The organism is Paenibacillus sp. JQZ6Y-1, from assembly GCF_040719145.1.
Taxonomy (GTDB): Bacteria; Bacillota; Bacilli; order Paenibacillales; family Paenibacillaceae; genus Saccharibacillus; species Saccharibacillus kandeliae.
Map to the genome: position 1 here is coordinate 115343 of NZ_JBFDUZ010000001.1, position 115343 is coordinate 230685.

The following is a 115343-nucleotide window of genomic DNA, read 5'->3' on the forward strand; positions in this document are numbered from 1 at the left end:
TCTTTATCGAATCGTTTTTGTCATTTATCGGGCTAGGTATTCCAGAGCCGACCGCTTCACTTGGGACACTAATCAGTACTGGCTTCAAGTCGATGATGATTCATCCGTATATGGTGGCAATTCCGGTTGTTGTATTCGCATTGCTGATGATCAGCTTCAATTTGCTGTCAGATAGTCTGCGTGATGCACTGGATTCCAAATTAAAAATCTGAGGTCAAGGAGGGTGACAGGATGACAGTGGCAAAGCAACCAACCGATTGTATCCAGCCGTTACATATCGATACCGACGATGCTCCTTTGCTATCGGTCAGTGGATTAAAGCAGTCGTTTCGCTCCAATGGGCAAAAGGTACAAGCGGTCAGCGGTATCGATCTGCATATTCATCAGGGCGAAACGTATGGGCTAGTCGGCGAATCTGGTAGCGGCAAATCAACGATTGGACGTTGTCTGATCCGCATATACGATCCTGATGAGGGCAAAATCATCTTGGACGGCAATGAAATCAGTGGCAAACTGACACGCGAACGCAAACGGTATATTGCCAGTCGGATGCAGATGATTTTCCAAGACCCAATGGCAAGTCTGAATCCGAAAAAAAGGGTGCTCGACATCATCGGTCAAGGTCTGGATATTCATCGTATCTACCGTTCGGCAGCGGAACGGCGAGAGCGCGTATACGAGGTGATGGATAAAGTTGGGCTGGCGCGCAGTCATGCGGAGCGGTATCCGCATCAATTTTCCGGTGGACAGCGGCAGCGGATTGGCATTGCGCGAGCGCTGATTATGAATCCGAAGCTGCTCATTGCTGATGAAGCGATTAGTGCGCTGGATGTGTCGATTCAGGCACAGATCGTCAACCTGCTCAAGCAATTGCAGCAGGAGTTGAATACGGCATATCTGTTTATTGCGCATGATCTGGCGATGGTGAAGCATATTTCCGACCGGATCGGTGTACTGCATCATGGGTATCTGGTGGAGACGGGTACGGCGGACGATATTTTCCGGCGAGCAGTGCATCCGTATACGCGCTCGCTACTATCTGCGATTCCCGTACCTGATCCTCGGGTGGAAAAGAATCGACACAGCTTTCACTACCGGGCAAGCGAGCTGGATTATGTCGATGCGGTAGAGCATTCTCTAGGCGGAAAGCATGTGGTGCTGGCTACACCGGAGCAGCTGGCGAAGTGGCAGCAGGAGGTGAATGGCTGATGTCAGGAAAGGGGCAAACAAGAGGAGGTGCGCAAGTGAGCGAGCCGACGATACATAAGGATCAAGCATCTGTCAATCATCGCATACCATCTATGGGACAGTCAGTATCGTCACCATTGCCAGCGCAATCGCCGACTGAATCATCTCAACCATCAACCGTATCAGATGATTCGCCAATCGTATCGTCCCATTCGCAAATTGTATTATCCGTGTCCAATCTGGCGGTCAGCTTTCGGACGGCACGCGGATTGCTGCGGGCGGTGCGTGGAGTGAGCTTTGCATTGAAGCGTGGCAAGACGCTAGCGATTGTTGGCGAATCCGGCAGTGGCAAATCAGCGACAGCGCGGACGATTATGGGGCTGGGTGGACGACAGCAGCAGATCGACAGCGGACATATTTATTTTCAGGATATTCATAATGGAGGGAGTCAACCAATCGATCTACTTACGCTCAGCAAGAAACAACTCATTTCCAACATTTGTGGTCAGAAGATTGCCATGATCTTTCAAGATCCGATGAGTACGCTCAATCCGACGATGAGTATTGGGCGTCAGATTATGGAGGCGATTCGCAAGCATCAACGGCTGAGCCGTAAGGAAAGTCGTGAACGGGGCATTCAATTGCTGGAGGAGGTAGGGATTCGGCAGGCGGCACATACCTACCGACAGTATCCGCACCAGCTGTCCGGTGGGATGCGGCAGCGGGTGGTGATCGCGATTGCCCTTGCCTGCAATCCACAGATCCTAATCTGCGATGAGCCAACAACGGCGCTGGATGTGACGATCCAGGCGCGCATATTGGAGCTGATTGCACGGATTCAGCAGGAGAAGAATCTGTCTGTCATTTACATTACGCATGACTTTGGCGTGGTGGCGCGGGTCGCGGATGAGGTGGCGGTTATGTATGCTGGGCAATTGGTGGAAAAGGGAACCGCCGACGATATATTCTACGATCCGGTTCATCCGTACACGCGTGCGCTATTATCCTGTGTACCGGATGCAGGGATGGAATCTCAACGCTTGTATTCAATTCCGGGTATCCCGCCTGATCTGGTACACCCGATTGTGGGCGATGCATTCGCGCCGCGTAATGAATATGCGCTGAATATTGATTTTGAGCAGGAACCGCCGGAATACCGGATCAATGATACCCATACCGTTCGTTCATGGTTGCTGCATGAGGAGGCACCAGAGCTGGATGTGAACCCGATCTTGACGCAGCGGCTACGACAGATGCAGACGCGGGCAGATGATACACCCACGCAAGGACAAGTCTAATCCCTATACCTATGAAGACAGGAGACTGAATATGAGTAAAAAAACAATGGTATTGCTGTTAACATTAGCGCTATTAGCTGGGCTGCTGAGCGCCTGCGGCAAAGGCTCCGAAAGCTCAGATGCGGCTTCGTCCCCTGACAGTCAGGATCTGATCGTCGCCAATACGGCGGATGTCTCGACATTGGATTCCAATCTGGCTACATCGGCAGAGGACTTAAATATTATTAACAAGCTGGTGGAAGGATTATACCGTCAAAGTGAAACAGGCGTAGAGCTGGCGGCGGCAAGCGATGTGAAGATTAGCGATGACAAGAAAACATACACCTTTACCATTCGTGACGAGAAGTGGTCAGATGGCACACCAGTAACGGCACATGATTTTGAATATGCGTGGAAACGATTGGCGAATCCAGCAACCAAGGCGGAATACTCGTATATGCTGCTTGTCGCTGGTGTGAAAAACGCTGAGAACGTACTCTACAACGGTGCCGCGCTGGATACACTGGGCGTTAAGGCAACGGATGACAAAACATTTGTCGTGCAGCTGGATCGGGTTGTGCCGTACTTTGACTCTCTGATTGCGGGTACATACTTTGCACCGATTAATGAGACATTCGCTACCGCGCAAGGCGATCAATACGGATTATCCAAAGACAATGTGCTCGCGAACGGACCATTTGTCATCTCCGATTGGACCGTGGGCGGCGACTCGGTTGTACTATCCAAAAACACGCAGTATTGGGATCAGAACCATATCAAACTGAATACACTTACTTACAAAACAGTCAAAGATTCGCAATCTGGTATTCTGGCATATCAATCACAGCAGCTGGATTATGTGGAGATTAACGGCGAGGAGGGCGCAGCCTATAAAGATTCCAAAGATTATCACACCCAGCTTGCCCGTATGCTCTATTATTTCCAGCCAAATCTGAAGGTAAAAGAACTGAACAATGTGAATCTGCGTCTGGCATTGGCACTTGCGTATGACAAACATGCAATCGTCGATAACATTCTAAAAGACGGCTCTGTCCCAGCGGATTTCTTGATCGTGAACACGCTGGCTTCTGGCGTAGAAGGCAAAACATTCCGTGACGCCGCGCAAACGACCTATCTAGAATCCGATAAAGCCAAAGCAGTGGAGTATTTCAATAAAGCCAAAGCGGAGCTGAAGCAGGACAGCTTTACCTTTGAACTGCTGTACGACGATGACGATACCACCAAACAAATCGCTCAATTCTATCAATCCGAAATTCAAAATACACTGCCGGGCGTGACCATCAATCTGAAAGCCCAGCCGAAGAAAAATCGCGTTGCTCTCGCTGGCAAAGGCGACTTCCAGATTATTATCACCCGTTGGGGCGCCGACTATGACGATCCATCCACATACTTCGATCTATTCACAGAGCGTTCTGGCTATAATTTCGGTCATTGGGTGAATCCAGCATACGACAAGCTGGTAAATGGTGCATCTCAGCAATGGATCGCTTCGCCGGAGAAACGTCTGGATGCGTATATCCAAGCGGAAAAAGTATTGCTCGACGATGCCGCCATTTTCCCGATCTATCAGGATGGACGTTCATATCTGCTCAACTCACGCGTTACGGTAAAATTCAGTCCAGAAGGTTCAGCACTATGGAGAACAGCAACGATCAGTAATTAAGGATTGAGGAAGTCGTGGAGGATAAATATGGGATATATTGATCTACATTGCGATACGCTGATGCTGTTTGCGAGACCGGATCATATGGGTGATTTGCGGCATAATGACCGACAGGTTGATCTGGATAAGCTGGCACGCGGCGGAGCATATGCACAATTTTTCGCTATCTTTATGGTGCCAGAGGGCTTTTATGCTCATTTACAGATGGAGCCGTTGGACGATGCTGTATATTATGAACGCCTGTATACTGCATTTCGACAGGAATTTATGGATGGACACGGAGTAGCGCAAGGGAATGCCGCGCGGTTTGCTGGCAATTATGAGCAGTATGCTGCCAACCGAGCGGCGGGTATATTATCCGCTTTTCTGACAATCGAAGACGGACGACTGTTGAATGGCAATCTGGCTACACTGGATCAGTGGTATGATCAGGGCGTACGACTAATCACGCTGACTTGGAATTACGAGAATAGCATCGGTTATCCGCAATCGTCAGATCAGCAGCTCATGCAGCTGGGCTTAAAGTCGTTCGGTATGGAAACGGTACAGCGCATGAACGAGCTGGGCATCATCGTTGATGTATCGCATCTGTCAGACGGTGGCTTCTGGGATGTGGTGAAGCACAGCAGCAAACCATTTGCCGCTTCCCATTCCAATAGCCGCGAGCTGTCACCCCATCCGCGCAATCTCACGGACGAGATGATTCGCGCCCTAGGCAACAAGGGTGGAGTAGCAGGGTTGAATTTTGGCGGTAATTTTCTGAATCAACAGATTTCCAACGATCATAGTACCATCCGGCAGATGATACGGCATATTCAACATATGGTGCATGTAGGCGGGGTGGATAGTGTGGCGCTTGGCTCCGACTTTGACGGCGTACCGCGAAATCTAGAGATCGATGATGCTTCTCAGGTTCCGCTGCTCGCTGAGCGATTACAGCAGCATGGGTTCCATTCATCCGACATCGATAAAATTATGTTCGGCAATGTAGAGCGACTGATTCGCGAGACATTATAAGCTGAATGTATGCTTGATTATTATGTTGATATGTTCCTGATCGTTATATAGTAGCAATTTCGTATGTAAGAAGCATCTGTCAAAACAGGCAGATGCTTTTTTCTCATATACCTAATATAAATCTTATAAACGCTATAAATAAACGCAATTACGTTATTTTTATATAGCCAGCTATATATGTAACCGTTACAATGAGATTTAGAATAAATGAACAAATGATTGTCATTTTTGTGTGCAAGTGGTATACAAGACTTTCGGATCGTGCGATACTTAAAATTGACAATTCAGAAAAGAAAATCATATACTGTTTAAAACATAATTTATGGATACATTTACAATATTTTAAATATCATATACATACCTTAGTTAGCCAGAGCATACATCACCATTTGTCATCCATTACGGATAACCGTTTGAAATGATACAAGCACGACTTATTCTACATGGCAGGAAGGGATGGACATTTTGATCAGAAAATCGTTTTACATGTTATGGGGCACACAGACCGTATCCAACATTGCGGATATTGTGTACTTGCTCAGTCTCGTTACGCTCGTCTTTGTTCAAACTGGCTCATTGTTGACCACGATTTTTATTCCGCTATTCCGCATGCTATCCAAAATCGTCAGCGGATTGGTTGCACCACTGGTTATGTCGCGGTATCGCTTAACGTCGATTTTGATGGGTTCGCAGCTTGGGCAGTTTGTGCTGTTTACAGCGCTAATTTTCTACCTGTGGCTGACGCCTGTGCCATCGTATGGCATCGTGTTTGCGGTTGTATTCGGTATGTCATTTCTGGATGGATGGACCGATCCGGCGCGCAATGCGCTGGTGCCACGACTTGCGGAAGGAGAAGGCTTGCTACGAGCTAATGGATGGATCTCGGTCAGCGACCAGATTGTAAAATGCTCTGGCTGGGCACTCAGCGGTATCATCGTCGCTGTTGTCGGTGCCGTGCCAACGATGTGGATTGCGTCAGCGAGTTATTTTCTGGCGATGTTCTTTACCGCCTTTATCCGTGATCCGTATGCACAGGCAGGTCTGATCCATGCCCAAGATTCGGTAGAGGATGATGCGTCATCAAAGACCAAACCGTCGTATGGACAGCAATTGTCTGAGGGCTGGAAAATTATCGCTACTAACCGTCGTATTCGTCTGCTGGCGATTGTCGATAATATCGATACGCTCGGTGGTGCAGCATGGCTGGGTGCGTTTATTCTTGCCTTTGTCGTACAAGTGCTGCATCAGGATGAACGCTGGTGGGGCTTTATGAATACCGCCTTTTTCATCGGATCGATTGCAGGTGGACTGCTGATCGTCTCACGCGTCAAAAAGATTCAAAAGAACGCGTATCTGCATATGCTGCTGCATCTGATGATCTATGTAGTGATCGCAGTCGCATTTGCCTTTAATACACAGCCGTTTCTGGCGATGTTCCTGCTCATGATCTCCGGCTTGCCAGTGCAGGTGGCAGGTGTGATCCGTCGCACGCTGATCCAGCAAAATCTGACACCGGAAGAAACGCCAAGCGTGATGTCGGCATGGAGTGTATTGAGCAATCTGGCATTTGCCGTAGCGATGCTGGGACTAAGCTGGATTGCCGACCATTTTGGAATGAAGAATATGTATCTGATCGCTGCGCTGATGACTACTGTAGCTGTGGTCATCGGATATGTGTATCGCTCTTATTTCCGCGAGGAGCTGGCGGGTGATCAAGAGCCGTATGTAAACGAGCAATCGGTAGCAGCGAATAAGGCGTAAGTGAACAAGGCATAATCCTTTTTGACTGGAACGTTAAGATATAAACAAAGAAGAAGCAGCGATTTCAGATCGCTGCTTCTTCTGTCTGCATGTAAACCAGCATCATCCAATCAAACACCCGAATACGCCATAAATCCACCATCCACTGGCACCGTTATCCCTGTGATAAAGCCTGACGTATCCGCATCTGCCAACCACAGCAGTGTGCCTAGTAGATCATCTGGTACACCAAATCGGCGCATCGGTGTATGCGCGATAATCTTCTCCGAACGCTCGGTCAGCGAGCCGTCTTCATTTTTCAGCAGACGCTGGTTTTGCTGTGTGAGGAAGAATCCAGGTGCAATGGCGTTCACTCGAATCCCTGTATGGGCAAAATGCACTGCTAACCACTGCGTAAAATTATTGATTCCTGCTTTGGCAGCGGAATAGGCAGGAACCTTGGTCATTGGGCTATACGCGCTCATAGACGAAATATTAATTACACTCACCCCAGTGCGTCCCGTCATGTTGCGAGTGAAGACCTGCGTTGGAATCAGCGTACCGACCATATTCAGATCCATCACCTGACGGAATCCGTCGATTTTAATATCGTAAAACGTTTGCTTACCGTCATCGTTTAAATCCTGCTCATGGAACGTTTCTTCGGTCGTATTCGCATCTGAATGATTGCCGCCTGCTCCATTGATTAGAATATCGCACAGACCAAGCTGTGCGATGACTGCTGTTTCAGCTACGATGACGCTGTCCTCGTTGGTCACATCGCACTGTACGGCAATGGCTTCGCCGCCTGCGGCAGTGATCTCGTCGGCAACCTGCTGCCCTTTTTCCACCGTGCGATTCAGAATAGCGATGCGACAGCCCTGTCTTCCCAGCTCTAGCGCCATGGCGCGACATAACACGCCCGCGCCACCAGTAATGACGACGACTTTGCCACGCATAGAATCATGCAACGGCAATGGTTTGGATTCCGTTTCGGTTGGCGGCTCCTGCTCTTGTTCCTCCACATGGCGAATCACTTCGCGCAGCGTTTTGTCTACCAATGTATTTCCGGTAGTCGGTTCAGCAGGTGGAGCGATCGGAATATCGGAAGCGGAGATCGTGTCAGCGCTTGTAGCGAACCGTGGCGTCTGCTGATCCATCACTTGGTTCTGCGAATGTTCTGCGTCCGTATGCTGTCGCGGCGTATGATCACCAGCTGCATTGTGAGTAGATGTGCCACCTGTATGGGATTCGAATGCTGGCGAATGGTTCTGTGTCTCATGCTGGTATTGGTTGTTTTCAGTCGTAGTGGTCGATGGTTGCTGCTTATTCATTATGGATCATTCCTTTCTGTGACCGCATATGGGTAAATACAACCCGGTCGGCAGGATTACAATATCTTTAGCCCGATTACAGGCAAGCGAACCGCACACAAACAACCCGATACCATGTGCACCAGCATCAGCAGTCTGCTTCATCTGGCTGTCAACGATATCGGGCGATGGACAAAACGTATAAGCATTAAGTATACAAGCGGCAGCCACGGGAATAGGTTGCCGTATGGAACACGGTTAAATTTCCCCTCATGTACGCATACGGCAGCGTGGCAATCCGGCGGTTCGGCTATGTCAGACATCGGCTTCGAGTGGCTGATTCATATGCAGATGATTTTTGCGGTAATGGCTTGGTGAGATGCCGGACCAGCGTTTGAACTGGCGGCTGAAATGCGCAATATCGCGATAGCCGAGCGTGGTCGCAATGTCCTGAATCGACATATGCGGATCGGCAAGCAGCAGCTTGGACTTGTGCAAGACGAGATTGGACAGGTAGCTGCGCGGCGAGATGGCGAATACCTGATGGAAAATGCGGTTGCAATGCGATGGGCTGATGCCCAGCTCGGCAGCAATATCATCAATACCATAATGCGATTCCGGTCGCTGAGTGACCTGTGTAATATTACGGTTCACAATACCTTGTAATCGTGCGGCAATCTGATGCGCCAATTCCATATGCGCATAGGTGGATGGCGATGCTTGCGCGGCTTCATCCAGCAGAATCTCCCATAACACGCCGAACAGCTCGAAGGAAGCTGCCTGCAAACGGATACGACGCGTGATCATATGCTGCCCTTCCAGCTCGGCAGCCTGAACCAGCTTCATAATGCACGGTTCGATCTGACGTGCTGCCATACTGTTTTTACGCAAAATCAGTTGATTCGTACGTTCCAGTAACGATAGGAAGACTCGGTCATTCATCTCAAAATGAATGCAGACATACACCAGCGAACGATCGCTGATGCTACGGCTCATATGCGGAATACCCGGTGGCAAAATCACCAGATCACCGGCTTGCTGTACATAACTGTATTCCCCAATCTTCAATTGCTGGGTACCCTGCAAGACGTAGTTAATCTCGTACTGATGATGGGCATGACTCGGACATTCCCAATCCCGACTCACCTCACGCAGATTGATACCGAGCAGATTAACCGATGTCTGCACGTCTGGGCATACAGTTTCCGAGACGCTAAGACCCCATTCCGGCGATATAAAGGAAGTGGACATAGATAACCTCCAATCTCACATTTATGCTTGCTGCGTATTGCCTCCAACCGGACAGAGAACGACGAACGGCGAAATGAAACGGGATATGGGTAATTTGCTGATTGGACTAATTTCAGCATACATGGATATGAACAAAAATGAAAGGGTTTTCATTTGATTCATATAAAAGTTTATGAATGAACAAAAAAGGGCTACCCCGAATGAAGAGAGTGGGGCAGCCCTGATCCATTTTTCGATTACCGATTTTCCAGCGAGATCACATGAATATCCAGCGCATATGCAAATGATTTTTCCTGTAAGCGGAAGGCTTCTGCCAGCTCGGGACCGCAGGAGTTGGAGCCAACACCGCTCATCTTATAATCCAGATGCAGATACGTTTGTAGGCGCGGGTGCAGCTGATGCGCATGCGTTGCCGTCGTCAGATCGGCAGGCGTATAATGCGAGGCGTTGAATGAAAAAGGCTGTGTGCCGCTAACCTGCAAACCAACACCGAGCGGATTGGTAATGTGCAGCCAGTCGGTACGGTCACGGGAGCCATTTTCCTGCGGAACGACGTAATTGTAAAACAGTTCGTCCACCGTACGTGTATACCGTCCGAAGCGTGTGCTGTGATGCTTATCTACATAACTCTCATGTGGACCCTGACCGAAATAAGTTACCTGATCCATACCTGATGTCAATGCCAGCAGTAATCCAAAGCGCGGCAAATACGGAGCCGTCGGCAGTACCTGCACATCGACCTTCATCTGGAACAAGCCATTGCTATGAATATGCCAGACGACATCGCCGTGTAGTAGCGGATATTGGCTGATTGCACCAAGCGAGAAGGAGGTCTGAATCTGTATAGTCTGGTCGCTCATGCGCTGCCAGTGACTATGATAGATCTTGGTATGCAGTCGATCCATACCGCTGTCACGCCACGTTTGCTCTATGTTCATATCATTGCTGATCGGCGCACGCCACACTGCAAAGCTGGACGGGGCAGCCAGCAATTCTATACCGCTACGGCAAATGGACAGCAGCGCGCCTTCCACTAGATCGTAGCGACAGCTGAATTCGTCTCCGCTAATCTTCAATATACCGCCGGATTCCTGCACGGAAAGAGCAGTAATAGACGGCAATGTCGCAGTACTTTCCAGCTTGTCGTATATAGAAGGCACAAGGGTAGCAGGTTGCCATTCGTGAGCTGCTGATGTAGTTGTGAGGTTAGCAGCTGTTATTGCATCTGTTGATGTAGAGGATGTTGCTGCTGTGATCCATCTATCCAACGAAAATTGGAAAAAAGCGATCTCATATCCATATTCCGCCCAGCGTGTCTGTTGACGTTGACGGATGCTAAACGTTACATAGCGATTGCGACCAGCGGCGAGTAAAGCAGTAAGACCTTCCGGTAATCGCCATTCTAGTACGGTGGATTGCTGCGGTGCTATATCCGGCAATGCCCATTCACCTTGCGCCAACAGCACACCATTCTGTTCAACGATCCAGTGCATCGTCAGATGCTCCAACGAGATAAAATCATATCGATTGTGAATACGGAGCAGCAGTGCATCGGAAGGTTCGTTTTCCTGAGGCTGTGCATGGAGGTGTTCATCTTCATTTGTTGGCTTTTGCTCGCCTTGTATGCCCAACTGCTCGATCCATATCGGCGCGATAATCTGCTTCAGCTCTAGCAAACCCGGATGTGGCTTACGATCCGGCGAAACGAGACCGTCGATGCAAAAAGCACCATCATTCGGCTGATCTCCAAAATCGCCGCCATACGCATAATACAGCTGTCCCTGCTCATCGCGCTGTTCAATCCCGTGATCTGCCCATTCCCATACACAGCCGCCCATTAGACGTGGGTGCGCATAGATCGCATCCCAATACTGCTTCAAATCACCCGGACCGTTGCCCATCGCATGGCTGTATTCGCACAGAAATAGCGGCTTATTGTGCTGGTCATCGCTGGCATAAGCGATAATATCGGCAGGCGAAGAATACATACGACTTTCCACATCCAGCACGGATACATCCTCATGCCCTTTATAAACTGGAGCTGCGCCTTCGTAATGAACCGGACGGGAAGGGTCGCGTTCACGGGTCCAGCGAGCCATCGCAATATGGTTCATATCGTAACCGGATTCGTTACCCATCGACCAGAGGATGACAGAAGCGAAGTTTTTATCGCGCTCGACTAGTCGCACGGCACGATCCACAAACGCATCCTGCCAACCCACATTGGCAGACAACTGATGAAAGGCACCCGGACCAAAATCCTCAGGAATCCCAATCCCATGACATTCCAAATCCGCCTCGTCGATCACATAAAAGCCCAAGCGGTCGCACAATTCCAGAAAGCGTGGATCATTAGGATAATGTGCAGTCCGCACCGTATTGATATTATGCCGCTTCATGAGCAGCAAATCATCCACCATATGCTGCAACGGTACCGTATGACCGAGCACTGGATGGGTATCATGGCGGTTTACACCTTTTAGCTTGATCGGCTGTCCATTGATTGTGAACACACCATCTGTCGTAATCGCTATCTCACGAAGCCCGATGGCAAAATACAACACTTCGCCGCCTGCTTCCACATACAGATGATAGAGCTGCGGCTGTTCTGCATTCCATAACACTGGCTGATCCCAGCGTAGTGACAAGGAACCTTTGCTATGATCCGATTGCATGTCCACCATTCCTGTAGCAACAACATGATTGCCGGATGGATCTATCAATTGTGCTTGTACAGTTATTGCTTGCGGTTGGGGATGAATCGAATGCGCATCTGATAAGCGCTTGCTCATATCCAGTTCGACATCCAGACTGGCAGCGGTGTACGAATGCTTACCAGCACTATCCGTTTCTTTTTCCAGTGATTGACGCACGAACACATCGCGCATATGCTGCGGCGCACGGCTCAGTAGATACACATCGCGGAATATACCGTTGTACCGCCACATATCCTGATCTTCCAAGTACGAGCCATCACACCATTTCAGCACTAGCACTGCGATGGTATTGATGCCCTGCTGTACATACGGACGGATATAAAACTCGGCTGGTACTCGGCTGCCTTGGCTGTAACCGACAAACTGCCCGTTGATCCATACATATACACACGACAAGACACCTTCAAATACCAGATAACTTTCCCGCTCCTGCCACGCCGCCGATAGTTCAAATTGACGCACATACGCGCCTGCCGGATTACGGGTCGGAATGTGCGGCGGATCGCACGGAAACGGATAATTCAGATTGGTATAATGCTGCTGGTCATATCCATGCCGCTGCCAGCAGGAAGGGACGATCAACTCGTCCCATAATCCAGATGTTTGATTCTGCGCGGTATATGCTGCATGATGCGTTGCGGAGGTGGTGGATTCTGTATCAACTCCTGCATGATGCTGGTGCTTCTGCTTATCCGTCTGTGCCGTTTGCCAAAATGCAGGTTCTACCTCGCGCACCGAATCATAATAACGGAATTGCCAGCTGCCGTTCAGCGACTGGTAAAAAGGCGACCGCTCTCGCTGCGAGTGAACAGCAGTGGAACGTTGCGCGTACGGAATATAGTACGAACGAGCCGGTTCACGGTTTACCTGAAGCACATCCAGCTGCTGATGGTAGTTGGGAATGGATGGGATGACGGTATTCATAGGCGATACGATTCCTCCCTAGTGGATGATTGCACATAATGGATAACAAATTCGGCAAATAGACTGTTTGACCATGCGAACCATGGACGGGTAAATTGCGCCGGATCATCTTTGTGAAAGCCCTCGTGCATCAATCCGGTTCCGGCATGAGTAGAGGATAACCATTCCAGCAATTGTAGCTGCTCTTTGCGGTCTACCGAAGTCAGCCCTTGCATAGACAGTGCAATATGCCAGATATAATCCTTTGGCGTATGCGGGCTGCCGATGCCGCGAGCAGCCGTACCAGCAAAATAATACGGGTTATCGCTGCTAAGAATAAAACGGCGCGTATTTTGATATACGGGATCATCTGCCGGACGATAGCCTAAATACGGGATCGACAGCAGACTCGGCACATTGGCATCATCCATCAGATGATGATTGCCGCGACCGTCGGTTTCATACGCATAGATTTTGCCGTATACCGGATGCAGCACCGTACCATAATGCTCAATGCCGAATTCGATTTCTTCACGCAGCGTTTCTGCCCGCACTGCCAGACGCTCATCATTGTAAATGTCACGAGCGATGGTTGCCATATAGCCCAGTACCACTACGGCAAACATATTCGACGGAATCAAATAGCCGAATACACACGCATCATCACTTGGACGGAAGCCAGACCAAGTCATGCCGGTATACGAAGTTGGCATACCGCGTCCATGATTGCGTAATGTATCGGATGGGGGACAATTCTCACGAATAAAGCGATAGGGCGAACGTTCATCATGCTGCTGCTCGCAGACCCACAGATCAATAATCCGATTCATCCCATTGTAAAATACAGTATCGAATAGCTCACTATTGCCAGTCTGCTGCCAGAATAGATACGCAAGCTGAATCGGATAACAGAGCGAATCAATCTCATACTTGCGTTCCCAGATCCACGGCGACAAGGTGGTAAGGTCTTCGTCATATCGCGCATCATTCGGCTCATGATTAAACGCATTGGCATACGGATCAAGTCCAATACAGAATAATTGTCTGCGAATGAGTCCGGCGATACGCGCCGCTACTTGCGGGTCGGAAGACGCAAGCGGCAAATAGTGTCGTACCTGAGCCGCCGAATCGCGCAGCCACATTGCCGGAATATCACCTGTAATTACAAAGGAACTGTCATCGTCCATCACCCGAATCGTCGTCTCATACGTGCTGGCATAACATTGCCGGAACATCGTACGAATAGCAGGCAGATGCTCTAGCCGTTGCTCGATGCTCTCTACATACTGTTCCATCTCCGAGGTAAGCCGGAGTGGGGTGTTCAACATGCTCATCGTTATCCCTCCCGCAGTGAGATCAAGAAGGTGCGCAGCTCGTACGGCGCAATGATTATGCTCAGTTCGCCCTGCTGCGGATCACCTGCCGGTTGCTCCATCAGATTGCACTCCTGCCATGAGGCAATATCCAGATCGCTTGCGATCGTCAGCGGCGAACGGATACCAGCATATTCATGGATACGTAGCACAATTTGGTTGGAATCCTCGGCTTTTTTAACTGCGTCCACCATAACATGTGCAGCCGAGAATGAGAACATGGAAAAGGACGACGAATCACTGCCCGCTGTATGGGATGGGATAGCGGTTTGCGCTTGATGCGACAATGTAGGGGCAGCTAGAGAAACAGCATCAGCAGAAATAGCTGCATTGGCAGAAGCACCCGCAACCGGAATAGCCATTGCTGGCTGGTTGAGCTGCCATGCTGCTTGTACCGTGCCGCCGTCTAGCCAATCACCACCATGCGGATAGAGTGAGTACGTAAACTGATGCTGTCCATAATCTGCCATCGGATCAGGATAGATAGCGGACTTGAGCAGCGACAGCCGGATCACATGATCCTTGATGTCATAGCCGTATTTGCAATCATTTAGCAGACTGACGCCATAATTGCGCTCCGACAAATCCGCCCACTGATGTCCCACACTTTCAAAGCGAGCCCAATCCCAGCTCGTATTCCAGTGCGTCGGACGCTTCACATTGCCAAATTGAATATCATACGTCGCTTCCGTGGAGCGAATCTGTACAGGGAAAGCTACCTTCAGCAGTTTCTGCCGCTCTTTCCAATCAACATCAGTCACAAAGTCAATGCGGCGGCTACTGCGATAGACGATCAATTGCTGCGTGATGATGGTATCGTTGTAATGCCAGACAAATTTCACCACCGCGCGCAGGGAGCCATTTTCAATCAACTGCACCTGCTGCAAATCAACAATCTCCTGCATCTTTTCCTGATAAAAGATATCGATATCCCACGCGTCAAAATTCATCGGCTTATCCTCAAACAATTGCAGCACATTGCCACGTTCGCCCGGAGCGAGTACTTCGCGGTCATAGTCCAGATCGGTAATAGCGATTAGCTGTCCCTGCGCATTCCATTTCAGTTCATAATGTGGGGTACGCAACACGCCCTGTTCATAGACAAACGGAGCATCGGTAATCGGCGTTGCAGACTGTGCAGCAACATGAATGATATGGGTTCCGAGCGATGGCACAGTCGGTGCTTGTACCAGCCAGCCGTCTGTCGTCGGTTGCGCTACAAGGGGTTGCCCTGCGCTATCGCTCCATACATACTCTCCCTCTGCACATTGTGCATACGGAATATGCACCAGCGGTTCCAATGTCCATGACGAACTGTTCAAAACCAGCACTTGCCCAGAACCAGATTCAGTGACAGATTGAGTTGGCAGAGAAGGGGAGAGAGGAGCCGTTGGAAGCTCTGCTCCCGCCGCTTCACGCCATACTTGCCGCCCAATCTGCTCAGCTTCAGCATATTCTATCGTACTATCCTCGTACACCTCGGCAATCGACGAGCCGGGGATGATGTCGTGGAACTGGTTGCGCAGGATGATCTTCCAGCCGTCTTGCAGATCTTTTGCCGGGTAGGAGGACCAGTCTGCGCCTTGCGCAATATTCAGCGTTTGCAGCCATTCGGCTTCCCGATACAGCAGCTCCAGCTTGCGATTTAGCTTTTTGTTGTACGCTTGGCTAGTATACGTGCCGCGATGATATTCCAAATACAGCTCGCCATCCCATGTATGCACGTAGCTGTCCGTATCGTGGAAGGTCTGTTGTAGCTTGTTAAAATAATCGTCTGCACGTCCACTTTGTACAGCAGGAACGCCGGGAATGCGATTCAGCTGGCGGCGCAGCTCCAGCATTTCGCGGGTAACGCCACCACCACCGTCGCCGTATCCGTAGGAGATCAGCAGATTCTGGTTGGCTTCCTTATCCTGATAACTGTTCCATACGCCCTGTACCGTCTGGGCTTCCACCAGTCCGTTATACGTGTAATAAAAGGAGTTGCCGCCTTCCCAGTCATCCGGTGTCGTAATAAAATGGGTCAGCACTTCCGAGCCGTCGATCCCGCGCCAGCGGAATGTATCGCGCGGCATCCGGTTCACCTGATTCCAGCTGATTTTGGTCGTCATAAATGTATCAAACCCGGATTTACGCAAAATTTGCGGCAATGCCCAGCTATAGCCAAACACATCCGGCAACCACAAATACCGACTTTCTACACCGAATTCTTCTTTGAAAAAGCGCGTTCCCAGCAGGAATTGGCGTACCAGCGATTCGCCGGATGTCAGATTGCAATCGGCTTCGACCCACATTCCACCGCCTGCTTCCCAGCGTCCTTCGGCAATGCGTTCCTTGATGCGCTCATACAATTCAGGATAATCCTGCTTGATATAGTCGTACAGCTGGGGCTGTGTTTGCAGGAAAATATATTCCGGGTCATGCTCCATCAGCCGCAGCACAGTGGAGAAGGAGCGCGCAGCCTTTTCACGCGTATGCTTGAGTCGCCATAGCCATGCTACATCGATATGCGTATGACCGACAGCAGTAACGAGTACCGGATGTTCCTTTTTCAATGCGTCCAGATGTTCATTTAGCAAACTATCCGCCGCTTCCACCGAAGCATAAAAGTCTGCCGAGCCTGCCACCGACCAGTCGAGTCCACGGTAGATGCCATTCAGCAGCTTGAGCAGCGCGGAGCGTTCATACGCAGATTCCGGCAAAATGGCAATCGTCTGTAGCATTGCCAGCGACGTATAATACAGCCGATCGGCGTAGTGATCCAGCCAGCCGATGCGCGAATCGCGGATGGTATGCGTTAGCTCGCGCGGTGGACCGCCGCCTTCCAAACCTGACCATAATCGAAAATCAAATTGTGCTTCGCCAGTATAACCAACCGGCAAAATCAGCTCCATGTGATTGCTATCCACACCCTGAAACGGCTTGCCATTCAGATACGCAAGACTTTCAAACCCGCCATTGTTGCCGCCCTCCGTCGTCCCAAAATCAAACAGCCCAACAACCGTACGATCCTGCCAATCCGCTGGAATAGCGATAGTAGCGGAGAGCCATAGATAGCGATCTCTGCCTGTCCATGATTCGCCTTTGTGCAAGGAATAAGCAGCAGAATCCGGTGTAGATTCGGTGGATGGAGGATAGGCTCCATTGATGCCTTCTCGATCTTCGATTGCAGTGTAGGATGGGATAACAAATGTATCTCGATAACGGAGCGGTTCCAGCTGCTCCAGACGCTTGCGTAATTTATCCTCAGTAAAAAACATGAAGTTCCTCCTTCATCGTCAGAGCGTATAGGGTGATGTGTATGATCCGTAAGTGATCTATTTGCGTCGTAGCATGCGTATTCATGCTTACAAAGATGATGTGTGTATAGAACGTCGATATTTTGCACAAGTGATCACAAATGGTAAGGTCGATTTCCCAAGGTTATATTCGCCAAAAAATAGGATAACCGGATTGGGATGGTGTCGCCGGTTGCCAATCTCGCCCAGCAACATTCAGTTCCCTGTTACAGCTTCCGGTTATCCCATGTTCATTCGTTACTCATCGGTTTGTTATGATCTACTATAGATTGATCCATGTTCTACTATGGATTCGTTACTGTTCTACGGCGAATGTAACTCGTTGCTTGTGGTTGATTACGCAATGACTTCCCAGTCGTCCACAATCTGTCCGGCGTGTTGTCGGATAAATTCCTGTACGCCCTCATGATCGGGAATACCGGTATTGCCGCCATATGCCGATACTGACAGTGCACCACACGCATTGCCATATTGCAGACATTCGCCAGCGGTTTTACCAGTCAATACGCCATACATATAACCAGCGTTAAAGCTGTCGCCCGCACCAGTCGTATCGACGGCATTGACCGAGTAAGCCGAGCGATACGTGCGAACGCCATTATTCACGGAGACAGCACCGCGCGAACCCATTTTTACTACCAAATGAGAAGCATGACTGCTCATCAGCTGAATCGCCTGATGAATATCTTGCCGATGGGAGTAGTGCAGGGCTTCCAGCTCGTTCAGGAAAAAGACATCCACCTCGCGCATCACTTCCAAGATACCGCTGTACCATTCGCCACTGTCATCCCAGCCGACATCGAAGGAGATAGTTGTACCAAAGCTTTTGATTTTGCGGATCATTGTCATATAGGCGTCATGATTGCGGCTGCCCTGATAACCGGTCATATGCACATGGCGACCGTACCGCATACTGTTTTCGTTCAAATCCTCCATCCGTACCTCGGCATTGGAGCCCATATAGGTAATAAAGGAACGGTCATGCTCTGGATTGATCGCGATGGAGATACCGGTATTGTTATGCTGACTCTGACGAATATACGTCGTATCGATATTCAATTCACTGAATTCGTCCAAAATAAATTGACCGTAATAGTCGCTGCCTAGTACCCCGTTAAAAGCTACTTTCAGTCCCAGCTTGGCAAGTGCCATCGAGAACAGCGCTGCGCCACCGCCGATGTGCACCAGCATATTGCTAACGAATACTTCCTGCCCCGGTAAGGGCAACTGGTCACTTCCGGCGACAATCAGATCGATATTGGCATCACCGATGGAGACGACATCATATTGTTTGTTATTCAATGAACATCCCCCATTTTCGTTACAAGCATGACCTGACATGATAGGTTGCATAATGATGGCGGATTAGCCTTTGACCGAACCGACCATAATGCCCTGTACAAAATATTTCTGGATAAACGGATACACACTCGCAATTGGCACAATAGAGATAATAACCATCGCCATTTTTAGCGATTCGCTGGTGACGGTGCTGCTGGCGCTCATCATGGCGTTCATAGAAAGGTTTTTGCGAAGCGCTTCGGCAGCGGTCAGCATTTGCTGAAGTACCGTTTGCAGCGGACGTAGCTTCTCATCGGTTACATAGAACGCGCCATAGAACCAGTCGTTCCAGTGCATCACGCCATTGAACAGACAGATGACCGACAACACCGGCATACTGAGTGGAAAATAAATGCGGAACAAGACCTGAAAATCATTTGCCCCGTCGATCTTGGCGGATTCCTCCATACTTGGATCAATCGAGCGGAAGAAGGTACGTACTAGAATCAGGTTCCATGCGCTGTACAGTGTCGGCACGATGTATACCCAGATGGTATTGTTCAGGTGGAACATTTTCAGCACCATGAAAAAAGGAATGATCCCGCCATTGAACAGCATCGTGAATACGATAAATATACTAGCTGCGCCCACACCCGGCAGATTGCGATTTTTGAGTGCAAATGCCGCCATTGCGGTTAACAATACACTCAGCGCTGTACCGACAATCGTACGGAATAGCGTAACTTCCAATCCCTGCACAACCGCTGGGTTTTTGAATACTTCGATATAGTTGGAAATGGAGAAGACGCGTGGCCAAAAGGCGATGCCGCCAAGGGAAGCGTCTTTGCCGTCATTGAGTGACAGCGCCAGAATGTTAACCAGCGGCAGCAAAATGATCAGCGACAGCAGGGCAAGCAGCATATAGTTGACGATGTTGGCGATGCGCTCGTTAAGCGGCGTTTTGCCGACAGCTTGAGCCTGTTGATCCATTGTCATAACCTCCGCTTCAAATAAGGATGGGGGATCGTAGTCATCCCCCGCTGATTACATGTCCAAGGCAAATCTCAAATCCATACATTCCATTCATCAGACTGTATGACGCGACGGCGTATAACCGTATGATGCAATGCGTATATTAGAAGAATGCGTCAATATAGAACACGACAGAGGAAGGGTCCTGATCGTATTTTTGCTGCAAATACTGTTCAAACTGCTCAACACCGGCAGCTTTGAGCTGGGCGCGATAATCATCAAGAATCTTCTGCGCTTGTGTCATATCGCTGGCGAAGAATGCTTGCACTAGCACATCTTTGTATGAATCCAAGACCGGCTTCAGCGATGCTTCAATATCCGGTACTTCCGACAGATACGAGGCAGCGGTATAGCCATCCCAATATTTGTACTTCGGATTTCCATAATTCATCAGCTCAAAATACAGTTTGTAACGATCCGGCTGGGAGTTAGCGCCTCGGATCAGCTCGCCGAAGTCCTTGTTGTTGTTCACATCGGTTTTGCCGAGCAGACTGCCCCAGAAGTAAGGAATCGTATTGCGCTCATCCTGCGGGCTATTATCGAGGATCGATTTTACTTTGTCGGTATAGATATATTGCCCTTTGTCATTGATCGTATAATCGTCGCCTTCAATACCGTAATTCCACAGCGCTTTGCCTTCTTTGCTAGCAAGGTAGTCAGCGAATTGTACGATTTGCTCTGGATTTTTGGTTGTGGATGGGATTGCCCACACTTGGTTGCCGTATTTGCCTTTTTCGTAGATTTCATCTTCGCCTTTGTAGTTGTACATTTGGTCCATTGGCAGATACTTCGTTTTCTCGAACATGGTCAGTGCGTCAGGTGCGATATTCATGTAGGAGGAGATGGCGTAGGAGCCGTTATTGTATGCTTCTTCTGCACGTACACCGTCCATATTGAATGCTTCCTTATCGAGTAGACCAGCTTTCAGCAGCTTTTGTACAAACGCGATACTTTTCAGTGCATAGTCAGTTTCGGCAACGTGTTTGACCTTGCCGTCGAGTACGTCGAACTGAGTACCATTACCGAAGTCGTAGTTTTTGAACAGGGTGCTGGTGACTTGACCGCCCCATTTACGTGGACCGATTACGGTGATCGGTTTGCCGTTGTTGTCTTTGAAATTGCCTGCTTTGATCTTCAGTGCCAGATTGTACAGATCGTCCTCGGTTTTGATCGAGGATGGATCAACGTTTAGCGCTTTGGCAATATCGGCTCTGATCCACAGACCGGCACGATAATGCAGTCGATCCTGATCGGTTGTATCTTTGGACGGGATATTCATATGGATAAAGTACACTTTGCCGTCAAAGTCTGGGCGGAACATAATGTTCTCACGGGTATCGCGCGGCAGGAAGTCGGGATCGAGATAGTTTTTCAGTACTTTGGTGTTTTTCAAATAAGGGCTTAAATCAGTGAACATGCCCTCGCGTGCCGCCTTGAGCAGCACTGGCATTTCGGGACGTCCGCCGTGATCCAAATACGCTTCGATCACATCGGGCAGATCGCCAGTAGCGAGTGCTACTGTCAGCTCCTGCAAGCCGTCGGCAGCACCGCTGGATTGCCAGTTGATCGTCATGCCGGTTTTTTCTTTGATTTTCTGAGCGACTGGGTTGTTGACCTGATCGTCTGGTAATTGGGCGCCGTCACCCTCGAGGAAGATGCGTCCGGTCAGATCGCGGTTGGCGATAAAGCCGCCTTCACCGGATTTGCGTCCATCAGCGGCAACCGTGCTGGCAGCGTCATCGGTATCAGAAGAACAGGCAGACAGCACAACAACCATAATCAGCAGCAGGGACAGCGTAAGAGACAGGCGACGCGTAATTTTTTTCAATGAAATCACCCCAATGAATTATTGAAATACAGGTCTGTCGTGAATCCTACCAGAGGCTGGATTCGTTTTTGCTGAAACGCTTGACCAGAGAGTTGGTCACAATAACGAGGATCAATCCGACTAGACCTTGCAGCAGCCCGACAGCGGCACCATAGCCGTATTGTCCCTGCATCATGCCGACACGCAGTACATACGTATCCAGAATATCGGAGAAATCGGAGTTGCCTGCCGTCCGCAGCAACCAGTTCTGTTCATAACCCGTTGTCAGCAGACTGCCAATGTCGAGGATAAACAGAATAGCGATGGTCGGGCGAATGGAAGGGAGAGTAATATGCCAGATTTTGCGCCATTTGCTGGCGCCATCCATCTCGGCGGCTTCGTACAATGTTGGATCAATGCTTGCCATGGACGCGAGATAGATAATCGAGCCCCAGCCGATATTTTTCCAGACATAGGTGACGAACATGATCAGATAGAAATAATGACCGTCCATCATATAAAAGGTACTGCCATCCCCGCCAAGCGCTACCATCATCTGATTGAAGATGCCATCATCCGGTGCCAGCACTTTGGTCGTGAATGCTGCTACAACAACCCAAGACAGGAAGTAGGGCAGATAGGAGATCGTCTGTGTCAGCGATTTGAACCATTTGTTGCGTAGCTCATTCAGCATCAGCGCCAGCAGGATCGGGAAGGGGAAGTAGACGATGATTTTCAAAAAGCCGACGATAAACGTGTTCAGAATGAGCTGTGCAGCATCTGGGTAGGAGAAAAAGAGCTTGAAATAACGCAGTCCCACCCACGGTCCACCGAACATGCCGCCGTTAAAGCGGAATTCCTTAAACGCCATCACCAGTCCCGCCATTGGCAGATAGGCGAAGATGGCGAAGAAGATTAGACACGGCAGCAGCATGATGTACAGATAGCGGTTGGCGACGATGATTTTCCACAGACCTGCCGACGAGGCTTTTTTTGCCTTGGTCTTTTTTTTCGACATCGAATCCAATTCGGCTTGCATGACATGTCTCCTTTCAAACGTGCAGAATACGTGTATCTTTTTATCGTATATCAATACGTTGTTACATGATGTAAAAAGGTATTGCTCTAATGAGCATCGCCAGTATAGGAATATGAGACGATTCGTTTAGTATGCGGCGGTATTGGTGTATCCTGCGCTGCGCTTGATTCGTGTTATATCGCTTGATCATTCAGCGTATGCTACGACTTTGCAGGCATCGGCGATATTAGCGTAGGGGGACAACTAGCTGTTCCAGATAACGTAGGCTCTGTTCCAGACTGTCCAAGGGGGAACCAGGACAATAATCCTGCTCAACTGCATAAAACTGAACGCCATTCTGTTCGCCCCATTGCAGTACGGGGACAAAGTCGATGATGCCACTACCGATTTCAGCAAAATATTCCTGTCCATCGGAGGTCATATCCTTGAGATGCAAAATGGGCATCCGCCCGCTATACTGGCTAATCACGCTCAATGGATCGCGTCCTGCTTTCTGCACCCAGTACGTATCAATCTCGGCGTAAACCGGCGCTTGTGAATCGTAATCTAGCAAATATTGCAGTGCGTATTGCTCGCCCATCATCGTATGAAATTCCCAATCGTGATTGTGAAAGCCAACCCGATAGCCGCGCGGCGAGACGATGGATGATACGTGGCGCAACTCGCGTCGTACAAATTCGTATCCGGCAGCGTTCTTATGTTCATCGGGCAGTGAATGGCAGATCATGTCTGGCGTCTCAAATAGATCGGCTTCGCGCAGCACATTGTCTAGATCACTTCGCATACGCTCTAGTCCAACGTGCATGCCTGCAATCTTCAACCCCAGCTCCTTCGCGGCGGCGGCAATCTCTACCGGATCATTGCCATGTAGCCCGTCGATCTGTACTGCTTTCCAGCCCATCTCTGCCAGCAGCTTCAAGGTGCCGACATAATCCTTTTTCAATTCATTGCGTACGGTAAACAATTGCGCAGCCAGTTTCTCCTGAATCATGCTCGTTCCTCCTTCTCCAAATTGATCCATTGCAAATCGTCGTCAGAAATATTCAATGTCAGCACATTCAGCGATTGAGTCAGCTCATCGCTGCTGCGTGGCCCGATAATGGCAGCGGTTGGAAACGGGCGATGTAGGACAAAGTAGAGGGCAATCTGCGTTGGTGTTACGCCATGTTCTTCTGCTAGCTGAACCGTCCGGCGATACCGTTCCCAGTTCGATTCGCTGTAATACACGCGCACCATTTCTTCATTGGAGCGATCATCTGGCGAGAAGGCACCGGAGAAAAATCCGCCTGCCTGCGCTGACCATGATAATAGTGGCAGCTGGTTGCGTGTGTGCCATTGCACGGTGTCTGCATCTGCGGATACGCAGCCTGGCCAGCGTGCTTCCAGCGCTACCGCCAGTGACAGGTTCGGACTGTTAAAGCTGAAGCCCTGCAATCCGTTGGCGGCGGCATAATCGTTCGCTTCCTGAATTCGCTGCCAGCTCCAATTGGAAGCACCAAGTGCGCGAATGCGTCCTGCTTGCAGATGCTCATTTAGCGTATCAATAATTGGCTCCACTGGTACGTTAACGTTGTCGCGATGCAGAGCATACAGATCGATATGATCGGTACGCAACCGTTCCAGACTGATGAGCAGATCATGCGTAATATCATCCGGTGTGACGCGTGGCGTTGGATCGCCTTTGAGTGGATGACAGCATTTGCTGAGTAGCACTAGCTGCTGGCGATTCCCCTGTTCCGCCATCCAGCGTCCGATGATCTCTTCACTACCGGTGTACTGATACGCCATATCGATGGTCGTTCCGCCAGCAGCAACAAATTCATCCAATACCCAAGTGCCATCCATTCTAGACAGATCGCCTGTACCGATAATAAGCGGTGATAGTGAAATTCCGGCTACCGTTACGTTGGTCAAGTGAACATTCCCCCTGTATTCTGGTATCGATACCAGATATGGTTTTATTGCTTTATACAAGATGGTGGGCTTCAAGGAGAAGCCTCTTTTATAGAATCTGGTATCGATTCCAGAGCATTGGTTGATGTATCCAAATGAGACCATCTGAAATCGATACCAGATACGTGCAATAGCTGTACAACATAGAGAGAGTATACATCGTCTACTGTTCTGATGAGCCGAATGAATGATAATAAACAAGGGATGGTAGGATCGTGGAGGAAGGAACATTCATACGGTAAAACCATACTGCTGAATGAACAAAAGCCACAGAAGATAAATCTGACATGAAATGATGAGTATAACGAATATGAAAAGAATGAGGTGAGTGTATAGAATTTCAATGTTAACTTACATTACTCATAAAGCGATTTTTCAAGAAAAATATTCGACAAATTCTGTTGATATGAGACATTATATTACGCATGATTTCAAATTGACAAGTAAAATTTAAAATTTGTTTTCTTTCTGGTAACGATACCATACTTTTTTGTAAGCGTAAACATTTTTGTTGCATAGCCCTGTGGCAAAAAGGGGCATGCCCGTGGCACGGACCCTTCTTTTACACGGAAGCAGAGGATGGGATGATCTTGCAGCTTTCACGAACTACCAGTTGATGCTGAAGCATGATGTCAGCGCGGGGCTTGTTTTTAGCATGGATAATAAGGCGATGCAGATTTTCCAGCGATACCTGACCCATTTCATAGATCGGCTGCTGCATGGAGGTGATGGACGGACGCACAATATCGGTAATATTACTACCGTCAAAGCCCATGATAGATATGTCCTGCGGTACGCGCAACCCGCGATCCAATGCACAATTCAATGCACCAACTGCCATATCATCGCTAGCGGCAAATACTACCGTTGGTCGCTTCTTCAGACGCAGCAGCTCATCCATTAGCGCATGTCCGCTAGGCAGCTTGTAGTCGCCAAATTTGATATATTCGTCAGCAATGTGAATGCCATGCTTGTTCAATGCATCACGGAACCCGTTATATCGATTTTGCCCAGAGGTTACATCTTCCAGATCACCGCCCAAATACGAAATCTCCGTATGCCCAGATTGGATCAAATATTCCGTTGCATCGAAGGCGGCTTTGTAGTCGTCGATCAAGACGGAGACAAAGGCTGGATCGGGTGATTGCACGCTGGAAAAGAGGACAGGCATCGTCGCATTGCGGATAAAGCTGACGATCTCGTCATTCGTTTTCTCGTGCATGATAATAATGCCTTCCACACGCATCTCTTGAAAAATATGCAAGTACTTCAGTTCCTTGCTCAGATTCTCGGCAATATTACATACGATCAGGTTATAACCATATTTGCTTGCCGTTTCTTCAATGCTGCTCAGGATCGTGGAATAGAAGTTGGAGGTTAGATCTGGCACGATCACACCGATCGTATTGGTTTTTTGCTTTTTGAGACTGCGGGCGATATGACTAGGAGAATAATTCAGCTCCTCAATCGCTTCATTGACCCGTTGCAGAATGTCCTCGCTTACATACTTTTCTCCGTTTAGCACGCGGGAGACACTGGTAACAGATACGCCTGCTCGCTGTGCCACATCTTTGATTTTCACGGTCAATCGATTCAGCTCCCTTCATGAAAAATGGAAATTCGGCACGCGTCAAATGGAAATCGAGCGCACCTATGGATGTGATTGGGTCTTCGTAATCATATTTTGACGATTGCATTCCTTTTCGTCAATCCGCAAACTCCATAATCTGCAAAATTTAGCATTGCAAGCAGCATTAGGGAAAATTGCAGATTGCATAGGGAGTTCTGGCGCAGGGTCTGGTATAATTTAAAAGCTATACAATATTGTATTACGATCACAATGACGTTTTACTCAACCCTATATTGAACATCCTACAAGCTGTAGCTGGATCGTTGATAGGAGATATATTTCAATTTATGCAGAAAGGCTGTCTGGAATGGCACAATACCCACAATGGTCCTACTCGCAATCCAGGGCCAATATGTTTGATGAATGTCTGCGAAAATATTATTTTCACTACTACGCTGCACATAACGGCTGGAATGACCGGCTCGGTTCGCCAGAGCAGGTACATGCCTATCGGTTGAAGCAGCTGCGTAACTTTTACCTGTTGTTCGGAGATTTGGCGCATCGAATGTGCGAATCGGCACTGCGCCAGCTAGACGAGGGCAAGCAGGCACCGCGCCCTGAATTTTTGTCCCATACGATGCGGCAGCTGCTCAACGATGCGTATGTGCAATCCAAGGATCGCGATGCTTGGATGCGGAATCCGAAGCATCATATCATGCTGTCCGAGGTGTATTACGGCGATGATACGCTAACTAGTCGCATTTCCACCATTCGCGAGCGACAGCAGGAATGCGTTCGTCATTTATATGTTACTCGCACTTGGCAGGAAGTTAGCCAACCGGGCATGAATATATTAGAAATCGAGAAATGGGACAATATGATCCTGTTCGATACCAAAGTCTACGTCAAAATGGACTTACTGTACCGTCGTCCCGATCACAAAGTGGTAATTGTGGATTGGAAAACGGGACGCGAGGATGACTTTTCCGATCAGCTGTATCTGTACGCGTCGTATGTACAGGAAAAGTATAATCTGCCGCTGGATCAGATTATCATTCGCGTCGAATATCTGATTACCGGTGATCATCAGGAATACAGCGTTACCCGTGATGATATTGATCGGGTGGAGCGCAATATTGGACGCTATATTGAAGAGATGAAATCCTGTTTGGATGACGATTATTACAACCGTCCCAAGCCGGAAACGTTTTTTACCCCCATGCCTTCGGCGCGTAAATGCAGGGACTGCAACTTCCGTGAAATGTGCAGCGCCAGTATGGTATAACTATCGCCTTGCTCGAAAAGCTATAACCATCAAATCAGTCGTAGAGGAACAAGGAGGTTGGAATATTGGATACAGGCTCTGTACCGGATATGTCCCTGTTGATGCACATATATCGGCATACGCCAACCGGGCATGCTATTTTTTCACCGCAGGGTGAATGTTTGTATGTGAATCCGGCATTATGCCGGTTGCTGGAGGAAGAGGAAGACGAGCTACGTATCCGTCTGAATCAGCAGCAGCTTGCACCGATCTGGCTGAATAACCGCAGTCAGCATACGGTAGAGCGACGCATCCTTCGTGGAGATCGGCAACCGATCTGGGTATCGCTGCATGCTTCCTTTTATCCAGAGCAACCGGACATGCCGCTGCAATATATGATTCTGTATGCGCAAGAGATACCCGAGCAAACCGAGCCAGTTTCCAAAAATCTATATTCCCTCGTCACTCAGCAGGGGGCGGGAATTGTGGCAATCAGCTCATCGGATGGAAAGCTGCTATATGCGTCCTCGTCGGTTCGTAGTGTGCTAGGTTATGAGCCAGAAGAAATCGTAGGCAGCAGCTATTCGCTATACTGCTACACAGATGAACAGGCATCGGAAAAGGAGCGGTTGCAGCAGGTAGAGCGTACCTTTATCCGTCGTATCCGGCACAAGGATGGTCATGATGTGTGGCTGGAAGGCTTTGTGCAACGGCTGGATGAAGAAAAGGATAAACCATCACGTTTTTTATGTATTTTGCAGGATGTTACTGTGCGTAAAACGCAGGAGGATATTGTGTCACGCGCGCATCGAATGGCACGTATCGGAGCATGGGATTGGGATATAAAAGCAGGTGTCATTCACTTCTCCAAGGATGTGCTGCGTATTTTTGGATATGCGATGAAGCCAATAGAGCATGATCCAGCATCGTATCTGTCCACCATTCATCCTGACGATCTCAGCTATGTAACGGAATGTCTGCAACGAGCTTTGGAGCTGGGAGAGGGCGGAGCGAACACATACCGCATTGTGCTGCCAGACGGTATCCAGAAGACCGTGCAGACACGCTGGGAAGTGATTACCGATAAGCAGACTGGGAATCCGCTGCAAATGATCGGCATCGCTCAGGATGTGACCGAACAATATATGATGAGTGAGCAGCTGCGTATTAGCGAGCATAATTACCGTATGATTACCGATCACTCACTGGATCTGATCTCGCGTCATCAGGATGATGAGCAGTGTACCTTTTTGTATGCTTCGCCTGCCAGTCTGACGTTGCTTGGTTATCAGCCGCAGGAGATGGTCGGAGAAGATTGCTTTGACTATGTACACCCAGAGGATCGTGACAAGCTGCGCGCCTATGTGGAGCATATTCGCAAGCTGGATAGTCATCATAGCGATACACTCGTCTTTCGGTATCGGCACAAAAATGGTAACTATGTCTGGTTTGAGACACTAAGCCGGTACATGTATAACGAGCAGGAGAACCGGTATACCTATACCGCTGTCTCCCGTGATATTACGGAACGCAAATATTTGGAAATGGTGCTGCGCGATAGTGAGCATCGCTACCGTTCCTTATTTGAAAACAATCCGTCCGGCGTATGTGCCGTAGACTTGGATGGTCATTTCCTATCCGTGAACAGCAGCTTGGAAGAGCTGACGGGGTATTCGCGGCATGAGCTGATCGGGATGCAAGTCTTTTCCTTTTTCGGCAAATCGGATACGCGTAAAATCCGCTATCACGCCGATCTTGCCCGTCAGGGTGTTCCACAGATGTACGAAGTGAATATTCTGCGTAAGGATGGCTCGATCTTCTCGGCGGATGTGGTCAATGTGCCGATTCTGTCGGATACGAAGGTGATTGGTTTATACGGCATCGTGACGGAGACAACAGAGCTGAAGCGGTATATTCATATGATCGAAAAGCTTGGCAATGAGCGTGCATTGATTCTTGATTCGGTATCCGAGGGCATATTCAGTGTAGATGCCGATGGCAGAGGAATCTTTATCAATCGCACGGGTGCGGAGATGCTGGGACTGAATATGCACCAGCTGGATGAACAGGAGCAAGCAGGTCAGCCGGAATGGCATAAAGGATATTACAATTTCGATGTGCTGAACGAGCAATCGCCGATCATTCAAGCGATTCGGCAGGGTACGCCCAATTTGGAGCAGGAGACGGTATTCTGGAAAAGTGACGGTTCCAGCTTCCTCGCCGCTTATCGAGTAACACCTGTATATGAGCAGGGCGAGCAGCGCGGGGCAGTTATCGTTTTCCGCGATATTACCGATCAGAAGGAAATTTTGCGTGCCAAAGAATCGGCAGAACGCGCTGATCGCGCTAAGTCAGAGTTTCTATCCGTGATGAGTCATGAGCTACGCACACCGATGAACGGCATTATTGGTATGACTGGGTTGCTAGCGGATACCGAGCTGGATGAGCAGCAACATAGTTATCTGGATATTGTGATGAATAGCAGCGAAACCTTATTGCAGCTGCTGAACGAAATTCTTGATTTTAGCAAAGTGGAAGCAGGTATGCTGACACTGGAACCGGAGCCGTTCGATATTGCGGTCATGCTAGATCATGTTGCTGAGCTGTTCTTGCTGCGGGCAACGGAAAAGCAAAACGTCTTGACTGTGACTATCGATCCGAGCATACCGGATTTGCTGCTAGGCGATGAAGGACGGATTCGTCAGATTCTGATTAATCTAGTCGGCAATGCGGTCAAATTTACCGATCAGGGTCAAATTGCAGTTAGTGTCCGCCCATTGAGTCGGGAAGAAGGGCAGACCTCGTGTCAGACCGACATTTGGCTGGAATTTGCCGTTAGTGATACGGGCATTGGTATTGCGGCAGAGCAGCAGCATTTGCTGTTCCAGCCGTTCTCCCAGCTGCATCCGGTTTGGAATCGCAAATATGGTGGCACGGGGCTCGGTTTATCCATTTGTCGCAAGCTGGTAGAGCTGATGGGTGGCAGTATTGATGTGAGCAGTCAGGAGAATCAGGGCGCTACCTTCCGCTTTGTGTTGAAGCTGGAAACGCTCAAGCCTTTGACAGCAGAATTGCCGGATGTGGTCAATCGGTTGGCACCGGAGGACAAAGCGACGGCAACTAGCGAAGATGCTTTTTCCGAATTGCGCATTCTAATCGCTGAGGATCATCCATCGAACCAGCATGTATTACTGTCCATGCTGAAGCGGTTTGCTTGTACGGCGGATTTGGCAGTGAATGGGCTAGAAGCTGTCCAGTATGCGTCGGAGCAGCCGTATGATCTGATCCTGATGGATGTGCAAATGCCGGAAATGAATGGGATTGAAGCGACGCAGCGCATTTTGCAGCATTATGCACAGATTCCACAGCATGAACCGCGCATTGTTGGTATTACCGCCTTTGCTCGAATGGAAGATCGCCAGCGTTGTCTGGAAGCGGGCATGCACGATTTTGTCAGCAAGCCGATCATGACGGCGGAATTGCGTCGTGTCTTGGAAGAATGCAGTCAGCTAGTAGCGGGTCGTCATGCGGAGCGATGAAGCATGGTCCCTATATAACAATGTAGCCTGAATAAAACAGCCGTATCCTTTTGTGTTTATGTGATAAACCAAAGGGATACGGCTGTTTATATTGTCTATCGAATAGAAGATGAGCACATGCTTCTTATTGATTGGAATCCAGCTGTACCATCGCCTGCTTGCCGCTCACTTGAATGCCTGTGGTCGGTTTGCCGTAAGGCTTTAGGTCGCGGGTTAATTCTTCTAGCAATTGACGAGCCACTCCCGATTCTTTGCTGTTTTTGGTCTTTACGACCAGCTGTACCGAATTGCCCGATTGCAGCAAGCGTTCCGCTTGATTCTTTTTCGTATCCAAATCGTGATCCTCAATATTAGCAGTCAGGCGAATTTCTTTGACCTTAACTGGACGATCCTTGCGCGCTTCTTGCTGCTTTTGCTGTTTGGCAGCGCCGGCACCAATCAGCTGACATGGCGGTGGGCTGCTGAATAGGGACGTGCAGACCAGATCCACCTTTAATTGTCGTGCCAATTGCAATGCTTCCTTGGTTGGCATCACACCCAGATCTTCGCCGTTGATCCCGGTCACATGCACTTCGGATGCTTTAATTTTCTCGTTTTTGATCATATGAATATCCTCCATACCGCATGAATGGAAAAAGATCCTGCGGGGTTTTGATAAAGTGATATGCTTTGCAACATACATCCTGCGATGCTCCTATATACAAGCCTACAGGCATACCTATTCCATCTTAAATACAAACCTTCACAAACACAAATGCTCTCTATTTGAATAACAGGAAAAAATAACCTGATATTCAATGAAATATGATATATTTTAATCAAAACAAAGATTATATTCCAAGACAGCATCAGGCACTGATCGTAGATAAGCCTCAATCGATACGGGGCGCTAAAAGAAAAGCCTGTATGCAACAGGGGGTTATGATGTACTGCAATCAATGTGGCTCCAAACAACCAGATGACGCTGTGTTTTGCAATCGATGCGGTGCCCGGATGCAGCCGGATACCGAACATTCGCCGTTAGATCACCAATCCAGTGCTCCACATTCCGATGATTCCATACAATCGCCATCATCGGTTGTTCCAACTGACTTGAATTCACCGGAATCGAAGTCGTCAACAACAAATGACGAGTCATCGTTGTCGCCGTCATCATCTTATGATCCATACTATGCGCAAGCAGATCCAGAAGAGGATGAACCTACAGCTGTTCTTTTGCCATTGGATGATGATGGGTATCGACCAGATCGCACGTCTGCATTGTCTGACAGTCTAAGTCGTAATGATCGCCCGTCGCGGTTTGGTAAGCTACGTAAGGCATTGCCGTGGATCGTGCCTGTCATCCTATTGATTGCTGCCGCTATATGTGTGAATGCTTGGTATCAGCATCAGCAGCAGATCAATCGTCAAGTGGTGGCGTTTCATCAGCAGGCGCAGCAGCTTGCTCTACAGGGCAAGTACGAAGACTCGGAGCAGCAGCTACAATCGGCGCTGACGTTGCGACCGGATCACAAGGCGTTATCGTCTGATCTGACGATTGTGCAGACGGCGCATCGCATTCATGACAAGCTGCAAGCCGTAGCCTCAAAGTTGAAGCAAAATCAGCTGACTCCTGCAGAAAAGTCGCTGACGACCTTGCAGAAAACGCTGGATCAACGGAAGGAATCGATTTTTACCCGTGAGAAAAAACTGGCTGCCCGCAATCAGGATCTGCTAGCGGTGCTCAAGGTCAAGCAGGAGCTAGACGGATTGGATACCGTGGAAGCGCTGGCGTACAAGCTGGATGAAGTGGAACGTCTGGATAGCAACGAAGCCGACGAAGTGAAGACCTTGATCGTGAACAAGATCGTCAATTTAAGTCTGAAAAACGCTGAAAACCAGCTGCAAAAAAACGATTTCACTTCTGCGACTGCTACCGTCAAGCTCGGGCTGCAATATGATGAAGATAACGACAAGCTCAAATCGTTACAGCAGCGTATCCAATCGCAGCAGCAAGCATTCGAGCAGGCAGAACAGCAGCGGATCGAACGTGCAGAGCAACAGGCGGAGCAAGAAGACCTCAATAATCGTACTGCCGCTGTGGAGCCATCTGATGTAACCGCCGTCTTGAACGAGTACGGAGACATTGAAATTTCCGGTAGTGTAGAGAATGTGGCTACTCGTCCGATTTATTCGGTGGATGTGGAATATTCCGCTTATGATGCCAATGGTAACTATCTGTTCTCCTCGTCCGCTGTCGTCGAGCCTTATTATCTGCAACCGGGCGAAAGTGGAACGTATAGCTCTTACGAATATGGCTGGTATGAGCAGGTGACCATTCAGGTGGATCATATCACGTGGTATCTGGATTGAGGGGGATGAACAGATGAGCAAATCATGGATCATTAGCAGTATTGCCAGCGTATTGATCGTTGCCGCAGGTGTTGGCTCTATTGTGTACATTAATCGTGCTGTACCGCAGCAATTGTCCTCCAAGGTGTTGCTCGCCGACGCTTCGGTGGGCAAAGCATCTGCCGCAGCAGGTGGAAGTCAAACGCTGAAGGACGTTATTTTTACAACCCAGAAAAAAGTAGTCATGCTGGAAACCGAAGCAGGCTCGCTCGGTTCGGGCTTTTTGTATAACGATCAAGGCGATGTGATTACGAACGCCCATGTTGTATCCGGCGTGAAACAGGTCAAAGTCAAAACAGCGGACGCGCGCATACTGGATGGCAAAGTGATCGGCATTGGTACCCAGACCGATATTGCACTAGTGCGTGTACCAAAATTGGCAGGAACAGAGCCATTGCAGCTATCGACCAAGAAAACGGCGGAAGTCGGTGACGATGTGCTGGCGCTCGGTAGCCCGCTCGGTTTGCAAAATACGATCACAACCGGCATTATCAGCGGCGTAGGGCGCGATTTTACGATTGATCCGTATGTATATCGCAATCTGTATCAAATCTCTGCACCGATTGCGCCGGGCAATAGCGGTGGTCCGCTGATTCAGGCGGATACGGGTGAAGTGCTAGGGATCAATTCCGCAATGGCAAGTGAATCGAATACGATTGGGTTCAGTATTCCAATCTCCGAGATCAAGGACACCGTGAAGCAATGGTCTGCCAAGCCAATGAGTGAATTGCCAGAAGGCACAGAGTCTGCCGCCACAGACGACGAATCCTCGGAAGAGATGTCTGTCGAGGAATATGCAGAATATCTCGTCAATTACTTTTATGACAATCTGAATACGCAGGATTATGTCACGGCATATTCCTTGCTCGGCAGCAACTGGCAAGGGCATACCGATTATGCAGAATTCAGGCAGGGCTATATCAACACCGGCTATGTGAGCGTCGATTCCATCGCGTCTACCGCTTCCGGCGATCAGGTGAGCGTCACGGTACACATTACCGCCGACGAGCGCAAGGATAATGTTAATACAACCAGTATGTATAAGCTGACCTATGTAGTCGGCTATGAGAATGATATTTTGAAAATCATTAGCGGCAAAGGCGAAAAAGTGCAGAATTGATCTTTGATTTTACATGAGTGTAAGCCTTCTATTCCCAAGTATCCATTCGCATCCATCACAGGGGGAGCGAATGGATATTTATTTCCAATCTGTTTTACAAAACCTGTTTAAACTGGGATAATGAAAGCGAAGTCAATCATAGAAAGGGGAACATTATGAGAAAAAGAAAAACGACCTTGTGGACGATGCTTCCACTGGTATTGTTGCTGATCGTGCTGTCCGGTTGTCAATCCGTAGGCAGTCTAGATATTCAAAAGGCGATGATTAGCAATCTGGATGTCCAGTCGATTGAATCCAATCAGACCTTGTCGGTGCATCTGACGCCTGCCGCTTCTGCTAGTGCACAAAATGTGATGATTGCGGAGGTGCTGAATAACAGCAAACTGATCATCGACCATGCCAAAATGGAAAGCCCAACCAAGCTATCCGTAACCGGAGCAGTCGAATATGTGGGACAACGGCTTCCGTTCCATCTGTATATGAATGATGACGGAGTAACCATTGATCTGGAAGGAGCTAAGCAGCCGATATACATATCTTATTCACTCTACGAACAGGCTACTGGGCTAAGTAGTGCAGGGTTTAGCTTTTCGTTAGTGCAAGAACAACAGCGCGAATTTACAAAAGTAGCTGCTGCTTTCCTATTCAAACATCTGCCGAACCCATCCAATATTGCGGTTGATTCTGTAAGTGCGGATGTGTATGGCGAAACGCTCGATCTGACACGCCTGCATACCGAATTGGATGGCAAAGAAGTGTTGGAGCTGGTGAAGCCATTCTTGACCAGCATTGCGAGTGATGAGCAGGGTATCAAAGATCTGATCGGTGCGTTTTATGATTATTATGCGCCTATTATTGCTCAGAGCGCAGGTAGCGAAGCTTCATCTGGATCGATGTTTGCCAATCGCGATACCTTTATCGAAGAAGGATATACCGCTGTCAAAGAAACATTGGATGAAGTACTGCAAGAGTATGATCAGAATCTTGCCGACGTGCGGGACAATGAGAGCTTTAACACCGTCTTCGGACCCGAAACGCGTGTAACGGCAGATGTGTATTTTGACAGCGATCTGCATGCACGTAAGCAGAATTTTGATCTGACCATTGCATTGCCGAAGGATGGTTCGATGGATTATACCTCTATCAATATTCATACCGAAAGCAATGCGTGGAATATCAATGGCAACGTAACCGCCGAGCCGGTCGATGTGAGCAGGGGCGTATTGAATATTAACGACGATACGACGCCGGGTACGATCCTGCGCAACTTTGATGCTTCATCGCCAATTGGCAAGCTACTCCAACTGGCGAACATTAGCAGTAAAACCGTCTATGTCGGACCTTACTCCGATTATGACGATCTGATCGTCCGTAACAAAATTTCCTATATCCCTGCCAAAGATCTTGCGGAGGCATTGGATGCGAAGATGCAATGGAATGCGTCCACCAAGCAGCTGACCTTCACCGATGATATTACCGGTGCAGTCACGGTGCTGAAGGTCAATTCCAAAAAGGCAACCGTTGATGGTCAAGCCAAAACATTGCCAGCGAGCGTGATTCAGGTCAAAGGTAAAACGTATGTCCCTGTGCGCGCTGTTGCGGGATGGCTTGGGGCTACAGTAACATCCAGCTCCGGCGACATCATCATTGAACGCAAATAATTTCATACTTGCGAATAACCATATCAAAATAGCGAAAAGGGCAATTCCGAATCGAGGAATTGCCCTTTTTTTGGTGTTTTGTTTTTACATGGTTGCGAAAAAGGGTATATACAACATTAAGCCCTTGTCGGATAACATCGAAATACGCTGCGATTTGCCATATTAGTTAGAGAGCAATGGCAGGATTTTGCCAAAAAACAGAGGTAGGAGGAGCAATAAACAAAACAATTATAAATGAGTATTTTGCATCATTTCAACAATGCTGTATAGGGCTAAAATTTAGTCATACATACAATGAATCGCTGTTATCACCCTTTTCTTTTCGCCAAAATGAACAGACAGTAGCTGTCACCGTATAACATTAAGGCATAGAAAGGGGAAATAGGCTTCCACAGACTAGTTATAAGTGACACAAAATATTATTTATGTAATAAAGTGAGTCAATTATGAAAAAAATGGTTATTAAACCGTCATGGAAATTTTATTCATTCAGAATTTCGCAGTGAGCTGGACAGGTACAGAGCAAAAGGGGATGCAACACACATTGCCTTGCCCGTCCAAAACATATGGGGGAACGCAGTACGTACGACAGAATCAGTAAAATCTCTGATATGGACGTATATAGGCAATCCTAATCCGGCGATGAATGGAACATTACACATGGCGGCGCAAGCGCCAAAATCGAAGGAGAGATCTACAATATGGGATTGCTAAACAGACAGAAACAGAATGGGTTATTGTTGGCTGGAGCATTGCTGGTTGGAACATTATTTCAAGGAGGAACGGCTTCGGCATTATCGTACAGTCAAGATGTCGTCCCTACATTGACTTCCAATACCGGCAGCAATGGTGCAGCGAGCGCAAGCGTGGAAGAGTCTGGTCATGAAGCATGGAGAGCATTTGATAATACGGTTACCGCAGATAGCTACTGGCGTGCTCCGGCAAGCAGCACCTCCCGTATTTCCTATCAATTTAACGATAAGCGCACGATTACAAAATATACGGTTCAAGCAGCAACATATGATGCTGATACCGCCCCAAAAGACTGGGTATTCGCAGGCAAGATCGGCAACAACTGGTTGGAAATCGATCAGCAATCCGATGAAAGCAACTGGAAACCGGGTGAACGTCGAACGTTTGAAGTGAATAATGATGTCGCTTACAGCGGCTATGCGCTGTTCATTTCCGACAATAACGGCGGCGACTGGGTAGCAGTTGATGATCTGGAGCTGAGCCAATTCGAGAATAATTATAATCTTGTACCATCTACACCAGCGACGGGCAAAGCAAGCGCCTCCGTCAATGGAGAAAATGCTTGGAAAGCATTTGATCATTCTACAACGGGTGACAGCAGTTGGACCTCTGATTCACAGCGTTATGTGGATGTATCGTTGTCCTACACCTTTAACCAGCCAACCGTTGTGAAAGGTTATTCCCTGACCGTGAACAACAAATCCAATGCACCTGTATCATGGATACTTGTTGGCTCCAATGATGGCGAGCAGTGGGAAGAAGCGATTCATCAAGTTCCTTCCGCGATGCGCTGGGAAGCGGGCGTGACCAAAGCTTATGCAGTCGACAATACCAAAGCCTACAAACAATACAAACTGATCATCAGCCGCAATAGCGGTCCAGCACAGATCAGCATTTCCGAATTGGAACTGTATTGATTGTATCCGTGCTTGACTAACAGATGCTTCACTAACGTTGCTTGTTTTGCTGATGATACTTTCTTCACTGATCAATGGATACTTTGCAACGAATAGTTCTCCAAGCCTTTAGATGGATGATCTACATCTAAACCATTCCTTTCCAAAAGCCTGTCGGTTCGCAGACCGTACAGGCTTTTTTTGCTGTTTACTATTGCGTTATGACATGATGTAACTATACGGCATGAGACTATCTGCAAATGACAGACAATGTGTTTGTTCTATTGTAATGTAGTCTATATCTGTGAGAACATGGTAACGTATGAACATTACCTGCAAGCTACAACAGAATTGGAGGAACGGATGATGAATAAAGTGATGCCATTGGTTCGTCGTGGTGTAAATGCAAGCCGTCTGGCGCTAGGCTGTATGCCATTTGGCGGCAGTTGGGATAGCGAGCCATTTACGGAGCAGCATGTAAAGGAAGCAGAAGCAGCAGTAGAAGCAGCGCTGGAGATCGGCATTACGATGTTCGACCATGCGGATATTTATACACGTGGTAAGGCGGAGCAGGTTTTCGGTCGCATTTTGCAAGCGAAACCGGAGTTGCGTGAACAGATCATTGTTCAATCCAAATGTGGCATTCAGCTGTCGGATGGTGTATTGCCGGGTCGCTTCAATTTCTCCTATGACCATATCGTGCAATCGGTCGATGACAGTCTGGAACGTCTAGGCATTGACTATCTGGACGTACTGCTGCTGCATCGCCCTGATCCGCTCGTGGAGCCAGACGAAGTGGCGGAAGCGTTGGCAGTATTGAAGTCGGCGGGCAAGGTTCGCTATTTTGGAGTATCCAATATGAGCGCGCCGCAGATTGAATTTTTGCAGCAAGCGATTCCCGATTCCTTCGCTGTGAATCAGCTAGAAATGAGTCTGGGGCATCTGCATTTTGTTGATCAGGATATTCATGTGAATCAGCAGGCGGGTACGAATGTGAACTTTGGTTATGGTCTGATGGAATACTGTCGCAGTCGTCATATTCAGCTACAAGCATGGGGACCATTAGCACAAGGCAAATTCTCTGGTCGCAACGTGGACAAGGAACCGGAGCATATCCGTAAAACCGCTGCACTTGTAAAGCAGCTGGCGGAGCAAAAGGATACGACACCAGAAGCGATTGTACTCGGCTGGTTAATGCGTCACCCAGCGATGATCCAACCAATCATCGGTACAACGAACCCAGAACGAATCCAAGCATGTCGGGATGCAGAGCATCAGGCAGAGCAAATGAGCCGGGACGAGTGGTACCAGCTCTATACTAGCGCACGCGGTCAAATGGTGCCTTAATGAATCAGCACGCTCATGCGATAGCGATGGTGTATACCATTGAAATGAGCTTATTACCAACACAAGCGCATCATTCATATAAGATCGTCAATCGAAAACGTTTGTGATCGTATAGCAAACTCGTTAGCAAAACAACCTCATAATCATATAAAAAGCTGCCTTTTCTCTGTCTATATGTAGAGGAAGGGCGGCTTTTTCATGCTCCAAAGTAAAGCATATCGTCTATAACGTAGTTGATTGTAGCCAGTGATATAGTGAGACGACTTATGAGAAAAGCGAAGTGCAGAACATGAAAACCTTTCATCTCTTTACGCAAAAACGTATTTGTAACCTTTTCAATCCTGACATCGTTTAAGAAAATCATAGTCAAACCTGACATGCAAACAGAGCCATTCAGCATCATTACGCGATCTTTGACATACCAAATACAATAAATAAATTTACAATTTTATGGAATATAAACGAACATATGTTTTATGATTGGAATATTTATCTTATAAAATGACAGCAAAACTATTTTTGTAACCAAATTGTAATAATTTAAATCGCTTACGTAAAGGATAAATCAGAACGAATGTTTTTACCGAACTATGGAATTGGACGATTTATGTATCAGTTGCTAAAAACCTTATTATACCAAGGGTTAAAACACTTCATATACTTATAACAGCATAAAAACGAGATGAGAATCCCATGTATTCCTTTTGTAACAAGGAATTCAGCAATTGAAAAAAAGTATTGAGAATCGTATAAAATGGAAAATTTATCATGTAAATTATTCTTTTTGCGTATATAATATGTTCAAACGAAACAAAGTTATTCAAAACGAATAACATTTGGGTAAAGGTAACAAGGAGATTCGATCGTGATGCTTGTCGTTGATTCTATTGTCATTTATCCGTAAATATTCGAAAATCCGTCGTCAGGGTAGCTTTACTGCCAACATTGCAAATAAAACTGCCTTAATTACTGAATTTAATCTCGCAAAACCGTGATTTCCAAATTTGAATATACGGGTGATAAAATGATCAATCGATCGGTTCCCGTCTTTATAACGGGAGGTACAGTGGTGAAGCATTACGAGAAAAAGGCTAAGACAGTTACTGAATTTGATGCGGAACTTCGGGCGCAGCGTACACATGACGTGTATATAGAAGGAGAGCCGAAGCAAGCGATTATTCCCACATACAGCAATCCTATCAACATTGCGGATCAACTGCCGACTGTGGTACCCTCGGAATCCGAGACTATTAGCATCGCTGAACTGCAAATGTTCACGCATCAATATGGTCAACGCGCCCAGCACTATGAGAATCAGGCACAAGTGCTAAAGCAGCAAAGTGAGCAGCTGCGTCACGAGGCATTTTCCCTGCTGAGTCGCAAGGATTGGCTCGCTGAAGATTGTCGACGTGCCAATATGAAGGTGAACTGAGAATAAGGCATTTCACAAATCTGTACATGCGCACTATACATACAGAATAGACGTAACTAGAGCATAGAACCCAGTCTTCTACTTCATTAGTGATAAATAAGGATCGATCAACGAAAGGGGTGCAGACGATGAGCGCAATCGCCGGAATATGGGATCGTGGGAAACAGCAAAGTCCAGAACAATGGGCGGCGTATGGACAGCTGATGATGGACAGCATGAGCAAGTATCCGAAAGATCGCTCTGCCGTCTGGCAAGAGAATCACATCTGGTTCGGTTGTCATGACCAGTGGATCACTCCAGAATCGGAAGGACAGCAAGTCCCTTACTATGATTCTTTACGCAGACTGACGATTACAGGCGATGTCATTCTCGATAACCGTGAGGAGCTGATGTCCCGACTTGGTTTACAGGCGAACTCCAATCTGCCTGATCTGCATGTATTGCTGCATGCGTATGAACAGTGGGGCGAGGGAATGGCAGACAAGCTGAATGGCGACTTTGCCTTTGTGATCTGGGATGAAGCACGACGCCAGCTATTCGCTGTACGCGACTGGTCCGGTAATCGCACGCTGTATTATGCGGAACATAAGGGTACGTTTCTTTTTGCGAGTACGATGGAGGCATTGCTGCATACTGGTATTGTTGACAGAAAGCTGTCTACACCTTGGATGGCGGAATTTCTGACTACCGTAGCAATGGAGGAATCGACCGATATTCAGGGGACCGTCTATGAGCAGATCAAGCAGCTGCCGCCAGCACATGTGATGGTGCTGGATGAAGCCAATGTGCGGATGTATCAATATGGTAATCTGCTACCGGATGCGCCGCTACAGCTGCGCTCGGATGGCGAATACGAAGAAGCATTCCGCGAGCTGTTCGCCCGTGTTGTTCGCGCTAAGGTGCGTACTCGTCACGGGGTCGCGGCAACGTTAAGCGGTGGATTGGATTCGGGGAGTGTGGTCAGTTATGCGGCACCGATTTTGTCGGCGCAGAACAAGCCGATTCATACGTACAGCTTTGTACCGATTCCCGGCTTTAAGGATTGGACATCATCGCGCATTATGGCGAATGAACGCCCCTATATTGAAGAAACGGTCAAGCATGTACGTCGAGTGAATGATGTTCATGATCATTATATGGATTTCGCTGATCGCAGCCCGCTGAGCGAGGTTGAGCATTGGTTAGGTCTGATGGAGATGCCGTACAAGTATTTTGAGAATTCGTTCTGGATTCGTGGAATCTTCGAGCGCGCCCAGCAGAATGGAGCTGGTGTGCTACTGACCGGAGCGAGAGGGAACTTTACGATCTCGTGGGGACCAGCGATTGAATATTATGCGGGGATGCTGAAGAAATTCCGCTGGCTACGCTTGTATCAGGAGCTGAAGCTATATAGTCGTAATGCAGGGATTCGTCGCAAAAAGATTATTCAGCAGATTAGCGAAACCGCCTTTCCGGGGTTATCGCGTAGTGCGCCCGATCTAGGTCGCCCAGATGCGCTGAAATGGATCAATCCCGAACTGGCACAGCGTACCGGTATGGTGGAGCGTGTGCGTCAAGCGGAGCTAGATCTGATTGGCAGCGACACGATGAGTGATATGGAAGTACGGCATAGCAAATTTGCTAATTTGGCGGTAGCCAACAAGGACGGTGCAGTCACATCGAAGATCTCGATGGGCTACGGTGTCTGGGAGCGCGACCCGACGAATGATCCGCGTATTATCAAGTTCTGCTTGTCGGTGCCATTTGACCAGTATGTTCAAAATGGGATGGATCGTGCGCTGATCCGCCGCGCTACTGCCGGTCATCTACCGGATAAAATTCGACTAAACCAGAAGGTGCGCGGGCTACAACCAGCGGACTGGGTATTGCGGATGCGCCCGCAATGGGGTGCTTTTACGAGTGAAATCCTTGACATTTGCCACGATTCTACGGTAGCAGAATGGGTGAACACGGACAATATTATGAACGCACTGCATGAGGTGGGTGAATCCCCCGATGCGGAAGCAGCATTTAATCCGGCTACACGCTTGCTGATGCGCAGTCTGATCATTGGACGCTTCATCCGCGGCTTAGCATAAAGTCTGTATATTCTGTAAAGGAGGTGAATAACGAGGATGAAAAAAATGGAGTGGACTGCGCCAGAACTGGAAGTTCTGGACGTCAATGAAACGATGGCCGGCAAAGGCTGGAAAGTAATCGACTGGGTTACTTATGACGACGCCGACCTGTACAATCCGAGCTGATGCAAACAAGGGGTAGTCAGTCGCTATTTAGTTTTATATCCAAACATTATGGGAGGCAAGAGCAATGTCAAACGAAAAAATGCAATGGCAAGCTCCACAGTTGGAAGTTTTGGATGTAAATGAAACACAAGCAGGTAAAGGCTGGAGAGTGATTGACTGGGTTACCTACGACGACGCGGATCTGTACAACCCGAGCTGATCGGCACTATCCGCACCATCTATTATCCAAGCACAAAGGAGGAATAAATAATGAACAACGATAAATTGCAATGGCAAGCACCAGCTCTGGAAGTGCTGGATATGAGCCAGACTGCAGCCGGTAAAGGCTGGAAAGCCATCGACTGGGTCACTTACGACGATGCGGATCTGTACAACCCAAGCTGATTGAACTCAACGGGTTATCGTTTCACCAAGTTTCATACCTAATTCCATATAAAGGAGGCTACGCAATGCAAAAAGAGCAATGGCAAGCACCGACACTGGAAGTTCTGGACGTCAATGAAACAATGGCAGGTAAAGGCTGGAAAGTGATCGACTGGGTCACTTATGATGATGCGGATCTGTACAACCCGAGCTGATCGGTGTTTTGCCTGCACAGGATCATCATGGACCTGTACAGGACTTTGATGACGAAAGTGACCCTTATACCTTGCAACGTATAAGGGTCCATTTTCTTACAGACACACAGGATAAATGAGTATATAAGCTGTTTTACACATAGATCACCTATCGTAGCTATTATGTATTGTCGATCGCACAACCAGGTCGTGGACCTGTATGTTTCATATTTTAACTGCGCACCACGCGTATGGTTGATGGATGTCTGGAATGTTGAGACATGGCGCAGACTTACACTGGGAGGACCAGATTATGAACACGATCCAACAAACCGTATATCAGGCGTTTGGCCTGCGGATTCAAAGCGAAATTTCCTTGCCTGAGTTGCAGCAAGTTAACGATACAATAGATCCAATTGACGTGACCGTCCGTTTTGGCGATTTGTCCAAATGGGAGCATGTGGTCAACGCACGCGAAACCAATTTTAGTATTCAGCTGGCAGGCTTTATGTTCCGCATGCCGGATACGGCTACGTTTTGCATTTCCGAAGGGTCGCAAATCATTATTGATCCATTGCCCGGTGTGAGCGAGGATAAAATCCGACTGTTCGTGCTTGGTACGTGCATGGGCGTGCTGCTGATGCAGCGCAATCGGTTTCCGCTGCACGGTAGCGCATTGCTGATCGAAGGCAAAGCGTACGCGTTTGTCGGTCAATCCGGTGCAGGCAAATCGACGCTGGCGGCAACCTTTGTCAAAGCAGGGTATCCGCTGTTAAGTGATGATGTGATTCCAATTGCATATAAGGATGGTGTACCGTTGGTGTACCCAACCTATCCGCAGCAGAAGCTGTGGCAGGAAAGTCTGGACCATTTTGGCATATCGTCTACTGGGTATTCGTCGCTGCACGATGAATATGATAAATTTGCCATCCCTGTTGGGGATAATTTCCACAATGAACCGGTGCCGCTGGCTGGCGTATTCGAGCTGGCAAAAACGGAAGACCCGTATGCTTCGATTCGCAAGCTGGAACGTTTAGAGCGTTTGCATATTTTGCTGGCACATACGTATCGCAGTGCGGTCATTCCGCGGCTAGATCTGAAGCAGCAGCATTTCTCTATGGTGGCTGCCCTGGCGGGTGAGCTGGAAGCTTATCAGATTCATCGTTCCACTACGACCTTTACCGCACCGGAAATATTGGAAAAGGTCATCTCATTGATTCGCTCCAACCGGTACAGCAATTCTTGAGTCCGAGAGTATAACGAAGAGCGAGCACGAACGAATAAGAGCAAGCATCATCGTATTGTCATGAAGCAGCAGTAAAATACAAGCAACAGAGCGGTGGCACATCGATCGCCATCGCCTGCTTGTTGTCCGCCGGAGCGTTTCATTGTATGTGACATGATGTTATAACATAGAATCGCCATTTTATCCTACGAAAGAGGTGCTGCATTGTTAACTTGTGCATCGAACCTATAAAACGGTTCATTGTTCTCATTGATTTGTCCATATAGAAAGGGGAGTTTATAATGACGCAAACCGCATGGCTTCAACACCAGAAGGTGACACAAAACAAAAACTATATCGCTAGCGATATGAACGGTGAAAAGGTGATGCTGGATGTGCAATCCGGTAAGTATTACAATCTCGGCGCAATCGGCGGACGCATCTGGGATTTGACCGCGCAGCCGACAACAGTGGACGGTATTGTGGATGTATTGGTGCAAGAATATGAGGTGGCGCGTGACGTATGCGTGCAACAGGTGCAAACATTTATCCAGCAAATGCTGAATGAAGGTCTGGTTGAGGTGCAGGATGGCGCGGACGAGCGCAGTCTCTAAGCTAGGCAAGCTGCGCCAATACCCTGCCGAGATGCGGCGCCTGATGCTGGAGGCGTTCTGGTATCTGGCATGGGGGCGTGTATTGAAAATGCTGCCTTTTGCCAAGGTGTCGCCATCGCTGGGCGACCATATGCAGGAAACCTCATATGAAACGCATCGGGAGGCACACCGCCAATCAGTGCAGATCTCGAAGGCACTGCATCTGGTCAGCCCGCATGTATTCTGGGAAACGGAGTGTCTAGTGATGGCATTTGCTGCTCAGAAAATGTTAAACCGTCGTCGTCTGCCCAGCACATTATATCTGGGGATGCGCCGAGATGAACGTGGACGCACTGCTGCCCATGCGTGGCTACGTAGTGGACGCTTTTACCTGACTGGTGCGAAAGAACTGGAACAATATACGGTTGTTGGTATGTTTGCAAGACAATTTCAATCTTAACCGGGCATGACCCTGCAAAAAATAGCAGCGGCAGCCTGGACGATTTTGCGATAAAGGAGTACGCCATGAACAAGCAATGGAGCCCTGAACTGCATGATTTCCCTGCCGAACTGCTGCTTTTGCTGGATATGGTTACATCCGGGCGCGGTCACCTTGCTGTTGTCGATTCGGCAGCGCAATCGTTGGATTGGCAGGCATTTGCTTCGCTTGCTCTGCACCATCGGTTGTATCCAACCATTCACGCGGTCTGCAATGCGCAGTCTCAGCAATTGCCGGGTGGCATGCTGCAATGGCTGAATCAGAAATACCAACGTAACGCGTTTACGATGTTACAACTGAGCGGTCAGATGCAGCGCGTAACGCAGGCGCTGACTCAGCGTGATATTCGCGCGCTGCAATTGAAAGGGCCCGTGCTGGCACAACTGCTGTACGGCGATCTATCTCGCCGTACGTCCAAAGATCTGGATGTGCTGGTGCCGATAGAACAAGCGGATGAAGCAGAGCAGATTTTGCTGGATCTGGGATTTGTCAAAACACAGGAAGTGCCGCGCACAACCGACAATTGGCGCTGGCGATACAATCATGAATCGTATGTGGATGAGCGTACCGGTGTCGAGATTGAGCTGCACTGGCGGCTGAATGGGGATGCAGGTGCGGAGCAGGGATTTGAGGAGCTGTGGGAGCGTCGCCAACAATTAGAGTTCGGTGGAACAGCGATTCAGATGCTTGGGCAGGAAGACCTGCTTATCTATCTGTGCGTGCATGGTGCGCGTCATGCGTGGTTCCGTTTGCGCTGGCTGGTCGATATTGATCGTCTCGTGCAGCGTCCGTTGGACTGGAATCTGCTACGCCGCTTGACGCAGCAATACAAATGCAGCCATATCGTTGGTCAGGCATTTGTACTGACCCACTGGCTGCTGCATACGCCGATTAGCGGTGAGATGGCACAATGGGCAGATGCTCCACGTGCGCAAGATCTGGCGCGGCGTGTACTGGTCTTTATTCGGGAAAAGGTTAATCTATGCCCAGAACCAGAAACACAGGCACTCGCCCAGCATTATCGTTCGTATCAATACGCATTGAAAACTAGCGGACAAAAAGCGCTATTCTGGCTCCGCAAGATGGCACCGGACGATTGGGATATGCAGACTTTGCCGTTGCCGAAAATGCTGTATTTTATGTATTATCCATTGCATCCGTTTCTGCTGCTATATCGTCGGACGCAACGACGTGACGCGGTGCAAAGAGAGGTGGAGCAGCAATGAATGTCATCCGCAATTATGTGAATGAATTGCGCCAATATGCGGGCAAACGGCTGTATCTGTATGTGGCGCTTATGCTGCTGATCAGCGTGCTGGATATGGTAACACTGTACATGCTCGTACCGCTGCTGAGTCTGATTGGCGTATTCGGTGGCAGTGCTAGTTCGCTACCGATGGCAGGCTGGTTCGAGCCGCTCAAGCAGATGCCGCTTGCTGCATCATTGGCGGTCATTTTGGGCATCTACAGTCTGCTCACGATCCTACAAGGATTTATGCAGCGCAAGCAATCGGTGATGGGCGCGGAGATTCAGCAGGGCTTTATCAAAACACTGCGACTGCGCGTATATCGTCATATTATGCGTTCGAACTGGTCATTTTTCCTGCGCAAGCGTAAGTCCGATCTCAGCCACATGCTGACGACGGAACTGGCAAGGGTTAGCCAAGGAACCAATCTGGTGCTGATGCTGGCAACCTCCATTCTGTTTACCGTCCTGCAAATCGGATTTGCGATGGTGTTATCGGTAAAAATGACGCTGCTCGTGTTGATCGGCGGTGGACTGCTGGCACTGTATGCCCGTCGCTTCGTTCGTCGATCCAAAGCATACGGCGATAAAATGACTCAATTATCCCAAGATTATTTTTCTGGTATTCAGGAAAATCTGAACGGAATCAAGGATATTAAAAGCAATATGCTGGAAGCTTCGCATTTCAACTGGTTCCGCAATATGGCGAACAAGCTGGAATACAATCTGATCCAGCAAGTACGACTCAATTCGACGACACAGCTGATGTACAAGCTGATCTCGGTTGTGTTCATTATCGGCTTTATCGTATTGTCGGCGCAGGTGTTCCAGCTGCAGCCAGAGCGCTCAGTGCTGATCATCCTGATCTTCGCCCGCCTGTGGCCGCGCTTCAGTGGCATTCAGTCGTATCTTGAATATATTGGTGCATTGGTGCCTGCCTTCCATGCGCTGTCCAAATTGCAGGAGGAATGTGAGCAATCCGAGGAAAGTTACCGTCCTGTTGCACATGGCGAAGGACCGATGCAAAGTATGCAGGATGGTATCCGGTGTGAGGATGTATCGTTCCGTTATACGACCGAGCATGAGGATGCACTCAAGCAGATCAATCTGTACATTCCTGCCGGTCGTATGACTGCCATTGCCGGACGCTCCGGTGCAGGGAAAAGTACATTGATTGACCTACTGATGGGATTGATGGAGCCGCAGCAGGGAACGGTGAAGGTGGATGGTGCTTCGTTGACAGGTGAACGCCTGTTGTCATGGCGCAATTCGATTGGATATGTATCGCAGGAGCCGTTTCTGTTCCATACCAGCATCCGTGATAATCTGTTGCTGGTGAAGCCGGAAGCGACCGAGGATGAGTTGTGGGAAGCATTGGCGTTTGCCGCGTGCGACGAATTTATCCGTAAGCTGCCGCAAGGACTGGATACGATTATCGGTGATCGCGGGGTGCGATTATCCGGTGGGGAACGTCAGCGTGTCGTGCTGGCGCGAGCCATTTTACGCAAGCCGGAAGTGCTCATTCTGGATGAAGCAACCAGTTCGCTAGATACCGAGAATGAAGCCAAGGTACAGGCAGCGCTGGAGAAGCTGAAAGGCAAGATTACGCTAATCGTTATCGCCCACCGCTTGTCCACGATTCGCAATGCCGATCAGGTAGTGGTGGTGGACGACGGTCGTATCGTGCAGCAAGGTGAGTTCAGCCAGCTGTCACGCGAGACGAAGGGAACGTTCCATCAGCTGCTTGGCTACCAGAATGCGGCACAGTGATCGTGAGGAAGCTTCAACGATGAAATATTCACGATGAAGTATTCGCCAAGACACCGTGTTCCAATGGTGGAAGGTGTACAAGAAAGTGGATAAACTGCCTTAGTTCATTGCTATCGGAGCACATGGGAAAACCTATCATGCGGTATCAAGATCGAAGCTTGCTGCGTATTATCGCCAAGCTTCGATTTTTTTAATTGTATGTTATAGGTGCAGGTAGAACCAAGCAGAATCAAGCAAGGTGGAAACGAAAAGCCGGACAGTGCGCTAACAGGCGCTTGTCCGGCTTTTTGTGTTCTATACATATCATTGCAGCTATAAGCCAATACATGACTAGATACATACATAAACACATCTTTGGCTTGTAAGTAGGATAAACGTGGATCATCTTCCCTGATAATCCAGACGATTTCTCAACAAAGTTAATCCCGACGCAGATCGAGCCATTCCAGTTCTTCACGGGATAATGCAATACCAGCACCTTCGTCACAAGATAGCAGTTCCTCACGATTTTGTGCGCCGATCAATGCGCAGGTTGGAAACGGCTGATTCAGCACATACGCGAGCGCAATCTGAATCGTAGTCGTATTCTTTTGCTGCGCCAATTCTCCGGCACGACGCAGGCGTTCCCAGTTGCCGTCACTGTAAAATACGCGTACCAGATCTTCATTGTCGCGAACTTCTGGCGTAAAGCGTCCGGTGAAAAAGCCGCGCGCCTGCGACGACCATGACAGCAGTGGCAGTCGGGTCTGCTCATGCCAATCTAGCGTCTCCTGATCTGCTGAGACGCAGCCTGCCCAGAACGGCTCATTTGCTTTGGCAAGACTAAGGTTGGGGCTGCTAAACGTAAACCCAACCAGTCCATTCGCAGCAGCATAATCATTGGCTTCCTGCAGACGCTGCCATGTCCAGTTGGAAGCGCCGAGCGCACCGATTCGTCCTGCTTCGCGATGCTCATTAAGCGCTTCCAGAATAGCACCAACCGGTACGGATTCATCGTCACGATGCAGCGCGTACAATTCTACAAAATCCGTTTGCAGCCGTTCCAGACTGGTCAGCAGATCGCTGCGAATATCTTGTGCATTTACACGCGGACCGTTCTGGTCATGGTGCGCGCCTTTGGTCAGGATGACGATGGAATCGCGGTTACCATTCTCCTGCATATACTTCCCGAGCACCACTTCACTTTCGCCACCACAATAGATGTGCGCCGTATCGACGGTGTTGCCACCGATTTCGAGAAATGCGTTCAGATTGGCGGATGCTTTCTCATACGTATCATGTTTAAAATAATCTGTACCTTTGATCAGTCGGGAGACGGGTTTGCCTGCGCCTTCAATGTGGATATAATCCATAGTCATTCCATCCTTTCATATAGGAAAATTGATGTCATCTTGGACGATCATTTACAGGGTGATGCGCTGCTGTTCATCTGCCGAGCGCAGACAAGCTTCCAACACCTTCATATTGCGAACGGCATCGTCTGCTCCGTAGCGTGGCGCTACGCCATCCAGCACCGTTCCAGCAAAGTCATCTGCTTGTGCCGCATACTGATTGATCACCGGAACTTCCACTTCCCGACGATCATCGCCGATCGTAACGAAGAAGTTGGAACGATTGTCTTCATGACTGACAAAGGCGGATGGTACTTCGATGATGCCGTTTGTACCCAGCACCTCGAGCGTATTGCGGAACGCCGCCCACATGCCACTGTCAAAGGTAACACCGATCCGGTCGCCGAATTCCATTAATCCGCTCGCCATCATATCAACGTTATCATGCTCTGGCGAAAAGAAGCCCTTCACAGTTACGGCAGACGGTTCTGCACCTAGCAGCATTCGTGCTACGCTGATCGAGTAACAGCCAATATCGTACAGAGCACCGCCGCCCCATTCCCGACGAAACCGTACATTGCCGTCGGCACTGCTGTTATTAAAGGTAAAGGTACTATGAATGCCGCGAATCTCGCCGATCTCGCCGCTGTCGATAATCTCGGCAATCTGCGCATACCGTGGATGATGACGATACATAAAGGCTTCTGCCAGATGCACACCGGCAGCTTGTGCCGCATCTGCCATTTGCTGTGCCTGTTGAGCATTAAGAGCTAGCGGCTTTTCACATAAAATATGCTTGCCTGCCTGTGCCGCACGAATCGCCCATTCACAATGCAGATGATTGGGAAGCGGAATGTATACAGCATCTATTTGTTCATCTGCCAGCAATTCTTCGTAGCTGCCATATGCAGTAGGGATACCTAATTGCTGCGCTGTTTCACGCGCTTTGTCGATATTGCGGCTAGCGATAGCCGTCACTTGGTTGCGCTGCGATTGTTGGATACCGGGGATCACGGAGCGAACCGCAATACTAGCGCTGCCGAGGATGCCCCAGCGCAAAGTGGTGGTCGTGGTCATCTTGTATTTCCTCCTATGGATAGGTTAACTTTGTTCTATGTTGTGATTATAATGAATAATAAAGACCTTGAAAATGATAATATATTGAAGTGAATTAACACAAAATTGTTCTTAGGGGGAATACGGATGATCAGGCAAAGTGTACTGCTGACATTGCAGGAGCAGCCTTATTTTTGCCTGCCAGAATCGGTGGGATTGTATAGTGAGCATCCAGATCATTCGGTGCTGCGGGAAGAGGGAGCACTGAATAATTTTAATATTCACTATGTCGCTTCTGGCAAGGGTTATGTGGAGGTGGATGGCACGGTGCATGAGCTGCGCGGTGGGCAAGCGGTGCTGTATTTTCCTATGCAGCGGCAGCGATATTATAGCAGTCAGGATGATCCGTGGGATATTCGGTGGGTTCATTTTTATGGGGAACGGCTGCATGATTATATGATTGAGCGTGGATTTCATCGGCATCCGCTATGGACGCTGCGACAGCGCGAATCGTGGGAGCAGGCGCATCTGCATCTGCTGGATGAGGCAGAGCATAATCGGATGCTGCATCCGTCTCGGTTATCTACACTGACATATGCAGTGTTAGCCGAGTTTGTGCATCAGGCGGCACCGCTCAAGAAGACGCGGGCGGGCAAGGCGGAGAACCGCATTTTGACGCTGCTTCCACAGATGCAGCAGGAGGCGTGTGAGCCATTTCTGCTACAGGATTGGGCGGAACGGGCAGGCGTAAGCGAGTATTACTTTTGCAAGCTGTTCAAAACATTGACTGAGATGACACCGCTGGAGTTTATTACGCGCTCACGATTGCAAATGGCAAAGCAATGGCTGTTGGAGCGCCCGGACCGCAATATCGGTCAGATTGCGGCAGATGCCGGGTATCCCAGTGTAAGTTATTTTAATCGTCAGTTTATGGCACGAGAAAATATGACGCCGAGTGAGTATCGTAAGCTGTATTGGTAGCAGTGGCAGCAAGTATACCGAATACACAAGGTAGAGTGATAGAGCTAATGAGTGAGACTGATAGACCAACAGACCGACCGTTTATACCTATGTAGACCGAAGCTCTAGCGTTTCCATCATAAGTAGTACTGCTTCCTCTACGGATAGTAGTTCGGTATTAATGACAAGCTCGGGCGTTTCCGGTGCTTCATATGGCGCATCAATTCCGGTAAAACCTTGAATCTGTCCCGCGCGAGCTTTGGCATATAGCCCTTTGGGATCGCGTTGCTCGCAAATGTGAACGGGGCAATGGATATGAATCTCATCAAAGTCGGCTGCTGCAAACAGTTGACGTACCATGTTGCGATCACTGCTATACGGAGAGACGAAGGCGGCGATAACAATCTGTCCCGCATCGACCATCAGTTTAGCGACCTCACCGATTCGGCGTAGATTCTCATGTCGCTCGGCTTCGGAAAAGCCCAGATCAGCATTCAGTCCATGTCGTACATTATCACCATCCAGTACATAACAGAGCCTGTTTTGCTCAAATAAAGCTCGCTCTAGTGCAAAAGCAATCGTACTTTTACCCGCACCTGGCAAACCAGTTAGCCATAGTAACCTACCGCGCTGCTGATACCGTTGCTCCCGTTCCTGACGTGTGACAGCAGAGGTCTGCCAATGGATATGGGGTTGCGTGTTCATCATTAAACAATGCGTCCTTTCCTAATGAAATATGATCGTATCTATGAAGCGATTGCTTCTTATCTTTGTATCATACCAGCCCACATGCTGGACTGCGAATATGGAAAATCGTGACTATACATAAAATCCAAGTAAGCAAAGGAACAGAAGGAGAATACCATCTAACAAAAACAAGATGATCCTACAAAACAAGATCATATCATCAAAAGCGCCCAATCTCTGTAGAGAAGGGCGCTTTTACTATAGTTATTCATATTCTATCGCTTGCGAGGATACTTGCTATACGTTTAGATTAATTCTGACTGCTTCAGTAGACGTTCAACGAGAGCGGCAACTTCTGCACGAGTCATATTAGCTTTTGGATCAATATTCCCATTACGTCCATTGATCAGTTTGGCACGAATGGTCAGTGCCAGATTGTCTGTTGCCCAGCTACCGATCTGGCTATGATCAGCAAAGCCAGCCAGTGCTGCTGTAGCATCCGAAGCAGATGTACGTTCAGCAAGACCAGTCAAACTCATCGCTTTCGCTACGATCATCATGGCTTGTTCGCGCGTGATTGTATCCTGTGGACGGAATGTACCATCCTCAAAGCCATTGATCAGCTTGTACGAAACGGCAGTCTGTACAGCGCCTGCGTACCATGCGTCGGGCTTCACATCGCTAAAGGAAGTATCACCTTTACCTGTTGTTGGCAATCCAAGACCGCGAACGATAATGGCTGCGAATTCTGCGCGGGTGATGTTGGCATTCGGGTTGAAGGTGGTGTCAGTCACACCATTCACGACCATACGAGAACCCATGTCGTTCACTGCATCCTTTGCCCAGTGATGGTTTACATCAGTAAATGTCATCGGATGCCAGACAACGGAATAATTGCTGTTAGTCAGACTGTTCAGCACAGCATAATATTTATTGTCCTGCTTAATCACTTTGGTCGGGATATGGTCGATTGAGTTGTCGTCACGCAGGACGACGCCTGTCGTAATTTTCGATGGATCGATATCATCGGGTAACTGGATCGTACGTTCTACATACGAGTGGAACGAAGTCACGTCTGTCGATGTGCCATTGGTTGTTACCGTCACTTTGAAGTCATACGGAGAAGTAAGCAGGGTCGCGTTTTTCGCTTGGCTCGCTTCTATCATTTTTGCTGTGGTCGCTTCCGAAGATTTGGCGATTTGTAGCACAATCTGCGTATCGCTAGCTACAGCAGCTGTCTGACTCAGTGGTATTTCTTGGGATCGCAGCTTATACGATGCTGTATCGGTTTGAATTACAATCGTAGCTGATTTATTCTTCATATGTTGCAAAGCTTGTCCGGTAATTTGTGCTTGATTCACATCAGAGCCAGCAGGGACAGGGATGGTAACGATTGCGTTCGAACCTTCTGCATCCAGCTTTGCTTTCAACTTATCGGTATCGATATTGATTTTGGTAGTCTTGATATTGTTTTCGATTGTTGTGATGGCTTTGCCCGCATTTTCCTGTTTGCCGTTAACGAGTACAATCACATCGGTTATCGTTGCGCCAGGTGTGGTTGTACCTGGTGTTGGTACAGTCGGTGTTGTGGAAGGGCTGCTTCCGCCGCCACCTGAAGAACTACCGCCGCCAGAGCTTTCATTTGAAACGACAGCTTTGACCAGTACATAGCGCAGCACATTGGAATTCATATCCGCTTCAACGACTACGATGGAATCACCATCGGCTGCATTTACGAGTCCATCAAGAGGGAATGCACTATAGTCACTGACGTTTGCACCAATTTTCGGCAAAGTTGCATTGGCTGTACCGAAGTTTTTGAATATCCACTGATTACCTGTATTAGGCAGTGCAGGCGAATCGATCGATAATAATGTTTTACCATTATTGCCAGAACCGGATGGGTCTTTGACGCTCATTACGATTGGTGGAAACGTATCGGTCGTAAATTGCAATAGTGTCACCAGACCGGCTGGTTTGGATGAAGTAGCTGCATAACGTACTTTGACTTCATGCTCACCGATCAACGATGGCAGGTTGGAGCCGTTGTACAATACATACGCCTGTCCGTCTACAGAAATCTCCATCGTTGTGTCCAGACCGATGATCGTATTTAGCGTATCATTTGCGATCACAGCAGGTGCAGGCACGATCTCTGCATTCGGATCTTTGACGCCCACGATTTTACCTGTCGACTTGGAGGCAAACGAGCTTGCTGTTGCTTTGTAGCGAATGAAGTACGTATTCACTGCAAGCTTGTCAATCTCATTACTGTAAATGCTATTCCACTGAATCACATCACTCATCGTATATTCCATATCACTGTTCACGCCGGACAGCTTGCCATCATGCGCTTCTGCATACGTCGCATCGGTAACGCTAATATTCAGCGGTGGCAGTGGACGAGACGGAATCATAAACGACTGCGGCTGGCTATCTACAGAGCCTGCACTTGCAATCTGGATCACATTTACCGTCTGACCCATCCAGAAGGCAGGAATGTCTACATAACCATACGTATCCGCGATCACGGTTGAGCCATTGATGGAATACGTGCTACCAGGCTCCAGTCCGGTCAGTTTTTCATTCACATAATCGATAGAAGACTGAGGTGTCGTATGCGGTGATTTGGCTTTGTAGATCGTAACCATTTGTCCAGTGCCGATAAAATTATAATGAACTCCCGAAGATAAAACCAGGTAGATCTGACCGGAAGTCGGATATTGATCAGCAGGCGGTGGATCAGGAGTCATTTGAACCGAGTCAATGGTGACCGACCAGTTTTTGCCTGAGCCACTTGTAGTTCCTACAGTTGCGGATGCCGTACTGCTAAGCAAGACAATATCATTCGCATTCAGATTCACAACATCTTTATCAAATGTAAGATTGATTTTGGTGGATGTACTTGTGTCTGATCCATCTGCAACAGAAGAGAGCAAGGTTACATCCGTTGCAGGCGGATAGATTGAGATCTCATAGTATTTTGCGTTACCACTTTCTGAGAGAACCATTACATATAATTTGGTAGGCTGATTCGGGTCGAGCGTCACGGTATCCGTACTCGTGATTTCACCGCTACGATAGTCTCTCTCTGTGTATGGAATAACCGCAGCTTCAGCATTCTGTGCTTTAAAATCGCTTAGCAACAGTTCAGTGACACCAGACGGTGCATAAATATTCCATTTGATCGCTTTGCTGGTCGTCGTCCCATCTCCGCCTGAAATATCACCAGATATCGGTTTTGTATGATAAACCGAATCTAATGTAGCATTAGTATTGGGCGTATATTCCAGCGCACCCAGATCAACAATACCGCCATCAGTGCGAGGATTGCCATCCAGATCCAGACCGCTCAACACATACGTATTGTCGCCCTGATCAATTGCAGACACAGCCTGATTGCTCAAACGATAGTCCTTGTTATCCGTGCTTTTAAATAAACTGGAATCCGCAGAAGCCACAATCAAATTAGCATTCGCTTTTACCGGTGGAACGTCGAGTGATGCGATATAGAGCAAATCAGACAGATTCGTCTGGGCGTTATAATTCGATGAAGAATTTGCAACGATATTGTTGCGGAATTCATTGTCAAACGTCGTATTAGCCGGTCGTCCTGCATCTGTAAGGTAAGCGATTGGAGCAAGTGTATTTCCTTGATCATTTGTCAGACTATTATTGGCAAATGTATTGTTGTACCAGATTGCATCATATGCACCGCCACCAGCGCTGATGGCGCCGATTCCAGTTGAGGATGTATGTGTGTTAACCCAATTATCTGCGAAAAGCGAGTTGGTAATGGCTGCCTTCACGAAACTGTTAAAAAATAGCATGCCTTGAAAAGTATTGTCTGTCGAGTTGTTAGCTGCTAGAGAGTTGCTGAGGAATTTCACACGGTTGATATTGGCTTTGTACGGTGCCTGCACGATGCTAAGTGAAACGATACCACCCATCGTTTTGAATGCCTTGTTGTTGCCAATAAAATAGACATTATCCAGCGTAACACTGGAATATTGGTCTCCGGTAATCGATAATGCAGAACCCATATAGTCGAGTCCACCATTCGTCTGGACAACGTTAAAGTTTTTCATAATCAGGTTGGACATACTGAATGTCCCACTACCAGTGGCATAGATTCCCTGCACACCATGGCCATCGATCGTAATGGCTGGCTTGCCCTGAGCATCGGTCAGACCTTGAATCGTAAAGCTACCGGTCGATTGCGCCCCGATCTCAACGGATGTGCTATCACCGGGATTCCAGTGTGTCAGGCTACCCGTTAGTGTAATCGTTGATCCGGCAAGAGCAGAATCAAATACGACTGTACTATCAGCAACCTGTCCAGCTTGGGCAATCGCCCATGCGAATGAGCCAGTGCTGTCGTCGCCATTTGTATTAATGACCGTGAACACATTGTTGGCTGGTGGGCCTGCGAAAACCGAGCCAGCCGCACTTGAAAAAGAAGCTAGCAGTAGAATCAAGCATAACGAAATTTTGAACATCCTTGTTTTTGATATTGCATGATAATGGTTCACACAATCATCCTTTCGCCCTTTTGAATATGTTTATGCCTAAGGTCAGGCTCTATGTTCATTATCGGTCTTGCTTGTTTAATTGCTTAATTAGCAAAATAGGTATTTTTTCATGTAAAAAGCCAGAGTATAAAGCATATGCTTCATACTCTGGCTTTGGTTGAATACATTTCGATTAACGCTCGTCGTTCCAGAAATTAACTGGATGGATCGACTTATCAAGCGTTTTGAATGTATAACCTTCGGCTTTCAGTTCCTTCATCAGGATCGGCAGTACTTTCAGCGTGGCTGGTTGATCGTGCATCAGTACGACCGGTGTTTGACCACGACGCTCTACCGAATGAATCTGGCTCATGATGTTGTTGTAGACGCGCTGGTGATCCTTTTTGTATTTCCAATCCAGCGAATCGACATTCCAGTCCCACAGATGGAAGCCGCCGACTGGCAGCAGTACATCGCGGAAGTTCTTTTTCAGATAGGGCTTACTGCCGTAAGGAGTGCGCACCAGACTGGTGTATTTGCCAGTCACTTTGTACAGGCTCTTATTAGCACCGACCATTTCGTTGTAGGCGCTGTAAGGCGAAGCGTAGAATTTGCCCGGTACATGCGTGACACCATGCAGTCCGAGTCCATTGCCTTCCGCTACGATGCGTTTGGTCGCCGAAGCGTAACGCTCCATATGTGGACCGAGCATGAAGAAAGTCGCTTTGGCATTATATTTCTTCAGAATGTCCAGCAGCTGCATCGTATGTGCAGTCGGACCGTCATCGAAGGTAAGATAGATGGTTTTGCCAGCAGACACCTTGCTCTGTTTGTCTGTCGTTCCAGAGGATTTGGCGGTGGCAAAGACGGTTTGCGGAATAAGCAGTGCCATGATGAGGGTAATGATGATCCATTTTTTCTTGTGCAGCATACGATTAAACGCTCCTTACTTGATTGATTTCGTTTTCCATGATTCCCGTCATTCATCATAACAGGATTAGCAAAGCGTAATCTTGCGTCAAACAATACTATTGCATAACATTTTTGTCATTTAACCGCATAGAAATATACAAAAAGTTTAAATTGTAAAGATTGAAATTTTGAGATATAGGCACATAGTCGCCACCAGGAAAAAGGAAGTGCCTGAACAACGTCCGCGTCAAATAGCTGTTAGTAGGAAAATGGCATAACATAACAGAAGCGCATACCGGAGCGATCCCAGTATGCGCTTGCTGATGCTATATCATCTTCTGTTATCGATGGGTTGCCCAAATCATTCCGAGCCCTGTTGCACCTTCGCCGACCAGCCGTTGTAATCGTGTACGGCAATACCGGCAAATGAAGAGTAGACCGAAGCGGTCACGGTTACTTGATCCAATTGCTGATTCATGTAAGCTGCGCTCTCTTCGTAAAAGCTGATGTTGTTGCCTTCATCGGTTTGATTCGTTTCGACACCGATGTAGACGCGTGCGCCCGTTTCGGCACCTTCTTGCAGCTCAGCGTAGGAAACGTCCAGAATCGAGTCCGCGCGATCACGGTAAGCCATGAGGGTCACGGAGTTATACTGTTTCATCATCCAGCTGCTGAGCGTGGAGCCGTCGGATGTGTTCAGCGTGTACAGCCAGAACGGAATATCGGCGGAAGCTTCTACTCCGAGTTGACGTGCGGTTTGAGCGACATCCAGTACACTTTGTTGCCATCCAGCGATGACAGACGCTTGGTCGGTGTTCCATTCCGGTAACAGATACGGCTCAATGTCGATATGAATACCGCTAAAGCGCTGTTCTGCCGAGGCACCGGCTTGATACGAGGAGATCCAATCGAGGGAGGATTGAAGCTGTGGACGCTGGGAATCCAGCGCCCAGGAAGGCGCACCATCTAATGCTTCCACAGCAATATTCTGTGCGGAAGCGGCGGCGATAAAGCTATGGTATACGCTAGCATCTAGGTCGGCGTTGATCTGCAGGTAGATCAGATTGACGTGTTGCGATGCCGCAAATTGCAAGACTTCGTCAGGCGAGCTTGCAATCAGCTGCGTATTCCACAGCCAGGTGGCTTTCTGAGCCGATTGTGCATGAGCGGGTTTCATCGGGAAACCTCCCAGCAGGATCAGGATGGTAAGAAAAATGATACCTGTCGTTTTGAACATCTGTTGTTTACTACTCATGTTGAATCGGACTCCTTCGATTCATACCGCATCAGGTATTCCTCGGCAACCGGCTATCTTAGCGAAATCCTGCATGTTTCGCCTTAGACCCTTGGCTTTGCGTCTTCACCTTTCGATGAATTTGCCCTGACTAAATATGATATTCTATTTAGTTCGGCGATACGATGAACGCCGAATACAATCTAAGGAAAGATTGCACACAATATATATCGTCTCAGTTACTGAGTTTATAAATAGCTTTTCGCCACATTTCGTCAATATTCTATCGTTGTTCGAACAAGAAGGACGATAACAAGCAGTAAACAACCGGCACTGTTGGAACATAAACAAAGCATATATCCAGATTTTCGGCGTTTTTCCATTACTGCTTGTGTGATCAGCTGTGTTTCGTAATAAAAAGGAACAGCCCCGATAACGTTGACAGTTGCAGGTCGCTGTTATCGGGGCTGATCGCATAGGATGAATCCAATCATCAGTTGCTAGATGGAATTAGTTGATTTTTTCCGGTTCTGGGTAGGTCACGTCTTTGGTATCGACGGTCACTTTTTTCATAACCGGTGGTGTATTCGGCTTATCCTGATCGCCGCGTGGCAGGTTAACGATGTTGTCGACCTCGTCCATGCCGCTGATTACTTTACCGAATGGTGCATATTCACCGTCCAGCTGTGCTGCGTCTGCTACCATGATGAAGAACTGGGATCCGCCGCTGTTCGGATCGCTAGCGCGTGCCATCGAAATGATGCCGCGAGTATGCTTGAGATCATTTTGTACATTGTTGGACTGGAATTCGCCCTTGATGCTGTAGCCCGGTCCGCCACTGCCGTTTCCGTTTGGATCGCCGCCCTGAATCATGAAGCCGGGGATAACACGGTGGAAGGTCAGACCGTCATAAAAGCCTTTGTTCACGAGCGAGATAAAGTTGTTGACGGTATTCGGTGCAGCTTTTGGATACAGCTCGATTTTGATTGTTTTGCCGTCATCCATTTCGATGGTAACGATCGGATCATTGTCTTGCTTGAAGCTGGCGGAATTGTCAGACGCCGATGGCGTGCTGGTCGTTTCGCCTGTAGTGCTGCTTTGGCTGCTAGAATCGCTGCCAGTGGAGCCAGAATTGGTGCTCTCTGAGCTGGAGCTGCTGCCGGTCTGTCCAGTGGTTGGTGCGCTGTTGCCGCAACCTGCCAGAATCAGAAAAACGGCGGTAAATACCAAAATCAATACAGCATGTTTACGCGGTTGGCGTAGCATAGGAATGTTCACTCCTTTGGATGATGGAATCCGTCCAGCAAGGGACGAATGGCGCGACAGCATCCCGGCATGGGATCATACACGGACTGTCAGAGCATCTTTCAGTATAAAAGGCGGCACGACCGAACACAAGTTTATGTGCATCGTGCCGCCCTGCTTCATGCTGTATCAAGCTACATAGCTGGACAAGGCAATCACAATCGTAATCGTAAATACATTAACTGTAGTAGATAACAGCACCGTCTGAGCGGCAAAATCCGGTTCATTGCGATATTCCTCCGCCAGAATGGACGTGTTCACACCGGTCGGCATTGCTGAGGCGATGAGCAGTGCCTGCGCCGGAATGCCATGCAAGCCGAGCAGCTCAATCAGCAACAATCCGATCAGCGGACCGCCGAACAGACGAAGCGCCATACTGAGATAAATATCCGTGCGATACAATCGTAGCGGATATTTGACGATCTGCGCACCTAGCGTGATTAGGGCGATTGCTACCATCGATTGTTGCGCATAGGTGAGCGGCTGCGACAAGACAGCGGGCAATGGCACAGCGAGTATATGCAGCACCAGACCGAGTACGAGCGCATATGGTACTGGCATTTTCAAAAAGCCGATAATCACGCTGCGGTAATTGCCTTGCAGTCGCGAGCCTTGAATCGAAATGACCCCGTACGTAAAGGTGAGCAGACTTTGCAGCGACATGATCAGCGCCTGCATGGAGGCAGCCAGCGGTTCGCCGCTAAAGACAAGCTGATTGACGGGCAGACCGTAATTGCCGGAATTGTCGAGCATGATGCTGTTGTTAAAAGCGGCTTTTTTGCCGCCCTTGTAGCCCATCATCAGCGAGGTGAGTGAGCCAGCGATGTAGAGTAGCAGTACATACAAAGCGTAAAACAGGATCACATTGCCGAGCAGCTCTGGGTTCATATTGGAATGATACATGCTCATAAATACGGTTGCTGGCGTAATGCAGTAAAAGTTGATTTTGGACAGGGTATACAGATCAAGCTGAAACACCCGCTCCAGTACGGAGCCGGCGACGATCAGCACAATGATCGGCAACACGACACTGAATAAAATGACAAAAAACAAATGCTCCACTTCTTTCTGTAGTCTGAATCAGTATTTCGGTGGTGCTTAGGTATGGATGGTACAGATGTAGCGTTCTAATATGCCTGCATCATAGGTTGTGCTGTAAGTAATCCGTTAAAAGTATACCATAGTCTTTCGTGGCAAAAGACGTTGGCGTGCAGTTATGGGCAAATCCGGTTATATAACTACTATATATCAATAAATATATATGCAATGAAAGGCATCTAGTCCATCAATCTGTCACATCATCCGACTTCGGTAGTGATTCATTGTGTTCATTTTCGCCAGACGGTAAAATACAGGGAAGACCTACGGTTTGCGGCTTGTGCATCATACCGCAGATTGCTATACAGTCGATTTCTATTTTACCGTTGCCTGTGAGAATGAATATAACCCTGTGTTGATTAGTGAGCATAGGATATCTTCCGATAAGGATGTGTAGCTTTGAATAAATGGTTGAAATTAATTCTGCTGCTGGTTGGCTCGGCAGTGCTGACTAGGCTGATTCCGTTCTCGTCGTTATTTCGGAATCTGGATACGATGATTCATGAATTCAGTCATGCGATGGTGACGCTGCTGACATCCGGCAGAGTCAATCGGATTGAATTAAATGCGGATCATAGTGGCGTTACCTATTCGATGATTACGTCTGCTTGGAGCGGTCTGCCGATTGGACTGGCTGGTTATATGGGCTCGTCGCTGTTTGTTGTATGGATGTTTTATCTGTATCACAAACGACAGCAACGCATCGGCATTATCGTTACCGCCATCATCGCGCTGATTATGCTGGTGCTGTATGTGCATCAGGGCTTTGGCGTCGTATGGCTGATTGGCTTTGTGGTCGTTAGCATTCTGATGCTGATCAGCCCAGAATGGCTGCGTAACGGATACTTTTTATTGATTATGTTTTTGACGTTAGAGGAGTCGGTTGTATCGGCGCTGACGATTTTGCTGCTGTCGGTCACCAGTCCATCGGCGGCGGGCGATGCGGCAGGGCTAGCGCATCAATTCTGGCTGCCCGCTGTTGTATGGGGCGTCTGGTTCGCTGTCTTTTCGCTATGGTGTGCCAAGCTGTCTGCCCAGCTATTTGTTCGTAAACGCAAGCCACCGGTATCTACCGGTTCATCTTATGCACGGGGAGGACGTTCCCGATGAATTCATCGCCGCATGCCGGTCGCCCTTGGGCGCTGCGCGGACCTAGTATTCAGATTGATCCTTTATTTCCGTATTATGCGGATCGTTCGCCGGACAGTATTGCCGATGAATTAGTACTCGCGGGGTATCGGAATGTACATTATTTTGTCGTGAATGAGCAGCGCGTCGATGCTCGACTGGTCGAAGCGCTGCAAAAGCGTGAAATTGCTGTCTGGGCGCTTGTGCTTGGCAACGGTACATTTAGCGTGGAGCACGCGCCGCCAGAGTGGGCATCATGGCGGATGGAACTGCTGCGTCCGATCAATGACGGATTTGAACGCTTTTCTCATTTTTCACCTGATTATATCGCTTGGAAAAAAGAAGTGCTGTCCGTCGTGCTGGAGCATGTGCCGTTTGATGGCATTGAAATTGCTGAGCCGTATTTTCCCGAATGGAACGGCTTGGAACGGGGGGTATACGGTGATGTTGGTCCGTTAGCGGCGCAGGCATTTCGCGAACGATATGGGGAAGAGATGCCGGAGTTCCGAGATGCCAATTCCGCGCGTTATTATACCAAAGTACCTGAGCTGTATGAGGCATGGGTGGATCTGCGCGTCCATGCGGTCAATCATCTCGTACATGAACTGATTAACGGGGAACAAGGTGCGCGTGCGGTACGACCGGAGATCAAGGTAGCAACTTGGTCGCTAGCAGTACGCGACGAAATGGCAGCACAACGATTGCGCGAATGGCAAGGGCTGGACCCGATCTCTATGATCGAATTGGTGCAGCCGGATCTGCATATGCTGCAAACGCACTGGCCAGATTGGATGAAGCGTGGATTGCCTGCCGACTATATTCGTGAGTATGAGCCGCTTGCTGCGCCGATTCGTGAGCATTACCCCGATCTACCGCTTGGCATTCAGGCGGATATTGGTTCTCGCGCCAGCATGATCAAGGGACGTCGCTGGCTGGATGAATTTGCTCATCAGGCGAATACGCTTGGCTATCGTACATGGACGGCGTATGAATATCATATCGGTGGGTATATGTATGCAGAGCCGCCCTTGCCATCGTCTGGCTTGCGTCTGGGCGATCATGAAGTAATGATTACCTATAACAAGCGTGTCGATCCCGAATCGATTGGCAGTGTGCTGTTGTATCATATGACGGGCTTGAGCAAGCCGCAGGAATGGAAGGTGGCGCAATCGGCGGTAGATGGCAATCGACTCTTTCTACGATTTAACAAAGCGTTACCAGAAACGCCGTTCCAACTGGAAATTCGCGATATTCGCGATACCCCTAGCCTCTGGCTGCTCAAAGGACGTAAAGCAAACAAAACGCCGCGTAAAACAAGAGTGTCCATCATTCGTCCGGCAAAATAATACGGTGTATCTGCATCATGCGCATTTCAGAAAAGAGGAACCTACATGATCATCTCCACTATCGAATGGCTTATTCTTGCACTGCTTGCTCTTGCAATCATTGTTTTTGTTATCAAACGCCCATCGCGTGTGGAGCGCTTCGACCAATCGCCGCTATACAAATGGAGTCGTATCAACTTGAGCGGACAGGCAATGTCCGGTGATGGATCAGACTATTATTTGCTTACGCGGCGCGGTCGTAGCAACAATCTGGTCGTTTATTTTTCCGGTGGTGGGATTAGCTGGAATCGGCATACGGCGACCAAGCCGTTTGGATTGCGTACGCTGCTGCAAAACCGCGAGTTAGGCTATTATTTTGCCAATATTCCCTTTTACAAGCCAGATCTGCTGCGTGGTATGCTGGAAAATCAGCGGAAGGACAATCCATTTTATGATTGGAATATCGTCTATATTCCGTATGCGACTGGAGATTTTCACATCGGCGATAACGAGGTGAAGTATCGCGGACGGGGCAAGCTGCCGTTTACCGCGCATTATAGTGGACGTGCCAATACGCTTCGCGGACTGGACTGGATGTTTGAGCATCTGCCGAAGCCGGACAAACTGTTTATCGCGGGTGCGAGTGCGGGGGGATTTGGCTCAGCATTTTGGGCGCCGCATATTGCGAACCATTATCCACATGCGAAGGTGTACCATTATGCGGATGGCGCATATCTGCATAGTCAGCAATGGCCGGACATTATCGAAAAGGTATGGAAGGCTGAATTTAGCAGACGGTTCGGTTATGGTATTGAACCGGATCTCATTGCCGCCGCTTTCCGTGCCAATGCCAAATTGCTGCCGCCGAATACGGTAATGCTTCAATCGAATACGGTGTATGATAAGGTACTGCCTTCGTATGAAGCGGTGCTGAATGGACGCACCAAAGGGCTGGTCAGCGACGATCTGGAAATTACGAACGATTGGTCACTTGGCATGCTATCGTCTGCCCGTCAGCTGCAAAAGGAGCTGCCAGACTATCATTTCTTCATTACCGATTATGGTGTGGGGAATCGGAAAAAGCGACGCGGCACTCCGCATACGCTGTCTCCGTACAAGGTTTTTTATACTGCTCAGGAGAGTGGCGTGAAGCTGAGTCGCTGGTTGGACGATATCGTCAACAAGGACAAGAAGTATTCGGTCGGCAAGGAATTTGTAGAGTTTCCCGAACGTTAAGGATTCGTATATCTCGTCGATTGTGCATGATGGTACAGGGCATATCGCAAAGAGCCCTGCTACCGTACGCATACCGTGTGAAATGAGCAACACCATTAAGGGAGGAAAACATATGCTGCATTCATTGTCCGCCATTCAGCAGTATCGTCAGGCTGAGGTACCGTACACGGTATCTCAGCGTTGGCTCAATATTCTCGTTTCCGCTGAGGAACGGATCGTCAATCTGGAGCGGGTTCAGACGCTGCAAGAGCTGAACGATGCCAATCCGGTGCTGGATTATGTGGAACGCACGTTACGCATTTTGGATCAGCTGCGGGTCTCGTTCTGGTTGCGTGATATTGTGGAGGAAACGCTCTGCTGGGCGGAGACTGCCAAGGGAGGCAGTACGCGCGAGCGCATGAGATGGCAGCAGCACGGTATTAATTTGTTTGTACATAATGAAGGCTCTGCGCTGCTGTATGAGCGCGATGCCGCCGAGCCAGATAGTCCGCGTACGATTCTGGTATCGACCTTGATTCGCACCCACGGGTTGTTGGGGCAATTTCTACGCGGGGAAGTGCCATTTCGCGATAATTTGCCGCTGGCAGAGATTGTCGCGCAAGGCATTCTGTCGCCAGAAGAATTAAAAAGTACATTGCTAGTGCTAAACCGCTGTATCATTGAAGCGGTATCACCGCAATTGTGGCAGCGCGTGCGAGATGATATGTCCATGCTCATTCATGCTGTTACCTACGGTGAGCAGCCGCAGGGGCTAGGCATCGAAGATCGTATCCTACGTCTACGTACCGGCAGCGAAGCACGTGGAGAGAATACGCTAGAGCTGCTGCAACAGCTGCGTCAGCCAGCACGTCTGGATCAAGTGTTTATGGTGCTGGACAATCGTACTTTCTGGTATGTGGAAGCGGCGCTACAGGACTTTTCATTGGAGGAATTTTGCAAAATATTCGGTTTGCTCGCAGCGGTCGTTCCAGAGCAGGTGCGTCATATTAGCTTTGAGCGGCTGATGAACGATCTGTATTATGACTATCGCGGCGTCAAAAAGATGAATTTGTACAAAAAGCGGATTATCGAAAAGTATCTATCCGAATGGAGCTGGGACGATGTGCACGCTGGTCAGCGGCAGCAGCGTAATCCGCATTTGGAATATGAGCTGCTTATTGACGGGCAATTGGAGGATACCGCCTTTTTCACCTTCCAATTCTCACCAGCGGCGGAGAAGCTGATCGACTTTTGCGTAGAGGCGGAGAAATCACCACTATACGAAAAGGCAGTACTGATGCTGTTCGACCTGTTCGATCTGCGTCGGGATGCGTATGATCGCTTTCATAATGAGGACAGCTATTTGCAAACGATGAACGAAACGGTGGATTATAAACGGCTGCTGCTGCGTTATGTGACTGGGCAGACAGTGCTGGACATCGGTCCGGGCGGTGGAGTGATGCTCGATCTGCTGGAGCAGGAGATGCCAGATAAACGGGCGATTGGCATCGATATTTCCGAAAATGTGATCGAGGCATTGAATCGTAAAAAGCGGCTCGAACACCATAGTTGGGAAGTCATGAAGGGCGATGCGTTGGCATTGAAGGAGATCATGGAGCCGGGTAGCGTGGATAGCATTCTCTTTTCCTCCATTTTGCATGAGCTGTATTCGTACATTCCATTCAACGGGCAGAAGTTCAATCTGGATACAGTCGCTGCGGCGCTGAATAGTGCGTATGACGTACTCGCGCCGGGCGGACGAATTATTATCCGCGACGGTATTATGACCGAGCCAACCGTGCAGCAACGTAAAATCACCTTTTTGGAAGAAGGGGGACTTGCGGCGCTGGAACGATATGCCCGCGATTTCCGTGGACGGGACATTGTGTATGAGGTGCTGGACGAGCAGACAGTGATGATGCCAGTCAACGATGCGATGGAGTTTCTGTACACGTATACGTGGGGCGAAGAAGCATATGTGCATGAGGTGCAGGAGCAATTTGGCTATATGACGCCAAGTGGATACAAGGAGTTTATTGTACAGACGCTGGGCGATGATGTGGAGATTGAGCATGTTGAGTCATTTTTGCAGCAGGGGTATACGGAGGCGTTAGAGCCACGGGTGACTATCACGGACGAATGGGATACGCCTGTGCCGTTGCCGGATAGTACGTGTATTATTGTGATTCGCAAGAAGGGCTAATCTTAATATAAAATAAACATTCAAAATATCCCCTGCTGATGACAGCGGCGTGTGTGTAGCATAACGCCATTGCTCATCAACAGGGGATGTTTTATTTTAGACTATTCACTGCTATTCCTTTTCCTCGTCAGGCAGCTTATTATCACGCGGCAATTCATTGTCGATAATCCGTTTTTGTACCTCATCTTCACCAGAGTCGGGGAAGGAGTCTTCGCGGAATAGACCGAATTGCTCGTCGTTGTCGCGTTCGGTAACTAGATTATCTTCTTCATGGGGCTTCTGATTATCTTTGTTGTCATGCTGACTCATAATGCTGACCTCCTGTTCGAGATGATGGGCTTGATCTGCTATGATCTTGCCTATTCTTTTATCCCAATAAACCGTATGTTCTTCCATCGATTAACGGCGGTCGCGCTCTGGCTCATCAGGAATATCGTGACCAACCGAGCCGTTGCGCAGATCGGTGCCGTGAGCATCCTGATCGAACGACGATGGCACAGATGGATCTTCCGGTGTCTCGCTGCCGTTCAGCTCATCCGCATCGGGAATGTCCGGCAATGGACCGTCTTCGAGAGAATCGTCGACTACGGTATCATCCGTCATATCGTTCTCTACATACTCACTATCAAGCGTATGGTTCATAGAGTTCAATGGTTGCCCGGTTGCATTTACACTCGTATCCAGATCAATCGTGTGGCGCTCGCCCGACGATAGACGTTCTTCACGACTCAGCTCGTTAACCGACTGATCCTCACTAACTACAGGCTGAATACCTTCGTCATCCCGTACGGTTGGCTGTACTAGATCGAGATCGGATTCAGGGATACTGGACAGTTCTTTTTCATCATTTGCTGTTACCGAATCCAGTGTCTGGTAACGGTTATATTCCTGTGCAGCGGCATCGCGGTTATTATCAAATGGTCTATTCATGCTGTTCATCTCCTTGAGTAGGGTTCATGTATGGTCATTCCTTATGGATATGTGAAACAAATATTGCATTTTATGCTGAAACGCTTACTTGTTCTTACCCCAATCTGCTGCAAATGACATCTTCATTTCAAATTGATCGTTTGCAAATAGAAAGGAAGTCAATGCCACCGATAGCGGAAAGACGTGTGGAACGATTTGGAATTTGGGATCGTCAGGAGTAGAATGGACGATAACGAAAGGATGTGTTGGGACCGGATGGAATTTTCTTGGAAGCGAAATCTTGTCGTCATCTGGCTAGGTGTATTTTTTTGTAGCATGGCGTATTCAATCTCTATTCCGTTTTTACCGATCTTTTTGGAAACGGAATTGGGCGTACGCAATCATCTGGAAGTATGGTCTGGCGTGGCATTTGGCATCACATTTCTGGCGAGTGCTTTGATCTCGCCGTTCTGGGGCTCGCTTGCGGATAAATATGGTCGCAAGCCGATGCTGATCCGCTCCGGCTTCAGTCTGGCGGCGCTGTATTTGCTTAGTTATTTTGTTACCGATCCATACATATTCTTGGTGGTACGGCTGTTTCAGGGCTTGCTGGCAGGCTTTGTGCCAGCCTCGATTGCGCTGGTCGGCACGAATACACCAGAGGATAAAACGGGCTACGCCCTCGGTGTGATGGCAACCTCTGGCGCAACTGGAACCATCGTCGGTCCGCTGATCGGCGGAGTGGTCAGCTATTATGTGGGCAACCGCAATGCGTTTTTGTTCTCGGCGTTTATCGTGCTGATCGCGGCGCTGATTGCGACCATCTGGGCGAAGGAGCACAACTTCAACCGCTCTGCCAAGCGTTCGCGCGTGCGTGATGACATCCGGCAGGCGGCGGGTAATCCAGTATTCATTTCGCTACTGATTCTGACTGCTGTGGCGAATTTCTCGGTTATGATTCTAGAGCCGCTCATTACTATCTATGTGAAAAGTATGGGCGTCGAGGCTGGCAGCGCTTCGCTAAGTGCGGGTATCGTATTCTCCGCAGTCGGCGTAGCAACGCTAATTATGGCACCGCGCTGGGGCAAAATCGGCAGCAAGGTGGGCTTTGGCAAAGTGCTGCTGATCGGTTTGATTGGCAGCGGGATTGGGAATATGCTGCAATTTTTCTTCACGAATATTTGGGGCTTCGGTACGCTGCGGTTTGGTTACGGGCTGTTCTTTGCAGCGGTGCTGCCCTCGATCAATGCAATGATCGTCCGCGTGACACCGCCGGACTTCCGTGGACGCGCGTTCGGGCTGAATCAGTCGGCATCCCAGATTGCGACGATGGCAGGGCCGATTATTGGTGGTCTGCTCGGCTCGTTTTTGGATATACGATTTGTCTTCATTATTAACGGACTACTACTATTGTTGTGCGCGTTCATGGTGGCGCGGCGGCGCTGGGAGATGCCGTCGGAAGCAGCAGGAGAGCAGGTTGCCAAAGTGCGCACGAACCATTCATAATGAGGAGAGAGTACAGGAAGGAAAGGACGTATCATGGCAAAATCGAAATTTTATGTGGTATGGGAAGGGCATCGTCCGGGCATTTATAGCTCATGGCCGGAATGTCAGCAGCAAACAAACGGATATAAGCAAGCCAAATACAAAGCCTATGAATCGCGTGCCGAAGCGGAACGTGCGTATGCGGAAGGCTGGAAAAAGCACTGGGGGCAGGCAGCAGGTAGCTCCTCTGCCAAATCGTCATCTGGCGGCGGCAAATCCTCCGTGTATGGTAAACGCCAAACATCGGCATCCGATATTCCAATGGACCAGATTGACTATGACAGCATCTCAGTCGATGTGGGAACACGCGGCAATCCGGGTCCGGTGGAATATCGCGGCGTCGATACCCGTACCGGACAGGATATTTTCAGCAAAGGCCCGATTGCCAAGGGAACGAACAATATGGGTGAGTTTCTAGCGATTGTCCATGCGCTCGCTTATTTGAAAAAGCAGGGCAGTAACAAGACTGTATACAGCGACTCGGCAACGGCAATCAAATGGGTCAAGCAGAAGCAGGCAGCGTCCACGCTTGTACGCGACGCGTCCACTGCCGAGATTTGGGATCTAGTGGATCGCGCTGAGCACTGGCTGCGTACGAACAGCTACAGCAATAAGCTTCTGAAATGGGAAACGCGCAGCTGGGGCGAAGTGAAGGCGGATTACGGACGGAAATAACGGACGTTCGTTATGGTTCATCAATATAGTCAAAGCACAGCAAAAAAGCCAGAGGTCAGGGTATGTTCTCCTGCTTCCGGCTTTTTTGCTGTGTGTCTTATTTGGACTGATCCTGATCTTCATGTCGTGCGAGTGAAGTATCTGAACCTTCATCTTCCGGGTCGGCTTGTGGATGCGGACCGGAATCCTCTTCGTCCGCTACATCTTGATGCAGCGGCTGATCCAGCCGTTCGGGTTGGATTACGGCCAGCTCCGCATCGCGCGGCAGTTCGGTTTCCAACTCCTCGTCGACCGACTGGGCATCCTCATCATCCAGAAGTGTGTCCTTGGTTTTCCAGAACACATCGTCATAGTGCTGTTTGTCTGCCATGCTGCTCAGCTCCTTACTTACATTTTGGGAAATGAAACTCGTTCCCCTTAGTGGAGGTTACCCGTGATCCATGCCCGCCAAACATCCCATGAATCTATGGATGCGCCTGCGGGATGTGAACCGCAATGGGAATCGGAGATACGTGATCCTCATATCCCATTGTAAATTACCAGAGACAGGAATTTAATGGTGTTACTGCAAGGTAGGAAGAAGTATAATAGAATTTGTGGATTCAGCATGAATTTCCCAGTTATATGTACATATGTGGATGACAGCAAGACTTTACATGTACCCTGATACATGCTATTGGGGTGCGCAGATACCGCTACGAAGCGAAAGGAATGTCCCGCCGCCTGTGGACATTTCCACTCCCAATTGAGGTGCTCTATGAAGATCATGCCTAAAGCTTTTGTTATATTTCTATTATTCGTCATCGTGGTGCTACTAGCGTTCTCCTTATCTGCCAATATGCGCGAGGATCAGCGCTTCCAGCGGATTGACTACTGGCAGGTGCGCTGGCAAGCGCAAAATACATTCACATCCAAACCGTGGAATGATGATCAGAACAGCTATTGGACCTCATCGCAATTAATGAAGGATGGCAAGCCGGTGAACAGCTCATCTGCTTGGATTCGCATTCCACTGCCGGAGCTGAACTGGAATACATCCGGCTTGTTGATTCGGGAATTACAGGGCAAGCATGTCATCGTCTATTTGGATGACAACAAAATTTACGAATCTCGGCGCGGCTATGCGTATGAACAGAATCAATTGCTGCTGCCGCTTACGCGCGACGATTCGTTCAAAATGGTCTACATCTGGGTCGAATCAGCACGCGAGAAGATTGGGCTGACTAACGGCATTCTGATCGGCGATTACCAAGACATTCTGACTACCTACGTAAGCTCCGACCTGATGGATGTGGTAATTGGGTTCTCATTTGTACTGGTCGCGCTCATTATGGCGTTCTGTTCCTTTTTCCTCGAAGGGCAGGCAAGGCGGATGTGGCTCAGTCTCTGTATTGTGATTTTGGCGCTGGGTGTGCTAGTGGTTACCTATTCGCCGTTTCTATTTACGTTTTATCCATTCGGTGATCGGGTGTATGCACTGCTGTTCGATATTAGCTTGTTTGTACTGGTACCGGCATTTTATGAGTTTTTTGAAAATGTATTCGGCAGAGGGTACAACAATCTTATCCATCGTATGAAAAAGGTGCAGTACATCTATTCCATTCTCTGTCTGTTAGCACTGATTGGCAATACGCTTACCCATGATCGGTATTTCAAAATCTATTACGTGATGACCGTGCTGATCTTTGGCGTATTTATTCTGGTTGGACTGATTACTTTCCTGATCATGACGCTGCGATTTGCCAGACAAAAAAATCGAGCGGCGCAGATTTTTGCCGCAGGTTTCTCGACCTTTGCCTTGATTACTGGGTTTGAACTGATCTGGTATTATGTGCAGGATGGCGATTATAAACTTGTCCTGTGGAAATGGGGCGTTATCTTCTTCGTCATTTCGCTGATTGCGATTATGGGACGCGTCTTCGCTGAAAATCGGCGGCAGGCGATTGAATACTCGCGCCAACTGGAGCTGTTCAACAATGAATTGCAGCGCTCGGAGAAGATGGATATTATCAGCGAATTGGCAGCTTCGGTCGCGCATGAAGTACGCAATCCGCTTCAAGTGACGCGTGGATTTTTGCAGTTGACGCAGATGAATACGGACGATAAGGGACGTCAGCATCTGAAAATGGCGCTGGATGAGCTGGATCGTGCTGCTGGTATCATTACCGACTTCCTGACCTTTGCTAAGCCGCAATTTGATCAGGAGGATATGCTAGATCTTAGCCAAGAGTTCACGAATATCGAAAATATTATGCAGCCGCTCGCCAGCTTGCAAGGTGGAACACTGGTCATTGATGTGCCAGAGCAGTTATACATTCGCGGCAACTCGTCCAAATTCAAGCAAGCGTGCATCAATATTATTAAAAATAGTATCGAGGCGCTACGCAAAGACGGCAATGTGACGATTCAGGCACGGCGCTGGGAAGATAGCATTTGCATCTATATTCGTGACAATGGTGCAGGGATGGATGAACAGGAACTGGCGCGTCTGGGCGAGCCTTATTTTTCTAATAAAACCAAGGGTACAGGGCTGGGATTAATGGTCACCTTCCGTATCATCGAAGCGATGGACGGACAATTGGAATTTCATAGCAAAAAAGGGGAAGGAACCGAAGCCGTACTTACCTTTCCGCTAGTCAAGCCTGTATAAAACAGGCGGCTGGCGGTAAGGAAGCACGGTTTTTTGATAAGCAAAAAAAGAATACGGAACAAATATAGCAGAATCGTAAAAGGGAATAGCAGAATAGTGAAATACCAATCTTTTAGAAAACGCTTACAATAAAAGGGTAAAGGTTAAGATGTCCGCCGGAGCCGTAAAGGTTCGGTTTTCGGCATTCGTATCAACGAAGCACAAAGGAGGAATGTTCATTGGATACCGCCAAGTCGATCCCTGCCGTACGTGTCAAAAGCTCCCGTCGCAAAAAGTTTAAAAACAGCCGCGTACTCCTGCTGATGTGCTTGCCGGCCATTGTGTTTTTCTGCGTTTTTGCGTATTTGCCAATGCCGGGTCTGTATCTGGCGTTCGTCAAGTACAACTACACCGATGGTATTTTCGGAAGTCCATTTGTCGGCTGGGACAATTTTAAGTTTCTGGTCATGACTGGTGATTTATGGAGACTGACGTTCAATACGGTGGCGTACAATATCGCCTTTATTCTGATCGGGAATGTGGCACAGATTACGGTCGCGATTCTGCTGAATGAAATCCGTAAAAAATGGTTCAAAAAAGTAACCCAGACGCTGATGTTCCTGCCATACTTTATCTCGGCGGTACTGGTCGGGCTGCTGGCTTATAACATCTTGAGCTATGATTACGGTCTGCTCAATCATGTGTTGGCAGGGCTGGGATTGAATCCAGTTAAAGCCTATTCGGAACCAACGCTGTGGCCGTTTATTATCGTGCTTACGTATTTATGGCAGACAACGGGCTATGGCTCGATTGTATATTTTGCCGCCATTATGGGATTGGACAGCGAAATTGTGGAAGCGGCGGAGATTGATGGTGCCAATGCGTTTCAGCGCATTATCCATATCGTGATTCCGTGGCTGAAACCAACATTTATCATTTTGCTGCTGTTCTCGCTGGGTGGCATTCTCAAAGGTAACTTCGGTCTATTCTATAACCTAGTCGGTGCGAATAACACGGCATTGTATGCTAGTACGGATATTATTGAAACGTATGTATTCCGCTCTTTGATGACGAACTTCAACTTCTCGATGGGTAGCGCAGTCAGCCTGTATCAATCGATCTTCGGCTTTGTAGTCGTACTGACAGCTAACTGGGTGATCAAAAAAGTCTCGCCTGAAAATTCACTGTTCTAGGAGGTCGCCGATATGGACATCAATCCCAAAGTTAACGTTATTGGAGGTAATGCTCCACGTCCGGCGCGCATCCGCCGGGATTTGAGTGAGACGATTGTAAGCTGGGTCGGTTATGTTGTGATTGCTGTGTTCGCTATTGCATGTCTGCTGCCGTTTCTGCTGATTTTAGGCACATCGTTTACAAGTGAGGCAGCGGTGAAGCAGTATGGCTTTAACATTTGGCCGCATGAATTCAGTACCTTTGCTTACCGGATCGTATTCGAGAATCCGAAGCTAATTATCGGCTCCTATCTTGTAACGATGGGCATTACGATTGTCGGTACAGCGGTTGGTCTGTTTATCGTAGCGATGACAGGCTATGCACTGCAACGACCGGATTTTCAGTATCGGAATAAGATTTCGTTTTTTATCTACTTCACCACGCTGTTCTCTGGTGGTCTGGTACCATTCTATCTGCTGATTACGCAGTATTTGGAGCTGAAGGATAACTATCTGGCAGTGCTGCTGCCGGGTTTGCTCAGTCCATTCTTGATCATTATGATGAAAAGCTTTGTTCGCTCCATTCCACACGCGATTACCGAATCTGCCAAGATTGATGGTGCAGGCGACTTTACGATTTTCCTGCGGCTAATTCTGCCGATGTCGACGCCAGCGTTGGCGACGATTGGATTGTTTATCGCACTGGGATATTGGAACGAATGGTATAATGCGATGCTGTTCCTATCGCCAGATATGGATTATCGTCCGCTTCAGCTATTTTTGTACAATGTGGTAACAAGTGCTGACTTTATCCGCAACTCGGCGGCATCGTCCAATGTATCCATGAGCGATGTACCGCTAGAAACGATGAAGATGGCAACCGCTGTTGTAGCGACGGGTCCGGTCATTCTGTTCTATCCGTTCGTACAGCGTTATTTTATTAAAGGAATCACAGTTGGCGCGGTCAAAGGCTGAATCAAGCTGCGGCAGGCTCTAACAGGTTCATATTCTGCTACCTATCTCAAGAGGGGGAACGTATATGTGGAAATTCCGTAAGCTGATCTCGGCATTGCTGATCACTGTGATCGTATTATCGCTCGCTGCCTGTGGCGGCAGCAAATCAGGCGCAGGAGACGACAAATCGCAGTTTGTTACCGTCACCTTCGTTGCACTGGGCGACAAGCCGAAGAACGGGCAATTTGAAAAGGTTATGGAAAAAGTCAATGCGATTATGAAGCAAAAGATCAATGCCGAGGTACAGTGGAAATGGGTAGAATGGGCAGATTGGCAAACCAAATACAATCTGCTGCTCGCATCCGGTGAACCGGTCGATCTGATCACCATCGGTACAGACTGGCTAGATACATGGTCCAATGCGCAGCGTGGTGCATTTATGCCACTGGATGATCTGCTGCCCAAATATGCACCGGAAACATGGAAATCGATTCCAGCAGAAGATTGGGCTCAAAGCAAATATAATGGCAAAATCGTTCTGATTCCTGAAAACGATTACACGCAATGGATCAACCACGGATTTTTCTATCGTGGCGATTGGGCGAAACAAGCAGGCATCACTGAGCCAATCAAAGACTGGGATACGATTGGCAAATACCTGCAATGGATCAAAGATAACAAGCCGGGTGTCATTCCATGGGATGCACAATCCAGCACCAGTACCTTTGGCGGCTGGGTACAATCGCACACCAACTATCTGGAATTGCCAATCTCGACTGGTTATCTGCCAGTATTCAACACCAAATCCTACGATGATCGTTACACCGCTGTCAGCCCGGTATTTGACGATACCTTCCTTGATTTTGCCAAAACGATGAAAGACTGGGCAGACAAAGGATACTGGCGCGAGGATGTACTGAATAACAAAAACGATACCCGTATTGCACTGCAAGCTGGACAAACCGGTATGGATCAGCATCATACCCAAACGTTCTCCGGTCTGCGTGTACAGATGGATGAGAAGCAACCGGGTTCAGAGCTGCAAATGTTCCCATTCTCCCGTACAAGCGGCAACTTGCTGGAAATGCCAATCACACACGGCGGCGTATCCATCGGTGCGCATAGCAAAAATCCAGAGCGTGCGCTGATGGCATACGATCTGATGCGCAATGACAAAGAAATCTATCAACTGATCAACTACGGTATGGAAGGCGTACAATACGAGATCAAAGACGGCAAACGTACACTGCCTGCTGGCTACAACGAAACCAATGATGCGTTCTACTCTGACTTCTGGGCAGGTCGTGTCGATAAAAATGAAATTCCAAGCGATACTACATGGGATAAAATCGATACCCTGTACAGCGAATATGACAAAATCAAAAAGCCATATCCATATGGACAATTCGTATTTGATAAAACGGCTGTGGAATCCGAGCTGACTGCCATTTCACAGGTGACAGCAGAGATGGGTCCAGCGATCACCTATGGTAAAGCTGGTGATCCAACACAGGCGGTACAAGACTTCCGCGACAAGCTGAAAGTAGCGGGCTACGACAAAGTGATGGCGGAATTGCAGCGCCAGCTGGATGCGTACAAAACCCAGCAGGATCAAGCGCCAGCTGCCAAGTAAATGTTCCCTACCATTCCAACACATGAATAAGCCAAACGCCTTGCGCGCCGATATACGGACCAGATCCGTATCGGAGCAGCAGGGCGTTTGGCTTTTTAGCGTGCGTATCTGTAGGTTTGCGTGTGCAGTGGGCAACCCGCCTTCTTTCTAGGACAAGTTGGCATGACAGATGTATCTGACCTTTTGCTGTATAGATGGATGTGACCCCTTACGGTCAAGACGGCGAAGCTAAGCCTGCCGATTGGTTACGTGCTGGAGCGGAGTCGCGAACAAGCACCTTCGTCTGCATATGCGCCGTATAATACGGCTGCTGTGGATGACGGATGCGAGAGAGCAGCATTTCTGCCGCACGCACACCCATATCACTGCTGAAAATATGAACCGTAGTCAGATGCGGCTCCACGATACGCGATTCGGTTGCATCATCGAACCCTGTGATAGCTACATCATGCGGTAGTGATAAGCCGCGCGCCTTGAGCGCCTTCATCAGCCGTACAGCGATAAAATCATTGGCACATACAAATGCCTGCGGCCATCGGTCCAGCTGCTCTAGTCGTTGCTCCATCCAGTCCGTTTCAAAAATAAAATATTGATCATCATCCATAATGCACAGCTCCGCGTCAAAGGCGATGTCCTGCTCTAGCAGCGCACGGCGATACCCAAGCCAGCGCTCGTGGAAGCTTTTACAGTGATGACGGTCGCCTACAAAGCCAATGCTTGCATAGCCGCTGTCCAGCAGCTGACGTGTCAGTTGATAGATGCTGTGTTCGTTTTCCATCAACAATACATCTGCTTGGAAGCTGGAATAATCCGTTTCGGCGGCACAGTCGATAAAGATCGCTGGAATGCCGAGACGAGTAATCATTTCGCTGTAAGCGGCATCAAAAAGCTCGATACATACAATACCGTCAACAGCGTTACTATCAAAATTATTCGGTAGCTTACCTGCATCTCGCTCATCGCTACGAATGATATGAATCGACAGATTATAGCCTTCGGCACTAATGCGCTTTTCTAGACCGCTGATCAGCGCGGAGCCAAAGTGCGATGTGTTCGGCATATTGGTCGTTAGCAATGCAATATTTCCTGTTTTGCGTGGCAGCAGATTATCCGTTTCCATATAGGCAAATTGCTTGTATTTCAGCTCAATCGCTTTTTGAATAACCTTTTGCCGCGTTTCGGCGGGGATGGCTGCATTATCGTTAAGTGCTTTAGAGGCGGTATTGCGTGAAATGCCGAGCGCATCGGCAATATGCTGAATGGTTATTTTTTCTCGGGTCATGGTCCGTATCCACCTTTGTCTGGTTAGGTTGGGAAAGCAGGGATGAGGCTATTCCGCTCATAGGATTACATAGTTTGAATATAAAGCAGTTCATCTTCAAAAGCAATTGCTGATGCACAAATGTAAACAATTATTGTGCAAATGTTTATATTATAAATGTTTCTTTGTCTCTCTATTTTTACATTTTATATTGACATATGAACAATTACTTTGTTAAATTGTAAATGAAAAAAGCGACAAATGACTGCGGATCATTGCAAAAGTCACGTTACATTCTAGCTGAACATACTGCCAGCACGATTATGTAAGCGATTACTTAAACGTCTGGTTCATCCACCGTTTGCAACAAACATTCGCAACCACCAAGTCATTATTACAAAAGAATGGGGGAATAGGCATGGAAAGCTCCGCCAAAGCAAGCAAACGGCATACCGGACAAACGCTGCTACACAAGCGCCGTGCAAGTGAGGGGATCTGGGCGCAGCTCAAGAAAAATCGGTTTCTGTATCTGTTGCTTACACCTGCGCTGCTACTGACGCTGATATTCAAGTACGGACCGATGTACGGCGCAATCATCGCCTTTAAGGATTTTAGTCCGATTCGGGGCATTTGGAACAGCGATTGGGTGGGATTCAAGCATTTTGAGAAGTTTTTGACCTCGCCCAATTTTGAAACCATCTTTATGAATACGCTTAAATTAAGCGCGTATGGGCTAATCTGTGGCTTTCCGATTCCAATTGTGCTGGCGCTCATGCTCAATCAGATTCGCCGCCGTGGGATCAAGAAAAATATTCAACTGTTTCTATACGCACCGAATTTTGTATCGGTCATCGTGATCGCGGGTATGCTGTTTATTTTCCTCTCGCCGACAGGACCGATCAATCAGCTGATTAGCTGGATTACGGGAACACCGCTGATGTTTATGACCGATCCTGAATACTTCCGCTGGGTGTACATTTTGTCGGACATCTGGGCGACGGCGGGCTGGGCATCCATTATCTATGTGGCAGCTCTTGCCAATGTCGATCCTGAGCTGCACAATGCTGCTAGTTTGGATGGAGCAAGCTTGCTGCGACGCATCTGGCATATCGATCTGCCGACGATCAAGCCGATTATGGCAATTGTATTCATTCTAGCAGCGGGTGGCATTATGTCCATCGGCTTTGAAAAAGCATATCTGTTGCAAACGTCGATGAACCTGCCGTCATCTGAGATCATTGCCACCTATGTATACAAGATCGGTTTGCAATCCGGGGATTACGCCTATTCTGCCGCAGTAGGATTGTTCAACTCACTCATTAATGTGGTACTTCTAGTCGGCGTGAATCTGATTGTGAAGAAGCTGAACGATAATGAAGGGCTGTATTAAGCAGCACATATTCAGGAAAGGATGGAATCCATATGCTGATTCAAAATTCGCCGTTTGACCGATTCATGCTAATCGGAATGAAGCTGTTTTTAATGCTGGCAGTGTTGGTGGTGATTATTCCATTTGGCTATATTATTATCGCTTCGTTTATGGACCCGACGGTGCTGCTTAATCGTGGATTGTCGTTTCATCCGGGCGATTGGAGTCTGGAAGGCTATCGCAAAATTCTGAGCAATGAAGCGATGATTCGCGGATTTTTCAATTCGGTCTGGTATGCGGCGGCGTTCTCGATCATCACGGTGCTAATCTCGATTGGCGCAGGCTATGCACTGGCGGAGGATTCGCTTGTTGGACGCCGGGCTGTGATGACGCTGCTGATCATTACACTCTTTTTCGGCGGTGGTCTGATTCCGACATATCTGCTGATTCGCGAACTGGGGATGCTCAATACGCCGTGGGCGCTGCTCATTCCGGGGGCAGTCAATGTATGGAATATCATTCTGGCACGTACGTTTTTCAAAGGCATCTCGCGTGAGCTGAAGGAGGCGGCGAATGTGGACGGTGCATCTGACCGGATCATTTTCACCAAAATCGTACTGCCGCTATCCAAGCCGATCATGTTCGTGCTAGCGCTCTATGCGTTTGTCGGGCAATGGAATTCGTACTTTGACGCGATGATTTATTTGGAGGATTCCAAGCTGTTCCCATTGCAGCTTGTACTTCGCTCCATCCTGATCCAGAATCAGGCGGCACCGGGCATGATCGGTGATCAGCAGGCGATGGCAGAGTTGAAACGATTGTCTGAGATGATCAAGTATTCGTCGATTGTCATCTCCAGTCTACCGCTGCTAGTCATGTACCCATTCTTCCAGAAGTATTTTGAAAAAGGTGTGATGGTCGGCTCGCTGAAATAGGCATGGTTATAGGCAATTGGCAAATGAAGTGCAATACAGGCATATCATAATAATCCGGCATCCCGGAGGAGGTTGCAATCTATGAACAGAATCAAATCCCGCAAAACCATCTATACCGCAGTAGGTATTCCTGCATTGGTACTGGCGCTACTTGTTACGGGCTGTGGCGGCGAAGCGGCTCAACCGCAGAAGACCGCGGACGGCAAGCCAATCCTGCGCATGCTCACATCCAGCTCGCCGCTTGCACCTGCCGATCCGAATGAGAAGCTGATCCTGCAACGCTTGGAAAAGAAAACAGGTGTGCATATACAGTGGACTAGCTATACAAGCGATGTATTCACGGAAAAGCGCAATCTGATGGTAGCGAGTGGCGATCTGCCCGATGCGATCTTTGGCGCAGAATATAGCGATTATGATCTGCTCAAGCTTGCAAAGGACGGAGCGATTGTACCGCTAGAGGATCTGATCGACCAGTATATGCCTAATTTTAAAAAGGTACTGGCAGAGCGACCGGAATACCGCACGATGATCACGGCACCGGACGGGCATATTTATTCATTCCCGTGGATTGAGGAGCTGGGACAGGATAAGGAACGCATCCAATCCGTGGACGACATGCCGTGGATCAATCAGCAGTGGCTGGATAAGTTGAACTTGAAGATGCCCAAGACAACAGATGAATTGAAGCAGGTATTAACCGCGTTCAAAACACAAGACCCGAATGGTAACGGTCAGGCGGACGAGATTCCGCTTTCGTTTATCGACAAGCCGGGTGGCGAGAATCTGACCTTTCTGTTCGCTTCATTTGGACTAGGTGACAATCCTGATCATACGGTTGTGACCAATGACGGGAAAGTCCTATTTACCGGCAATCAGGACGGCTATCGGGATGGGGTCAATTATATCCACGATCTGTATCGCAACGGGCTGATCGATATTGAATCGTTCCAGCAGGATTGGAATACGTATCTTGCCAAGGGGAAGGATAATCGGTACGGATTGTATTTTACATGGGATAAAGCCAATATTACGGGCATGAATGATACGTATGATCTGATGCCGCCACTCGCCGGACCGGATGGTAAGGTCAATGTGACACGCAACAATGCCATCGGTTTTTTCCGTGGCAGTATGGTCGTGACGAGCAGCAACCAGCAGCTGGAGCAAACTGCCAAATGGGTCGATCAGCTGTATGCGCCGCTGCAATCGGTGCAGGATAACTGGGGAACGTACGGCGATAGTACCCAGCAAAATATTTTTAAGCTGGATGAGTCCAAGCAAATGCTTAAGCATCTGCCATTAGAAGGCTCTGCACCCGTAGAGGTGCGTCAGAAAACAAGCATCGGTGGTCCGCTGGCGATCTTGAGCGATTATTTTGGCAAGTACACCACGATGCCGGATGATGCCAAATGGCGCATGGATTTGATGAAAAAGGTATTGGTGCCGCATATGCAGGCAGACCATACGTATCCGAATGTCTTTTTCAGCATCGACGAGTTAGATCGTTTATCTACCATTGAAGCCGATCTGTTCCCGTACATGCTGCGCAAGCGAACAGAGTGGTATCAGAATGGCAAAGCGGATCAGGAATGGGATGGTTATATTCAGGAGCTGGATCGACTTGGACTACAAGAATGGCTCAAAATCAGGCAGGACGGCTACAACCGCAGCCTGCAACAGACGGGAGAGTGACCGCATGTCTTTACAACTACAAAACGATTATCGTGGGGCATACCATTTCTCGCCTAAGCACGGCTGGATGAACGATCCGAACGGGATGGTGTATTGGGAGGGGGAATATCATCTCTTTTTTCAATATCATCCGTTTGGGCAGACATGGGGACCGATGCACTGGGGACATGCGGTATCGCGCGATCTGGTGCACTGGCAGGAGCTGCCGATTGCGCTGGAGCCGGATGAGCTGGGTACAATCTTTTCCGGTAGTGCGGTGGTTGATTGGAACAATACGACTGGATTTTTCCCAGAGCAGCCGGGATTGGTGGCGATCTTCACCCATCATGATGAGCAGCCTGGGCAATCGGTACAGCAAAGTCAAAGTCTTGCCTACAGTCATGATCATGGGCGTACTTGGCAAAAGTACGCTGGGAATCCAGTGCTGACCTGCCCTACGCGACCTGATTTTCGCGATCCGAAGGTGTTCTGGTATGAGCCGAATCATAGCTGGATCATGATCGTCACCTGTGGACAGACGGTGGCATTGTATCGATCATCCAATTTGCTGCAATGGCAGGAATTGAGTGTATTTGGCGAAGGGATCGGTAGTCATGATGGAGTATGGGAATGCCCAGATTTGTTTCCACTGCCGCTGAGTAATGGGGAGCAAGGTGAGCAGCGCTGGGTCATGCTAGTCAGTATTAGCGATGACGGAACCAGTGTAGAAGGTTCGCGGACGCAGTATTTTATCGGGCAATTTGACGGGACGAATTTTGTGGCGGACGAAGCATCACAGCAGGTGCGTTGGCTCGATCATGGGCGGGACAATTATGCAGGTGTGAACTGGTCGGATATTCCAGCAGCAGATGGACGGCGACTATATATGGGTTGGATGAGCAATTGGCGTTATGCCAATACGACACCGACGGGTAGCTGGCGCGGAGCGATGACGATTGCCCGTGAATTGAGATTGGAACAAGCAACGGATGGTTCCGTGCAACTGCTTCAACATCCGGTGAGCGAATGGGAGAAGTGCCGTCATCTACGTCTGCAATTGGATCAGGTACAGCCGGAGCAGATTGCTACAGCACTCGCTGATCTGCGGTTGTGCAGCTATGAGCTACATGTCGTGATGCCAATAAGCACATCGGCGGAATGGGAAGTCTTATCAGATGGACAGCATCGCACGGTGATTGGTGTGGATGCGGCAGCTGGCATATTGTTTATCGACCGTACGATGTCCGGTGATCAAGTGTTTCATGAGCATTTTGCAGGACGACATGAAGCGAGTTTAGCGGAAAAGGAAGACGTGCGTGAGCTGCGTATATTTGTGGATCGCGGATCGGTAGAGGTATTTGCAGATGATGGTTGTGTTGTGATGACAGATTTGGTATTTCCGAATGTGGGTGCAGAGCGGATGGGCTTGATACGCTATGCAGATGAAGAAAAGAAGACACTGCGCATGTCGGTAGCACTTTATGAGGTGTCAGAAGATCAGCAGCTGTGAACGAAGCGGAGACAGCCATTTTATACACAAGCACGCGATGTGTGATCACGTACAAGTACAGTCTCATCCATGCCCATTATAGGACGCTTCAGGGAGGCGAGAATTTGGATAGCAAACAGGTTGTCACATTCGACTGCAACCGCATAAGCGACGGAAGTATGATCACAGATAGCGGCAGCGAGACGAAACCCAACAGCATGCTTAACAAGTATCACTATTCCAATGGTATTCGTAGATTAGGAGCGTTATTGTTCGCTGCTTGTCTGTACAGCTGGCTAAGTTCTACTGTGCAGGCAGCGGAGGTTTCGCAGTCAGGAGAGAGCAGCATGACCAACCATCCATCGGTATTGGCGGCAGCGATTGCCGCTGAAGGAGAAACGGCAACATGGAATCATAATGGAAGTCATGAATATACGGTAGGTGATGCAGTCTGGGCGCTGGATCGGCGTGGCATGAGAGGTGTGGTATTGGAAGGTGGACAGGGCGGTATGAAACTATACGCCCAGCCGACCGGAACAAATCTGGTGCTGATGACCGATCTGATGCCAGTGGATGAGCAGTTGCCAACACAAACGCAAGCGCCGATGGAGGCGGGGCTAGTACTTCGCACCGATGAACAGGGGCAGCAGGGCTATCAGGTCCTTTTGATTCGCAATGATCATCGTATCACTGCTCGGTTACAGCAGTCCGACGGCACCATCATTCAGCAATCGCAGCAGAGTTATCCTAGCGAATCCGGTGCAAAGCATCGCTTGGAGCTGCATGTGCAAGATCATCACTTGCAGTTGTATGTAGATGGCTATGCGCAACCGGCGCTGGATACCGAGCAGCTGACCGATGGTGCAGATGAAGATATGGCGGGCATTGTGGTGGTGAGCGGTGCTGCTTCTTTTCAGGATACGTACCGGATGACACAGCAGCAATTTTACGGCGAGGATTATCGTCCAGCGTATCATTATTCTGCACTACGCGGCTGGGCGAGTGACCCGAACGGCTTGATCTATTATAAGGGTGAATATCATCTGTTTCATCAGGATGGCGGACGATGGGCGCATGCAGTCAGTACCGATCTGTTGCATTGGAAAAACTTGCCCTTTGCGCTGGAATGGAATCAGCTTGGACATATTTGGTCAGGCTCCACCATCGCTGATGAGCACAATGTATCGGGTTTGTTTGACGGAACAACAGAAGGAGGCTTAATCGCGTATTATACATCCTACACACCGACAGAACACAATGGCAATCAGAAAATTGGAATCGCTTACAGTACGGATCGTGGACGTACATGGCGCTATCCAACCGACCGTCCGGTCGTGATTGATAATCCAGGTAAACGTGCAACAGAGCTGGGTGGCTGGGACTTTCGTGATCCGAAGATTGTGCGCGACGATGCCCATAACCGCTGGGTGATGGTCGTATCAGGCGGCGATCATGTGCGCTTATTCGTATCGACCAATCTGCTGGATTGGACATTAACGGACAATTTTGGATATGGCAATTATATTCGTGGCGGCGTATGGGAATGCCCAGACCTGTTTCCATTACAAGCGGCAGATGGCACGGTAAAATGGGTGCTGATGATCAGCACGGGTGCTAATCCCAATACGGAAGGCTCGGACGCAGAATATTTTATTGGTCAGCTGGATTCAGCTGGCAAATTTATTAACGATAATCCTGCCGGTACGGTGCTGAAAACGGATTGGGGTAAGGAATTTTACGCTTCGATGTCCTTTGCCGGATTGCCGCAGCATCAGCGTATTGTGATGGCTTGGATGACCAACTGGGATTATGCGTTTGAGCAGCCAACTGGTGATTGGAAAGGGGTATTGACCATTCCGCGCCAATTGTCGCTAGTATCGACACCGAACGGCTGGCGATTATCTCAGCAGCCAGTGGAACAGCTGAACACCTTGCGCACGCCCCTATTGCAAACCCAAGCGATAACTCTACAGCCGGATAGCCCTGATCTGTTAGCGGGCCTATCATCCGCCAGCTATGAGATACAAGCAGAGATACGCTTGCCGCAGCAGCAACCGGCATCGTCGTTTGGCTTTCGGTTATTAGAAAATGGCGACAGCACGCAGTTTACCGAGATAGGCTATATGGCAGCAGATCAGCAGCTATTTATCGACCGAGCGCAATCCGGCATCACCAACTTCTCGCCGCTATTCCGCACACGTCAGCAAGCAACGCTGCCAGCGACAGACGGCATTATCCGGCTGCGCATTCTGGTAGATCGTTCTACGGTAGAGGTCTTTGCCAATAATGGACAGACGGTATTCAGTAGCATCGTATTCCCTGATGCTACCAGCCGTCAGATGAGTCTGTATACAACCGGCGGTCATATGCAGATTGTATCGTTGAAGGTCCATCGACTGAGCAATGTGTGGGATAGTCAGCGACCATAAACCAAACATGTACCTTGATGTTAGAGCTTCATAGGGAAGGATTCATGATACCGATACCATGCGAGAATACTAGGGCAGACTATCATGCTGGAATATCCCTTTTGTATAACAAAACATGGATGTCAGCATAGAGCATCCGCCGATGACTACAAATAATAAGCGGGTTCTTCATCCGCCGAACGAGCGAAAAAGCTGCTACGATACAGCGATGGACTGATGCCAAAGTGGCGAGTAAATTTGCAGGTGAAATACGTCTGTGAATTGAAGCCGACCTCGTAGGCGATCTCCCCAATATAGCGAGAAGTGCTGCACAATAACTGTTGTGCCTGTTCCAGTCTTAGCCGAAGTACAGTATCCATAATCGTCTCGCCAGTATGCTGCTTATACAAATGTGACAATCGCGAAGGCGACAGACAGACGAGCTGGGCGAGCTGCTCTACCCGAATATCTTCGGTATAATGGCGCTGCAAATAATGCTGCACTTCTTCGATACGTCCATCAGAATGATGATTGTCTGCTCCGGCATTCATGGCGAGCAGAAGCAACACTTCGCTGAGCAGATGAAAGGTAAGCTGGCGATAGCCCGGATGATCGGCACGGTCGCCGTATTCCATCAGCCGCTCCAGCACCTGCTGTATTTCTCGGCATAATCGGCTGTCATTGATCAGCAGTGGTCGTTCAGCATGAGGGGTTTGCAATTGGTGCAGCCAGCTCATCCATTGTGGGCAAGCAACGAATTGGCAGCATACGCCCGATGCTCTACCATGAATCGGCTGTACCCAAGGTGCATCCTGTCCGGGTGGTGTCAGATAGATACGTGCGCTACTCATAGATAATGATGCTCCAGCAGTAGAAGGCAAATAAATCAAGGTCCAGCGATGCGTTTCGGTGGCGGTATGCAGCGGGGAAAATGTCGGAAGATGATGATACTCCATTACAAAATCAGCATTCATCAAAACGGCCTCCTTCTCCATCAATCAGGCAGACTCTACACCTTCATATCCAAATGTAAGCGTTTTTATAAATAGGATAATCAAATTGCAAATGCTGCACAAGGGAGAAAAGACGCACTGGCATATAAAAAAAGCGCAATCCGTAGTAACAAACGGTTGCGCTTTTTTGCATGGTTGCGAATGAATTATGGATAAAAGTCGGTATATCATTATGAACAACCCACTGTTAGATGAACGGATATGGAACAACCGTTTACCAAGACGCTTCCGGTTTCAAGCGTGCAGCAGGAACCACGTCCGAAGGTTTAGGTGGAATGACCAAATATAGCTCGCTCGGTGTTTCTTCAATGGTGGTCAGCTTGATATGCTCTGGAAACGAAATGCCCATCACTTCCTGCAATGCCTGTTTTGGATTGGTTTTTAACAATTCCAAAAATCCTGGGTCTTCCCATGCTTTTTGAATCACCTGATTGTGAAAAATGGCTTGGCTGGACATACCCATCATTCCCTTCTTCAAATGGTTATATTTTCCTATTACTATAACATGCAATACTTCTAAAATCCATATCTATTGTAATATTTTTCTTGTTTATTTAAGGCAAAATATTGGCGTGGTACCATAGACTACCCTGCTGCATGAGCAAATTACGATGCTGATCTACCTGCTCTGTCATCCGATTCAGCTGACGAACCAAATAGGCGTGAAAGTGATTGAGATGTGGAATGGTAGCTGAAGATGATACCGTCAAATACCCATCAGCAGCAATCGCCGCATAGCGCCGCAAAATATGACGGTCATAGATCGCTTGATGCACTAGCCGTTCGTTCAGGACTGGCACCGCTATAGGAGACGTCTCATCCGCAGAAGAACCTTTCATCGACAGCTCCTGCCGGATCAGCGATAACAGACAATTGTAACTGCCATCCGCCAGATCCTCTGGCCAATCTGCGGCATCATCGTTCATTTGCAGGGCGATTAGCACCTCATCCAGCTGTTGCATTACGATAGGCAATTGATCAGGCAAGCGCGCTTCCAGCAGCAACAGTGCCACCGATAGTTTGAGTGGACTGGCTTTACCCGCAATTTTCAGACGATCATGGAGAAAATAATCGCTTTCCTTCTCGAGACTGACCGCATCTGCCCATTCCATTACAAAGCGGTGATAATAGTCCCACAGCCGTGCCTGATCGTGCGTAGTCTGTGACAAGATCAACAGAAACTCACTATGGAGCATCTGACTGAGCGGTACGAGTCGTTGTCGATCGATGCTGTCCGATTGCCGATCCTGAACATCCATCAGATCATCCTGAATGAAAAAGTGCAGCATACCCATCACATTACCGAGCGCCGCCAGCTTTGCTACCGGCAGCAGTGAAGCGGGGGACAGATGCCGGAGCCTGGTCGTTAATGTACGCTCCAACCAGAATGGTAGCAAATAACAAATATAATTTTTTACGCTGCCTTGCTTGCGAATATCGAATCCAGACAGGTAATGAAGTCCCAGAACATTGAGCGGCGCTGGAAAACGGCTGATCCGCTGTTCGGCTTCGGCAAACAATTCATAGATTTGTGGCCTAAAATCCTCCAGCCAGTCCATTGACTCACCCCTTTCGTTATATATTAATTATAACTTGCCAATTATTGGATTCCAAAGAGGAATAAAGGGGATATTTTGGCTTTTATTGAGGAAACTTGTCGGCTGGAATCTAAGCTCATCATAACGCGATTTTTTGCTTTTTACATAGGGCGCAAGGCATGGAAAGATAGAGAATTTTATTATTATTTTTATTTGCACATTTGAAGTGGAGGGAACATGAGAATAACGAACATGTTGGTGTGTAGATTGGCAACCTAGGAATGGTTGGCGATAGCTCATTTCTTCTATACTATGGATACGATTGATTTTTATGTTGTTATGGATTATATACGCTGTAGCCAGAAGCGTCGCAAATATTTTTTCAGACACGTGATACAAAAATCTGCACCTGCCCGTCTTTCTTATAGCTGCAGCGGAAAGGAGCATCCAAACCGATGAACAACCCGGAACCGGAACAGTTCAAACAAATCTTTTACGATCATTACCCTACTGTAAAACGCAAACTATATGCGATGGTGCGTGACAATGCCGCGGCGGACGATCTGGCGCAGGAGGTCTTTTTGCGGCTGTACCGCAATCCGCCCGACAATCCCGACGTGATCGGCGCTTGGCTGCACCGAGTGCTGACCCGCATCGCTTACGACTATATGGATAAAAAAGCGCGCGAGCGTCGATTGCAGGAAAAGCAGGAGCAATACTACGATCTGAATCAGCCTTCTCCCGCAAACGGCGAGGACGTGATGATTCGCCAATTGGAGCACGATGAAGTGCACCAGCTGCTGGATCAGCTGCCTGAGCGCGACCGACAAGCATTATTAATGAAATATTCCGGCTACAGCTACTCTGAGATTGCTGAGCAGCTTCAACTGAGACCGCCGATCGTAGGTACGTTACTGCATCGCGCTACGAACAAATTACGCAAAAAAATGCTCAACTCCACCTGATCAGGCAAGGAGCGAATGGATAGCATGAACTTGAATAACTCTACAGACAGAGACAAAGGAGGATTTGCAGGTGAATAGACATCCTGTGCAAGGCAATGATGACCATGCCGACCGTGACAACCATCCGCAGCGTTCCACTGACCGTGCCATGTCCCATGATGCTGATAAGGTAGAAACCGATGCAGCATGGATGAAAATGCAAACCCTACTTGCCGCTGAAACCCCTCATCCCAGCTGGCAAGCGTGGGCAGAACGTGATCAGACTGTATCCGAACCATCCGTACCGGAAACAACAACTATACCGACCTTGAAAGGATTGAATACGATGAATCATCAGCCATCTACTGCACCTGAGCAGATGAATAGCAATAAGAAGTCCCGCCGCTTCGGCAGCAAAGCTCGCAAATGGACAGCTGGCATTGCCGCTTGTGTAGTGGCAGGTACGGTACTTGCAACCCCGTTCGGCAACAATGCACTGGCATCGCTGTTGAATCAATTCCGTATGCAAGAGCTGACGGCAATCAATGATGACGGTATTACCAATATGATCGATCAGTATCACGAAAAAGGTGTAACCAACGAAGATATGAATCGCTTTGGTGCATTCTCATCAACTAGCGGTACGTACGAAGGCGAACAGACAGCTCACCAAGCGCTTAGCAAGCTGGGATATACTGCTCTGTCTCCATCTGAATTGAAGCAGTTTGAAGATCGTGTGTATGTCTACAACTCGCAAACAGAAACCTATAAACTAAATACGGATGCTGTGAACAGCGCGATTACGCGTCTGGGCGGTACTACATTGTTGCCGGAAGAAATGAACGGCAAACTCATTACAATCAACAAACCAGAGACGATCCGCTACCAAATGATTCCGTCTGATCCAGACAGCAATCCGAGTGATACTTGGGCGAGTCTAGAGCAAATGGCAGTACCAAAAGTGACATTTGATGAAGGAGTAGATCCTGCTCGTCTGTTCGATACGATGGCGAATCTGCCATTGGTGCCACAGGATATTAAAGATATGCTGGAAAAACAAAAAGTGTTGAACGGCGAAGTACCACTGCCACTTGTGTCCAATCATCCTACTCAACGCGTACAGATCAACAATATACCGGTTGTCATTCAAGAAGAGCCATATGTCGCTGGACAAAATGATTATGCGATCTACAACGCCTATTGGATCAAAGACGGCGAATATTTCGATCTGCAAGGTAGTCAAAATGTATTTGCCAACACAGATGCCATTATTGCTAAAGTGAAGGAACTGACAGCCTCATGACGCAAAACGCCATTCATATCGATAATCTCACCAAGCAGTATGATAATGGACGCGGCTGCCGAAATGTGCAGATTACCGTTGGACAGGGGGAAGCCTTTGGCTTCCTCGGTCCTAATGGTGCTGGCAAAAGCACGCTTGTCAAAATGCTGGTCGGTCTGATTCAGCCGACAAATGGAACTGCTTCGCTATTCGGCGATCCAATCGGAACCGTAGCAGCCAAGCGGCATATCGGTTATTTGCCAGAGCTGTACCGTTATCAGGAATGGTTGACCGGCAGTGAAGTCGTCAGGCTGCATGCCAAATTGTGCGGACTGGACAAAGAGACGACAGCGCGCCGTGTACCAGAGCTGCTAGATCGCGTAGGCATCGGCAATCGTGGCAAAGACAGAGTCAAGCAGTATTCCAAAGGTATGCAGCAACGTCTCGGACTGGCGTGTGCGCTGATTGCCGATCCGCCGATTCTATTTTTGGATGAACCATCTTCGGCGCTTGATCCAGTCGGTCGGTTGGAGGTACGTAAACTGCTGCGTGAACTCAAGCAGGAAGGCAAGACCATTTTCCTGAATTCGCATCTATTGGAGGAAGTAGAGTATATTTGCGACCGAATCGCGCTGCTCAATAATGGCGAGATTCTGCGTCACGGGACGGTACAGCAGGTGCTGCACGCACAGACTCGCTGGCTGTTCAAAATCGGGGGCTATACTCCCGATATTTTGCCGTGGTTGATGGAAACGAGCGGCGTTCAGCTGCATAAGGCGGAATCATTACCTGACGGCGAAAGAAACGGTGGCAGTATGGGCGATGAAATCTGGCTGGAAGCAGTTATTGATAACGAGCAGCAGGTCGGTCTGATCACGACGCTAATCGTTAATCAAGGGATGACGCTGTATCATGTGTATCCGGTACGAGAACGGCTGGAGGAATGGTTTATGGAAGCTGTATCAGGACTCAGCCACCGGGGGGAACACGAATGAATACGATTATTGGAATGACATGGAAAGAACTGCTGCGCAAAAAGGTCATGCTGATGACGCTGGTCATGACCGTTCTCTTTTTGGTGCTGTTCTGGTTTATTGCTAGTACAGTGACCAAGAATGCTCAGCCTGCCAATACGGGAGCGGTAGATTTGGTCACACCGTATATAACAGGCTCTACACTGCTGACACTCGGCTTTTTCTTTGGCAGCTTTATTCTGGCGTTTCTTGTGATTTTCAGTTCGTTTTCGTCGATTTCTGGGGAAGCAGAGATTGGCATCATGCAAGCAACAATAACCCGTCCAGTCCCACGCTGGAAATGGTATGTTGGACGATGGCTTGGGTATGTGTCGTTTGGTGTGCTGTATGCGTTACTACTGTATGTATCGATTATTGTAGTCACGGATATTCATACCTTTGTACCGGGTGATCTGGTGGTACATATCCAGTCGTTTCTCGTTTATGCGTTGGCAGTACCGATTCTAATTACGCTTAGTCTGCTTGGCTCCACTGCTTTTTCCGCGCTAGGAAATGGCGTATTTATGACGATGTTTTATGGGGCAGGCTGGCTTGGCGGGATGGTGGAGAAATTCACGTCCGTCATGGATTTAGAGCCGGATGTGCATCAGACCTTGAACAACATTACTGGAATCATTTCCTTCCTCATGCCAGTCGATGCGCTGCAACGCAAAATGCTGGCGATCTTGCTTGGATTCGATGATCTCGCCGGAATGGTGGACGTCGGTTCTTCACTGACTTCTGGCATGGGGCTGGGACAGGTCGTTTCAGGTAGCTTTATCGTCTATGCTGTACTGTATACAGTGATTTTGCTGCTATGGGGCATGAGACGTTTTAATCGCAAAGAATTATAAAGGCAAACACTGCTCCCGGATCATGTTCCGGTATGGCGGTGTTTTTGCTTTGTTCGTTTGGTCCGCATTGCCCATACGTCGGTGGAATATGGTACACTAATGCCTGTACGAAATACAGTGAACATGCACAGCATGAAGGACGTATACAAGCAGGCATATAGCCTGACTCTCATTCTACAATCGGGAGATGACCATATCATGATTCACGAATTTATACTGGATGCCAATTGGAAGGGCGGACGCAATAGCGAAGGCACCATTTCCTCCGGCAACCTCAATACCGTAATCTCCATTCCGCAGCCGATGGGTGGACCGGGAACAGGTACCAATCCTGACGAAATGCTGCTAGGCGCCGCAGCCACCTGTTATATCATCACATTGGCAGCGATGCTAGAACGCTCGAATATTGCTGTAGAGCAGCTGACGATGCAATCGCAAGGGAATGTGGATGTGACGAATAATATTTTCACCTATAAAGAAATTATTCATCGTCCGCATATTGTACTGCCTGCAAATGCTACCGCGCAGGAGCTGGACAAAGCTCAACTACTGGCGCACAAAGCGGAGCAATCATGTATGATCTCGCGCGCCTTGGCAGGCAATGTACAGTTGTCTACCGAGCCGAATATCCATACCGCGCAGCCTGCGGAATAAGAGACACGGCAACGGCTAGATTCACCCCATATTGTGCTAGATTATGTAAGAATGCTCTAGTTTACAATCATTCTATGAACGAAAGAAGGTCAACGTATGAAAACTCAATTACCTGTATCCCCACTTGTTGCTGCACTTGGACTGACTCCGCATGAAGAAGGCGGCTGGTACCGTGAAATGTGGAAAGCATCGTTTGAGATTCCACAGCAAATTTTGCCTCCGCAGTATTCCGGTCCACGCTTCTCGGCAACGTCGATCTACTTCCTATTGCATGCCGATGAAATTTCCGATTGGCATGTCGTGCATTCGGATGAGCTGTGGCTGATTCACTCTGGCAGTCCGCTCGAGCTGACACTTGGCGGCAAAGGCGATAGCCCAGAAGAAGGTGAGAAGTTCATCCTCGGTCTGGATATTGAAGCCGGACAACTTCCACAGGTACTAATCCCAGCAGGAGTATGGCAAATGGCGCGACCACTCGGCGATGAGCCGGTATTCGTATCGTGTGTGGTCGCTCCGGGCTTCCATTACGACGACTTCAAGCTGATCGAGCGCTAAGCCAGATGGCTTGGTATACGCTGGGGCAACTACTGTCTGCCATCCGACTTGGACAGAAAGCACGCACGCTGGACGGCGTTCGTATCGTCTTACGTACGGATGCAGGTCTAGTCTGGGCAGAAGGGCGCACATCCGGTCAGCCCGTTTCATTGCAGGAGCATCTATTCAGCGATTTATGGACGATTTATGAGGATGAAGAGACGCAGAAATGGTTGCCGCAACGTGAGGTATACGAGCGTCGTTTGCATGAAATGCTGGAAAATCAATATCTGGAATGGCGAGTAGAACGCATGGGAAATTATCCATTTAATTCCAGTCATATGACACAGAAATAGCAAGTGTGCAAGATTATAGTATGAATACGATCTTACAAGACCCCAGACTGCATATTCATATGCTTTATGGGGTCTTTCTATATAGATTTATTTAGTGAGCTACGGTACAATAAATATTAGTTATCTTTTCCAGAAATTAATAAAAATTTTCAGCGATATTATATTATTTTTTTGGAAATCAGATGTAGGTTTGCACAGTTCATGGTATGATCGAAGAATAGCATCGAACTTTGTCGACAAAATGGCTAATGTACTTATCTATCCATGCGCAATTATGAATGGAAATAGACAAGTACCGATATAAATGGGGGTAAAACTGCAATATGAAACAGCGCAAGAGCCTGTTGCCCAAACCGATCCCGGTAACTGTATATATTCTGGTCGGTATGACCGTCGTATTGCTTATTGTGAATACGATTTATTACTTAACATCACGCAGTGCCCTGATCTCTGTACAAGAACAAAATATGCGCGTTATTTCAGAACAGATTCGCTCATCCATCAAGCTATCCCAGAACGGGGAAGAGTTTGTGGAAAACCTGAACGGTGAGAATCTTAGAATGGCAGCACAGACTGTCCAATCTACACTTGGCAATCAACTCAATACGATTACTGACAATGACTTGAAGACGTTAAGCAAGCAGATCGGGGTAGACCGAATTACATTGTTCCAGCAACAAGGGGATAATGTGGTACCTGTTCGTTCATCCGATGAAAGCGATTTGTCCCGGTGGAATACGTGGCGTTCTGACTGGCTGAAGGCAGTCAAGCAGTTGCTGCGCGGTCAGGAGCCGAACGTGGAACTTGGACAGAAATTGCCGAATTTCTGGGCGGCACCGCTTGTATCCAGTGAGGACGAGGATGTCACCAGTAGTGAGAAAATGGGATTTTATTATGATGGCTCTACCGATTATGTGATCAATGTCTACACAGATGACGAATCGGTTCGTGAATATCGCAAGGATACTGGTGTAGAAGCGATTATACGTGAAATTTTGAATGGCGAAACGAATCGCCAGACGCTGGGGATTTCCATTTTCAATCCACCGATCTTTTTGGATCAGTCGAATCAGTACAATTCACATGGTGTGATCTGGTATGACGAGAATAACACCATCAACAACGACTACTCGTACAAAAGCGCGCCCGACCGCGATAATATTCGGCAGGTGAATCGCACGGGACAATTGATCTCGGTCACCGAGACGTACAATGGTCAGCAGGTGCTCAAAACGTTTATTCCCGTAGAATTGACGTATCCGGCGATTATTATGGTGGTGTCGGATTTGACGGGTGTGCAGACGAGACTGAATGAACAGCTGCTTCTCATCTCACTGTCTATCATTCTGTGTACGATTATTATTATTGCCATTGTGCTAGGTGTCATCGCGATGCTGAATCGACGTACCGAAGCAGTAGCGCAAAGCGTACAAAACGTGTATCTGGAAAATATCGATGCCTTGTTTAACTCGATCAAGGAACAGCGTCATGACTTTAACAATCACGTCAATACGATCCAATTGCTGGTCAAGATGAAAAAGTATGATGATCTGTCTGCCTACACCGCGGAGCTGGTTGGCGAATCCATTGCTATGAACCAGATTATCAATATCAATCTGCCAGCGATGTCCGCATTAATTCAGGCGAAAATGACGCAGGCATACGATCGCAAAATCCGATTTGAATACGAAATTGCTAATCTGAAGTCTGTACAATTTGGTACGGTGAAATCGACCGAGCTCGTGAAGATTGTCAGCAACCTGATCGACAATGCGTTTGATGCGGTCGCTGAGACTGAGAACCCAGATAAGCTGGTCAAGGTAACCGGTAGTATCCGAGGGGAACAATTGACCTTTACTGTTGGAAACAATGGCAACCCGATTCCCGAAAAGTTACGACAGCAGATTTTTGAAGCTGGATTCAGCACCAAGCCGTTAAACCGTAAAAACTCCGGTCTCGGTCTGGCGATTGTTTCCAAAATCCTGAAAAAACACCGTGGAATTATTATGGTGGAAAGTGACGAAACATGGACTGAATTTTCGGTGCGTTTGCCGCTGTAAGCAGCGGGTCGTTCCCAGTACATCTTTGATACGTTTGATGATGATCCCATCTTGGAATCCGCACACTCGTAACCAATCGAATACGATGTATCGATAAAGCAAACACCCCATACACGGGAACGTTATCCTGTGTATGGGGTGTTATTTTGATTGCGCGGACTTACTTAGGAATCTGTCCTATTGTTATTTGGCATCTTGCGGAATTGGTCTCGATGTGCCTGTAGAAGTTGCAGATGGTTTGCGCTTTTTGCCTGCTGATCCGGTTAGCCAATGACCGCCGGGCAGCTTGGATAGCAGACTGGTCAGCAAAATCGCTGCTGGTGCTACAATCGCAAAGCTGAGTAGCGTCCACGGCAAATGGTAACCTGTCAGATCAAGCTTACGTGTAAAGGTTGCGACTCCCGCCAGAATGAGCGCATGAGACAAATACCCGCCAAACGAATACCGTCCACACCATTTTAGAAAGCGTACAATCACATGATTCTGGCGCGATAAGAGTAAAGCTAAGCCATACATCAACATCATATGTGAGACCACAATAACGAAGGTCGTCGGCTTCAGATACGTCGATACATTCAGATTAATAGCATCGGTGGAATGCTTGAGTAGATCATAGCCGAGCCAGATATACATACCCAAAAAGACAAGCGAACTCCAAGGCAGCAGTTTCAAGATCGTTTCGCGCCATGTCTGAATCGCCGATCCGCATACTGCGCCAAGCACAAAGTAGAAAAAGTAAAACGGAAACTCATTGACCCGATGCTCTAGCAAGGTTTGTCCAATACCGGTCAGCGTCCATTGCGGAAAGACATAATAGCATAGATACATCAGCCAGCCATAGAGAACTGCTAAGACTGACAGCAATAGAATGACGCGTTTGCGCTGCTGTTCTGGTGCACGATGAGCCAACGCCTTATCTCGAAATTGCGTGACCAGCCAGCGAAATGCAGGGAACAATAAATAAAATTGAAAGATCATAATGACGAACCATAGATGATACCCATTTGTCGGTGCAAACAGCTGCTCTATAATCAGCCGCCAGCTCCCCTTTTGAACAATCGGCTGATGGTCTGCTAGCTGAACGGTCACCCAATAGATCAGGGTCCAGATCACAAACGGAACATAAATATCGCCAATTCGCTTGAGCAGCACTGGTCGATACGGTCGTCCCTGTCCATATTGATAAAATAAAATCGCACCCGCCAAAAAGACAAATGTCAGCGTGCCAAAGCGAGTGAAATGATAAAGCATACCGAGCATAATCGAATCCGCAGGCACAATATCACTGCGGTAAATGTATTCGCCGATGCTATGCTGCATTACCACGGCGAGAAAACACATCCCGCGCAGCAGCGCCCATTCATCGATCCGTTCTTTGGTCATATTGTCACCTCTGTTATCAATAACGAAAAAGTTGTATTCGTGAAACAGTGTAACACTGGAATATGAAGGGGGTGTGAAAAAGGTGGACTTTTTTTGGGGAGGTGTTGGACGGGGCCGCTGCGGAAAGGGATAAGGGAACGTCCTCGGGTGGAGCCGCGGGAATCTTTTGGATTAGGAAGGAATGAAGATTCCCGCCCCTTCAAATTCGTCCTTTTCCCTTATCCCTTTCCTCCGCTCCGTGCAAGGAGAGAAAAAAGTCCATCTTTTTCAGGAGGGAGGGCAGGGAGAGGGAGGGCAAGGAAAGGTGCGATGAGGTAAGGATGTGGGGGATTGATGATGTTATTGCGCTATGGTGGGTGAAAATGGGAAAACGTCCTTGTCTGGTTTGGACAAGGACGTTTCTTTTTGGTGGAATGTGTGGGAGTTGTTTTTATTTATTGGGTATCATTTGTTTGAGATGTGGAAGGGGGATGTTGGTGTTTATTGGACGTTGACGTTCCATTTGGAGATGTTGATTTGGCCGTCGCCGCCGAAGATTTCGGTACCGAATTCGACGCTGCTGACGTATTTGGTATTGGTCATCCATTTTTTGTTGTTGATCAGGTAGTCGGTGAAGTTTTTGACGTTTAGGGTGGCGTCAGATGTGTTGGCGGTACGGACGAAGGAGAAGACGTTCCAGCCTTTGCCGTTGCCTGCATCGAGCCAACCCTTGTTGACTTTCCAGCTGCTGCCGCCGATGTTGACGGTTTCTACGTAGGTTCCGAGTGGACCTGCGTTCGTATTGTTGAGCCAGATCATGACTTCGTCGGTTGGGGTGGAATCCCAGCTGGCTTTGTTGGTGTTGTGGAACCAGACATCATATGCGGCGTTGTAAGTGCCGGATGCTTTGATGGAATAGCCGACGGTGGAATTGATATTTTTGTTGTCGGACAAGCGAGTTGGGAAACCGCTGCCCGGTGTGTAGCCTTCGGTCCAGTGCCAGCCGCTGACGATGGACGGGTAGGCTTTGACATCGGAGCTGGTGCTTGGCCAGTGCCATACCCAGCCGAGGTTGGAATCGCTGTTGTGGTAGATGGTTTGCCACCAGCCTTGTACTTTGTCCTGACCCCAGACGTTGTTGAATATGTAGTATTTGTTGTTCGCAAAATTCAGCTTGGCATACGCTTCAGAGGAATCGGCAGCGGATGCGCTTAGTGGTGCGATGGCGCTAGCTAGCAAGGCGGCGGACAACAGGATGCGGAGCAGACGAGCTTTTTTCGACATGGATTTGAACATAATTTTCTTCCTTTCAAATTGTGATTTTACAGATTTTCGACTATATTTTACCATTCGATACTGTAAGAAGCTGTATGAATATAGTGAACTGGCGATAGCAAAATAAAGCATCAGACAACGCATTGACGCATGATAAGAAAAACGGAAATTTCATATGTCGAATGGTAATTTTTGTAGGTCTAAAGACCTTTTTTTGTGAAGGGTGTTTGACAGTTGGAAAAAATCGTGGGTATGATAAAAGCAACTTTTACACGAGGGGAGGTTGGACAATATGATCCGAGATTATCAAATGAATCTACAGCAACGCACCGATGGCAATTCCTTCGACGTGCAGCACAACAACGATACCAGCTGTTTGACAATTGCATATTCCGAGTTATTATTTTCCAGCCTCCTACGGACGACATAATCTTCAGTTTGCGGAGTTATACAAGCGGGCATCCTCATAGGGATATACCGCAGGGAAATAATCAGGTGTGCCTATATGCCTGATTCTTTTTTATGGAAATGACATGGTTTGAACATACAGTGTTTGTGAATCAAGCACCCTGTACGTACGGATTCAGATGGATGTGATCTCTTCTATTGGGATACAATCCATCTAGATGGATTGCCCCAGTCATTGATTGTATAGCTTTGTATATTGCCGAGCATGACAACTGCATATGCTATTGGATCAGAGCAGACGCTTTCTGCCGATCCTTCAGACAAAGCCGCAGCCCGTAACATGGGTTGCGGCTTTTTGTATAGCTGTCGATCATTGTACCCGCCCTGAGTGGGTCGGATGAGTAGGAGTTTGTGATATAAAAGGAGTCTGTTAAGTACACATTCGCAGGTTACATCCAAGTTCATGTGTAGCACACAAGTGGAAAGCCATAGAGATACGAAAGGAGTGATAGACATGCAAGTTAGTCAAGAGATGAGAACCATCATCCGCGCGGAGATTCAGCGGATTGAACAAGAACAGGATGTCAAAATAGTATATGCCTGCGAGTCGGGCATCAGAGCATGGGGGTTCCCATCGGTGGATAGCGACTATGATGTGCGGTTTATCTATGTGCATCAGCCGGAATGGTACCTATCCATTTTTCAGCGTCGCGATGTAATCGAATATCCGATCAGTGACCAACTGGATGTGAACGGCTGGGATCTGATCAAAGCATTGAATTTGTTCCGCAAATCGAACCCGCCGCTACTGGAATGGTTGGCTTCGCCGATTGTATATCATGAAGCGTACTCACTGGCAGATCAGCTTCGTCAGCTGTCACCGCTTGGTTTCTCACCGCGTGCTTGCATGTATCACTACCTGCATATGGCAAAAGGAAACCTTCGCGGATATTTGCAGGGCGAGACGGTCAAAAGTAAAAAGTACTTTTATGTACTGCGTCCCGTACTGGCATGCCGCTGGATCATCGAAAAAGGTACAGTACCGCCGATGTCCTTTCACACACTGGTAGAAGAACTGCTGCCAGAAGGTCGGTTAAAAAGTGATATTCATGAACTGCTGAAGCGTAAAATGTCTGGCGAAGAGCTGGATCTCGAACCGCGCATTGTATCGATTCATGATTTTCTTGAAGTCCAAATTCCAGTATTAGAGCAGCTGGCGACAGCCCAAGCTGCACCTGCTGAGTCGATGGACGACAGACTGGATCAATTGTTCCGCGATACTCTACATGAGGTATGGAGCTGAATCGCTCTGATCGAAGCATACCAACAGTACGAATTTAGCCATAAAATATAGCACGTATTATTAGCAATCCCAAATATAAACCATATAAGCTCAACCATAGAAAGAGGTCTAAACCTATTATGATAACCAACCAACACCCATTAATGGATAGTAGCCATCCCGGCGAAAATCCGTATATTCACGAAGTAAAGCTTCCTGCTGGAGATCTGCGCGTCTATGCGAACCCAGAGCTGTTTGCTGGGCTAGATTACAAAGTATTCGCTATGGCGAACAACAATTTACAAATTCCGGGCATTCGCTATATGGGCTATACGCCGGACGTGCATGTCGGCGTCGGTACCTGTATCGGTACAACTGCGGTCTGGGGCGGTGAAGACGGATGTGTCTCGCCTTCCATCGTCGGCAGCGATATTGGCTGCGGCATGCGTGTGCATCTGACCAATCTGCACCGCGACGATCTGAAAGAGGTCAAGCTGCGCCGCAAGCTGGTGAAGGCGATTGAGAAGTATTTGCCGATGGATTCACAGCAACGCGGACATTTCAGCGATCTTCGTTTAGAGCATGTCGTTAACAAAGGGCTGCATGCACTGCCCGGCAAATACGTACCGGACAGCTATACACCGAAAAAATCAACATCCCTTACGCATGTTGAGGAAAGCCGCTTCAAATTCGATGAAAATGTACTGAATCAAGTGAGCGATCGCGCATGGCATCGTGGACATCGTCAATTGGGAACACTTGGCGGCGGCAATCATTTTGCCGAGATTCAAGCATTGGAAATCGACGAGGAGAACCGTCATATTGCTGAAGCATGGGGCATGTACGACGGACAGATTGCGATTATGGTGCATTCCGGCTCGCGTTCGTGGGGCGGCGGCATCAGCCAAGATAGCAATCCGGCGATGATTGCGGCGATGCACCGACTCGGACTGGGCACAGCGGATTCGCGGCTGGCATTTCTGCCATTGTCGCATCCTGAAGCACAGCATTATGTGAATCTCATGTATTCGGCACTGAATTATGCAACCGTGAACCGTCACCTGATCGCGTTTGCCATTCGTGAAGCGTTCCGTGATGTGTTCGGCAATCAGTGCGAGATGCGCACGCTGTATGATCTGATGCACAACTATGCGTGGTCGGAATATCGCGGCGAGGAATCGGTCTTTGTTCATCGTAAAGGTGCTACGCGCGCATTGCCTGCGGGACATCCGGGCAATCCGAAGCCCTATCTGGAAACAGGGCATCCGGCACTCATTCCCGGCTCGATGGGCACATCTTCATACATTATGGTCGGTGCGCCGGGCGGCGAAGACAACTATTACTCCATCTGCCACGGTGCTGGGCGGGCGCGTTCCCGCTCGGCAACGAAGCGTCTAGTGAAGGTGGATGAATTTGCAAGCTCGATGAAGGTAGGCACTGAGGACGAAATCGTCGTCAATCAGCGTTCACTAGCGAGCATATTGGATGAATCTCCACAAGCGTACAAGGATGTGGATCAGATTATTGAAAGTGTGACTGGCGCAGGGCTCGCTTCCGTTGTCGCCAAATGCAAGCCGCTGGCAGCGATTAAAGGCACCAACTAACCATAACGTCAGAGCAGAAATTCATCTCATTACAACTTTGCGACACAAAGGCGTATAATTGAATGTAGACGATAGCATGACCCGATCGATCGTAACGATGACCTATCATCATCTATATAATCAAATGAATGTACAACATGAACCTAAAAAGGAGGGTAACGGATTGGATTCTACCTACCGTACCAGTAACGAACCTAGGCGTGCCGCCGAGCCTACAACGGCGGACGCAATTATTGTATATGATCAACAGGACCCTCACCTGTCCACACGTTATGCCGATTATGCCCGCATTATTGCTGGCATTGAGCAGAAGCTGTGGGAACGCTATGGTGTGGAGTATAAGCTGTATGCCAGCGAAGACCCGAATGTAGAATATTGGACATTGCTAGAGGAGGATTTGCGCGCAGGCGTAGAGAATCTGGAGCATGTTATTCGCATTTATGATCGACTGGAAGAATGGACATTTATGTATGACGGCGACAAGCCAGAGCCGGACTTTGATGTGCACCGTTCATTGAAAAATAACGTGTTTACCTATACAAAAGCTGGCGTAGCGCTGGCACGTATGCCGGTATTCCGCGAGCACGGCATTTCCAATGACGATCTGGTGTTTGCGGTTAGTCATGAAGCCTTATTGAACTTTCTAGCAGATGTACGCGTGCGTCAACGGGAGCAAAGTCTGAAACGTGTGACCGTATTTACCGATGGTCGTCATGGGATTAACCGCCAGCTCGAACCGGTTAGCCGTGCGGTATCGCGTGATGATGTGATTATGCCTTCGGAGATCAAGCAGGACATTTACCGTTCGCTGGATCGCTTTTTTGAAGAGGATCGCAGCTTTTATGAGAAATACGACATTCCGTACAAACGCGGTATTCTGCTCTACGGTCATCCGGGCAACGGGAAGACGACGCTGGTGAAATCGATTGCGGGCAGTGTACCCGGACCGGTCGCTTACTGGCAAATTACCGAATATACAAGCAGTGAATCGATTGAAGAGGTATTCGAGGCGGCTGGGCGGATGATGCCAATGGTGCTGGTGATTGAGGATATTGATTCCATGCCGACCGAAGCACGTTCCTTTTTCCTGAATACGCTGGATGGCGCAACGTCGAAGGAAGGAATTTTCCTGATCGGTACCACCAACTATCCTGAAAAGATCGACCCCGGTCTAATGAACCGTGCAGGACGCTTTGACCGTGCGTATGAGATTACATTGCCGGATGAAGCGCTGCGTCTGGAATATTTCCGCCGCAAAAAGCTGCATGAATTTGCTGGTGACGAGATGGTTGTAGAAGCGGCGCGGATTACCGAGGGCTTTACATTTGCCCAGCTGGGTGAGCTGTATGTATCCGCAGCACTGCATTGGCATGAAGAAGGCAAGCTGGATCTGCATGAGGTTATTCAAGGACTACGTGGAGAACTGGATAAGAGTCGTAAAGGCGTCTGGCTACGTAACGGTGAAGGTCGCATGGGCTTTCATTTCTAACAGATCGTTGCACAGCATCCTACTATAGAATGCACTGGGTCATATCGTAATTATGCACCAGATGCTATTGTAGAATGTATTAGATCATAATCATATCTTGGCAAAAACAAGCGGCGAGTGCATGCACTGGCTGCTTTTTGCTGTTGTACGAGGAGCGAGTGCAGGGGCGGAGTGTGTCTTTATTTTTATATGCTTCTTCTAACGCATCAATCATAAAAAGGAAGTGCGAATCAGAAGCCTTGAAAATAAAGAAATCACGTAAGCCGATACAAGAGACAAAAAAAGAAGAGTCAAACGTTTGAGCAAAAGGGGTACATATGATATGCTAATACACTTGCTGCAAAGGGATATAAGATTACGGTTTCCGTATTTTATATAGATAGATGTACATACAATATATCGTTCGTTTTATATGGAACAAATATACATATAAATCTATAATTGGGTTCAGAAGATGGGTGAAACCAGAACAAGAAAAGAAAGGAGAAGTTACTTTTATTGGCATAAGATGGTTTCGATCTTCAGTCTTGCACGATTGTTTTTGTACATAATAACAGCCACTCAGACGGAGATGGGCTGCGCCATTTTTATTTTGCATAATGTTCACTCATTTTATTATATTGGGAGGTATTTTAGTTGAGAACAAACGAATCTGTACGAGGAAAAACTTCATCTAAGATAAAACTGTCGCTGCTGAGCACAGCCTTGCTGGCAGCGGTCGTATTGCCACTAACGGGTGGTGAGCACGCATATGCTGCATCTACTGGCGGTTATGCTACTACGAATGGCTCTAATGAAGCGGCAGTAACGGTAACGAATCTGACGGAACTGCAAAATGCGTTTAATGCGAATAAGCATCATATTGTGATCAAAGGCAATATCTATGGCGGCACAAAACCGAAAACGTTTACATTTGACAGTACCAAATGGAATAATACTACCATCGAAGGCGCAGCTGGCGGCGGTGCAGTATTGCAAAACATTCAACTAAAATTCAGCGGCGAACTGCTGCCCGCAGGAACCAATATTGAGAATGTGGTAATCAAAAACATCACCTTCTACGGCAATATCAAAGACCTGCAAAATCTAAGCGGCGCTGACACGCAACCCGGCGGCATCGGTACGAACTATCTGGGTGCTTCGTTCCGTCGTACTAGCAATATCTGGGTCGATCATGTGACCATGTACAACATCAGTGATGATCTGTTCGTGATCTCGCAAGGCTCGGACTATGCAACCGTATCGAATAGCCATTTCTATTTTACTGATACATGGCTGAACATGAATCCGAACCCACTGTGGAACTGGGTCGGCAACAATCAAGATCTTGCTTCTGAGCGTCTGGCGATGATCATCGGTTCCAACAAAAATGACTCCTACGAATACGGTGGCAAAAAGCTGCATGTCACCCTGCACCATAACTGGTTCGGTCCCAACATGAAAGGACGCCCGCTGCTGCGTGGTTACGTCCACATGTACAATAACTACTTTGATAACAGCACCCAACCGTCCGGCAACAACTCCAAAGGCTTCAACCAGCAACAATACAACGCCGCCCAAATTGGCAGCGGTGGCAACATTTTCTCTGAAGGCAACTATTTCTACAAAACCAACAACAGCCATCAAGTCGGACTGGATAGTAACGGCGACAGCTACAAATTCTACGAGCGCAACAACGTCTACAACGCCACCACCGGAACCAACGCCCAAGGCGCAACCTACCCAAGCGTAACCTTCCCATACAGCTTCACTGTAGACAACGCCGCCAACGTCCCGAACAGCGTCCAAGCCAACGCCGGTCCCAAATAAGTAAACCCATCCATTCCACCAAATCCCTAACCCCAAAAAGCCCTTGTTTCTTATATGGAACAAGGGCTTTTTTCTTTCTATCTACATCCTCCCATACTACATAATGCGCTCCAACCCAGTTCTTCCACACTACCCACCCCCAAACAGGTTTTGCTGCATCATGCTCGGAACAGAGGAAAGGAAATAAGGGAAAAGAACGACTTTGGAGGTGCGAGAATCTTCATGCCTTCCTAATCCAAAAGATTCTCGCGGCTCCACCGGAGTTCGTTCCCTTATTCCTTTCCGCAGTGGATGAAGCCAATAAGCAGCAAAACCTCCCACTATAAGACATATAGCAAAAAACTATTTGACAAAAGGCGACAAATTCCATTAGCATTATTGCAAATGAAAAAGAAAAATTTGAAACAAAAGGGGAATAAAAACGAATGTCGAAACGTTTTTCGTTCGTCATTGTTCTGATGTTGCTTGTTGCAATGCTGTCTGCATGTGCTTCAGGTGGGTCTACTTCCGAACAATCGGCTTCAGGCAGTGAAAGCGGCACCGCGAAGAAGAAAATTGCTCTTGTCCTTCCAGAAGAAATCGGCGTCAACCAATTTTTCGTACAGATGGATGAAGGTTTTCAAAAAGCCGGCAAGGAATTCGGCGTGGAAACGAAAACGATCCAATCGTCCGATCCAACCGCTTTTGAGCAAAATATGCGTGCTACCGTCGCAGAGGATTATGATCTGATTATCACTGCTACCTTCCAAGCAGAAGATGTATTGAAACAGGTTGCACAGGAAAACCCAGATAAATCATTTGCAATTATTGATACCACCGTCGATCTGCCGAATGTGCGAAGCGTCGGATTCCGTGAATATGAAGCCTCGTATCTGCTCGGCGCAGCAGCTGGACTGGCAACCAAAACCAACGTAGTTGGCATGGTGGCAGCACAAGACGTACCACTGCTGAAAAAATATAGCGAAGGCTTCAAGCAGGGGCTGGAATCGGTCAATCCGAAAGCCAAATTCCTGATCGGCTATGTCGGCAGCTTTAACGATCCGGCAAAAGCAAAAGAATTGGCACTCGTGCAATACGGTCAGGGTGCAGACTTTGTAGCTGGCGCATCCGCGACAAGCGATCTTGGCGTATTCGAAGCCGCGAAGGAGAAAAATCTCTACACCTCCGGTCAGGATACCGACCGTACGGTAGAAGACCCAGATCATATCGTGCTATCCCAGCTGAAAGGCACGGACGCCGTAGCCTATGAAACGGTCAAAGACTTCGCAAATGGCAGCTTCCAATTTGGTACTGCAAATTACGGTTTGAAGGAAGATGGCGTTGGTCTTACCTTCGTAACCAAAGATAGCGAATCCAAGCTTAGCCCGTTCATCGGCGAAGAAAACATTACCAAGCTCAAACAGATCAAGGACGATATTATTTCCGGCAAGATCACTGTGAAAAATCCGCTGGAGCAATAATGTCTTCATCTTGATCATCGATCATACGCAATCATACAGGCACGGCAAGTTGACGAAACCGGCTGCTTCACCGAGCAGCCGGTTTTATTGCGTTCTATGGTAAGGAAATATATCGTTAGCGCACGTAAAGGGAAGCCTATAGGCATCTTGTACAGAGGGGGAATGAACAGATGACGATGTTGCTGGAAATGCAGGGAATCACCAAAAAGTACGGCGAATTTACCGCCAATCGCGATATTCATTTTGATGTGCGTAAGGGTGAGGTTCATGCGCTCGTCGGCGAGAATGGCGCAGGCAAAACGACGTTGATGCGTATGCTGTATGGCATGGAGCAGCCCACATCTGGACGCATTCTAGTAAATGGTAAAGAAGTTCATTTTCATGATCCATCCCAAGCGATTCGGCAAGGGATTGGCATGGTGCATCAGCATTTTATGCTATTCCCAAGCTTTACGCTGGCAGAAAATATCGTCATCGGTGGTGAGCCGAAAAAAGGTGCGTTTTTTGATCGTCAGGCGGCTGCGGATAAGGTCAAGCAGCTGGGCGAGCAGTACGGTATGCCGATTGATCCGTGGAAAAAGGCGGGGGATTGTCCGCTTGGTGTACAGCAGCGAACCGAAATTTTGAAGGTGCTGTATCAGGGAGCGGATGTGATCATTCTGGATGAGCCGACTGGCGTACTGACACCGGGCGAGGTGAAGGAGCTGCTGACATCGATCAAGCGGCTGGCGGCACAGGGCAAAAGCTTTATCCTGATTACGCATAAGCTGCATGAGGTGATGGAGGCGGCAGATCGCATTACTGTGCTGCGCGATGGCGTGATTACGGGGCAGATGGATGCGAGCACGACCGATGAGGAGCAAATTTCACGTCTGATGGTTGGACGTGAGCTGGTGCAGATGAGTCGCGCTGGACGACAACCGGGTGAAGTGGTGCTGCATGCACAAGAATTGCATGTATCTGGCGGTAAGGGCAGTAAGCCACTGCTGGATCATGTATCGCTTACTGTACGCCGTGGCGAGATTGTCGGTATCGCTGGGATTTCGGGCAATGGGCAATCGGAGCTGTTGCAGGTGATTGCGGGATTGCAGCAGCCAGATAGCGGTACGATTGAGTTGAATGGAAGCGATGTAACGGGTGCGTCTGTACGACGTATTCGTGAGCAGGGCATGGCGCATATCCCTGAAGATCGTTATCTGTGGGGCGCTTCACGGGAAGCAACTGTGCTGGACAATGGTTTAATGGGACACCAGCAGCACTATCGTAAAAAAGGGCTGATTGACCGAAAGTCGCTACGTCAGGTGATGGACGGCTGGGTGAAGCGTTTTGCGATCAAAACGGGTTCGTTGGATACACAGGCGCAATTTCTATCCGGTGGTAATTTGCAAAAGCTGATCGCAGCGCGTGAATTTGCGCAAAACAAACCGTTTCTGATTGCGGCTGAACCGACGCGCGGTGTGGATGTAGGCGCGATGGAGCTGATTCATGGCGAGCTGTTGTCACGCTGTCAGGCAGGTGACGGTATTTTACTCGTATCATCCGAATTGACTGAAATATTGAAGCTGTCTGACCGCATTCTAGTTATGTACGAAGGCAAAATTGCAGGTGAATTATCGGCAGAGCAAGCGACCGAGGAGCAGATCAGTCTGCTGATGGCAGGAGGGAAAAGGCAATCATGAATACACTGAAACGTACACTGCTAGGACTGCTTCAGCCGGTGATTGCTGTAGTAATTGGCTTGCTGGCAGGTGCAGTTGCCATTATGCTGATTGGCGATTCCGTCATCGATACGTACCGTGAAATGTGGAACGGCGCATTTGGCAGCTTTTACTTTCTAACGAATACGCTGACGAGAGCGACACCGATTATATTGACTGGATTGGGTGTGGCGCTAGCGTTTCGCGCGGGATTTTTCAATATGGGAGCGACGGGGCAGATGGTGTTAGGCGGGCTGGCGGCAGCAATTACCGGTCTGTATATGCCGGGACCAAGCTGGCTAGTAATGATCGTGTCACTGCTGGTCGGGATGGTCGTCGGTGGACTATGGTCGCTGTTTGCGGGTTATATGGATGCGCGCTTTGGGGTGAATCTACTGATCTCGACGTTGCTGCTCAACTATATCGCATCGCTATTCGCCGGATATATGGTCTCGTTTCCACTCAAGGATCGTACGGGTTCGGCAGCAATGTCGCAGACACCGATGCTGCCTGCGGATGTATGGCTGCCGAAGCTGTTTTCTGGTATGAGTTTGCACGCGGGCTTTATTTTGGCAGTGCTGGCGGCGGTCGCTATTTATATCTTTATTCATCATTCGGTGTCTGGGTATGAGATTCGGATGCTGGGCAACAATCCATTTTTCGCAGCATATGGCGGCGTGAAGCGCGGCAAGATGATGGTGGTGGCGATGTTGGCAAGCGGTGCACTCGCTGGGCTTGCAGGCGCAGGTGAGGTGCTGGGTACACAACACCGGTATCTGGACGGGGCACTGACCTCGGCGGATTACGGCTGGAGTGGCATAATGGCGACATTGCTTGCTTCCTCGCATCCGATTGGTACAGCGGTGGCAGGCATTCTACTGGCGGCGCTGCAAACCGGAGCGATGGGCGTGGAGCGCAATACGAATGTACCGCTGGAAGTAGCGAGTGTCATCCAAGCGACCTTGACATTGTTCGTATCGGCTCGATTTGGTTACCTGTTCCTCAAGCGCAGAAAGGAGCGTAAAAACAATGGATCAGCTGTTTGATATTTCACTCTTTAACTCCACCCTGCGCATCCTGACGCCGATCCTGCTGGCAGCATTGGGCGGTGCGATCTGCGCGCGTGTCGGGCTGTTCAATGTCGGACTAGAAGGGCTGGTTCTGGTCGGCGCCTTTTCCGCGATTCTAGGCAATCATTTATTGGGCAATGTATGGCTGGCGGTGATATTCGCGGTCATTTGCGTGATGCTGTTTTCCTTATTGTTTGCGTATATTAGCATCAATCTGAAGGCGAATGTGATTGTAGTCGGGATCTCGCTGAACTTTTTGGCGGCGGGACTGACGACCTTTTGCTTGCGGGCGATCTTCGATGTCAAAGGCGCATATTATGATAAAAATATGCAGGGCTTGCCGAAATGGGACATTCCACTAATCAAGGACATTCCGGTGCTGGGTGGGATCGTTTCTGGGCATTCACCGCTAGTGTATACGGCATTTCTCGCGGCGATTCTGATGTGGATCTATCTGTTCAAAACGGTTAGCGGCTTCCGGCTGCGAGCAGCAGGTGAGAATCCGGTAGCAGCGCAAAGTCTGGGTATTCCAGTACGCCGTATTCAATATGGCGCGGTGCTGGTATCCGGTATGCTGTGCGGACTAGCAGGGGCGCAGTTGTCGCTCGGTCAGGTGACGATGTTCACCGAAGGCATGACGGCAGGACGCGGCTTTATCGCGCTGGTTGCTACCATGCTCGGACAATCTAACCCGCTTGGCGTGGTGGCGTCCAGTCTGCTGTTTGGTCTGATGGATGCGTTCAGTATTCGTTTGCAAGGCTTCGCGTTACCGGCGCAGTTTACACAGATGCTGCCGTATATCGTGACATTGGCAGCGATGTTCTTTTTCAAAGACCGCAGTTATCTCAAGGATGCGCAGCGTGCGAACGGTAGCTCACGCTAATGACAGATAGATAGAAGATATACGACAATCACTGTACAAGTTAAAGCCAAACAAGGCACAATAAGGAGGAACGCGGATGACCAGCAAAAAGGCAGACCGTATCAAAGCATCAAAGACGCCGTTATCCCGTAATATTACCGAAGAACAGGCGAAAAGACTGCCACCGGGGCAGTTTCTGACCGAGACGTTTCCGATTTTGCATGAAGGCGATGTGCCGGAGATCGATCTGGCTACATGGCGGCTACGCATCTTCGGTGCGGTGAACCGCGAGCAGGAGTTTTCATTTGAGCAATTGTCCGCACTGCCCAAGGTTCAAATCACCGACGATATTCACTGCGTCACACGATGGTCGAAATTCGATACCGTCTGGGAAGGCGTACGTTTTCGCGATCTATTGGAGCAACTGGATGTGCAGCCAGAAGCCAAGTATGTAATGGTGCATGGCGGTAACGATTACGAGACGAATGTACCGCTAGAGGATTTGCTGCATGATCATGTGCTGCTGGCGTATCATTATGATGGTAAGCCGCTTACGCCGAAGCATGGGTGGCCGGTGCGTCTGGTCGTGCCACATCTGTATTTTTGGAAAAGTGCGAAATGGATTACCGGGCTGGAATTTATGATCGAAGATCGTCCGGGCTTTTGGGAGCAAAACGGTTTCCATAACGAAGCCGATCCGTTTCGCGAAGAACGTTTCTCCGGTGAGGCATTGCCGATCCCGGAAGATGAATGGACCAAAAAGGAGTATGATTGAACCATGTTGATGCCCATTTTGCAGGTAAACAGTGAAGATATTCCCGAATACGCCATCGTCTGCGGCGATCCAAAGCGTGCTGCCGTTATCGCAGCACAGCTGGACAATCCGCGCGAGCTGGCATTCAGCCGTGAATACCGCAGCTTCGTCGGTACACGCGACGGTGTAGAGATCGCCGTCGTAAGCCACGGCGTCGGTTGCCCGGGAGCAGCAGTTTGCTTCGAGGAATTGATCCGTGCTGGAGCCAAAACATTGATCCGCGTCGGCACCGCCGGTTCCTATTCCGCCGACCATCCCGCAGGCAGCCTGATCGTTAGCACCGCTGCGGTGCGAACTGACGGATTGACCCGCCAACTCGTACCAGACGGCTTCCCCGCTGTAGCGGATAGCGATGTAACAGATGCCCTATATCAGGCGGCACGTGCAAGTGAAGGTGTCGTACAAAAAGGCATTACCGTCACATTGGACGTGTTCTTCAACGGTGTCGAAGAATTCCCGCACAAAAAGTTCAAACAAGCCGGCGCTCTCGCTGTCGAAATGGAAATCTCCGCCCTCTACGTCATCGCAACCCTGCGCGGCGCACGGGCTGGAGCAATTGTCGCACTGGACGGCTACGCCGATGCCGATCTGGCAGAGGAATACGATCCGAATACAAATGTAGTAGCCGATGCGATTCAGCGCGAAATCGAAGCTGCCATTCAGGCAACTGTGCAATTGGCGAAGCAAGCGTAATAGAGCACTCATTAGCTGTCATATAGTCCATCCAATCCTATTGGGTGGACTTTTTGTTGTTATACACGCAATAAATGAGAGAGGTTTTTTGTTTGAAGGTCTTTACTCTGCTCCTCTTTCCCACTCCCCCACTATTTATTGAAATTAAAGCGTTTTCTAAATTCCTAATATACGCTATATTAGATGTTGTTCCATCTAGAGTCATCCCAATACCAATACAAATCGCTATTCCCAATCACATGATCGCTTTCATCACGAGAAGAGGAATATTCAAATTTATCATGATCCGAAGGGAAGGACCGTTATGCGCAAAATGCTATGGGTGTATGCCGTGCTGGTCATTGCCCTGATCATTTATATCGTACAATACCAGGCACAGGATACATCCTCCACCTGGAATGAGCAGGGAATGAAGGGGGATATTAACGAAAAGTATGTGATGATCACGTTCCAATCCGGCATCGAATACTGGAAAAGCGGACTCAAGGGCTTTGAAGACGCTGCCGAAGCGCTGGATGTATCGGTGGAATACCAAGGCTCTATGCGCTACGATGCACGCGAGCAGGCGCTCGTAGTCGAGCAAGCGATTGCCAAAAAGCCTGCCGGTATTGCTATCTCGGCGATTGATTCTCCATTGCTGGTGCAAGCCGTTAATAAGGCAGTCGATCAGGGGATTCCGGTTGTCATGTTCGATGCCGAAGCACCGGGTAGCAAATCCTATTCCTTTCTCGCAACGGACAATCGGAATGCGGGCATCCTTGCCGCCGATCAAATGGCGGATCGTACGGGTGGCAGTGGACAGATTGCCATTATTACACTGGGCAACCAGCAAAATCATAAAGACCGAACGGCTGGGTTTGAAGAGCAGATCAAGCAGCGTCATCCGAATATGAAGATTATCGCGGTGGAAAATGATCAGGGTGATGCAATGATGGCACAGCAGCAGATGACCCGTATATTGAATCAATATCCGCAGTTGAGCGGTGTATTTATCACGGAAGCAACTGGTGTCAGCGGTGTAGGTGCAGCAGTGCAGCAATGGATACAGTCTCCCGGTCATATGCAAAAGGACAAGCCGGTCATTATCAGCTTTGATACGAACAAGGAAACGCTGGATATGATACGCTCCGGTACGATCGATGCAACTATCGCGCAAGGCACATGGAATATGGGCTACTGGTCGCTGCAATATTTGTTTCATTTGCATCATGGGTTGACCGTTCCAGCGCCGTCATTGAGCGGTATCGTATCGCCAGTACCCGTACGTGTTGATACCGGTGTCTCGGTCGTTACGCAGGATAATGTTGGGGATTATTATGCCAAATAAACCATCCGACGAACATCGCTTGATACGCTGGCTGCGACAGGATTGGCGCCAATATCATCCTGAGAATTTGCCGCTGCATACTCAGCTGATTACTCTGTTTTTGCTGATTGGGATATTACCAGCTATTTTGCTGGGAGTGATGGTCAATTATACTTCTGACCGAATTATTGAGCGGCAGGTGACGGACAATACGCTGCAATTGATCGACAAGGTAAATCAGACGCTGGATACGTATATGGAGCATATGCAGAGCATTACGTATCTGATCAGCTTTGACTCTGGTGTAGTGAATTTTATGAATGCGACATCAAGTACAGATAGAAACAACAATATAAGCAACAACGCAGAAGATAACACACAAGGAAATACAAACAAATATGCACAACATGGGAACAAAACCGCCAACGAGAAGACCAATGAAACAATCAGCTCTCAAACTGCTGCTTCTACGGATGCGCGCGATCTCGATGACGCCGATGATTCAGACCTCTCGTTATCCGGCACATCCGTATATCAGATACGCCAGTTTTTGCAGGGTTTTACTACGGTATATCCAGAAATCGCTGGCATTCTGATCGTGAATCGCAATGGGGAATATATTAGCAATGAGCTATACGCGCGCAATCCGCAGCAAAGCCTGACGCGGGAAGCGTGGTATCGTGAAGCGGTAGCGAACAAAGGGCTGTTTACTATTGTTGGTCATCCATCTGGGCGTAATGTGACCAGTCATACCAACTATCTAGACAGTGAGGTCATTTCCGTCGCCCGCGCGCTTTATGATCCGCATACCGGAAATATGCGCGGGGTGGTGCTGATTGATCTCAAGCTACGTGTGATCGCTCAGGCAGCCAAGGATGTACGGCTAGGCAAAACCGGTTATCTTATGGTCACAGATGGCAAAGGGCAGCCGATCTATTCGCCGAAAGGACCATTTGAGCAATCGGTTCCCGCTCGTCTTGCATCCTCATTGACCTCTGCTCAGCAGGATGTGTTTACAAGTGACATTCAAGGGCAACAGCTGCAATTTGTGTATACCACGTCCGATTATACCGGCTGGAAAACGGTCGGCGTATTCCGGTTCAGTGAGTCGGTGGCAGAGTCGCGTACAATTCGCTTTTATGTCGTCATTTTCCTGTTTATCGTCTGCTTTGCCGGGTTAACCGCTTCGTACGGATTGGCACGCTCCATCTCGCAGCCGATCCATCGCTTGTCCGCTCTGATGCAAAAGGCAGAAGCTGGCGATATGACTGCCCGCTATATGAGCAGCCGTCGTGATGAAGTGGGTATGCTAGGGCGCAGCTTTAACCGGATGATTATCGAGATTCGCAATTTGCTGCGGCTCAATCGC

Annotated in this window: 91 protein-coding genes and 1 riboswitch (2 of these 92 running past the window's edge); of the genes, 60 read left to right on the plus strand and 31 right to left on the minus strand. The window is 48.6% G+C overall.

Translation table 11 applies throughout. The features are described 5' to 3' along the window. The 6 genes from ABXR35_RS00515 to ABXR35_RS00540 all read left to right on the plus strand — a co-directional run. Positions 1 to 212, plus strand: the 3' portion of a protein-coding gene (locus tag ABXR35_RS00515; RefSeq protein ID WP_367053966.1) for an ABC transporter permease. The gene continues 1072 nt to the left of window position 1, outside the view; only the last 212 of its 1284 coding nucleotides appear in the window; its start codon lies beyond the left edge, outside the window; its stop codon occupies positions 210 to 212. Between the two features lie 19 nt (positions 213 to 231). Continuing rightward, on the plus strand, positions 232 to 1209 hold the full coding sequence (locus tag ABXR35_RS00520) for an ABC transporter ATP-binding protein (protein ID WP_367053969.1): 978 nt from the start codon (positions 232 to 234) through the stop codon (positions 1207 to 1209). Then, positions 1209 to 2486 (plus strand): ABC transporter ATP-binding protein, encoded by a 1278-nt coding sequence (locus ABXR35_RS00525; RefSeq protein WP_367053972.1) that lies wholly within the window; start codon positions 1209 to 1211, stop codon positions 2484 to 2486. The genes ABXR35_RS00520 and ABXR35_RS00525 overlap by 1 nt, the downstream gene beginning before the upstream one ends. Before the next feature lie 31 nt (positions 2487 to 2517). Further along, positions 2518 to 4149, plus strand: coding sequence for a peptide ABC transporter substrate-binding protein (locus tag ABXR35_RS00530; protein ID WP_367053975.1), 1632 nt, complete (start codon positions 2518 to 2520; stop codon positions 4147 to 4149). Between the two features lie 27 nt (positions 4150 to 4176). Continuing rightward, positions 4177 to 5166, plus strand: coding sequence for a dipeptidase (locus ABXR35_RS00535; RefSeq protein ID WP_367053978.1), 990 nt, complete (start codon positions 4177 to 4179; stop codon positions 5164 to 5166). Positions 5167 to 5631: 465 nt separating this feature from the next. Then, on the plus strand, positions 5632 to 6927 hold the full coding sequence (locus ABXR35_RS00540) for an MFS transporter (protein ID WP_367053981.1): 1296 nt from the start codon (positions 5632 to 5634) through the stop codon (positions 6925 to 6927). 110 nt (positions 6928 to 7037) lie between these two features. On the opposite strand, the gene ABXR35_RS00545 is transcribed toward ABXR35_RS00540, so the two are convergent. The 12 genes from ABXR35_RS00545 to ABXR35_RS00600 form a co-directional block, all read right to left on the minus strand. Then, positions 7038 to 7865 carry an SDR family oxidoreductase gene (locus tag ABXR35_RS00545; protein WP_367061020.1) on the minus strand — a complete coding sequence of 276 codons (828 nt, stop codon included), beginning with the start codon at positions 7863 to 7865 and terminating at the stop codon, positions 7038 to 7040. 669 nt (positions 7866 to 8534) lie between these two features. After that, entirely contained in the window at positions 8535 to 9470 is a 936-nt protein-coding gene (locus ABXR35_RS00550) for an AraC family transcriptional regulator (RefSeq protein WP_367053984.1), read from the minus strand. Between the two features lie 236 nt (positions 9471 to 9706). Then, positions 9707 to 13111, minus strand: coding sequence for a glycoside hydrolase family 2 TIM barrel-domain containing protein (locus ABXR35_RS00555; RefSeq protein ID WP_367053986.1), 3405 nt, complete (start codon positions 13109 to 13111; stop codon positions 9707 to 9709). After that, complete coding sequence (locus tag ABXR35_RS00560) at positions 13108 to 14424, minus strand: glycoside hydrolase family 125 protein (protein ID WP_367053989.1); 1317 nt, start codon at positions 14422 to 14424, stop codon at positions 13108 to 13110. Before ABXR35_RS00560 ends, ABXR35_RS00555 begins: the two co-directional genes overlap by 4 nt. Before the next feature lie 2 nt (positions 14425 to 14426). Beyond that, a complete protein-coding gene (locus ABXR35_RS00565) occupies positions 14427 to 17723 on the minus strand; it encodes an alpha-mannosidase (protein WP_367053992.1) in 3297 nt (1098 codons plus the stop codon). Between the two features lie 375 nt (positions 17724 to 18098). Then, positions 18099 to 19064: a carbohydrate kinase family protein gene (locus tag ABXR35_RS00570; RefSeq protein ID WP_367053995.1), complete on the minus strand. Its 966-nt coding sequence runs from the start codon at positions 19062 to 19064 to the stop codon at positions 18099 to 18101. A gap of 63 nt (positions 19065 to 19127) precedes the next feature. After that, positions 19128 to 20033 (minus strand): carbohydrate ABC transporter permease, encoded by a 906-nt coding sequence (locus ABXR35_RS00575; protein ID WP_367053998.1) that lies wholly within the window; start codon positions 20031 to 20033, stop codon positions 19128 to 19130. A gap of 145 nt (positions 20034 to 20178) precedes the next feature. After that, entirely contained in the window at positions 20179 to 21903 is a 1725-nt protein-coding gene (locus ABXR35_RS00580) for an extracellular solute-binding protein (protein ID WP_367054001.1), read from the minus strand. Positions 21904 to 21949: 46 nt separating this feature from the next. Continuing rightward, the gene (locus ABXR35_RS00585; RefSeq protein ID WP_367061022.1) at positions 21950 to 22900 is read right to left on the minus strand and encodes an ABC transporter permease; all 951 of its coding nucleotides are present in this window, start codon (positions 22898 to 22900) and stop codon (positions 21950 to 21952) included. Between the two features lie 247 nt (positions 22901 to 23147). Further along, positions 23148 to 23912 (minus strand): sugar phosphate isomerase/epimerase family protein, encoded by a 765-nt coding sequence (locus ABXR35_RS00590; protein WP_367054004.1) that lies wholly within the window; start codon positions 23910 to 23912, stop codon positions 23148 to 23150. Continuing rightward, positions 23909 to 24835: an aldo/keto reductase gene (locus ABXR35_RS00595; RefSeq protein WP_367054007.1), complete on the minus strand. Its 927-nt coding sequence runs from the start codon at positions 24833 to 24835 to the stop codon at positions 23909 to 23911. The genes ABXR35_RS00590 and ABXR35_RS00595 overlap by 4 nt, the downstream gene beginning before the upstream one ends. A 601-nt stretch (positions 24836 to 25436) precedes the next feature. After that, complete coding sequence (locus ABXR35_RS00600) at positions 25437 to 26456, minus strand: LacI family DNA-binding transcriptional regulator (protein WP_367061024.1); 1020 nt, start codon at positions 26454 to 26456, stop codon at positions 25437 to 25439. Positions 26457 to 26811: 355 nt separating this feature from the next. On the opposite strand from ABXR35_RS00600, the gene ABXR35_RS00605 reads away from it, so the two are divergent. Together ABXR35_RS00605 and ABXR35_RS00610 are read left to right on the plus strand one after the other, a co-directional pair. Then, positions 26812 to 27729, plus strand: a complete 918-nt coding sequence (locus tag ABXR35_RS00605; RefSeq protein ID WP_367054010.1) for a PD-(D/E)XK nuclease family protein — start codon at positions 26812 to 26814, stop codon at positions 27727 to 27729. Positions 27730 to 27794: 65 nt separating this feature from the next. After that, complete coding sequence (locus ABXR35_RS00610) at positions 27795 to 31247, plus strand: PAS domain S-box protein (protein WP_367054013.1); 3453 nt, start codon at positions 27795 to 27797, stop codon at positions 31245 to 31247. A 124-nt stretch (positions 31248 to 31371) separates the two neighbouring features. Here ABXR35_RS00610 and infC read toward each other — a convergent pair whose 3' ends face one another. Continuing rightward, positions 31372 to 31851: a translation initiation factor IF-3 gene (gene infC / locus ABXR35_RS00615; RefSeq protein ID WP_367054016.1), complete on the minus strand. Its 480-nt coding sequence runs from the start codon at positions 31849 to 31851 to the stop codon at positions 31372 to 31374. A 315-nt stretch (positions 31852 to 32166) separates the two neighbouring features. Next, a complete protein-coding gene (locus ABXR35_RS24065) occupies positions 32167 to 32403 on the minus strand; it encodes a hypothetical protein (RefSeq protein ID WP_495525201.1) in 237 nt (78 codons plus the stop codon). On the opposite strand from ABXR35_RS24065, the gene ABXR35_RS00620 reads away from it, so the two are divergent. The 16 genes from ABXR35_RS00620 to ABXR35_RS00695 all read left to right on the plus strand — a co-directional run bounded on the left by ABXR35_RS00620 (position 32388) and on the right by ABXR35_RS00695 (position 48980). Further along, a complete protein-coding gene (locus ABXR35_RS00620) occupies positions 32388 to 33599 on the plus strand; it encodes an FxLYD domain-containing protein (RefSeq protein WP_367061027.1) in 1212 nt (403 codons plus the stop codon). The genes ABXR35_RS24065 and ABXR35_RS00620 overlap by 16 nt on opposite strands. A gap of 13 nt (positions 33600 to 33612) precedes the next feature. Next, entirely contained in the window at positions 33613 to 34758 is a 1146-nt protein-coding gene (locus ABXR35_RS00625; RefSeq protein WP_367054019.1) for a S1C family serine protease, read from the plus strand. A gap of 155 nt (positions 34759 to 34913) precedes the next feature. Then, positions 34914 to 36419, plus strand: a complete 1506-nt coding sequence (locus tag ABXR35_RS00630; protein ID WP_367054022.1) for a copper amine oxidase N-terminal domain-containing protein — start codon at positions 34914 to 34916, stop codon at positions 36417 to 36419. Between the two features lie 701 nt (positions 36420 to 37120). Beyond that, complete coding sequence (locus tag ABXR35_RS00635; protein ID WP_367054025.1) at positions 37121 to 38089, plus strand: hypothetical protein; 969 nt, start codon at positions 37121 to 37123, stop codon at positions 38087 to 38089. A 345-nt stretch (positions 38090 to 38434) separates the two neighbouring features. Continuing rightward, positions 38435 to 39415 carry an aldo/keto reductase gene (locus ABXR35_RS00640; RefSeq protein ID WP_367061030.1) on the plus strand — a complete coding sequence of 327 codons (981 nt, stop codon included), beginning with the start codon at positions 38435 to 38437 and terminating at the stop codon, positions 39413 to 39415. 1069 nt (positions 39416 to 40484) lie between these two features. Further along, complete coding sequence (locus ABXR35_RS00645; protein ID WP_367054028.1) at positions 40485 to 40847, plus strand: hypothetical protein; 363 nt, start codon at positions 40485 to 40487, stop codon at positions 40845 to 40847. Positions 40848 to 40975: 128 nt separating this feature from the next. After that, positions 40976 to 42925 (plus strand): asparagine synthase-related protein, encoded by a 1950-nt coding sequence (locus ABXR35_RS00650; RefSeq protein WP_367054030.1) that lies wholly within the window; start codon positions 40976 to 40978, stop codon positions 42923 to 42925. A 36-nt stretch (positions 42926 to 42961) separates the two neighbouring features. Next, positions 42962 to 43090 (plus strand): paeninodin family lasso peptide, encoded by a 129-nt coding sequence (locus tag ABXR35_RS00655; RefSeq protein WP_367054032.1) that lies wholly within the window; start codon positions 42962 to 42964, stop codon positions 43088 to 43090. Between the two features lie 64 nt (positions 43091 to 43154). Then, positions 43155 to 43289 (plus strand): paeninodin family lasso peptide, encoded by a 135-nt coding sequence (locus ABXR35_RS00660; RefSeq protein ID WP_367054034.1) that lies wholly within the window; start codon positions 43155 to 43157, stop codon positions 43287 to 43289. A gap of 50 nt (positions 43290 to 43339) precedes the next feature. Further along, a complete protein-coding gene (locus ABXR35_RS00665; protein WP_367054037.1) occupies positions 43340 to 43474 on the plus strand; it encodes a paeninodin family lasso peptide in 135 nt (44 codons plus the stop codon). Positions 43475 to 43539: 65 nt separating this feature from the next. Then, complete coding sequence (locus ABXR35_RS00670; RefSeq protein WP_367054040.1) at positions 43540 to 43668, plus strand: paeninodin family lasso peptide; 129 nt, start codon at positions 43540 to 43542, stop codon at positions 43666 to 43668. Between the two features lie 292 nt (positions 43669 to 43960). Further along, complete coding sequence (locus tag ABXR35_RS00675; RefSeq protein ID WP_367054043.1) at positions 43961 to 44893, plus strand: aldolase; 933 nt, start codon at positions 43961 to 43963, stop codon at positions 44891 to 44893. A 281-nt stretch (positions 44894 to 45174) separates the two neighbouring features. Next, positions 45175 to 45486, plus strand: a complete 312-nt coding sequence (locus tag ABXR35_RS00680; protein WP_367054046.1) for a lasso peptide biosynthesis PqqD family chaperone — start codon at positions 45175 to 45177, stop codon at positions 45484 to 45486. Beyond that, positions 45461 to 45925: a lasso peptide biosynthesis B2 protein gene (locus tag ABXR35_RS00685; protein WP_367054049.1), complete on the plus strand. Its 465-nt coding sequence runs from the start codon at positions 45461 to 45463 to the stop codon at positions 45923 to 45925. Before ABXR35_RS00680 ends, ABXR35_RS00685 begins: the two co-directional genes overlap by 26 nt. Before the next feature lie 65 nt (positions 45926 to 45990). Then, a complete protein-coding gene (locus ABXR35_RS00690) occupies positions 45991 to 47190 on the plus strand; it encodes a nucleotidyltransferase domain-containing protein (RefSeq protein ID WP_367054052.1) in 1200 nt (399 codons plus the stop codon). Further along, the gene (locus tag ABXR35_RS00695) at positions 47187 to 48980 is read left to right on the plus strand and encodes an ABC transporter ATP-binding protein (protein ID WP_367054055.1); all 1794 of its coding nucleotides are present in this window, start codon (positions 47187 to 47189) and stop codon (positions 48978 to 48980) included. The genes ABXR35_RS00690 and ABXR35_RS00695 overlap by 4 nt, the downstream gene beginning before the upstream one ends. 419 nt (positions 48981 to 49399) lie before the next feature. Here ABXR35_RS00695 and ABXR35_RS00700 read toward each other — a convergent pair whose 3' ends face one another. After that, on the minus strand, positions 49400 to 50332 hold the full coding sequence (locus ABXR35_RS00700; protein ID WP_367054058.1) for an aldo/keto reductase: 933 nt from the start codon (positions 50330 to 50332) through the stop codon (positions 49400 to 49402). Positions 50333 to 50383: 51 nt separating this feature from the next. Continuing rightward, positions 50384 to 51388 (minus strand): Gfo/Idh/MocA family protein, encoded by a 1005-nt coding sequence (locus tag ABXR35_RS00705; RefSeq protein WP_367054061.1) that lies wholly within the window; start codon positions 51386 to 51388, stop codon positions 50384 to 50386. 126 nt (positions 51389 to 51514) lie between these two features. On the opposite strand from ABXR35_RS00705, the gene ABXR35_RS00710 reads away from it, so the two are divergent. Beyond that, positions 51515 to 52348 carry an AraC family transcriptional regulator gene (locus ABXR35_RS00710; RefSeq protein WP_367054064.1) on the plus strand — a complete coding sequence of 278 codons (834 nt, stop codon included), beginning with the start codon at positions 51515 to 51517 and terminating at the stop codon, positions 52346 to 52348. An 87-nt stretch (positions 52349 to 52435) separates the two neighbouring features. On the opposite strand, the gene cysC is transcribed toward ABXR35_RS00710, so the two are convergent. From cysC to ABXR35_RS00740, 6 genes are all read right to left on the minus strand, one after another. After that, on the minus strand, positions 52436 to 53032 hold the full coding sequence (gene cysC, locus ABXR35_RS00715) for an adenylyl-sulfate kinase (protein ID WP_367061033.1): 597 nt from the start codon (positions 53030 to 53032) through the stop codon (positions 52436 to 52438). Positions 53033 to 53319: 287 nt separating this feature from the next. Continuing rightward, positions 53320 to 57546 carry an S-layer homology domain-containing protein gene (locus tag ABXR35_RS00720; RefSeq protein ID WP_367054066.1) on the minus strand — a complete coding sequence of 1409 codons (4227 nt, stop codon included), beginning with the start codon at positions 57544 to 57546 and terminating at the stop codon, positions 53320 to 53322. Between the two features lie 172 nt (positions 57547 to 57718). Next, positions 57719 to 58456 (minus strand): polysaccharide deacetylase family protein, encoded by a 738-nt coding sequence (locus ABXR35_RS00725; protein WP_367054069.1) that lies wholly within the window; start codon positions 58454 to 58456, stop codon positions 57719 to 57721. Between the two features lie 342 nt (positions 58457 to 58798). Then, complete coding sequence (locus ABXR35_RS00730; protein ID WP_367054072.1) at positions 58799 to 59692, minus strand: hypothetical protein; 894 nt, start codon at positions 59690 to 59692, stop codon at positions 58799 to 58801. 41 nt (positions 59693 to 59733) lie between these two features. Beyond that, a riboswitch (cyclic di-GMP riboswitch) is annotated at positions 59734 to 59828 on the minus strand. A 353-nt stretch (positions 59829 to 60181) separates the two neighbouring features. Next, the gene (locus tag ABXR35_RS00735; protein ID WP_367054075.1) at positions 60182 to 60937 is read right to left on the minus strand and encodes a peptidylprolyl isomerase; all 756 of its coding nucleotides are present in this window, start codon (positions 60935 to 60937) and stop codon (positions 60182 to 60184) included. Between the two features lie 168 nt (positions 60938 to 61105). Continuing rightward, a complete protein-coding gene (locus tag ABXR35_RS00740) occupies positions 61106 to 62029 on the minus strand; it encodes an AEC family transporter (protein ID WP_367054078.1) in 924 nt (307 codons plus the stop codon). Positions 62030 to 62473: 444 nt separating this feature from the next. On the opposite strand from ABXR35_RS00740, the gene ABXR35_RS00745 reads away from it, so the two are divergent. The 4 genes from ABXR35_RS00745 (at position 62474) to ABXR35_RS00760 (ending at position 67945) form a co-directional block, all read left to right on the plus strand. Then, a complete protein-coding gene (locus ABXR35_RS00745; protein WP_367054081.1) occupies positions 62474 to 63184 on the plus strand; it encodes a M50 family metallopeptidase in 711 nt (236 codons plus the stop codon). Beyond that, positions 63181 to 64548: an N-acyl-D-glucosamine 2-epimerase gene (locus ABXR35_RS00750; RefSeq protein WP_367054084.1), complete on the plus strand. Its 1368-nt coding sequence runs from the start codon at positions 63181 to 63183 to the stop codon at positions 64546 to 64548. The genes ABXR35_RS00745 and ABXR35_RS00750 overlap by 4 nt, the downstream gene beginning before the upstream one ends. A gap of 45 nt (positions 64549 to 64593) precedes the next feature. After that, positions 64594 to 65763: a pectin acetylesterase-family hydrolase gene (locus ABXR35_RS00755; protein WP_367054087.1), complete on the plus strand. Its 1170-nt coding sequence runs from the start codon at positions 64594 to 64596 to the stop codon at positions 65761 to 65763. A gap of 112 nt (positions 65764 to 65875) precedes the next feature. Next, positions 65876 to 67945 (plus strand): class I SAM-dependent methyltransferase, encoded by a 2070-nt coding sequence (locus ABXR35_RS00760; protein WP_367054090.1) that lies wholly within the window; start codon positions 65876 to 65878, stop codon positions 67943 to 67945. 111 nt (positions 67946 to 68056) lie between these two features. On the opposite strand, the gene ABXR35_RS00765 is transcribed toward ABXR35_RS00760, so the two are convergent. Together ABXR35_RS00765 and ABXR35_RS00770 are read right to left on the minus strand one after the other, a co-directional pair. Further along, positions 68057 to 68254 (minus strand): hypothetical protein, encoded by a 198-nt coding sequence (locus ABXR35_RS00765; RefSeq protein WP_367054093.1) that lies wholly within the window; start codon positions 68252 to 68254, stop codon positions 68057 to 68059. Positions 68255 to 68344: 90 nt separating this feature from the next. Continuing rightward, complete coding sequence (locus ABXR35_RS00770) at positions 68345 to 68875, minus strand: hypothetical protein (RefSeq protein WP_367054096.1); 531 nt, start codon at positions 68873 to 68875, stop codon at positions 68345 to 68347. A 255-nt stretch (positions 68876 to 69130) separates the two neighbouring features. On the opposite strand from ABXR35_RS00770, the gene ABXR35_RS00775 reads away from it, so the two are divergent. Together ABXR35_RS00775 and rnhA are read left to right on the plus strand one after the other, a co-directional pair. Further along, positions 69131 to 70360: an MFS transporter gene (locus tag ABXR35_RS00775; RefSeq protein WP_367054099.1), complete on the plus strand. Its 1230-nt coding sequence runs from the start codon at positions 69131 to 69133 to the stop codon at positions 70358 to 70360. A gap of 33 nt (positions 70361 to 70393) precedes the next feature. Continuing rightward, positions 70394 to 71074 carry a ribonuclease H gene (rnhA, locus tag ABXR35_RS00780; RefSeq protein WP_367054102.1) on the plus strand — a complete coding sequence of 227 codons (681 nt, stop codon included), beginning with the start codon at positions 70394 to 70396 and terminating at the stop codon, positions 71072 to 71074. 97 nt (positions 71075 to 71171) lie between these two features. Here the strand turns inward: rnhA and ABXR35_RS00785 are convergent, their stop codons facing one another. After that, positions 71172 to 71444: a hypothetical protein gene (locus ABXR35_RS00785; protein WP_367054105.1), complete on the minus strand. Its 273-nt coding sequence runs from the start codon at positions 71442 to 71444 to the stop codon at positions 71172 to 71174. A 396-nt stretch (positions 71445 to 71840) separates the two neighbouring features. Here ABXR35_RS00785 and ABXR35_RS00790 point away from each other — a divergent pair, with 396 nt between their 5' ends. The 4 genes from ABXR35_RS00790 (at position 71841) to ABXR35_RS00805 (ending at position 77462) form a co-directional block, all read left to right on the plus strand. After that, positions 71841 to 73724, plus strand: coding sequence for an ATP-binding protein (locus tag ABXR35_RS00790; RefSeq protein WP_367054108.1), 1884 nt, complete (start codon positions 71841 to 71843; stop codon positions 73722 to 73724). Between the two features lie 302 nt (positions 73725 to 74026). Continuing rightward, positions 74027 to 74896, plus strand: a complete 870-nt coding sequence (locus ABXR35_RS00795) for an ABC transporter permease (protein ID WP_367061036.1) — start codon at positions 74027 to 74029, stop codon at positions 74894 to 74896. 12 nt (positions 74897 to 74908) lie between these two features. Further along, the gene (locus tag ABXR35_RS00800; RefSeq protein WP_367054111.1) at positions 74909 to 75850 is read left to right on the plus strand and encodes a carbohydrate ABC transporter permease; all 942 of its coding nucleotides are present in this window, start codon (positions 74909 to 74911) and stop codon (positions 75848 to 75850) included. A 64-nt stretch (positions 75851 to 75914) separates the two neighbouring features. Further along, a complete protein-coding gene (locus tag ABXR35_RS00805; protein WP_367054114.1) occupies positions 75915 to 77462 on the plus strand; it encodes an ABC transporter substrate-binding protein in 1548 nt (515 codons plus the stop codon). Between the two features lie 214 nt (positions 77463 to 77676). On the opposite strand, the gene ABXR35_RS00810 is transcribed toward ABXR35_RS00805, so the two are convergent. Further along, the gene (locus ABXR35_RS00810; RefSeq protein WP_367054117.1) at positions 77677 to 78744 is read right to left on the minus strand and encodes a LacI family DNA-binding transcriptional regulator; all 1068 of its coding nucleotides are present in this window, start codon (positions 78742 to 78744) and stop codon (positions 77677 to 77679) included. Between the two features lie 397 nt (positions 78745 to 79141). Here ABXR35_RS00810 and ABXR35_RS00815 point away from each other — a divergent pair, with 397 nt between their 5' ends. The 5 genes from ABXR35_RS00815 to ABXR35_RS00835 all read left to right on the plus strand — a co-directional run bounded on the left by ABXR35_RS00815 (position 79142) and on the right by ABXR35_RS00835 (position 86616). After that, complete coding sequence (locus ABXR35_RS00815; RefSeq protein ID WP_367054120.1) at positions 79142 to 80113, plus strand: ABC transporter permease; 972 nt, start codon at positions 79142 to 79144, stop codon at positions 80111 to 80113. Between the two features lie 32 nt (positions 80114 to 80145). Beyond that, entirely contained in the window at positions 80146 to 81027 is an 882-nt protein-coding gene (locus ABXR35_RS00820) for a carbohydrate ABC transporter permease (protein WP_367054123.1), read from the plus strand. An 81-nt stretch (positions 81028 to 81108) separates the two neighbouring features. Beyond that, entirely contained in the window at positions 81109 to 82719 is a 1611-nt protein-coding gene (locus ABXR35_RS00825) for an ABC transporter substrate-binding protein (protein WP_367054126.1), read from the plus strand. 4 nt (positions 82720 to 82723) lie between these two features. Continuing rightward, positions 82724 to 84208, plus strand: coding sequence for a glycoside hydrolase family 32 protein (locus tag ABXR35_RS00830; protein ID WP_367054129.1), 1485 nt, complete (start codon positions 82724 to 82726; stop codon positions 84206 to 84208). 104 nt (positions 84209 to 84312) lie between these two features. Further along, positions 84313 to 86616, plus strand: coding sequence for a glycoside hydrolase family 32 protein (locus tag ABXR35_RS00835; protein WP_367054132.1), 2304 nt, complete (start codon positions 84313 to 84315; stop codon positions 86614 to 86616). A gap of 146 nt (positions 86617 to 86762) precedes the next feature. Here ABXR35_RS00835 and ABXR35_RS00840 read toward each other — a convergent pair whose 3' ends face one another. The 3 genes from ABXR35_RS00840 to ABXR35_RS00850 all read right to left on the minus strand — a co-directional run bounded on the left by ABXR35_RS00840 (position 86763) and on the right by ABXR35_RS00850 (position 89167). Further along, positions 86763 to 87569, minus strand: a complete 807-nt coding sequence (locus tag ABXR35_RS00840; protein WP_367054135.1) for a helix-turn-helix domain-containing protein — start codon at positions 87567 to 87569, stop codon at positions 86763 to 86765. A 253-nt stretch (positions 87570 to 87822) separates the two neighbouring features. Next, positions 87823 to 88065, minus strand: a complete 243-nt coding sequence (locus tag ABXR35_RS00845; protein WP_367054138.1) for an NHLP leader peptide family RiPP precursor — start codon at positions 88063 to 88065, stop codon at positions 87823 to 87825. A 97-nt stretch (positions 88066 to 88162) separates the two neighbouring features. Then, on the minus strand, positions 88163 to 89167 hold the full coding sequence (locus tag ABXR35_RS00850) for a hypothetical protein (protein WP_367054141.1): 1005 nt from the start codon (positions 89165 to 89167) through the stop codon (positions 88163 to 88165). 434 nt (positions 89168 to 89601) lie between these two features. Here ABXR35_RS00850 and ABXR35_RS00855 point away from each other — a divergent pair, with 434 nt between their 5' ends. The 8 genes from ABXR35_RS00855 (at position 89602) to ABXR35_RS00890 (ending at position 96843) form a co-directional block, all read left to right on the plus strand. Further along, a complete protein-coding gene (locus ABXR35_RS00855) occupies positions 89602 to 90111 on the plus strand; it encodes a sigma-70 family RNA polymerase sigma factor (protein WP_367054144.1) in 510 nt (169 codons plus the stop codon). Between the two features lie 70 nt (positions 90112 to 90181). Then, on the plus strand, positions 90182 to 91393 hold the full coding sequence (locus ABXR35_RS00860; protein ID WP_367054146.1) for a hypothetical protein: 1212 nt from the start codon (positions 90182 to 90184) through the stop codon (positions 91391 to 91393). Further along, on the plus strand, positions 91390 to 92367 hold the full coding sequence (locus ABXR35_RS00865; protein WP_367054149.1) for an ABC transporter ATP-binding protein: 978 nt from the start codon (positions 91390 to 91392) through the stop codon (positions 92365 to 92367). Before ABXR35_RS00860 ends, ABXR35_RS00865 begins: the two co-directional genes overlap by 4 nt. Next, positions 92364 to 93239, plus strand: coding sequence for an ABC transporter permease subunit (locus ABXR35_RS00870; protein WP_367054151.1), 876 nt, complete (start codon positions 92364 to 92366; stop codon positions 93237 to 93239). The genes ABXR35_RS00865 and ABXR35_RS00870 overlap by 4 nt, the downstream gene beginning before the upstream one ends. Before the next feature lie 198 nt (positions 93240 to 93437). Continuing rightward, the gene (locus tag ABXR35_RS00875) at positions 93438 to 93893 is read left to right on the plus strand and encodes an OsmC family protein (protein WP_367054154.1); all 456 of its coding nucleotides are present in this window, start codon (positions 93438 to 93440) and stop codon (positions 93891 to 93893) included. A 96-nt stretch (positions 93894 to 93989) separates the two neighbouring features. Further along, positions 93990 to 94448 carry a cupin domain-containing protein gene (locus ABXR35_RS00880; protein ID WP_367054157.1) on the plus strand — a complete coding sequence of 153 codons (459 nt, stop codon included), beginning with the start codon at positions 93990 to 93992 and terminating at the stop codon, positions 94446 to 94448. A 5-nt stretch (positions 94449 to 94453) separates the two neighbouring features. Then, positions 94454 to 94783 carry a hypothetical protein gene (locus ABXR35_RS00885; RefSeq protein ID WP_367054160.1) on the plus strand — a complete coding sequence of 110 codons (330 nt, stop codon included), beginning with the start codon at positions 94454 to 94456 and terminating at the stop codon, positions 94781 to 94783. 323 nt (positions 94784 to 95106) lie between these two features. Further along, the gene (locus ABXR35_RS00890; protein WP_367054163.1) at positions 95107 to 96843 is read left to right on the plus strand and encodes a sensor histidine kinase; all 1737 of its coding nucleotides are present in this window, start codon (positions 95107 to 95109) and stop codon (positions 96841 to 96843) included. Between the two features lie 183 nt (positions 96844 to 97026). On the opposite strand, the gene ABXR35_RS00895 is transcribed toward ABXR35_RS00890, so the two are convergent. Both ABXR35_RS00895 and ABXR35_RS00900 read right to left on the minus strand, forming a co-directional pair. Then, on the minus strand, positions 97027 to 98226 hold the full coding sequence (locus ABXR35_RS00895) for an acyltransferase (protein ID WP_367054166.1): 1200 nt from the start codon (positions 98224 to 98226) through the stop codon (positions 97027 to 97029). A gap of 480 nt (positions 98227 to 98706) precedes the next feature. Continuing rightward, positions 98707 to 99501 (minus strand): GH12 family glycosyl hydrolase domain-containing protein, encoded by a 795-nt coding sequence (locus ABXR35_RS00900; RefSeq protein WP_367054169.1) that lies wholly within the window; start codon positions 99499 to 99501, stop codon positions 98707 to 98709. A gap of 901 nt (positions 99502 to 100402) precedes the next feature. On the opposite strand from ABXR35_RS00900, the gene ABXR35_RS00905 reads away from it, so the two are divergent. From ABXR35_RS00905 to ABXR35_RS00960, 12 genes are all read left to right on the plus strand, one after another. Beyond that, positions 100403 to 101191: a nucleotidyltransferase domain-containing protein gene (locus ABXR35_RS00905; protein WP_367054172.1), complete on the plus strand. Its 789-nt coding sequence runs from the start codon at positions 100403 to 100405 to the stop codon at positions 101189 to 101191. Between the two features lie 119 nt (positions 101192 to 101310). Then, the gene (locus tag ABXR35_RS00910; protein WP_436669307.1) at positions 101311 to 102774 is read left to right on the plus strand and encodes an RtcB family protein; all 1464 of its coding nucleotides are present in this window, start codon (positions 101311 to 101313) and stop codon (positions 102772 to 102774) included. A 229-nt stretch (positions 102775 to 103003) separates the two neighbouring features. Beyond that, positions 103004 to 104263 (plus strand): AAA family ATPase, encoded by a 1260-nt coding sequence (locus ABXR35_RS00915; protein WP_436669340.1) that lies wholly within the window; start codon positions 103004 to 103006, stop codon positions 104261 to 104263. Positions 104264 to 104899: 636 nt separating this feature from the next. After that, a complete protein-coding gene (locus ABXR35_RS00920) occupies positions 104900 to 106072 on the plus strand; it encodes a pectate lyase family protein (protein ID WP_367054177.1) in 1173 nt (390 codons plus the stop codon). 425 nt (positions 106073 to 106497) lie between these two features. After that, positions 106498 to 107532 carry a BMP family lipoprotein gene (locus ABXR35_RS00925; RefSeq protein ID WP_367054180.1) on the plus strand — a complete coding sequence of 345 codons (1035 nt, stop codon included), beginning with the start codon at positions 106498 to 106500 and terminating at the stop codon, positions 107530 to 107532. A gap of 176 nt (positions 107533 to 107708) precedes the next feature. After that, complete coding sequence (locus ABXR35_RS00930) at positions 107709 to 109211, plus strand: ABC transporter ATP-binding protein (RefSeq protein WP_367061042.1); 1503 nt, start codon at positions 107709 to 107711, stop codon at positions 109209 to 109211. Then, positions 109208 to 110275: an ABC transporter permease gene (locus tag ABXR35_RS00935; protein ID WP_367054183.1), complete on the plus strand. Its 1068-nt coding sequence runs from the start codon at positions 109208 to 109210 to the stop codon at positions 110273 to 110275. The genes ABXR35_RS00930 and ABXR35_RS00935 overlap by 4 nt, the downstream gene beginning before the upstream one ends. Continuing rightward, the gene (locus ABXR35_RS00940) at positions 110259 to 111182 is read left to right on the plus strand and encodes an ABC transporter permease (RefSeq protein WP_367054186.1); all 924 of its coding nucleotides are present in this window, start codon (positions 110259 to 110261) and stop codon (positions 111180 to 111182) included. Before ABXR35_RS00935 ends, ABXR35_RS00940 begins: the two co-directional genes overlap by 17 nt. Positions 111183 to 111258: 76 nt before the next feature. Further along, on the plus strand, positions 111259 to 111936 hold the full coding sequence (locus ABXR35_RS00945; RefSeq protein WP_367054189.1) for a sulfite oxidase-like oxidoreductase: 678 nt from the start codon (positions 111259 to 111261) through the stop codon (positions 111934 to 111936). 3 nt (positions 111937 to 111939) lie between these two features. After that, a complete protein-coding gene (locus ABXR35_RS00950; RefSeq protein ID WP_367054191.1) occupies positions 111940 to 112668 on the plus strand; it encodes a nucleoside phosphorylase in 729 nt (242 codons plus the stop codon). A 304-nt stretch (positions 112669 to 112972) separates the two neighbouring features. Then, positions 112973 to 113995: a substrate-binding domain-containing protein gene (locus ABXR35_RS00955; protein ID WP_367054194.1), complete on the plus strand. Its 1023-nt coding sequence runs from the start codon at positions 112973 to 112975 to the stop codon at positions 113993 to 113995. Then, positions 113985 to 115343, plus strand: the 5' portion of a protein-coding gene (locus ABXR35_RS00960; protein ID WP_367054197.1) for a cache domain-containing sensor histidine kinase. It continues 708 nt past the right edge of the window; 1359 of the gene's 2067 nt are visible here — the first part of the coding sequence; its start codon is at positions 113985 to 113987; its stop codon lies off the right edge, out of view. Before ABXR35_RS00955 ends, ABXR35_RS00960 begins: the two co-directional genes overlap by 11 nt.

Excerpts from the sequence above, each read along its gene's own strand:
- ABXR35_RS00905 (WP_367054172.1), top strand. The coding sequence starts at position 100,403 with ATGCAAGTTAGTCAAGAGATGAGAACCATCATCCGCGCGGAGATTCAG.
- ABXR35_RS00930 (WP_367061042.1), top strand. The coding sequence starts at position 107,709 with ATGTTGCTGGAAATGCAGGGAATCACCAAAAAGTACGGCGAATTTACC.
- ABXR35_RS00895 (WP_367054166.1), bottom strand. The coding sequence starts at position 98,226 with ATGACCAAAGAACGGATCGATGAATGGGCGCTGCTGCGCGGGATGTGT.
- ABXR35_RS00630 (WP_367054022.1), top strand. The coding sequence starts at position 34,914 with ATGAGAAAAAGAAAAACGACCTTGTGGACGATGCTTCCACTGGTATTG.
- ABXR35_RS00680 (WP_367054046.1), top strand. The coding sequence starts at position 45,175 with ATGACGCAAACCGCATGGCTTCAACACCAGAAGGTGACACAAAACAAA.
- ABXR35_RS00880 (WP_367054157.1), top strand. The coding sequence starts at position 93,990 with ATGAAAACTCAATTACCTGTATCCCCACTTGTTGCTGCACTTGGACTG.
- ABXR35_RS00650 (WP_367054030.1), top strand. The coding sequence starts at position 40,976 with ATGAGCGCAATCGCCGGAATATGGGATCGTGGGAAACAGCAAAGTCCA.
- ABXR35_RS00825 (WP_367054126.1), top strand. The coding sequence starts at position 81,109 with ATGAACAGAATCAAATCCCGCAAAACCATCTATACCGCAGTAGGTATT.
- ABXR35_RS00785 (WP_367054105.1), bottom strand. The coding sequence starts at position 71,444 with ATGGCAGACAAACAGCACTATGACGATGTGTTCTGGAAAACCAAGGAC.
- ABXR35_RS00710 (WP_367054064.1), top strand. The coding sequence starts at position 51,515 with ATGATCAGGCAAAGTGTACTGCTGACATTGCAGGAGCAGCCTTATTTT.
- ABXR35_RS00530 (WP_367053975.1), top strand. The coding sequence starts at position 2,518 with ATGAGTAAAAAAACAATGGTATTGCTGTTAACATTAGCGCTATTAGCT.
- ABXR35_RS00910 (WP_436669307.1), top strand. The coding sequence starts at position 101,311 with ATGATAACCAACCAACACCCATTAATGGATAGTAGCCATCCCGGCGAA.
- ABXR35_RS00655 (WP_367054032.1), top strand. The coding sequence starts at position 42,962 with ATGAAAAAAATGGAGTGGACTGCGCCAGAACTGGAAGTTCTGGACGTC.
- ABXR35_RS00800 (WP_367054111.1), top strand. The coding sequence starts at position 74,909 with ATGGACATCAATCCCAAAGTTAACGTTATTGGAGGTAATGCTCCACGT.
- ABXR35_RS00810 (WP_367054117.1), bottom strand. The coding sequence starts at position 78,744 with ATGACCCGAGAAAAAATAACCATTCAGCATATTGCCGATGCGCTCGGC.
- ABXR35_RS00575 (WP_367053998.1), bottom strand. The coding sequence starts at position 20,033 with ATGGATCAACAGGCTCAAGCTGTCGGCAAAACGCCGCTTAACGAGCGC.
- ABXR35_RS00805 (WP_367054114.1), top strand. The coding sequence starts at position 75,915 with ATGTGGAAATTCCGTAAGCTGATCTCGGCATTGCTGATCACTGTGATC.
- ABXR35_RS00685 (WP_367054049.1), top strand. The coding sequence starts at position 45,461 with ATGGCGCGGACGAGCGCAGTCTCTAAGCTAGGCAAGCTGCGCCAATAC.
- ABXR35_RS00775 (WP_367054099.1), top strand. The coding sequence starts at position 69,131 with ATGGAATTTTCTTGGAAGCGAAATCTTGTCGTCATCTGGCTAGGTGTA.
- ABXR35_RS00885 (WP_367054160.1), top strand. The coding sequence starts at position 94,454 with ATGGCTTGGTATACGCTGGGGCAACTACTGTCTGCCATCCGACTTGGA.
- ABXR35_RS00770 (WP_367054096.1), bottom strand. The coding sequence starts at position 68,875 with ATGAATAGACCATTTGATAATAACCGCGATGCCGCTGCACAGGAATAT.
- ABXR35_RS00525 (WP_367053972.1), top strand. The coding sequence starts at position 1,209 with ATGTCAGGAAAGGGGCAAACAAGAGGAGGTGCGCAAGTGAGCGAGCCG.
- ABXR35_RS00830 (WP_367054129.1), top strand. The coding sequence starts at position 82,724 with ATGTCTTTACAACTACAAAACGATTATCGTGGGGCATACCATTTCTCG.
- ABXR35_RS00705 (WP_367054061.1), bottom strand. The coding sequence starts at position 51,388 with ATGACCACGACCACCACTTTGCGCTGGGGCATCCTCGGCAGCGCTAGT.
- ABXR35_RS00890 (WP_367054163.1), top strand. The coding sequence starts at position 95,107 with ATGAAACAGCGCAAGAGCCTGTTGCCCAAACCGATCCCGGTAACTGTA.
- ABXR35_RS00725 (WP_367054069.1), bottom strand. The coding sequence starts at position 58,456 with ATGCTGCACAAGAAAAAATGGATCATCATTACCCTCATCATGGCACTG.
- ABXR35_RS00590 (WP_367054004.1), bottom strand. The coding sequence starts at position 23,912 with ATGATTCAGGAGAAACTGGCTGCGCAATTGTTTACCGTACGCAATGAA.
- ABXR35_RS00605 (WP_367054010.1), top strand. The coding sequence starts at position 26,812 with ATGGCACAATACCCACAATGGTCCTACTCGCAATCCAGGGCCAATATG.
- ABXR35_RS00940 (WP_367054186.1), top strand. The coding sequence starts at position 110,259 with ATGGATCAGCTGTTTGATATTTCACTCTTTAACTCCACCCTGCGCATC.
- ABXR35_RS00755 (WP_367054087.1), top strand. The coding sequence starts at position 64,594 with ATGATCATCTCCACTATCGAATGGCTTATTCTTGCACTGCTTGCTCTT.
- ABXR35_RS00760 (WP_367054090.1), top strand. The coding sequence starts at position 65,876 with ATGCTGCATTCATTGTCCGCCATTCAGCAGTATCGTCAGGCTGAGGTA.
- ABXR35_RS00750 (WP_367054084.1), top strand. The coding sequence starts at position 63,181 with ATGAATTCATCGCCGCATGCCGGTCGCCCTTGGGCGCTGCGCGGACCT.
- ABXR35_RS00690 (WP_367054052.1), top strand. The coding sequence starts at position 45,991 with ATGAACAAGCAATGGAGCCCTGAACTGCATGATTTCCCTGCCGAACTG.
- ABXR35_RS00765 (WP_367054093.1), bottom strand. The coding sequence starts at position 68,254 with ATGAGTCAGCATGACAACAAAGATAATCAGAAGCCCCATGAAGAAGAT.
- ABXR35_RS00870 (WP_367054151.1), top strand. The coding sequence starts at position 92,364 with ATGAATACGATTATTGGAATGACATGGAAAGAACTGCTGCGCAAAAAG.
- ABXR35_RS00520 (WP_367053969.1), top strand. The coding sequence starts at position 232 with ATGACAGTGGCAAAGCAACCAACCGATTGTATCCAGCCGTTACATATC.
- ABXR35_RS00640 (WP_367061030.1), top strand. The coding sequence starts at position 38,435 with ATGAATAAAGTGATGCCATTGGTTCGTCGTGGTGTAAATGCAAGCCGT.
- infC (WP_367054016.1), bottom strand. The coding sequence starts at position 31,851 with ATGATCAAAAACGAGAAAATTAAAGCATCCGAAGTGCATGTGACCGGG.
- ABXR35_RS00875 (WP_367054154.1), top strand. The coding sequence starts at position 93,438 with ATGATTCACGAATTTATACTGGATGCCAATTGGAAGGGCGGACGCAAT.
- ABXR35_RS00815 (WP_367054120.1), top strand. The coding sequence starts at position 79,142 with ATGGAAAGCTCCGCCAAAGCAAGCAAACGGCATACCGGACAAACGCTG.
- ABXR35_RS00675 (WP_367054043.1), top strand. The coding sequence starts at position 43,961 with ATGAACACGATCCAACAAACCGTATATCAGGCGTTTGGCCTGCGGATT.
- ABXR35_RS00850 (WP_367054141.1), bottom strand. The coding sequence starts at position 89,167 with ATGGACTGGCTGGAGGATTTTAGGCCACAAATCTATGAATTGTTTGCC.
- ABXR35_RS00795 (WP_367061036.1), top strand. The coding sequence starts at position 74,027 with ATGTGCTTGCCGGCCATTGTGTTTTTCTGCGTTTTTGCGTATTTGCCA.
- ABXR35_RS00670 (WP_367054040.1), top strand. The coding sequence starts at position 43,540 with ATGCAAAAAGAGCAATGGCAAGCACCGACACTGGAAGTTCTGGACGTC.
- ABXR35_RS00700 (WP_367054058.1), bottom strand. The coding sequence starts at position 50,332 with ATGGATTATATCCACATTGAAGGCGCAGGCAAACCCGTCTCCCGACTG.
- cysC (WP_367061033.1), bottom strand. The coding sequence starts at position 53,032 with ATGAACACGCAACCCCATATCCATTGGCAGACCTCTGCTGTCACACGT.
- ABXR35_RS00545 (WP_367061020.1), bottom strand. The coding sequence starts at position 7,865 with ATGCGTGGCAAAGTCGTCGTCATTACTGGTGGCGCGGGCGTGTTATGT.
- ABXR35_RS00555 (WP_367053986.1), bottom strand. The coding sequence starts at position 13,111 with ATGAATACCGTCATCCCATCCATTCCCAACTACCATCAGCAGCTGGAT.
- ABXR35_RS00695 (WP_367054055.1), top strand. The coding sequence starts at position 47,187 with ATGAATGTCATCCGCAATTATGTGAATGAATTGCGCCAATATGCGGGC.
- ABXR35_RS00635 (WP_367054025.1), top strand. The coding sequence starts at position 37,121 with ATGGGATTGCTAAACAGACAGAAACAGAATGGGTTATTGTTGGCTGGA.
- ABXR35_RS00535 (WP_367053978.1), top strand. The coding sequence starts at position 4,177 with ATGGGATATATTGATCTACATTGCGATACGCTGATGCTGTTTGCGAGA.
- ABXR35_RS00560 (WP_367053989.1), bottom strand. The coding sequence starts at position 14,424 with ATGAGCATGTTGAACACCCCACTCCGGCTTACCTCGGAGATGGAACAG.
- ABXR35_RS00730 (WP_367054072.1), bottom strand. The coding sequence starts at position 59,692 with ATGAGTAGTAAACAACAGATGTTCAAAACGACAGGTATCATTTTTCTT.
- ABXR35_RS00660 (WP_367054034.1), top strand. The coding sequence starts at position 43,155 with ATGTCAAACGAAAAAATGCAATGGCAAGCTCCACAGTTGGAAGTTTTG.
- ABXR35_RS00790 (WP_367054108.1), top strand. The coding sequence starts at position 71,841 with ATGCCTAAAGCTTTTGTTATATTTCTATTATTCGTCATCGTGGTGCTA.
- ABXR35_RS00735 (WP_367054075.1), bottom strand. The coding sequence starts at position 60,937 with ATGCTACGCCAACCGCGTAAACATGCTGTATTGATTTTGGTATTTACC.
- ABXR35_RS00900 (WP_367054169.1), bottom strand. The coding sequence starts at position 99,501 with ATGTTCAAATCCATGTCGAAAAAAGCTCGTCTGCTCCGCATCCTGTTG.
- ABXR35_RS00665 (WP_367054037.1), top strand. The coding sequence starts at position 43,340 with ATGAACAACGATAAATTGCAATGGCAAGCACCAGCTCTGGAAGTGCTG.
- ABXR35_RS00865 (WP_367054149.1), top strand. The coding sequence starts at position 91,390 with ATGACGCAAAACGCCATTCATATCGATAATCTCACCAAGCAGTATGAT.
- ABXR35_RS00625 (WP_367054019.1), top strand. The coding sequence starts at position 33,613 with ATGAGCAAATCATGGATCATTAGCAGTATTGCCAGCGTATTGATCGTT.
- ABXR35_RS00935 (WP_367054183.1), top strand. The coding sequence starts at position 109,208 with ATGAATACACTGAAACGTACACTGCTAGGACTGCTTCAGCCGGTGATT.
- ABXR35_RS00950 (WP_367054191.1), top strand. The coding sequence starts at position 111,940 with ATGTTGATGCCCATTTTGCAGGTAAACAGTGAAGATATTCCCGAATAC.
- ABXR35_RS00585 (WP_367061022.1), bottom strand. The coding sequence starts at position 22,900 with ATGTCGAAAAAAAAGACCAAGGCAAAAAAAGCCTCGTCGGCAGGTCTG.
- ABXR35_RS00855 (WP_367054144.1), top strand. The coding sequence starts at position 89,602 with ATGAACAACCCGGAACCGGAACAGTTCAAACAAATCTTTTACGATCAT.
- ABXR35_RS00945 (WP_367054189.1), top strand. The coding sequence starts at position 111,259 with ATGACCAGCAAAAAGGCAGACCGTATCAAAGCATCAAAGACGCCGTTA.
- ABXR35_RS00840 (WP_367054135.1), bottom strand. The coding sequence starts at position 87,569 with ATGAATGCTGATTTTGTAATGGAGTATCATCATCTTCCGACATTTTCC.
- ABXR35_RS00565 (WP_367053992.1), bottom strand. The coding sequence starts at position 17,723 with ATGTTTTTTACTGAGGATAAATTACGCAAGCGTCTGGAGCAGCTGGAA.
- ABXR35_RS24065 (WP_495525201.1), bottom strand. The coding sequence starts at position 32,403 with ATGATGACGGCGACAACGATGACTCGTCATTTGTTGTTGACGACTTCG.
- ABXR35_RS00820 (WP_367054123.1), top strand. The coding sequence starts at position 80,146 with ATGCTGATTCAAAATTCGCCGTTTGACCGATTCATGCTAATCGGAATG.
- ABXR35_RS00955 (WP_367054194.1), top strand. The coding sequence starts at position 112,973 with ATGCGCAAAATGCTATGGGTGTATGCCGTGCTGGTCATTGCCCTGATC.
- ABXR35_RS00925 (WP_367054180.1), top strand. The coding sequence starts at position 106,498 with ATGTCGAAACGTTTTTCGTTCGTCATTGTTCTGATGTTGCTTGTTGCA.
- ABXR35_RS00845 (WP_367054138.1), bottom strand. The coding sequence starts at position 88,065 with ATGTCCAGCCAAGCCATTTTTCACAATCAGGTGATTCAAAAAGCATGG.
- rnhA (WP_367054102.1), top strand. The coding sequence starts at position 70,394 with ATGGCAAAATCGAAATTTTATGTGGTATGGGAAGGGCATCGTCCGGGC.
- ABXR35_RS00550 (WP_367053984.1), bottom strand. The coding sequence starts at position 9,470 with ATGTCCACTTCCTTTATATCGCCGGAATGGGGTCTTAGCGTCTCGGAA.